Below are 115,343 nucleotides of genomic sequence, written 5' to 3' on the forward strand. Positions count from 1 at the left end.
GTGTACAAATGTGTATATTGGCCATTTTGCGCCATAAGCTGAGCATGTGAACCGCGCTCAACAATGTGTCCGTGGTCAACAAGCAAAATCTCATCCACACCCGTAATGGACGTCAGACGATGTGCAATCATAATGACCGTTTTACCACGCATTAAACGTTTAAATGCTTTTTGTAACTCATGCTCGTTGTCTGCGTCAATAGAAGCAGACGCTTCGTCCATAATTACGATGGGAGAATTTTTTAAAATGGCACGAGCAATCGCAACGCGTTGAGTTTCTCCACCTGAAAGATACACGCCTTTTGTTCCAATTATGGTATTTTCTCGCTTATCTAATTTATCTAATACCGAATCAAGTCCTGCTGCAGAAATCGCAGACATTACTTCCTCGTGGCTTGCGTCATGTTTTACGCAGCTAACATTGTTATATAGTGTGTCACTAAACAACTTAGAATCTTGAAAAACAAAGGAAATTTCTTGCATGAGCGCTTCTTGAGAATATGTGTTAAGAGGTTTATTGCCAATTAAAATTTCTCCAGAACTTATGTTGTAATATGCGCACATCAGTTTAGCAATTGTAGATTTACCTGATCCAGATTTTCCTACTAGAGCATATATCTTATTTTCTGCTAAATTGAAGGACAGATTTTTCAAAACTTCTTTTTTGTCATACGAGAACGAAACGTTACGAAACTCAATGTTGTGATTTGCAAAATGATCTTCATTGCCAAAATGTATTTCTTCTTTCGACATTTGCGCATAAAGCTTCTCAAGCGAATCAACCGCATGATTACCCTGGAACGAGTACATGCCAATGTACATAACGCGCATAAATGCTGCAAACATTAATCCCGATACGAAAAACGTCATAATTAAATCGAGAGCCAAACGTTTGGGACTGCCCAAATCGTCAATAAAAAATACCAGCGGCAGTGTAAGTATTGCAATAATACCAAAGAAAAGGCATTCATACACAACGTATCCTGCTTTGCAATGCTTTGAATATTGGTAAGCATATGTTGAATAATTGTGAATAAGTTTGGATAGCTTTTTCATGGAACTTACTGAAACGCCAAAGATTTTGATAACAGAAATGCCACGAATATATTCGACTGTTTCGGCAGATAGATTATCGAGTGCGTCTTGGTACATTTTCATGAATTGCTTGCCGCCCATCATGCTAGCCATAATAGCGCTACCGACAATAGTAAGTATTAGAATGCATAAACCTACGCGCCAGCTTATGCAAAAGCTGAATGCAATTATGAAAAATGGCATAAGGATTGCGCGCGTAGCGTCAGGAATCATGTGTGCGACAATCGTGTGAGTGAGCGCTGCATTGTCGTCAATAGTTTTGCGAATAGTTCCAGATGAATGTGTGTCAAAGAATGTAAAACTTGCACGATTTAAGCCTTCAACACCGCGTTTGCGCAAAACATTTTCTAAATTGAATCCCACGTAATGAGCCATAAGACCCGACGCGCCAAGACATAAACTGCCGGTAAGTAAAAGCAGTGCAATGACGAATGCAAAATTTTGAGCGACAGGCAAGTTTTCGTCAATAATAAGCGCATGCAAAAAACAATGTATCGCATAATATCCGCAAGTAGTTAGTAGAGCTGACAAAGCTGAAACGAGTACTGCTCCAATAGCTAAACCCTTAAACTGTGGAATATAGGCAAACAGTTTGCGGTATGTGTTCATGAGAGCTCCTTTGCTGGTAAAGAAGTTGAAGATGCTTGAACAGACTCTTGTATGCTGCCTAACTGATTGTTTCCCTCGTCGCTGGAGCGAGTAGCGCCGCGGCTGTTGCCCTCGTGACTGGATTGAGCGGTGTCCTGTTTCAAAATATTCAAGAGCAGCTGCTTAATAAGCGCCTGATTATCTTGTACAAGTTTGTGTTCGTTGAGCACATGCGCAGAAAGAATGATCGCGTTTACAAAAAACGCCATAAGTTCAAAATTCGAAGGCTTAACAGAAAGCGTTTCTGCATCGATGTTATGTGCCCTAAACGTATCAAAAGCAGTGTGTTCAAGCTGTCTATATACCTGTTCAAGCTGGGGGTTTCTCTTCTTAGCCAACAAAAGTTCCACGTAGACGGGCATAAGCGCATTGCTATCAACTGCTTTTCTGGCCATTTCATCAGCAAGAAGATCAATGCTCCATTGCTTGCCATCCTCTATAGATTTCATCATGATGGTGTTGCGGTATGCGATGCCGTCGAGCATGATGTCGTGGAGTATGTCGGTTGTATTCTTGTAGTAGTGATAAAACCCACCCTTTGATAAGCCTGTTTCTTTTACCAGGTCTTCCATGGTTGTGTTCTCAAAGCCTTGTTTGACAAAAATACGTATAGCAGCATGCTTTATTGCTTGCTTGCGTTCATTAAAACTAAGCCGCTTATTACGAGCCATGCAATTCACCTCACACCACAAGCTGGTAAAGGGTTAACGCGCCAAATAGTTGTCATGAGTCAACGCGTAAAAAGTCTTCGCGCCTTGGCTACATCTAAGGGGTCGTCATCCTATCGACGGATGCGTCGATATATACAGTATAAGTTAGATAGTGTTTACTGTCAAGCTCTTGCTTGAAAGTAAACACTATTTGTCGATGCTGGTTAGAAGAGTGCCTGCTTGTGCTAATAAAATTCATAAGAAACTAGGCGATAGTTCAGCAAATCCATAAACGCATACCGTATTTATAGTTTGCATATATGTACCACAGTACAAAAAAGTTCAATCGTTCGTGTATTTTTGGGCTACATGGGGAGTGTCGTATTGATGTCAAGGGCTGATTAGCTGGGTGCAAGTTTGCCCTTGTGTAGCAGGGTTTAGTGAGGGCTATCGTTAAAAGGTTTAATGCGTGGCGGCTTTAAGCTGGGTTCTCGCGGTTTTTGAGCGTGATTTTGCTGTTTGAGGAAACATATCAACGCTCTAGGGTCGAGTGCACAGGATGTTAATGTACTTCGCTTGCGTTGAAAGCACACTGTGCTTTCAACTTTGAGCAAGCTCAGCGAATCGAAGTGCATTCGCGAATTATGTTTTAATCGCTCATGCAAGTCGATTCGCCACTTTGCACCAAGGGTGGTTTATGCAAAAGTAACCATAAAAGTAGTTACAATAGAAGTCTAAAAAAGTCCTAGTTTTTGCTGCAAGAATTCCCGTGAAAGGGACAGCATATGGATGTTACTAATTAATTCTATATACTAGGAGAGAATAAAACACTGAGTATGTGAAAACTATATTTCATCAGTAATCACATACTCATATGCTATTTATAGTTTTATTCGTATTTAAATAGTTTGCGAGATAAAAAGAAACTGATTGCACCAATTATGAAAAGAATTCCCACCGTGGTATATAAGTTATAAAGGTTCATAGTGCCGTACAACAAAGATTGTCTCAAGGCTTTAATAATCCGCTTACCTGATTATGACGGCGTTTCTATCAATCAAGTATTATACTGTTGACTTGTGAGCATAACAACGTGAGTCACTCACCACATGTTTGGCCAACATGCTGTTTACTGGAATACGCTTACTCACTAATTGATAAGGCCAATATTAGAGAGGTCATCTTATGATGAAGAAAGTTAGTTCATTGTTAATAGCTGCAGCATCATTACTTGGAAGTATGGTGTTTGCAACTCCATCTTTTGCAGTTCAATCAACATCACAATATGGGAATTTTAAGTCTGAAATGAGAGGATTGCGTTCTCCAGATGGTCGACGTTCAATTGTTCCAGTATCTGGACAAGGATTGAATGTGCATACGCTAGCTGGTGATACTATCGTAGTAAAGAATAATATAGCTACTTGGAGAGATGCAACAAATCATACTATAGCAACTATCAATTTAACAGTTCATGACGGGCAGCATGTTGATTTTGGTTATAGCAAAGTTCTTCATAGGATTGCTCCTACTGTTTCCTTAGAGACAGCTTTAGAACGTGGTGGAAAGAAACATCATTGTATTCCTAAATGGATTGGTGTGGGATGGAATGTTTTATGGGATGCAACAGTTTGTACTCCATTATCACTTGGTATTTCTGGATTGGCGACACCACTTGCTGGTGTTTCGGCTGATATAGCTTGTAGCGCTGCAGGTGGCACTTTGACAGCAGCATTGGGGTGTTAATATGGATGATGCAACTATTTCGAAGAAGCATGCCACAACAGGGCATCGGTCATGGCTTGCTTCGTTTGCTACCATTTGGCTGACGAGTGTTGTTTTCTCGTGCATCAATCATTTACCTTGGTATGCCAATGCTATTTCAGGGGTAATCTTGCTGATCGCAGCGTTTGTATGCCATGCATTGTTGCAGCATCACCATGTGAAGCCTATGGATTACGTGGTGTTTGCTGCTGCCGTGGCAGTTATACTCGTAGTGGTACTCGTATTGGCGTATATCGTCTAAATTGGGGTAAGCGGCAAAAAGCGTGTCTAAAAACCCGAGTTTTCGTTGAAATACCAAAGAAAGCTCTCTGTTGTTAAGCTAAAAAAGCTCAACATTTAGTATTACTTGACATTGAAAACAAAAGGGGCTTAGGACAATTTTTAGACATTTTGTGCAATCATAGCACGATGTTCCATAATTGTCTTTTAAGCCCCATTTTAATTCTGTGGTTGTTGTAAAAATCAATATAAGTATGAATAGCTTGACGTAATTCTTCTGTACTATCCCAGTTAAGTGGATAATACATTTCTGTTTTCATTCGTCCAAAAAATCCTTCACAGGCAGCATTATCTCCACTATTTCCTTTTCTTGACATGGAGCGTGTAATACCAAGACCTTCTAATCTCTCAATCCACCTACCGCCTCTATAGTGACCTCCTCTATCGGTATGAATAACTAAGCTTTTACATTCTGTAGTGTCAAGGGTAGTTAAAGCCCCTTCTAACATTTCATCTACAAGACACTGATCTGGGTGGTTTGAAAGAGCGTAAGAGACCACTTTACCATCAAAACAGTCAATCATAGGGCTTAAATAGAGTTTTGACTCTTTTACTGAAAACTCAGTAATATCTGTAAGCCAAATCTTATTAGGTGAATCTGCATGAAAATTATTATTAACAATGTTACTACATGCAGGAGTAATTTCTCCTCTATAGCTTGAATAGCGTCTTTTACGCCTAGCATATCTAACCTCAATTAACTCTTCTTTCATGAGCCGTCTTACTACTTTTTCAGATACTCTAATACCTTTAGTTCTCAACACTAACCATATTCTAGGAGAGTCATAAGTAAAGAAGTTTTCTTCTGCAATCTCGTGTATGCAACTCCGTATATGTGCGTATTCGTCAGGTTTTTTTGAAGAGCCTTTTTAGCATAGTAATAACTTGAACGTTTTATCTGAAGTGTTTTAATCAGAAGCTCTAACGGTAACACTAAAAGTAGTTAGGCCTATAACACTTTTTGCGGAGTGAGGATTTCTGATATTAATACGGTTGGGATTATATTAGATTTGTTGGGATTGTATTAAATACAGTTGGGACTTTATTAGCCACGGTTGGGACTCTATTAGAGCGTGGCTAATGCTCGTTTTGTTTTCTAAAACGAGTGTTGTTTAACGAGAAGGGGGGTGAAAACATTGTTAACGCTTAAACCTCAAAGCACGTAGCTTTCAAGGCAAGTGTGGTTTTTACATGTCAAACTGTTATAAAAACGAGATTATTACACTCTTTTTTACACTCATGATACGGGTTTTAAGAAAGAGCGGGTAAATGTTATAAGAATTTTTGGAACAATTAACAAGATTGTGGAATGATTAATCAATAAGACACTACTAATAAACAGTTAAAGCCTGATTAGCTATAGGGCGATGAGATACGTCAATAGGATCCTCATGGTTTTTTCATGACTCCTATGAAGTACCTCTATTCTACTATGGCTGTTTTTCAGGTATTAGAGTCGGTGCTTCATAAAGTATCGGCTCTTTTTTGTATGTGTCTTCACCCTACCGCTGCAGGCGGGAAGGGTGAGCATGAGGACTCGCAAAACTAATAGCAATGATCGAGCAGCGTATAAGTATACAAGTTGTGTTCGTAATGAAGATGGTAGTTATAGTGAAGAAACTATCGAGATTAAACCGGGCGAAAATGGTGTAACTGAAGCGGATATTAAGATGCTTCACTCAATGGATGACAGTGAGGTTTACTACAACAATAAGAATCTGCGTCCTACTAGAACTGCTGAAGAAAAAGCTGAGATTGAAGCGTGGAAAGAAGAATATATCCGGCGGTTTAATCTTAAGCATGGTTATGAGCCTAACAAGGATGATGTGGAGTATGCTGCTAAAGAGCATTTTCCGCGTAACTATAATCTTTCACTTGACTTTGATGCAGATGGCGAGCTTGAAGTAGATAAAAGTTATATTGCTGAAGCTCTCAGTACTACTGATGATTATGGTTTTAGCGGTGATGATTATGGTTTTGAAATGTCAGAGAGAACAGAATCAATGCTTTCAGTGCTGACAGATAAGCAGAGTCAAGTAGTAAAACTGATGTTTTTTGGAGGATACACTCAGTCAGAGATTGCAAGAATTCTTGGTATCTCGTCTGCTGGCGTGAAAAAGCATTTGGATAAGGCTCTCGAAAAGCTTAGAAAAACGCGTTAAAAAAATCCTAGAAATTTTATTTGGAGGAGGTTAAAAACTCCTCCTTTTTCTTTGCCTGTGATGTGTAAGGAAGAAACCCCTTATAGAAAGGAGGCAAAACTCGTGAAACACAAGATCGTTATTAACGTCACCGGTGAAAACGGTGAGAAGAAACAGGTTCTACGTGGAGCTGTGATGCGATTACCTCAACGGTTTATCCGCTGGCTGTTTGGTGATTACTCGCAAGTCTACCTATTAGATCCCGGGAAAAGTGTTCAGTCAGTCGATGTCAAAGAAGTTTAAGGAGGAAAACCGTGAACAATGAAATATTGAAAGAAGTCATCAAAGACTTGGAAAACTTAACAGCTCATCTTAAAACACTATTTGATGATGCTGGTGCTTCTGGTGCTGGTTGTAAAGAAACAGCTCCTAATAATAAGGAGTCTGTTAAAAAGGTGAGTTTAGAGGATGTGCGAGCGGTTTTAGCAAAACTTAGCCAACATGGTAAAACCGCGGAAGTAAAAGCGCTTATCGTCAAGTTCGGAGCTAACAGGCTTTCAGAACTTGATGAAAGTAAGTACGCTGAGCTTCTTGAAGAGGCGAAAGGTATGACAAGTGACTAAGCATGCTTTACTTTCCCCATCTTCTGCTCACAGGTGGATTAAGTGTACTCCGAGTGCTGTTTTAGAAGAAAAGTTTGAAAACACTACTTCTGCGGCGGCTGAGGAAGGAACGGCAGCACACGCGTGGTGTGAGTACAAGCTGAATAAGCTTCTTAACCGTCCGTGTGAAAAACCGTCAACAGAGTATGACTCAAGTGAGATGCAGGAATGCTCGGATGCTTACGTGGATTTCGTAATGGAAAAATACGAGCAGACAAAACTTAACTGTCAAGATCCTATCCTTCTCATAGAGCAGAAGGTTGATTTTTCAGCTTACGTGCCGGACGGGTTTGGTACAGCGGACTGCATTATTGTAGGCGAAAAAACGCTGCAGGTTATCGACTTTAAGTACGGTCAAGGCGTGCTGGTGGACGCTTACGAGAATCCTCAGATGAAATGCTACGCGCTTGGAGCTTTAACGCTTTTCGACAGCTTGTACGAGATTCAAACTGTTGAGATGAGTATTTTTCAGCCACGGCGTGACAACGTATCCACTTTTACGCTACCTGTCACGGAGCTTATCTGTTGGGCTGAAAGCGTGCTTAAACCTAAAGCAGAGCTTGCTATTAAAGGCGAAGGCGAATTTGAAGCCGGTGACTGGTGCAGGTTTTGCAGGGCAAAAGCCACGTGCCGTAAACGGGCGGAGGAAAACCTTAAACTTGCAGAATTTGAGTTCAAAGAGCCATCTGTTTTAACAGATAGTGAGATTGAAGAAGTACTCACGCTTATACCTAAGCTCACGAAGTGGGCTGATGATGTTTTAGCGTACGCCACAGATTCCGCGGTAAACCACGGCAAAGAGTGGCATGGTTTCAAACTCGTAGAAGGCAGATCAGTTCGCAAGTTTAAGGACGAGACAGCTGTTATTGAGAAAGCGAAAGCTCATGGCTTTACCAACATTTTCAAAACTAGTCTTATCGGTTTAACTGAAATGCAAAAGCTGATGGGCAAGAAAAAATTTGAGGATATTCTGGGCGACCTTATTATCAAACCGTCTGGAAAACTTACGCTCGTACCAGACTCTGATAAGCGGGCAAAAGTTAATGTTTCAAATGTAAATCAAGAATTCAAAAAGGAGAATTAGTACTATGTCTAAATTAAATAACACGAAGGTTATCACTGGTAAGAACACGCGTCTTTCTTATTTCAATGGTTGGGAGCCAAAGTCTATTAACGGCGGCCCTGAAAAGTACAGTGTTTCACTGCTTATTCCTAAAAGTGATGTTGAAACAGTAAACGCTATTGAGAAAGCTATTGATGCTGCGATTGAGGAAGGTGTCGGCAAGTTTGGTGGTAAGAAACCAAACAAGGCTGCTCTTAAAACACCACTCAGGGATGGGGATATTGAGCGTGATGATGAAGCGTATAAAGGACATTACTTCATTAACGCGAACTCAACCACGGCTCCGCAGATTGTAGACAAGCAGGTAAAACCAATCATGGACCGCAGTGAAGTGTATTCGGGCTGCTATGCGAGGGTTTCCATCAACTTTTACGCATTTAACTCTAACGGTAATAAGGGAGTTGCTTGCGGTCTTGGCAACATTCAAAAGATCCGAGACGGTGAGCCACTCGGCGGACGTAGCCTCGCAACCGATGATTTTACGACTTTAGAAGATGATGACTTTCTAGCATAAGGAGCGTGAGTTAATTATGGAAATTGTTATAGCGGTTTTTATTTCAGTGTTTATAGGAGTATTACTTCTTGATTTCACGGTAAAGAAACTCGTGAGTCTTTACGTTGATATTAAACACATTCTAAATAGGAATTAGAAGATTCCTGAAAAACAGGATTTAGAAGATTCTATAAGTGGGGTGGCAGGTTTTCTGTCACCTCTTTTATAAGCTTGGGGGTGATGTAATTTGGAAAATTTGAGTGTGGATTTGGAGACGTTTTCGAGTGTAAATCTTGGTAAATGTGGTGTTTACAAGTACGCAGAATCGGATGATTTTGAGATACTGCTCTTTGGCTACAGTGTGGACGGTAGTGAAGTTAAAGTCGTTGACTTAGCACAAGGTGAAACCATACCCGAGGTTGTGCTTTCTGCTTTAACGGATGAAACGGTTATAAAGTGGGCGTTTAACGCTCAGTTTGAAAGAGTCTGCCTATCACGCTACCTGCGAGATAAAGGCATCAATGTTAACCCCGGTCAGACAGGAAAAAGTGAAGGCTTGTTTTTAAACCCAGGCTCGTGGCATTGCACAATGATCTGGTCAGCCACCCTGGGGCTACCCATGTCTTTGGAAAACGTGGGAGCAGTACTGGGGCTTGATAAGCAGAAGCTAACTGAAGGTAAGAATCTTATTAAATATTTCTGCCTGCCGTGTAATCCTACGAAAGTAAACGGTGGAAGAACAAGAAACAAGTATTTTCACGATAAGGAAAAGTGGGAGCTTTTCAAGTCGTATAACAAGCGTGATGTGGAAGTTGAGATGAGTATTCAAGAAAAGCTCTCACGCTTTCCCGTACCAGACTTTTTATGGCAGGAGTTTTATCTCGACCAAACCATTAACGACCGTGGGATAGGAATAGATTCTCTTTTCGTTGAATCAGCCATAAAACTCGACCAGGAGGTGAAAACGCATCTCATGAGTGAGCTTAAGCATATTACAGGTTTAGAAAACCCGAACTCAGTGTTACAAATGCGCTCTTGGCTTAAAGAGCATGGTCTTGAAATGGAGTCGCTTGGTAAAAAAGAAGTCGCTAAAGAGCTTAAAACAGTGGGTAAAGAGTTGGCGGAAGTTTTACGGCTTCGCCAGCAGCTTGCTAAATCATCGGTGAAAAAGTATACGGCGATGAAAAACGCTGCTTGCATGGATTATCGGGAGCGTGGCATGTTTCGCTTCTATGGTGCAAACCGTACAGGAAGGTTCGCTGGAAGGCTCGTACAATTACAAAACCTACCACAAAACCATCTGTCTGATCTAGCTGAGGCTAGAAGTCTTGTTAAACAAGGAAATGTTGAAGCGTTGGAAATGCTTTATGAGGATATTCCGGATACCTTATCCCAGCTTATCCGCACTGCTTTTATTCCACGCACGGGATTTAAGTTTATTGTCGCAGACTTTTCAGCGATCGAAGCGAGAGTCTTGGCTTGGCTTGCGGGTGAAAAATGGCGTATGCGAGTATTCGCGGAAGGTAAAGACATTTACTGCTCGTCAGCATCTCAAATGTTTAGCGTGCCTGTTGAAAAGCACGGAGTAAACGGGCACCTGCGGCAGAAAGGTAAGATAGCGGAACTTGCTTGTATTGCTGAAGGTGAACTTGTACTCACAGATGAAGGGCTTGTTCCAATTGAAGAAGTCACTACAAAACAAAAAGTGTGGGACGGAGAAAACTGGGTCAACCATAACGGAGTTGTTTTTAAGGGTGTAAAGGAGGTAATCGAGTATGAAGGACTTAGAGCAACACCAGACCATCTCGTCTGGGTTAAGGGGAAACCGAAGCCAATACGGTTTATTGAATCCGCCATCTGCAAAACACATCTCATACAAACCGGAGATGGTCGGAGAACAATATGGCTGGGTGAAAATCATAAGTGCAGAGAAACACTGGAATCAAAAGCAAAACCACTGTTATGTACTGACACAATGCGTAGGGTGCGGAAGCGTCCAATGGCAGGACTTAAACAGTCTAAAGTCGGGCAAATCAAAAGGGTGTCAAGCTTGCTCGCAGCCGAAACAAATACCAATATGGCTAGAAAAGCGGCTAAGTGCTGCAAAACAGCGATGCATCAATCCAAGAGATCCAAACTACAAAAACTATGGTGCAAGAGGGATAAAGTGGTGCTTCCATTCTGTTTTAGAAGCAGGCTTGTGGATTTTACAAGAGGTAGACAATGTGCGAAAAGACTGGGAATTAGATCGGATAAATACAAACGGCAACTACGAAAAAGGAAATATCCGCTTTGTTCCAAGAATAGTCAATCAAAACAACAAGCAGAACGCTATCCTAACACGGTGGGAGCAACAATATTGGCCATACGCAAGATCGGTAGTTACAAGAATGTTATCGAAAGGAATAGGCAGAGAAGAAATCATATCAAGAGCAAATACAGCTGTAGTGCAACACAGAAAAAACTGGCGTTTAATCGAAGCAAGGCTCGAGTTTATGACATACGAAATGCCGGACCAAATCATCGTTTTACCGTATCGGGAAAGCTCGTGCATAACTGTGGCTACGGTGGTGCAGTAGGAGCATTAAAGGCAATGGGTGCTCTTGATATGGGTTTACATGAAGATGATTTGCAACAGTTAGTTAATGATTGGAGATCTGCTAATCCACATATTGTTTCATTGTGGTGGGATGTGGACAGAGCGGTAAAACAGTGTGTACACGAACGCATTTCTGTTCGAACACACAATATAGTGTTCACTTACAAGAGTGGGTTTCTTATCATCAAACTGCCTTCGAAAAGATGCCTTTACTATGTGAAGCCACGTGTGGAAGAAAACAAGTATGGTGGCGAATCAGTCACCTATGAGGGTGTGGGGTCTACTAAAAAATGGGAGCGGCTGGAAAGCTATGGGCCTAAATTCGTGGAAAATATTACGCAAGCTATAGCTCGTGACATTCTACTTTACGCAATGCAAACGTTGAAAGAATATCGCATCGTCGCTCACGTGCATGATGAAGCCATTATCGAAACTGATAAAAGCGTGAGTGTTCAAAGCGTGTGTGAGCTAATGGGAAGAACACCACCCTGGGCGGAAGGGCTTCTTTTACGAGCTGACGGCTACGAGTGCGAGTTTTACAAAAAAGATTAAAAAAAATTTAGGAGCAGGGTTAAAAACCTGCTCTTTTTCTTTGCCTGTGATTTAGAAGGTAATACCGCCTTCAGAAAGAACGTAAAAGGATACGCGAATGACTATTAAAAACAATATTAGTAAGCAAAAACGTGGTGTTAAAGGAGACTAAAAGTGGGTAAGTCTTATAAAAAGCATTTAGAAACGACACCGAATTTTAAGCCTATCGTCTACATTTGTGCTCCCTACCGTGGAGATAAAGAAAGAAACGTGAACCACGCTATCCGGTGTGCGGCTTACGCGTATTCACGCGGAGCAATCCCTATCACTCCACACCTGCTTTTCCCGTTCATGGATGATGAGAATCAAAAGCATAGAGGGGATGCGATGTTTATGGACATTATCCTCTTAGGCAAGTGCAACGAGCTGTGGGTGTTCGGGGAGAAAATCACAGGCGGCATGCAAGTAGAAATCAATCTTGCAGAAAAACGCAGGCAGCCGATTAAGTATTTTACGGATAAGGATTTAGGGGGTGAATATTGATGCTTGAATGCAAAATTTATACAGCTTCCTGTGTGGGAAACAGTAGTAACTGCTTGTATCCTGACGAAATAAAAGTCTGTGATCGAGATAGTTTTAATAAGGCTATCTCTTTTGACCATGTCACAGCACAGTTTACTAACAGTTATAGGTCTAAAGATAATTTCATTTCATCTACCTGTATTCCGATGGACTGTGATAACGACCATTCTGATGTTGGTAAAGACTGGGTGACACCTTTTGATGTTGCTTTAGCGTTTCCGAACGTGTGCTTTTACGCGTCTTATAGTAGAAACCACATGAAAGACAAGCATGGGAAGTGTGCAAGACCACGTTTTCACGTGTATTTTCCAATTGAAGAAGTAAGCGATGCTAAAGCTTATGTGGAGCTTAAAACAAAGATTCAATCAGTATTCCCGTATTTTGACAGTAACGCTCTTGATGCGGCACGTTTTCTCTACGGTGTTAAAACTCCACAGGTAGAACTTTACGATGGTGAAAAAACAGTCACTGATTTCCTCTCGGAAGAAGATTTCAGTGAATTTGATGCAGGAACAGAAGAAATACCATCAGGGCAGAGAAACTCTAGGCTTAGTCATATCGCAGGAAAACTCATCAAACGTTATGGTGCTACAGATGAAACACATGAGAAGTTTTTGAGTGAAGCAGAACGGTGCAATCCTCCTTTGCCTGATGCAGAATTATCTAAAATCTGGTATTCGGCTAAAAAGTTCGGGCTTAAAGTAGCAAGTCAAGAAGGTTATATTCCGCCTAGCGAGTATGGCAAAAGCTATGAGGAGTATAAGCCGGATGATTTAACAGATATTGCGATGGCTGAGGTTTTTGCCAAACATAACAAGAATAAGGCTGTTTATACGATGTCTGCCGGCTGGCTTTACTGGACGGGCAAGAAGTGGGAAGCGTCTGAGCTTAAAGTTATGAAACTTTACATGCTTATTGCTAAAAAGGTTTTGAAAAATGCTGGTATCGAGTTTAAGACAGCTTACGAAGAGTTCGTTCAAGCCGAATCATCAGGTGATAAAGAGCAGGCGGATAAAGCAAAGAGTGAAGTGAATCAGGCAAAACAGTATCTTTCGTTTGCTAAGAAGATGAATGATCACAGTAAAGTGTCCGGGATATTAAAGCTTGCTAAATCCATGCTGGAAGTTGCAAACGAAGGACTGGATCGTGATGCTTTCATTCTAAACACGCCTTGCGGAATCGTGGATTTAAAGACTGGAGAGCTAAAAGCACATGATCCGTGTTCGTACTGTACGAAAATGACCGCTGTTTGCCCTTCACGGGAGAACATGGGATTGTGGCAGACAACGCTTGATATGGTTACCGCAGGTGATAAAGAGTTTCAGACATTTCTTCAAAGCCATGCGGGTAGTACGCTTATAGGTCAAGTGTTTGAAGAATCGCTTTTGCTGGTGTACGGGTCAGGTGGCAACGGTAAGTCGACCGTGTTTAACGCGGAAGCACATGTGCTTGGAGATTATGCGGGGAAAATACCTGCGGAGTCTTTAACCACTCGGGCTAAAAACGTGAAAGTGGATTTAGCGGAGCTTTGCGGTAAAAGGTTTATTCTTGCCTCGGAAACTGAGGAAGGGCAAAGGCTTTCTATTTCCATGCTGAAACAGATAGCAAGCGTGGATGATATTTCAGCTGAGAGGAAATATTATGCTCCTTTTACGTTTACGCCAAGCCACTCAACTATTCTCTACACGAACCATCTGCCGAAAGTCGGTTCGAACGATAAGGGAACGTGGCGGAGAATCTTTGTCGCACCGTTTACGAAAGAAATCAAGAATCCGAAAACAGACTATGTTGATGAACTTTTGCAAAAAGCAGGTGGGGCAATACTTCAATGGATGATTGAAGGAGCCAAGCTTTATATCCAAAACAGTTATAAATTCCCTACTTGTAAGGTGGTAGAGCAGGCTAAGGACGCTTATCGGGCTGAAAACGACTGGATAGGCCATTTCATCACTGATTATTGCATTAAGGGCGTGAATGAAACGGAGATGAGTAGGAGTCTTTACTTGTCTTACCGCCAGTGGGCAAACCTTAACGGTGAATATGTTAGAAACGATAGGGATTTTTCTAAGGCTTTACTGTTAGCGGGTTATAGCAAAAAACGGACGGGTAAGGGCTACCAGTGGTGTGGGCTTTCCATTAATCCGAATTTGCAGGCACAGGAGGATTTTCTTTGATGTAAAGCACGGTAAAACTGAAAGATACTTCCTGAAAAATGTATTGGCGTGTAGGCAAATGTTTTACATGGTAAAAACCGGGTTCAGAGAAAAATGTTCTATAGGATTTTTTCATACACGAAAATAGGCGTTGCCTACACGCTACCATGCACGTTTTCAAGAAAGAAAAGCCTGATAAATAGGGGTTTTGTATTGTAGTGTACCCTTTTTCTTTACTTTTTATATAAGAGAAAAAAATAAAAGAAATATAAGTATATATAGAGAAAAGTAAAAGATGGGTCTAAAGCATACATGGCTACACAAATAACATTCGCCTGATGTAAACGGGCAAAACCAACGAATGAAACAACTCTATTCAATAAATGAAAAATAAGATTTGAGAAAGGTGGAATAAACCATGATTAACAAACAAGAGAGAACAGTAGAAACCTACAAGCAAGCAGGAGCAGCAATGCGACTGACTAAGAGTCTGATTAACCAATTAGTGGTCGATATTAGCCCGGTGCTTTTAGCGAAAGATCAAGACAGACTGTTAAAAGCCATGAACATGATTGATGAAGTATCTTCGCATGCTGAGGACAATATGTTCAAAGATCACCCACAGTTAAACAATCACTATATTGACGTGTTTTACGGTGATGTTTCTGATGAGCCGAGAAACGAAGTTGATAAGAAAATCATTGAGATGGCAAAAGAGGTATCTGATGGGCTTTTTACGAGAAAAGGAAACTGAGCGAAAACTCGTTTGTGAAGTCAAAGCTATGGGAGGACTTTGTTTAAAGCTTACGAGTCCTTCTGTTGACGGGCTTCCTGACAGGCTGGTTTTACTTCATGGGGGCAAGATTGGTTTTGTGGAGCTTAAAGCACCAGGTAAAAAGCCTAGAGTTTTACAGGTGAAACGGATGAAGGATTTACAGGCTTTAGGTTTTAAGGTTTTCGTGGTTGATGAGAAGAGTCAGATTGGAGGTGTTGTTGATGCGATACGAGCCACATGAGTATCAAAAGTATGCGACTGATTTTATTATCACACACCCGGTTTCAGCGGTTTTGCTTGAAATGGGACTTGGTAAGAGTGTGATAAGTCTTACAGCGATTAACGACTTGATGCTTGACTCTTTTGATGTTTCCAGGACTCTTGTTATTGCTCCTCTTAGGGTTGCGAACGCTACGTGGCCTTTAGAGTTAGAAAAGTGGGAGCATTTAAAACACTTGACTTATTCTGTCGTGACGGGTAGTGAGAAGGAGCGGATTCAAGCGCTAAAAACGCCTGCTCACGTTTATATTATTAACCGTGAAAACGTGGAGTGGCTGATAATGAAAAGCGGCCTGCCGTTTAATTTTGACATGGTTGTGATAGATGAGCTTTCAAGTTTTAAATCGTATCAGGCGAAACGTTTTAAAGCATTATTGAAGGCTAGGCCGAAAGTTAAAAGGATTGTAGGTCTTACAGGAACTCCTTCTTCTAACGGGCTTATGGATTTGTGGGCTGAGTTTAGGCTGCTTGATATGGGTCAAAGGCTTGGCCGCTATATTACGTATTATCGGCAGAACTTTTTTAATCCTGATAAGCGTAACCAGCACATGATTTTTTCTTATAAGCCTAAAGATGGTGCTGAGAGTTTAATCTATAAGCAGATAGCTGATATTACGATTTCGATGAAGTCAAAAGACTATTTGAAAATGCCTGCGTGTGTGATAAACGAGGTGAAAGTAGAGTTATCCGGTAAGGAGCGAAAACTCTACGATGAGCTTAAAGCAGATATGGTGGTGTCGTTGGAGGGTAAAGAGGTTGATGCGATTAACGCAGCGTCTCTTTCAAATAAGCTTCTTCAAATGGCAGGCGGCGCGGTTTATAACGAGAAAAAAGAAAGCGTTCATATTCATGATCGTAAGCTTGATGCTTTAGAGGATTTAATCGAGGCTGCTAACGGTAAACCGGTGCTTGTAGCTTACTGGTTTAAGCATGATCTTGAGCGGATTAAGAATCGTTTTAACGTGCGTGAGATTAAAACGGGTGCTGATATTGCTGACTGGAATGCCGGCATGATTCCTGTAGCGTTGATTCACCCGGCTTCTGCAGGTCATGGTCTTAACCTACAGGCTGGCGGTTCAACTCTTATCTGGTTTTCTCTGACTTGGAGTTTGGAACTTTACCAGCAGACGAACGCTAGACTTAACCGTCAGGGTCAAACCGGCACGGTTGTAATCCATCACATTATCACTAAGAACACGATTGATGAAGACGTGATGAGGGCTTTAAGTATGAAGGCTAAAGTGCAGGATGCTTTAATCGAGTCGGTTAAGGCAAGACTACAAATTAACGAAGTGAGGGAAAGGGGTTCTAGAGAGAACTTACCTCAAAATGGAGGTAAGAATGAACAAAAAAGAATACTTACGGCAAGCCTATCTTCTTGATAAACGGATTAAGGCTGATATGGATGAGGTGGTAAGACTGCGTGAGCTTGCTACAAGTGTTTCTTCATTAAGATACGACCGAGAGTATGTGCAGACGACTCGAAGTATAGAAGCTCCGTTTGTGAAAGCTCTTATAAGGGTTATGGATTTAGAAGCGAAGATTAACATGGAGATTACGATGCTTATCAGTTTGAAAGAGCAGATTTTGGATGTGATTTCAAAGCTTGAAAGCGTGGATGAGCAGATGATTTTACGCTACCGTTACATGAGTAACATGACGTGGGAGGATATTGGTAAAGAACTCCATGCTAGCAGAATGACGATTATCAGGTGGCATGGTAAAGCGTTAGAGCACATGGTTTTACCAGATAATCTAATCCAAATCTGAAAAATGGTACGGTTTGGTACGCTCTGATACGAGACGTTACAGCCTTCTATATGGTATTATAAACTTAGCAAAAATTATAAATACTAAGCCTTGAAAGAGTAATCTTTCAGGGCTTTTTTCATGCCTAAAAGGAGGGCACAACATGGATCAGATGGTATTACTAACACAGCAATGGTTAAACAAAACCTATGGTGATAAGCCTGGGTTTGGTTCAGTTATTACTGATGGGAATACTGGTTGGGATACAATTAATGGGCTTATTCGTGCTTTGCAGATTGAGCTTGGTATAACAGAAACGGCAAATAATTTTGGGAAAGGTACTCAGTCACGATTTAAGAAGCGCTGGCCAAATGGTATTGATCAGACAGATGAAAGTAATAATATTCATGGAATTATTCAGGGTGCTCTTTGGTGCAAAGGGTATGAGGCTGAATATGGAGGCATAACAGAAGAATTTACATATAATGTAGCAAACTCTATTTCTGATCTTAAAAGTGATATTGGTCTTTCAGATATTTCATCTACTGTGGATCTAGAACTAATGATGGTTCTTTTATCAATGAAACAATTCAAATTGTTATCGTTGTATGGAGGCAAAGAAGACATTCGTGTAACACAGCAGGCTGTTAACAGTAAATATAAGAATTATACTGGAATTATTCCAACAGACGGTCTGTATGGTCGTGAGATGAATACAGCATTGATTCAAGTGTTACAAGCTGTTGAAGGGTTTACTCCAGCTGAGGCTACTGGCAATTTTGGTAATGGCACACGATCACGTTTAAAGACAATTAGTGAGGGAACGAGTGAGTGGGTTTGGTTGGCAAGCGTAGCGCTCACATGTAATGGGTATTCGCTTACGCCAACTTCAACATGGAATAATGCAATAGTGTCGGCATTGTATAAGTTCCAAGCAGAGCATGTTATTCCTGTTACAGGTAAGGTTGATCCAACAACATGGATGAGCCTTTTAACTTCGAAAGGTGATCCTAATCGTTCTTGTGTAGCGTGTGATACACGTTTTGAGATTACTGACGAGTTTGCTGAGTGTTTGAAGGCTGATGGTTATAGGATTGTTGGTCGTTATTTGAGTGAACCTGATCAAAAAAACACTGCTGAAAAGGACTATTTTAAGGCATTGCGTACTGGAGAATTGGAAAGAATTGTGAGCCACGGTCTTCAATATTTCCCTATTTTTCAAGAGTATTCAACTGAATTACGTCATTTTACAGCAGAAAATGGAGCTCGTCATGCAAAAGAAGCGGTTGCTTCAGCTAAACGTCTTGGAGTTCCGCCAACAGTAATCTATTTTGCGGTTGATTATGATGCAACGAATCCGGAAATTAGTAGCAATATTTTGCCGTACTTCAAAGCTGTTAAAGAAAATATGCATGGTGGTTATCGGATTGGAATTTATGCATCTAGAAATATTTGTACTCGTGTTAGTAAAGCAGGATATGCGGTAGCATCATTTGTGTCTGATATGTCTACAGGTTTTAGTGGAAATCTAGGCTTTTCTATTCCAAGTAATTGGGCGTTTGATCAGTTCCATGAAATCCCTGGCTATAAAGGTAAATGGGATCTTGACAGAGTAGCATATTCTGGACGTTTTGGAGCGGTTGGAAGTGTAAATCATTCAACTGGCAATCCACAATCAAAGATTACTTATGTCGCTCCACCTAATCCAGATACGTCTCGTTTAACAAAAATTGAAAAAGTGATAGACCTCATTCAACAATTAGAAAGCGTGTATGATAAATGGCGAAAAGTATATCAAAAGTATGCGGTGGTTCTAGAGTATCATCCTTTAAGCGTGACTCAAGGTGTGATTAATTATCTAGCTAAGGCATATATGACGAATTGGAAATTTGCTATTGCTGGCGCGTTTGCAGACCCATTTTTCATAATATTCATGGAAAAAGAATATCCTGCATTAAAAGATAAGCTGGATACTTATATTGGTAATAAGCGTGACGAAGTTGCTGATATAAGTGGTGGTAAAAACGATATAGCACACTTTGCTTATACGCTTTATTGTTATGCTTATTCTAATTTAGCTCCAGATCATTGGACTGGTTGGGCAGGAGATCTTGCAACAGGCATGGATGACTTACATAAGTACCTGCAAAAGTATCCATCTCTTGATCGTATGAAAACAGCATATGCTCTTATTGGTTCAGACAGTAGTGCACAGTCGGAGTATTTTAAAGCAAATCATGTCAGTAATAAACTTGGTATTCGCTGCAATTTTACAGATTTTTGTGATGATGCAGACGCTATCTATTTAGGAATGAATCTACGTAATGCTAGTGATGAAAATTTGCATACTTTAAGCGATATGATGACAACTTATTATAGTAGTATTACTGCTCAAAAGAGATATACTGCTTATGCTCAAGATGGGTTAGATTTCAGTTCATTTAAAGCACTGGAAAATTCTATTAAGGCAAAAATGTATGGATGTCTGGAAAAAATTCTAGGATTTGGATTGCTGGCACGGCTTGCTGGCGAATCAACTGATGAAGAACGAGATGCATGCTGTATTGCTATGGCTCATTATTTGCTGGCAAAATCAAAATAATCATAGAGTTAAATTATTGAGATAACAGGTCACGGAGGTGATTGAGGGTGTCTTTATTCTCAATCACCTTTGTGCTTTTGGTTTCTTCTTCGTAAAAACTCTTTAACAATGATTGGAATTATAGTTGGGATACATTCAAGAGTAATAAAAAATGTAATGTACGTGCAAGTCCAGCTACTACCCAATTGCCGAGGAGACTCTTGTAATATCAATAAATCAATAGCAGGGGCGATAAGCGCGATAGCGATGGTTTTACAAACTCCTAAGTTTTCGAGTGTTTTTTGATTGACAACAATCGAGTAAAGAAGAATTTTTGTTAAACCAAGTGCATGAGCTATAACAATGAGTAAAAAGGGTGAGTCATAAACAATTTCCCAATCGAGTGATTTAAGAGAATTGATAATAAGTCCTAAAAGAGGGAGTAATAATGAAAAAAGGAATAATCGTATAGCTTGATACATAGATTTCTTCATAACTAACCTCCTTAAATTTATATAGCCAAGCAGATGACTACTGTCGTAGACGGACTATTTTCACTTATTTTACGTTAATTTATCTTACTTGAAAAGGGAGGATGAGTCTTGCCAAGAAAACCTAAAAGACCGTGTTCTTATCAAGGCTGTCCGAACCTAACTGACGGCAGGTTTTGTGAGGAACACTTAAAACAAGAGAACAGACGATACGAAAAATACGAGCGTCCTTATGATGCTCACAAGCGTTACGGCAGAGCATGGCAGAAAGTCAGGGATTCTTATGTGAAAGAGCATCCTTTCTGTGAGCTTTGCTTTAAGAACCATATGCTTGTACCTGTTGAGCAGGTTCATCATATTAAACCGATTGCTGAAGGCGGAACGCATGAGAGGAATAATCTTATTTCTCTTTGTAAAAGCTGTCACTCTAAAATTCACGCTAAGCGTGGAGATCGCTGGCATAACAAATAAAAACCACCCCAGGGGCGGTCAAAATCTCTAAAAACCTATTCCCTGGGGAACGGGCGCAGGGTATTTTGCGTAAAAACAGCGTATTCAAAAGGGTAATAGGGAAAATCAAACACGAAAATTTTTTAATAGTTAAAACTCACGTGGGAAGGAGGCGGAAAGTTTGCCTACAAAATCAAATAATATTGGCGGTCGTGGCGGCAGACGCGTGGGTGCCGGGCGTAAAAAGAAAGCGGTTGTTGAAAAAGCTAGTGAAGGAAACCCTGGTGGCAGGCCTTTAAGCGTGCTTGATATTCCGGAGCTTGAAGGTGCTGAAATGCCTCAGCCTCACGAGTTTTTATCCGCCACGCAAAAAGACGGTACTCAGCTTCAGGCTAGAGAAATTTTCGCTGAAACGTGGAAGTGGCTAAAAGACATTGGTGTTAGCAGTAAAGTCCCGTCTCCTCTTATTGAACGGTATGCGATGAGTTGTGCTCGTTGGATTCAATGCGAGGAAGTAACCAGTAAACTCGGGTTTCTTTCCAAGCATCCGACTACGGGTAAACCGATACCTTCGCCTTTTATCAATATTGGTATTAACTACATGAATCAGGCGGTCAGGCTTTGGAATGAGATTTTCCAGATTGTGAAAGAAAACTGTTCGACTGAGTTTGATGGTGTTTCACCTCAAAACGATTTAATGGAACGCCTGCTTATTACACGTAAAAACATTTAGGAGAAAAATTATGATAGAAAAAGTAAACCCGTCGCATGTTGACAAGATTGCGGATCGTATTGCTGGAGCAATTGTTGATCTGGCTTACAAGCTGGATGAGAATCCGAAGATTGCTGTTGAAGTGATGCTCGGGCATGGTAAGTGTGCCGTGTGTATTGAAAGCACGGTGATGTTTAAGTTTAAGGATATTAAAAATATTATCCACCGTTTAAGCCCTGGGAAAGTAAAGATTGATATTACGGTTGTGCCGCAGGATAAGCATTTAAGCCGAAACCAGGATGGTATGGTTCGCTGCGCTGATAACGGGATTTTTAAAGGCGTACCATTAACAGGCGAGCAGAAGAAACTCTCGGCTATTGCTCGAAAGGTTTATGAAAAGTATCCGTATGACGGCAAGTATGTTCTTGATGGTGAAAAGCTTATCATCTGCCAGTCTCACGCTAAACGAGAAGACTTATTGAAAGAGTATCCGAATGCGTTTGTTAATCCTTTAGGTGATTGGACGGGTGGTATCAGCGTGGATACGGGAGCGGTTAACCGAAAACTCGGGTCAGACATGGCTGATGCTGTTACGGGCGGCGGTCTTCATGGTAAGGATCTTACGAAAGCTGATGTGTCGGTTAATATTTACGCGTTTTTGAAAGCGCAGGAGACCGGTCGGGTGGTTGAGTTTTCTTGTGCTATCGGGGACGAGATGGTTGATGGTAAACCGTATGCGCAGATTGTGGAAATTGCGAAAGATTATATTGACTCGGTGGGTGGTTTTGAAAAGCTGGCTTGCTGGGGTCTTTTCTAACGGGAGGAAAGCTTATGGAAAAAGAAATGCAGTATTATTTGGCTGACGTAAGTGAGCTTATCCCGTATGTGAGAAACGCTCGCACTCACTCTGAGGCGCAGGTAGCTCAGATAGCGGCAAGTATTCGCGAGTTTGGTTTCCTTTCCCCAATTCTAGTGGCTGAGGATAATACGATTCTTGCAGGCCACGGCAGGCTTGCCGCGGCATTAAAACTGGGTCTTAAAAAAGTTCCGTGTGTGAAAGAAAATCATTTAACTGAAACACAAAAGCGTGCTTATATTATTGCGGATAATAAGCTTTCACTTAACGCAGGCTGGGACAATGAGCTTTTAGCTGTCGAGTTGTCAGAGCTTGAAGGAGCTGATTTTAATCTTGATCTTCTCGGGTTTGACGAGGCGGAGCTTTCCAGTATTTTTGATGCTGATAAAGACGTGAGTGATGATGATTTTGATGTTGAAAAAGAGCTGGAAGAACCGTGTTTTTCTAAAACAGGTGACATTTGGATGCTTGGTAAGCATCGTGTTATTTGCGGTGATGCTACTAAGTTAGAAACATTTAAGACGCTTCTTGAGGATACTAAAGTGAATCTGGTGGTTACTGATCCGCCTTATAACGTGAACTATGAGGGTTCTGCTGGGAAAATCAAAAACGATAATATGGAGGATGATAAGTTTTACCAGTTTCTTTTCAACTCGTTCGTGAACATGGAGCAGGCGATGGCAGATGATGCGTCTATCTACGTGTTTCATGCTGACACGGAGGGGTTGAATTTTAGAAAAGCATTCCAGGACGCGGGGTTTTATCTTTCAGGTTGTTGTATTTGGAAGAAACCGTCTCTGGTGTTGGGTAGAAGCCCTTACCAGTGGCAGCATGAACCGTGTTTGTATGGGTGGAAGAAAAAAGGTAAACACAAGTGGTACGCGGGTAGGAAAGAAACTTCAGTTTGGGAGTTTGAAAAGTCTAAGAAAAACGCTGATCATCCAACCATGAAACCAATAGCTCTTTTAGCGTATCCGATTAAAAACTCGAGTATGACGAACTCGCTTGTGTTAGATCCGTTTGCTGGAAGTGGTAGCACGCTTATAGCCTGCGAGCAGACGGGTAGAATCTGCTACGCTATCGAGCTTGACGAGAAATATTGTGACGTGATTGTGAAACGTTATATTGAGCAGGTTGGAAATGATAAGAGTGTGAAAGTTTTAAGAGGCGGTAAAGAATACTCGTTTACTGAAGTATTTACTAACAAGTAAGACTCGTATTTTATATGAAAAATAGTTTGCGACCGCTTGCTATAAACCTTCTTTAGAGTGATTTATATATGTACCCGAAAAAATCTAAAGGAGGAAAAATGGAATTAAAATACGGGTTAAAAGGAAAAGATAGGCAGCCGCTTATTAAAGCTATAGAGGATTCTACGGGAGTAAAGGCTGTTTACTTAAAAACTCCGAGTATGTCTTACAGGATAGGTGTTTTCAACATTAGTAAAGATGGTACGGTCACGTGTAGTAGTGAAGAAAATTTAGATGATTTGAAAAACATGTTAGACGCTGACTATGGTATAAGTCTTCCAGTCTGCGCGTGTGATGGTACGCAATGTTTTAGTGTTGAGTTTCCTAAAGATAAGGCTGATGTGGTAAAGCTTAGGAAAATTCTTGATAATAAGGGTGATCTTATTAAAAAAGCGTTAGGAGTGAACAGTCTTAGTATTAAGGAAGAAGATGATAAGCTTATTTTTCCTTGGTTTGAGCAGGCTAACCAACCAGGCTTGGCATCCTATGCGAAGTTTATAAACAGTCTTTGTAAAATGAGCGTGGAAATTAAACGCGTAAATAATAGTAAGCGTGAGACAGTTAACGATAAGTATGCTTTCAGATGTTTTCTTCTTAGACTCGGGTTTATAGGAGACGAGTTTAAACAAGACAGGAAAATTATGCTTTCCCGTTTAGAAGGCTCCTGCGCTTTTAGAAACGGGGGTGAGCGTAATGCTGTATGCGAGTGAAGACCAGGCGTACGTGTTGAGTGAAGATTGTCCTACAGGTTCTTTGGTTGAAGAAATTTTCGCGAATTTAGAGCAAGAGAACGAGGTTTTTGTAAAAGCATGTTTTACTGTAGTAGATGATTTTTGGGTGATGATTATTTCCGCATGATTTTAGAAACGTTTAACGGTTTTTAAGAGTAAAAAAATTAGCGAAAACTGGTGGGGAAAAACGTGTAAATACCTGATGTTTCTTGGCTTAAAAGCTTGCTATTGCGCGCTTTTAGAGTGATATATAGTACTAGCAAAAAGCACAGAAACAAAGGAGAAACCTGTGAAAAAAGAAATTTTACAAAACCTTACAAACGAAGTTAAAACATGCAGACGCTACGCGCTAAACGCAGTCAAAAAAGCTGAAGAAGGGAAAATTAGTTCGGCTATCAGCATGCTCGACATTGCGCAAACAGCAAAAACCTGTGCTATGCAAGCTCACGAGGAGTTTTGGAAGGTAAGCGGAGGAAAACTAAACGATATGGAGTTTGAACTGTTTGCGGATGCTGAAACCTTGGACAAGGATATTCAAAAAGCTTATCAAGCGATTCAACAAGCAAGAAGCTAAAAGAAAGGGGGATAGTCAGCCATAGGGTTGGAAGGCTGGAGAAAAATCGTGGAATTATCCGCGATTTTTTCTCGTTTATGGCTTGCTATTGCGCGCTTTTAGAGTGATATATAGTACTAACAAAAAACACAGAAAAAGGAGAAAAAATCATGTGGGAACAAGATACGCTTAGGGTTGAAGATCAGGTTGTAAGCTACAGTATGAAGGTTTTTGAAGAGCCAAGCGAATATGGGATTAACCAGGGAAGAATTTCCAAGCTTACTTTGAAAAACAATAACAAGGTTATCGCAAACTACGATAGAGGCTGGGACATGATGCCAACAAGCAAGCTTGCGAACGAGGCTTTAGAAATGATCCTCGACGCTAGAAACTAAAAACTTTAAGTTTAGTTAAAAGTAGCAGGGCTTTTAGGCCCTGTTTCTCGTAGGAAAGATAAGAAATGATGTGGACGCTGAAAGCGTCTTTTTTATGCCTAAAGAAAGGAGGAGCTTAAGTTGCAAGCATACGAGGTTACTAAGTTTAAAAAAGAAGATTCAACGTATAGTAAGGATTTAGCGGATTATGCCGTGAGTTTTATCGAATGTTTAACACACACGAAAGGCACGTGGGCTGGTAAGCCTTTTAAGCTCCTTGACTGGCAGGAGCAGATTATCAGGGACTTGTTTGGCGTGGTGAAACCGAATGGTTACCGTCAGTTTAATACTGCTTATATTGAAATACCTAAGAAAATGGGTAAAAGTGAGCTTGCCGCGGCAGTGGCACTGCTTTTATGCTGTGGGGATAATGAGGAGCGAGCCGAGGTCTATGGTTGTGCGGCGGACCGTCAGCAGGCAACAATCGTGTTTGATGTGGCGGCTGACATGGTTAGAATGTGTCCGGCTCTTAATCGTAGGGTTAAAATTTTAGCTTCGCAAAAACGTATTATTTTCCTACCAACTAACAGTTTCTACCAAGTGTTGTCGGCTGAAGCGTACTCTAAACACGGGTTTAACATTCACGGTGTTGTGTTTGATGAGCTTCACACGCAGCCTAACCGTAAACTTTTTGACGTGATGACTAAAGGCTCCGGGGATGCTCGCATGCAGCCACTGTATTTTCTGATTACCACAGCCGGTACGGATACGCATTCGATCTGCTATGAGACGCATCAGAAAGCAGTGGATATTCTCGAGGGCAGGAAAATTGATCCAACTTTCTACCCAGTGATTTATGGTGCAAAAGATTCGGATGATTGGACTGATCCTAAGGTGTGGAAGAAAGCTAATCCTTCTCTTGGGGTGACGGTTCAAATGGAGAAAGTTAAGGCTGCTTTCGAGTCAGCTCGGCAAAATCCTGGTGAAGAGAATGCTTTCCGTCAGCTTCGTCTTAACCAGTGGGTGAAACAGTCTATTCGTTGGATGCCGATGGAAAAGTGGGATGCTTGCGGTTTTCAGGTGAACGAGGAAGAACTCGAGGGCAGGGTCTGCTACGGGGGTCTTGACCTTTCAAGCACTACCGACCTTACCTCCTTTGTTTTGGTCTTTCCACCAGAAGATGAGTCGGATAAGTTTCGTATCCTACCTTATTTTTGGGTGCCTGAAGAAACCTTGAGTTTGCGCGTGAAACGAGATCATGTGCCTTATGACGTGTGGGAAAAACAAGGGTTTATTAAAACTACGGAAGGAAACGTTGTTCACTATGGGTTTATTGAAAAATTCATCGAAACTTTAGGTGAACGTTTCAATATTCGTGAGATTGCTTTCGACCGTTGGGGCGCTGTGCAAATGGTGCAAAACCTTGAAAACATGGGGTTTACCGTGGTTCCCTTCGGACAAGGATTCAAGGATATGAGTCCGCCTACCAAGGAGCTTATGAAGCTTACACTCGAGCAGAAAATCGCACACTCCGCTCATCCGGTGCTTCGCTGGAACATGGATAACATTTTCATCCGCACTGATCCTGCAGGGAACATTAAAGCCGATAAGGAAAAATCAACCGAGAAAATCGATGGTGCTATCGCAACTATCATGGCGCTTGACCGTGCTATAAGATGCGGTAACGCGAACACTCAAAGCGTGTATGACAATCGCGGGATTTTGTTTATGTAGGAGGTGACAATGAACATTTTTAGCAGACTATTTAAATCAAGAGATAAGCCTGAAAACAGGATGTTAGGCGGTGGTTATCGTTTCTTAATGGGTACATCCTCGTCGGGTAAGAGGGTGAATGAGCGTTCGGCGATGCAGATGACGGCAGTTTACTCGTGTGTGCGTATCCTGTCTGAAGCGGTGGCGAGTCTGCCGCTTCACGTGTATGAGCGGACGAGTACGGGTACGGCTAAAGCGATTAAACATCCTTTATATAAGGTGCTTCATGATGAGCCGAATCTTGAAATGACAAGCTTCGTGTTTAGAGAAACTTTGATGACGCATCTATTGTTATGGGGTAATGCTTACGCGCAGATTATTCGAAACGGTAAAGGTGAGGTTTTAGGCTTATACCCTTTAATGCCTGATCGTATGAGAGTTGACCGTGATGAGAGTGGCCAAATTTTTTACGAGTATACGTTAAATGATAGTGATGTTTTAGCGGGTAAAGAAACGAGTGTGAAACTTAAACCTTTTGACGTGCTTCATATTCCCGGTCTTGGTTTTGACGGGCTTGTTGGCTATTCGCCTATTGCGATGGCAAAAAACGCTATCGGTATGGCGATAGCTACGGAAGAGTATGGTGCATCGTTTTTCGCTAACGGTGCTACACCAAGTGGAATCTTGGAATACCCCGGAACAGTAAAAGATCCGTCTGGTATGAGGGATAGTTGGAATAAGGGGTTCTCGGGTTCTAACTCGCATAAGATAGCGATTTTAGAGGAAGGCATGAAGTATACGCCTATTTCTATTTCGCCTAACGAAGCACAGTTTCTTGAAACTCGTAAGTTTCAGATTAACGAGATTGCTCGTATTTTTAGAGTCCCACCACACATGGTTGGTGATTTAGAAAAGTCGAGTTTTTCTAATATTGAGCAGCAGTCGTTGGAGTTTGTGAAATACACGCTTGATCCTTGGGTGGCGCGTTTTGAACAGTCTATTACGAGACGGCTTTTTACTGATAAGGAGAAAGAAACCTATTATGTGAAGTTTAACGTTGATGGTCTTCTTCGAGGAGACTATCAGAGTCGTATGAATGGTTATGCTACCGCTCGTCAAAACGGTTGGATGAGCGCAAACGATATTAGACAGTTAGAAAACTTGGATAAGATTCCCGCCTGTGAGGGTGGTGACTTGTATTTGATTAACGGCAACATGCTCCCGCTTAACCGTGCTGGAGCGTTCACTGTAATTGGTAGAAATAAGTTAGGTGATTAAGATGAATTTGTGTCTTGATAATATTAATATAACATGTTATATTAATATTATTATAGTATAACTGTTTAGACAGTGGATGAATCATTTAGGCAACGAAGACATAACGAATTATCTTAACGTTAAGCGAAAAATAGAATTTAATCTCTATGGATACTTAACATCCTACACTATGAGAGTATACAGCAAATTAATAATAGCAGAAAGGGTGGAATAATTTATGTGACATTATAAAAATCATAAAATGTACAAGAATAGTGATCATTCGAGATAAAAGCTGATTAATCTCAATCTTAGTTAAAGATGTTGTTTTTAAGGAGGTGCTTACAAATGATTAGAAAAAGAAAGATGTTATCAGCAATAACCACTTATGTAATGGTTGTTGGAATGTTGTTTTTCACATCCAATTCTGTTGCTTATGCGTATACTTTATCTCAACCAAAATCGTTTTATGATAGTATTTCATGGACATGGTTTTATAGCGATAAGGCTACGCCAGCATATAATTGTCTAGGATTTGCAACTGGTAGTATGACGTACGAATGGCCTAGTGACTTTGGTGATGATGCTGCTACTAAAGCGCAATTGGATAATTATCTGGCAAAGAAAGGTTATAGACCTTATAAATATGATCCATTTATTCTAGCGTATGGTCATTCTCCTGATAAAATTGTTCATTTTGCAAAAGTTACTGGTCTTAAGTGGTGCCGTGCTAAATGGGGACAATTGGAGCTGTTTAACCATGGTAGTCATGATCCTTATTACCCTAATTCTGTTTATGGTTCTTTGCAACACAAATACACTGCGAATTAGAATTCTAGGAGGTGTAATACTATGTCTAAGAAAAAAATGTATATTTCGCTAGGAACTTTACTTTTATTGGTTCTATTTGTATTTACTGGAATTTTTATTATTGGAAATAATCCAGCATCAAAGAATAGTGGGAATATAGCTAATAAATTGATGCCAGTAAACGTAGCTTATGCTGAAACGTTAGATGATATAAAGGGATCCATGAATAAGTTGATGGTGGAATTAGAAACTGAGACGAAGACTAATCCACAAGTGGCTATGCAGGCACATCCAGGAAAGTTTATTAGGAATTCTAAAAACTATCAAAGAATATTGAAACTGGGACTGAAGGCAATTAAACCTCTTTACGATGCTATTTATGATAGTAGAGATGCTGGATGCTATGAATATATTCTAGCTATGGCTATTGAAGACATAACTGGCGAAAAGTTTGTTTACAATTCTGACTATGGTTGGAAAAATTCGTTAGAGTTTAGGATGGCTTATGACGAAAAAGTAAACAATACAAGGTTTAATGTTGAAAGAATCAGTAATAATGAAACTTTGAATGATCATGACCGAACTCAGAAATTTAAGGAATTAGGGATTTTTGCAGTTTCTGATTTAATTAAAGAGTATAGGAAAAGTGATTCCAAAGTTTCTAAACCATCGATATTAGAAGCTGTTAAGGGAATTACTAGTAAGTATAAAGAACTTGCAATAACGGAAAGAACTCCAACTGAGAGTATTCTAGATGAAACACAATTATTTGATTCTCTAGTTTCCTTAAATGGAAGAGCATACAAGTAAGGTGGATTATCTAACTGTAAAGCTAGTTCTTTAGGTATTATATGAGTGTTATACGAACATGAAGCGACCAAGAAAATCTTGGTCGCTTCTTTATATAAGAGAGGAGGAAAAAGGTAATGAGGAAGTTTTGGCAGTGGAAAAACCAAAAGGAAAACAATGAGACTAATGAGAATAATGAGATTTTGGAGAGGACACTGTTTCTTAACGGTACGATTGCTGAAGAATCATGGTTTGATGATGATATTACACCACAACTTTTTAAAGACGAGTTAAACGCTGGTAGTGGGAATATTACCGTGTGGATTAACTCGCCTGGCGGCGATTGTGTGGCTGCGGCACAAATCTATAACATGCTCATGGATTACAAGGGTTGTGTGACGGTCAAAATTGACGGTATTGCAGCATCGGCTGCATCAGTGATTGCGATGGCTGGAACAAAGGTTTATATGAGCCCGGTGTCAATGCTTATGATTCATAATCCTATGACGGTTGCTTTTGGCAACAGAAACGAAATGGAAAAAGCAATATCAATGCTTGATGAGGTCAAAGAGTCCATTATTAACGCTTACGAGATTAAAACAGGGCTTAACCGTGTGAAACTCTCGCATTTAATGGATTCGGAAACGTGGATGGATGCTAACAAGGCGGTAGAACTCGGGTTCGCGGACGGTGTTTTAACTAGAGGTGAAACCACTGATATTGGCATACCACAGGTTTCAACATTGTATTCGAAAGCAAGCGTGCAAAACACGCTACTTGAAAAAATATGTAAAGCCTGCCGGATAAGCGGTAAGGAAACAAACAATATTAGTGCAGACGATCTTATGGATCGTCTTTTTTTAATCAAAAATTGGAGGTAAACATGATGAACACTATTTCAAACATGGTTGAGAAACGTAATAAGGCGTGGCAGGGTGCGAAAGCTTTCCTTGAGTCTAAACGTGACAAGGACGGGCTTATTTCAGAAGAAGACGCGAAAACCTATGATGAGATGGAAGCGAAAGTGAAAGCTTACAGTATGGAAATTGATCGCTTGGAGCAGATGGAAAAAATGGATAAGGAGCTTTCAAAACCAACATCTGAGGCGATTGTTGCAAAACCTATGAAAACAGGTGTGAAACTTGAAAAACAAGGTCGTGCGCGTGACGAGTATAAGCAGGCGATGCTTACAGCTCTTAGAAGTAATTTTAAACGAGTCGATAACGTGTTGCAGGAAGGCGTGGACGCTGACGGCGGGTATCTTGTGCCGGAAGAATACGATAATCGTCTGATTGAAACGTTGAAAGAAGAAAACATTATTCGCTCTCTTGCTACCACGATTACTACTAGTGGAGAGCATAAGATTAATATTGCGATGAGCGATCCTGCGGCGGCTTGGATTGAAGAAGGCGCAAGCCTTAACTTTGGGGATTCCAAGTTTGCTCAAATCCTGCTTGACGCTCATAAGCTTCACGTTGCGGTAAAAGTTACTGAAGAACTCTTGCATGATAACGCGTTTAACCTCGAGAATCATCTTCTCACATCCTTCGGCATGGCTTTGGCTAACGCTGAGGAAGACGCTTTTCTTAACGGTGATGGTGTTGGAAAACCGACTGGTATTTTCAATAAGAAAGACGGTGGCACGTTCCTTAAAGAAACTACCAGTATTAAAACTGATGATCTGATTGATCTTATTCACGCTTTGAGGCGACCATACCGTAAAAACGCGAGTTTTATTATGAACGATAAAACAGTCGCGAGCATACGAAAACTTAAAGACAATAATGGCGCGTACGTTTGGCAGCCTTCATACCAGGATGATGAGCCGAACAGGATTCTCGGATACCCGGTTTACACGTCTGCTTACGCGCCTGAAAACATGGTGGCTTTTGGCGACTACTCGTACTACAACATTGGCGACCGTGGCTCGCGCTCGTTTAAAGAACTTACCGAGCTTTTCGCTGGAAACGACATGGTAGGTTTCGTTGCTAAAGAGCGTGTAGACGGCAAACTCGTGCTTAAAGAAGCAGTACAGATTCTACCTGTTAAAACAAGCGTAGCAGCTTAAAAGACGACTGAAAGTTAAGGAGGGGTGTTGATGATAGTTACAGTCGAGGAAGCAAAAAACTATCTTAGGGTGGATAGTAGAGAAGATGATGAGCTTATCAACACCCTTATTCATTCTGCTGAAAAACTCTGCCAGGGAGTAGCTCGTAAAAACGATACTAGTTTGATTAGTGAAAACTTTGACGAGTATCGGCTCGCAGTCTTATACGCTACAGGCTACTTGTATGAGCATCGGGAAGAAGCAGACCACCACGCGCTTATGCTTACTTTACGTTCGATGCTTTTTACTGTTAGAAAAACGGGGTTTTAAATGAGAATAGGCTTATTAAACGAGCGTATTATGCTGCTTAAAAACAGTGTTGAAATTGATGATGTTGGTAACCATAAGATTAAGTGGAGTAAGTATTACGAGTGTTACGCCACGGTAAGTGCTGAAAGTCCAATGGAGCAGACTTCGGCGGGAAACGTGTGGGATGAGTCAAAAGTAGATTTTACTATCCGCTATTCGAAAGAAACAGCCGTAGTCTCATCTATTGGTTACAGGATTGTTTTCCGTGATACGGTTTATGAGATTTTAGGTGTTGACCACATGAATTATAAGAAGAAAAGCCTGAAACTTCACTGTAAGAGGTGTAAAAAGTGAGCAAAGTAAGTATTGGCGGCCTCTCTAAAGAAGTTATTAGAGAGCTTAAAACTTACGCGAAAGTTACAACCGGGAAAGTAAAAGAAGCAGTAAAAAACGCTGGTAAAACAGCAAAAGAAGAAATTAACATGACAGCTCCTAAACGAACTGGAGCGTATGCGAAAAGTTGGGCTGTTAAAACATTAAACGAAACAGGCAGCAGGCTAGTTCTCGTAGTGCATTCTAGAAACAAGTATCAGCTTACACACTTGTTAGAGTACGGGCATGCTAAACGAGGCGGCGGACGCGTGGAAGCTAGAGCACACATTGCTGAGGCTGAAAGTAAAGCAGTACGAAGTTTTGAAAAAGAAATAGAGGAGGCGGTTAAAAATGGGTAATCTTTTAGAAATCATGAGGGAGATAGGTTTTCCTTTCGCCTATCACCATTTTGCTGAGGGAGAATCACCTAATCCGCCTTTTCTCCTGTTTCTAACAGCAGGGAGTAGTAATTTTGCGGCAGACGGGAAAACGTATTTTAAAGCAAACGAAGTTCATATTGAACTATACGCGGACTATAAGAACCCCGTACTGGAAGAACAAGTTGAAGCCGTGCTTGATAGGCACGGCATTTTTTATAACAAAACAGAAGCGTTCATAGAGTCGGAACAGCTTTATGAAACACTCTACATTTTTGAAATGGAGGTAACAATAAATGGGAAACAAGGTTAAATACAATCTTAAAAACGTGTACGCGGCAAAACTTAAAAAAGATTCGAGTGGTTTCTCCTACGATGAGCCTAAGCCGATTCCGGGGGCGGTGAGTATAAGCCTTGAGGCTGAGGGTGAATCCTCACCGTTTTACGCTGACGGGATTGTTTACTTCAGGTCGACTGCTAACAACGGTTACAGTGGCGACTTGGAAATTGCTCTTATACCTGAATGGTTTAGGACGGAAATACTGAGAGAAGAACTAGATAAAAACGGTGTGCTGGTTGAAAACGCGAAGATTAGTGAAACAGAAAAATTCGCGCTCCTGTTTGAGTTTGATGGTGACGTGAACGCGATCAGACACGTTTTATATAACTGTTCAGCAACACGACCGTCTATTGAGTCAGAAACTAAGGAAGACACTATAGAACCGGGTACGGAAACTTTGTCGCTTACGGCTGATCCTAGAGAAGATGGTTTGGTGAAATCCCGTAGCGGTGACACTACTTCAAAAGAAACCTATGAGAACTGGTATAAGAGCGTGTACGTTCCGCAAGTTAACACGGAAATCAAATAAGTTTTAAAGGGGTAAACGTGTTAGAAAAAACAGTAAAAGTAAATGGTAAAGACGTGAAGTTTCGCTCTTCAGCCACTATCCCAAGATTGTATCGTATTAAATTCAAGCGTGATATTTTCAAAGACCTGTCAAAATTAGAGCAGTCGTTTAAAATCAACGAGGGTGTTTTTGAAATAGCAGATCTTGAAATTTTTGAAAACGTAGCCTATATCATGGCTTATCACGCGGATAATAGTATTCCAGCAAGTATTGATGAGTGGCTTGACGAGTTTGAAATGTTTTCTATCTACGAGATTCTTCCTGAAATTCTAGAACTTTGGGGAGCAAACTTGGAAACTGAAGTAAAATCTAAAAAAAATTTAAAACAACAACACGGCAAATGACAACCGCGTTGTTTCTTCTTAGATGCACAGAAATCGGGATTAGTATTTGCGAACTGGATCTTTTAACTATCGGCATGGTTTTAGACATGTGGACAGAGAAAGCAAACGATAGTGTGAAATACGATAAGCTCGCAAGACAAGCAGAGTTTGATAAGTTCTAATTTAAAGACTTGAGTATTTTTGGTATGATAATGATAAATATAGTAATAAGCACAAAAAATGGGAAAATATATTTACATTAATATCAGATTGATGTAAAATGAAAAGATTTACGAAAGGAGTATGAATATGATTTATTCAAATGAAAGAAAACTATATTTAAGTGGTTGGCTAAAGAATAATGACAATACATCATATGAGACCCCTTTAAAGTTGCAAAAATTTTTGCTGTTTTATGAAGCCTTTACGAAAGTATCTGGAGAAACACCTGATTTTAGTCATTTAAGAGGGTATAAAAAAGGTCCGGTATTTAGTAATGTTTGGGGAGATTATACTAAGGAAAGAGCAAGCTTTAATGTGGCGTCTCAGAATGCGTATGATAAAAATGTTGAAGCTATTAATGTTAAAAGGGCTGAAAAATGCGCTTTTATAGTTGGTACTATGACGGAAAAGGAATTATCTGATCTTACACATCAGATGAATCTTTGGAAATCAAAAGAAAATCGCATTGTGTCTGGTGAGTATCAAGTAGATTTAGATGAATCGGACTTCAATTATAATGATAAAAAACTGATCGATGCATTAGATGCAATGTATTCAACAAATATGGTAGAAAACTCAAAAATTATAAATTTAGATAAAAAATACTTTGTATTTTCAAAATCTGATTCGGAATTACTTACGGAGAAACATTTCGATATGATGCTTACTCTTGCGGAAAATGAAGAACTCCATAATCCAGTATTCGTCGATATTGACGAAGAAGGGAGGCTTCTGATTGATTAACGAAAAAGATGTTGTGAGGATGAAAGTGCCTTATCCGTCTATATCGGATGGGATGGCTGTGGCTTCACATATGTATATTTGTAATAAACATTCGGGTACAGTGTATGAGTATATTAAATGTCAAACACTAAAACCTTATATGCTTATTAGAAACCCAATGGTTCATTATCATGATGAGCAGCCAGATATATCTAGGAATCCATTTACGCGACCAACTAGAATAGATTGTGATAAGTTATTTCTGACAACTACAGTACATTATGATGATCGATTAAAAACATTAAATCGTCCAGATGTATGTGAGGATTTATTTAGATCTGTACGAGTAGAATTATTGAAAGACGGCTATACGAACATAAATATAAATGAAATAGAACTAAAGAACTTGAATAGATTGATTTACTGATAAATTAATCATTGAAGATTATTTCTAGCACTTACTAAATAGTAGGTGCTTTTTTCATACCTAAATTAATGGAAAAAGGGAGGTGAAGTTATGGCAAACAGGATTAAAGGTATTACTGTTGAAATTGGTGGGGATACTACAGGCTTAGATAAGTCTTTACAACAGGTGAATTCGACTATTCGCTCAACCGAGCAGTCGCTTCGTGATGTTAATAGGCTTTTGAAACTTGATCCGACAAGCACGCAGCTTTTAAGCCAAAAGCAGGCTTTTTTGCAGAAAGAAATCCAAGAAACGTCTAATAAGCTTAACGTTTTGAAACAGGCGGATAAGCAGGCTAAAGTACAGTTGGAAAACGGGGAGCTTGGTAGAGACAAGTATGATGCGTTACAGCGTGAGATTGTTGAAACAGAAAATAATCTTGATAGTTTAAAAGAAAAATTAAAACAGGTAGGTAGTGTTAGTTTAACCAAGCTTAGTAGCCAGTTTGATAGTACGAGTAAAAAGATAAAGAAACTAGGAGATGGTATGTCATCTCTTGGTCAAAGTTTAAGCACGAAAGTTACGCTGCCGATTGCTGCTATTGGTACTGCTGGTTTTACTGCTGCAGCAGACTTACAGGATGCTATGGGTGCGACAGAGCAGATTTACGGTAAGTCTGCTAACAGAATGCTTAAATGGTCAGGAAGTTTGAAATCCTATTATGGTATTGCTCAAGGTCAAGCTTTAGAGTATGCGAATACTATGGGCGCGATGTTGAAAAATATTGGTGGGAAAAGTGATGCTGAAGCAGCTGAGATGAGTCAGAAGCTGGTTGCTCTTGCAGGCGACTTGTCTGCTATGTTTGGTGGCACAACCGAGTCTGCTGTTCTTGCTTTAACAGGCGCGCTTAAAGGTAATAATGCGATGCTTGACAATTATGGTATGGGTGTTAACGAGGCGACTATTAAAGCTAAAGCTCTTGCCATGGGTTTGCATGATGGTAGAGGCGCGATGAGCTTGCAAGCGAAACAGGCTGCTACTTTGGCTCTTATTATGGAGCAGACTGCTGACGCTCAAGGGCAGGCTGGGCGTGAAGCCGCGGGCGCTTCGGGTTCTATGAAGATTCTAAAAACAGAGTTGCAGAATATTGCTGCGACTATTGGTAATGTTTTACTTCCCGTCATAACACCATTAATGCAGAAAATATCAGCATGGCTTTCTAAATTTAAACAGCTTTCTCCAGAAAGCCAAAAACTTATAGTGACACTTGGGCTGATTGCTGCGGCAGTCGGCCCTTTTTTAGTGGTTCTTGGAACGTGTATTTCTAAAATAGGTGTTGCTATACAAGGGTTTTCTAAACTAGCTTTGTTTATAGGTAAAATGTTCGCAAGTTTTACTTCCGGCTCTAGCATTCTTGAAGGGTTAGGCGCTGTTTTAGGTGGAGTATCCGCGCCAATACTCGCGGTTGTTGCGGTTATTGGTGTTCTGGTAGCAGCTTTTGTAACCTTATGGAACACTAACGAAGAGTTTAGAAACAGTGTTATTGCTGTTTGGGAGAAAATTAAGGAAACTTTCACTAATTTTGTTAATGGTGTTAAAGAAAAACTGTCAAGCCTTGGTATTGATTTCACGAGTATTGTTGAAGGGCTTAAAACAGTGTGGAATGGTTTGTGTGCTATTCTAGCTCCACTGTTTGAAGGCGCTTTAAATTTAAGTTTTACTAGTTTCAAAACCGTTCTTGATTTAATCACAGGCGTTTTAGACGTTTTTATAGGATTATTCACCGGTAACTGGTCTCAGCTTTGGGATGGTGTAAAAGAAATTTTTACCGCTGTTTGGAACGCGGTTAAAAACACGTTCATAACAGTATTGAACACGTTAAAAAACGTTTTTAACGTGTTTTTGTCTTTCTTTGGCACTAGTTGGAACAAACTGTGGTCGAGTGTGAAAAACTTTTTCATGAATGTTTGGAATGGTATCGTATCGTTTTTCACTAACGTTTTAAACGGTATTAAAAACACTGCAACAAGTGTTTGGAATGGTATTAAAACTGCAATCATGAGCGTGGTAAACGGTATTAAAACAAGCATTTCAACAGTGTTTAATTCAGTAGCAAACATGGTTAAGTCTGTGTTTAACGGTATTAAAAACACGGTTGTGTCAATTTGGAATGGTATTAAAAACGCTATCATCACTCCGATTGAAGCGGCGAAAAACAAGGTTAAAGCAGTAATCGACGCTATAACAGGGTTTTTCTCTAACATAAAACTTAGTCTTCCTCATATTAAACTGCCGCATTTTAGTATTAAAGGACAATTCTCTCTTACGCCACCGTCTGTACCGTATCTTGCTATCGACTGGTATAAGAAAGCAATGAACAAGCCGATGCTGTTAAACGGGGCGACTATTTTCGGTGAGAAAAACGGGCGTATGCTTGGCGGCGGAGAGAAAGGCCCGGAAGTGATTATGGGGTTGAATAGTTTAGAAAACATGACTGTTGGAGCAAACATGCAAATGCTTAGTGTTATGAACCAGATTCTAGCGATTATGGACGCGTATTTCCCACAGTTTTCTAACCAGAGTATTGTGCTCGACACTGGTGAACTAGTGGGTGGTATCGCGCACAGGATGGACAGTGAGCTTTTTAAGCTTCAAACAAGAAAAGCAAGGGGGTGGTAGAAGTGTATGGGATGCTAATAAACGGGTTGCATAGTTTTAACGATCTAGGGCTTGTTGCTACAAGCCGTCCGCTCGTTCAACTTCCAGAACCTAAATTAGAGTATTTGCAAATACCAGGCAGGCAGGAAAGTATTGATATTAGTGAAAGTCTTGCTGGTGAAGTGTTATACGAGATGCGTGAAGGCTGTTTCGAATTCATTGTTGCAGACAAAAACAAGTGGAGTGAAACATGCCATAGGGTTAAAACGTTAATCCACGGTAAGAGTGTGAAACTGTCTCTTGATGATGAACCATTGTTCTACTATCAGGGTCGAGTGTGGGTTAGTGGTTTTAAATCGGATAAAAACTATTCAACTCTCACACTCAACTATAAGCTGCAACCATATAAGTATAGTGTAGATGATTCGGATGGGGTTCACACAATATGGGGTGTGCAAGTAGATGATAAGCGTGAAATAACACTCGTTCACGATTTTGATATGACACTGATTCCAGAATTTAACAACCTGTCATCTAACAGTATGCTACTGGATTCTAATGGTAAAAAGTATGAGATTAAAACAGGTGTTAACCGTTTCCCACAGCTTCGTTCAAAAATAAACATGAGTTTAACATTCGTTGGAAACGGGATGGTAAATATTTCCTATAAAAGGGGGTGGTTGTGAGTGTACAGGATCATGCTTGACGGTAATACGATTTACTATCCGAATGATGATAAAGCAGTACTTGATGATATTACGTTAAACTTGGAGCTTAATACTGCGGGAACGTTAACGTTTACTTGCCCTAGTCAAAACCCTTGCTATGAGCTTATTAAAAACCGGAAATCAATAGTAAGCGTGTGGCGTGACGATGAGGAGATTTTCTTCGGCGAGGTTAGAGAGCAAGTAAAAAACTTGTATGGTAGTAAGAAAGTAACTTGCGTAGGGTTGTTAACTTACTTAGCTGATAGTATTCAACCTCAGAAAGAATATCATGATCAGAGTTCCTACCAGCTTTTAGAAAAACTTTTACAAGCTCATAACAGTCAGGTAGATGATTATAAGAAAATAAGAATTGGTTTCGTCACAGTATCTGACTCGAATGATTCGCTCTACAGGTTTACTAATTTTGAAACCACGCTTGAAGCGATTATGGGTAAAATGGTTGAAAAACTTGGCGGATATTTGCGTCTTAGGAAAGAAGACGGGAAACTTTACTTAGACTACCTACGTTTAGAAGAAATAGGTAAAGCTACAAGCCAGCATATTAGTTTCGGTTTGAACCTGCTTGAATACGCGGAAAACCTTTCAGCAGAGGATGTTACTACAGCGGTTATTCCTCTCGGAAAAGAGTTGGAAAACGAGAATGGTGAAAACGAGGTTCTTAAAAAGCATGTTGATATTACTTCAATAAACAATGGGAAAAACTATATAGTATCTCGTGAAGCGCAAAAAACATTCGGCTGGGTTTGTAAAGTTGTTAATTTCAATAATGTGACAGTTCCAACTAATCTTATGCGCAAAGCTACTAAATGGTTACAGGATAACCAGTTTGAGCATGTAGAAATAAGCCTTAGCGCGGTTGACTTATCCGAGTTAGGTTTATATTATGCGACGATTGAGTGTGGGGATAGGGTTCGTTGTCTCGCTCCACAATTTGGCATGGACCGTGTGTTTCCTGTAGTAAAACAGACTATACCGATTCAAAAACCAGGCGAAGTTAGAATCGTGCTTGCGAGCAGGATTTCTAAAGGGTATGTGCAAAACGTGTCGCATGCTGTTCAAACGTTAAAAGAAGAAGCGGTTGAAGCTAGAAAAATTGATAACGAGCGTGTTAAAGCTGCGATCGATAATATTAAAGCGCAAATGGGTAATTCTCAAAGCGGCTATAAGATAAGCGAATACGATAGTAAAGGCATGTGGGTTCGTGACCTTTACATGGATACGCCTGATAAGAACACTGCTACGAAAGTTTTACAGGTTAACATGAATGGTATTGCTGGAAGCCATAACGGTTTTTCAGGCCCTTACAGTACTGCGATGACTCTTGACGGCATGGTGTATGGTGACAGGATTATCGGACATTCGATTGACGCGGAAAAACTTTCAGTTTCTTACACTTCACAGGTAGAAAAGCAGATTAGTAAAGCAAAAAACGAGGCTATAAAAGACACTGGTAGGCGGCTTGAAAACTATTACACGATAAGTGAAATCAACACGAAACTAAATGTTACAGACGGTAAGATTGAGGCTGGTGTTGAAAGCGTTAACCATAGTCTTAAACAGAAAAACGGTAACTATTACGGCTCGTATACTCCAAGCCAGTTTAACGCTCCTATGAGCTTGTGGCTGAATGATAGTGAAAAAATGCAGCATGTTGGTGATTTTTTCTACGACACGTCAACCGGCTACGCTTACAGGCTTATTGTTAAGCAGGAAAGTTTAGCTGTAAAATTTAATGAGAAGTCGCATACGGAATCAGCTTTTGACGATTTTGTAGACATTTTTTACAAGTATGAGGATAAAATTTACGCTATACCGGGTTTAACTGGTGAAAAAATTTCTGGCGCAACAGTGTTTGTTCCATCAAACGAGTTTTGGCTACATTTTAGAACTAACTGGTCTCCGTTTGACAATTATGGTTTTAAGATTGATAGCATTAAAAAAGAGTATTCAGGAGAAATTTCAGGATACGTGTCTAAACTGCCTGAAGATATTAACATTATTGAGGTTGAAGGTGAAAATTATCCTGAGTCTGAACACCCGTATAAAGGTGGAACAAGCAAACTATGGCATTACGTTTCAGCTGACAGTATAAGTAGTTTTAGAACGTTCGCTTGGATCAGAGTTAAAGATAAAGACATTGAGGCTGCTAAATTCACGGCTGATAAGGCTATTTCTAAACTAACCATAGTAGAAGATTCCATATCTTCAATGGTTAAAAAAGGTGATTTTGGTAGTTTCATGCAGCAAAACTATAACAGTTTCCTTCTCGGGTTTAACCATTCGAGTAAATACGTGCAAATAACACCCGGGCAGATAGAGCTTTATGATGGTGAAGTTGATGAGGATCATAAAAGAGCTGTTTTTGATAAAAATGGGAACAACTTCTACCGTAACGGCGTGTATATTGGCTATGTTGGAACCGGCGAGTGGGAAGAAGATAATTCTCACAAGGGTCTAGTTTTTCATCTTACTAGCGACGGAAAGTATATGGCTTTCGCGCAGCGTAAATCAGCTGATGAAGAAACATACGCTACTATGCTGTGTTTTTCACGTTCGCAAAGCATTTATAAAGAGTATGGTATTCACGCTGGATGTAACTTTTACATGCATGGTAACAAGATTATAGATCCTGTTTGGCAAGACGGTGCAGGAGTAGACGCGGATATTAACTATGTGCAGATTATTGAAATGAACCAGGATGGGAAAGCTTCAAAATGGGGTTCTAACGCTCACATGGTGTTTAAAAACGGGATACTCATGAAAGTTAAATACTATTAAAAAGCGCGGGTGGAAGCGTTAAGTGAAAGTAGAGGAGAATTTGTTATGGAAAAACTAATTATTCACACAAACAAAATAGTGGCTAATAAGGGCACGCGCTTAAAAGATGTGACAGAAAGTATTACGACACCTGTAGTTGATAATACGAAAATTTTATGCGAAATCAGCCACAAGCTGGATATTATTCTAAAAAAGATTGGAGGAGAGTAGTGGTAAAACCGACAATTAGCTACGCGGTAGCTGTGCAAAAATATAAGGCTGAGTTAAACGAAAAAATAGTCGAGTTGAATAAGCAAATACCAATACCTACTTACATGATAGAAGGCATTGTTGCAAGCGTATTATCTGATATGCGTTCGGCAGTGATTGCGGAAAACTCGATGGAATATGAAGCGTATGTGAAACAGTTAAAAGACTATTTTAATTCTAGAGAACGCGAACTTAACGACGAAATTTTGAAAATAAAAGCCGAAAAAGACGAAAAAACTGAAAAAGATGAAAAAACTGAAGCGGCTGGGAAAAGTGTAAAAGGTGGAATGGTTGAGGAAGGTGTAAAAGATGGTAAGGAGTAGTCATGTGTTGAAAAATAATATCAGTTGAAATGCTGAAATGCTGAAATGCTGAAATGCTGAAATGTTAGGGCAGGTGTGGGTTAAACCATGCCTGTCCTTTTTTATTACTTTCTACTTTTTGTTTTTTGTTTTTATAAGAGTACTGGCAAATGTTAGGAAAACTTGTAAGGAGAATTATGAGAGGATTTTGGAATATTGCTCAACTGGCTTTCACACTGGTAGGCGGCTGGCTGGGATACTTTTTAGGCGGGTGCGACGGGCTTATCCTCGCACTCGTTTTATTTGTGGTTGCGGATTATATTACAGGCGTGATGTGTGCTGTTACGGATAAGAAACTGTCTAGCAGCATTGGTTTTAAGGGCATTTTTAGAAAGGTGCTCATTTTTATGCTTGTTGGTATAGCAAACATTATAGATTTTCATGTTTTGAAGCAAGGAAGCGTGATTAGAACCGCGGTAATTTTCTTCTACCTATCTAACGAAGGATTATCTTTAACCGAAAACGCGGCTCACCTGGGGCTTCCCGTGCCTGAGAAATTAAAAAACGTTTTAGAACAATTACACGACAAGAACAGGAAGGACAATACTCATGAGTAAAAAAGGAATAGACGTGTCAGAATGGCAGGGTGACATTGATTTCAACGCGGTGAAAGCATCCGGCATTGAGTTTGTGATCATTCGAGCAGGATACGGCATCGGATGCAAAGACAAGTGGTTTGAACAGAACTATCGTAAAGCAAAAACAGTTGGTCTTGATGTTGGAGCCTACTGGTATTCGTACGCAAACTCCAGTTCTGAGGCAGCTGAGGAAGCTCAAAGCTTAATGAACATGCTTTCAGGTAAGAGTTTTGAGTATCCTGTTTACTTTGATTTGGAAGAAAAAAGCCAGCTTAACCGTGGGCGAGCTTTCTGCGATTCGCTGATTACCAGTTTTTGCAATAAGCTGGAAGATTGCGGGTATTATGCAGGTTTTTACACTTCGCTTTCAACTGCTAATAATCTTGTGTCCGCTCATGTTAGAAACCGTTACGCTTTGTGGATCGCACAGTGGAACACGCACTGCAGTTATCAGGGTTCGTATGGTCTTTGGCAATACTCGTCAAGTGGCAGTGTGCCTGGAGTAGCTGGCAGAGTTGATATGGATTATGCTTACGTGGATTATCCGAGCATTATTAAAAACGCTGGATTAAACGGGTGTAAAAACGGCGGCTCTGACCAAGCTGCGCGCACGTCAAGTATTGATGAGGTGGCGCGAGAAGTTATTAACGGCGCTTGGGGTAACGGCAGCACGCGTAAACAGCGTTTAACTTCTGCCGGATACGATTATGCGAGCGTGCAAAATAAGGTTAATGAGCTGCTTGGTGTTAAAGCCTGTAGAAAGTCGGTTGATGAGCTTGCCCGTGAAGTAATCCGAGGCGCTTGGGGTAACGGTAGTACGCGTAAACAGCGTCTAGCTCAAGCTGGATACGATTATGATACGGTACAAAAACGAGTAAACGAACTCTTGTAAAACAGTTTGAAACTTGTAAAGCCCGAGGCTTGTTCCTACATTGGAGCAATCCTCGGGCTTTTTTTATTTTTTAAGGTTAAATTGTCAAGTCAAGAGGTTAAAAAACACTGTTTTTTCTTTGCCTGTGATGTAAGGAGGCACAGGCAAATGAATGTGGAAGAAAAACAGCAAGTCAAATTACTAAGAGATGAAGGTCTTAGCTATACGCAGATTGCAAACCGTATGGATGTTTCCGTTAATACGATTAAAAGCTACTGCAAACGTAATAGTCTAGGCGTAATCCAGTCTATGAAAATACAGACGGAATTATGTGAATCTTGTTCAAAACCAATTAAGCAAAACAAAGGAAGAAAAGTTAAACGTTTCTGCTCTGACGCGTGTAGAAACACGTGGTGGAACAAGCATACACAGTTGGTAAAAAGACAGGCAAACTATGAGTGTGCTTGTCTTAACTGCAAAAATTCTTTTATCTCTTACGGTAATAAAACCAGAAAATACTGCTGCCACGCCTGCTATATAGAACATCGTTTTGGAGGTGAGCATCATGCAAATAAGTAATGATGCTCACGGGCTAAAGGATGTTAAAGCGAGAGCTTGGACAAAAGAGAGTATGCAGGCGGATTTTCGTTTTGAAATAGCCGAAAAACTTACCGTTTCACTCTTTAAAAAAGGGCTTATCAGCGAGCAAGAAAAAGAAAAAATAAGCCGTCTTAACAGGGAAAAATTTCACCCGTTTTACAAGGAATTATTGGGTTAAAAGCTTGATAAACACTGCTTTTAGAGTGATGAATAGTATTAGCTGAAAGTGAGGGAAATAGTGAAAGAAATAATAAAAATAGACTCTACAATGCGAAAAACTGGTTTTGAGAAAAAGACGCGGGTTGCAGCGTATGCGAGAGTTTCTAGTGATAGTGATGAGCAGCTTCTCAGTCTAGAAGTGCAAAAGGAGCATTACGAAAACTATATTAAGTCTAATCCCTGCTGGGAGTATGCGGGGCTTTACTTTGACGAGGGTATTAGTGGCACGAAAATCGATAAGCGTGAAAGTCTTAAACAACTGCTTAAAGACTGTGAGAGCGGTCAGATAGACAGGATTGTTACAAAGTCTATTAGTAGGCTTGCAAGAAACACGGTTGACTGTCTTGAAATAGTTAGAAAACTTACCGGTCTTGGTATTTATTTGTATTTTGAGAAAGAAAACATTGATACCGAGCATATGAGTTCGGAGCTCATGCTTTCTATCCTGAGTTCCATAGCACAAAGCGAGTCAAAATCCATCTCGGAAAACAACACGTGGTCAATCCAAAAAAGGTTCGAAAACGGAAGCTTCGTCATTTCCTGCCCTGCGTATGGGTATAAAAACGAGAATAAGAAAATGATTATAGTTCCCGAGCAAGCCAAGGTAGTAAAAGAAATTTTCAACATGGCTCTTTCCGGCATGGGCGGAAAAGCAATAGCACGAGTATTGACCGATAAAAAGATTCCAACTAAAAAGGGCGGAAACTGGACTTCAACTACTGTGAACGCTGTTCTGACTAATAAAACATACACAGGGGATGTAATTTTTCAAAAGACATTTACGGATGATAGTTTTAACCGCCATAAAAACTGTGGCGAGAAAAAACAGTATGTTATTGAAAACCATCACGAGGCTATCATCAGTCATGAAACTTTTAATCTTGTGCATGATCTTAGACAGAAGAGAAAATTAAAACTAAATATTACCAGCGGTAGTAATAAATACCTTGCTAGATACACATTCTCAGAAAAACTTTACTGCGGTAATTGCCATAGTAGGTTAAAGAAACACGACCGGCATAAAAAAGATGGAACCTATGTTGTTTGGTGTTGTACCAAGCACATACGTGAAATTAAATGCTGCCCTATGAAAGCTGTAAAAGAGGAGTATGTTAAATTAGCTTTTCTTCAAATACTTAACAAGCTCAAAGCAACATCTGCTCAAATATTAACGCCTTTCATAAAAAGCTTAAGAAACGTGAATAATAAAGACGGTTTGAACAAAGTTATCGAACTCGAAGAAAAAATAGCTAAATTGCAAGAACAAGAGCAAGTACTCAGTAAGCTTTTAGCCGGTGGCTACATTGAGATGGATTCCTACTATCTGGAAAGCAATCAGCTTAAAACGGAAATGGATACTTGTCTTAAGGAAAAACTTCAGCTTTCCAACAGCCTAAACGGTAACTTAACGCACTTAAACGAGGTGCAAAAACTTCAACGGTTCGTAAGTGTCACAGAAGTATTTAGCGAGTTTAAGGACGAGGATTTTCTGGATTTTGTAGACGATGTCGTAGTTAAAAGCAGAACAGAATTTATTTTTCATTTGAAATGTGGATTGGAATTAGAAGAAGAGGTGAAAGAAACATGGCACGCATCCCATATGGTTACCGAATAGTAGACGGTAAAGCGGTTATAGATGAAGTAAAAGCTCAAGAAGTAAGAGAGTTTTTTCGTTTCTATCTTGAATTTAAAAATATTTCTCAAGCTGCTAAAAAATCAGGTATAAAAAGGGCTTGGCCAGTCACGGGCAAAATTCTTAGCAAGAAATTGTATTTAGGAACAGAGTTTTATCCTCAGATTATCGATGAGGATATGTTTAGACAAGTGCAACAAATAAGGCATGAGAATGCTATCAGGAATCATCGTTATAAAGAGCCTAAGCCAATAAAGGAAATTCGGTTTATTACAAGCTACCAGTTAGAAAAGGTAGAAAAGAAATATGATGATCCTTATCGTCAAGCAGTATACGCGTACAGTCAAATCAAGGAGGTGTAAAATGAATGCCAACGTTACAATTATTCCACCAAGAAAAATAGCGGGGAATACGGTAGATAAGCATGAAGATAAGCCGAGGTTAAGAGTAGTAGCGTATTGTCGTGTTAGTACTGACAGTGAAGAACAGGCAACAAGTTATGACACGCAAGTTCAGCATTATACGGATTATATTTCAAGAAATCCTCTCTGGGAGTTTGCCGGCATTTACGCTGATGACGGTATTTCAGGAACCAGCACGAAAAAACGTGTCGGTTTCAATGACATGATCCACGATTGCATGAGTGGCAAAGTAGACATGGTTATCACTAAGTCGATTAGCCGTTTTGCGAGAAACACTATCGACTGTTTAAAGTTTGTTAGACAGTTGAAAGACAAAAACATTCCGATCATTTTTGAAAAAGAAAACATCAACACCATGGAAGCAAGCGGAGAACTATTGCTTACTATCATGGCTTCTTTAGCTCAACAGGAATCAGCGTCGCTTTCTCAGAATGTGAAGCTTGGACTTAAGTTTCGCTACCAGGAAGGCAAAGTGCAAATCAACCATAACTGGTTTTTAGGATACACAAAAGACGATGAAGGGAATCTTGTAATTCTTGAACAGGAAGCAAAAGTCGTAAGAAGGATTTATAGAGAATATTTAGAAGGAGCAAGTCTTAGAGACATAGCGGAGGGCCTTGAAAAAGACGGCATTAAAAACGGTGCCGGGCATTTAAAATGGAATTTATCTAATATTAAAGGCATCTTGCAAAATGAAAAATATATTGGTGATGCTCTTTTACAAAAAACCATCACGACAGATTTTATTAACCATGTTCGTATAAAAAATGATGGAACAGAACCACAGTATTATGTAAAAGATAGCCACACGCCTATTATTCCAAGAGATATTTTCTTTAAAGTTCAAGAAGAAATGTTAAGACGAGCCAACATGTTTAGCGGTGAGGAGAACAAAAAAAGGAGAGTTTATTCCAGTAAGTACGCTTTATCCAGCCTATGTGTTTGTGCTAAATGCGGGGATGTTTACAGAAGAATTGCTTGGAACAACCGAGGAGTGCATTCTGTTGTCTGGCGTTGTTGCACCAGAGTGGAAAACGGTCCTAGTGCTTGCGATGCTCCGACAGTACAAGAGAACGAACTGCAATCTGCCATAGTGAAAGCCATAAACAAGGTGTTTAGTATATCGGATGAAGTATTGGATACGTTGAAGAATAATATTAGAGAAATTATCGCGGGCAACAACTTAAGTGAGATTGAAACGGTTGATAAAAGAATTGCAGACAAACAAGCGATACTACTAACCTTGCTTAAAGCTAAAAAAGACTACACGAAAACTGCCAACGAGATTGATGAGCTTAAAGTTAAGAAACAGCAGCTTCTTATAGAAAAAGCAGGTCAAGAAGATGCTAAAAGACGAATCAGAGAAATGGAAGATTTTCTGAAAAGTGAGTGTCATGATATTAGTGAGTATGACGAGAAGCTGGTAAGAAAGTACATCAAGAAAATAAAAGTTTACGAAGACAGGTTCAGCGTAACTTTTAAATCAGAGATTAGTGTGGATGTTCAAAGAGCATCATAAAAGCCAAAGTACTTTTAGCATTTGAAATGTTACAAAAGTCAGCCTAGGGGAAATCCTCTCTAGGCTGTTTTTTATGCTCAAGAATCAAGCTATTAAGCCAATCTTAAACCTTTTAACGATAGCTTTTTCTATCGTTAAAAAGTGCACCCAATATCCATAGTGTGCACTCAAAAAGTGTAAATATACTTGGAGTTCTCTCAATCCACGTCGAGACTGTCGTATTGATGTCAAAGGCTTAATAGGTGGGTGCATTTTTGCCCTTGTGTAGCAGGGCTTAGCGAGAGTTATCGTTAAAAGGTTTAATGCAAAGCGGCTTTAAGCTGGGTTCTCGCGGTTTTTGAGCGTGTTTTGGCTGTTTGAGGAAACATGTCGACGCTCTAGGGTCGAGTGTACAAGATGGATAACGTTAAAAAGTGCACCCACTTTGCACCCACCCTGTGAAGTGGGAAAATATAGCTCAAAAGGTAAAATGAAACCTGATTATTAGTATGTGCACGAGGAGGTGCTTAAGGAATGGATAATAAGAAGTTTATCGCAGAGACGAAAGATGTTCGTTTAACGGTGAAACGTGCTGATACCTTTGGTGTGAGCTTTGTTAACTGTGAACAAGATATATTGAGGGTTGAGGAAGCGCAAAATGTTATAAGGCTTATTCAAACTAAAAAAGTCTCAGCTTCGAATTGGGTGAGGTGGCTTACTCAGGGTATGCCTGAAATTGTTGTGAGTTTGCCACATGATGTGGAAGTTTGTGAGGTTGAATCTGATTCTAATCAAGTGCTCATCACGGATATTGAGATTGGTAAGCTTTATGTAGAAGTGAACAATGGCAAGGTAGAAGTTGTTAATTTGAAGGCGGATGATGTCTTTCTTAAATGTTATAATGGGTTGGCTTCAGCAACAAACGTAGAAGTAACTCATGTTTGTACGCTTGATACGTTAAATGGCATGAGTATTTTAGAAGGAACAATCACCAAGGATGCAAGCCTTGAAGTAGATTGTGAGAATGGTGTCACCGAGGTTTCAGATAAGAAGAAGGTAAATTGTAAAAACGATGGTTTTGCGCATTACGTGGTGCACTGTCTTAATGGGAAAGCTATTGCGAAGTAGCAGACATATAGATCAAAAAAGAAGCAATAAAACTTGATATAAGTTGGAATTAGAGCGTATATAGACATACCGATAAAGGAGGAAGCCGTATATGCTCTATGTAAAATTTGATGATTTCGAAGATGTTAGCGTCATGGGAAATGAGAAAGATCATGGAATGTTTATTCCGATTAAGGATGGGAATGTGTATGCTGAGTGCGAACGGTGCGGTGTAGTTGAAAGGATCACCTCACCATGCGAATTCATTGCTAGCACATTTAGGTCAAGAGTGAACTTTAACGAAGGTTATGAACTTTGCGAGAAGTGCTTGCAAGAGGTTGAGTTTGTTACTGTCGCTTTGAGAACTGGAAAATTACCTAATCGAGAATTGAAATGACTGAAAAGCAAAGCAGTGATAACCGTAGTAATACATGAAAAACTAAACGTTAAAAGGTGCACACACTTTGCACCCGGGCGGTAAATGATAATTTAGGGAGGCGTTTTATGTCAGTAATTAAAATTGAAAACCTCACTTTCTCATATTATGGATATGTAAAACCCATATTTAAAAATGTATCGTTTTCCTTTGATACAAACTGGAAAACGGGATTGATAGGAAGAAATGGAATCGGTAAATCAACTCTATTTAAGTTACTTTTAAATCAAGAAACTTATCAAGGTAAAATAAGCAAGGATGTTGAATTTATTAAATTTCCACCAAATATAAGCGATACTTCAAAATTAGGAATTGAGTTATATAAAGAACTAATATCAGATGATGAAGAATGGAAGTTATTTAGAGAACTCAGTTTGCTAAATGTAGATGAGAACCTTGTTTACAGAGAGTTTGAAACGCTTTCTAAAGGGGAACAAACAAAAATCCTTTTAGCTATTTTGTTTACAAGAGAAGATGGCTTTTTACTTATTGATGAACCAACAAACCATTTAGATATGGACGGAAGAAAAATTGTAAGTGAATATCTGAAAAGTAAAAAAGGATTTTTGCTTATATCTCATGATAGAGATTTTTTAGATGGTTGTATCAATCATGTTATTTCTATTAACAGGAATTCTATTGATGTCCAATCGGGAAATTTTACATCATGGTATGAAAACAAAGTGATGAAAGACCAATTTGAAATTAGTCAAAATGAGAGATTAAGAAAAGATATTAAACGATTAAAAGAGTCTGCAAGACAAAGTCAAATTTGGTCTGATAAAATTGAAAATACTAAAAATGGTGTAAAAGTATCAGGTGTAAAACCAGACAAAGGACATATAGGTCATCAATCAGCCAAGATGATGAAAAAATCTAAGAATTTGGAGAATAGACAAAACAAGGCAATAGAAGAAAAACAGAGTTTACTAAAAGATATCGAAACAAAGGAAAGTCTATTATTGCATCCATTACATCATCATAAAAATCCTCTAATATCGGTTAGCAATTTATCATCATGCTATGGAGAGAGACAGATCCTAAATAATGTAAGTTTCGAGATAAAGCAAGGCGACATAGTGGCTATATATGGGGGTAATGGTAGCGGAAAATCAACCTTGATTAAAATTTTATTAGGTATAAATCACGAGTATACAGGTGAGATAAAATTAGCAGGTAATTTAAAAATCTCGTATATTCCTCAAGACACATCTAATTTAACAGGTAGCCTAAATGAATATATTCACAAGCAAGATGTTGATGAAACATTGTGTAAAACAATTCTAAGAAAATTAGATTTTTCAAGAGAATTATTTGAAATGGATATGAAGAATTATAGTGATGGACAAAAAAAGAAAGTTTTAATTGCTGTAAGTTTCTCAAAGCCAGCTCATATATTTGTTTGGGACGAACCACTGAATTATATAGATGTAATATCAAGAATACAGATTGAGGAAATTATAAAAGAAGCAAAGCCTACACTCATATTTGTGGAACACGATAAGCGATTTGTAGAAGATATCGCTAATAAAATAATACAATTTTAAGTAAAATCCAAATCCCAGTTTGTAGTGCCTTAGACTTTTATCATCATACGACATTCCCCTTGCCAGTTTCTCTCCTGCAATGAACGTTAAGGCTCTTTTATTGATGCATGGTTATCATAAGGGTAGTCTTGATACACGTGAGACTGTCGTATTGATGTCAAGGGCTTAATAGGTGGGTGCATTTTTGCCCTTGTGCAGCAAGGCTTAGTGAGGGCTATCGTTAAAAGGTTTAATGCGAAGCAGCTTTAAGCTGTGTTCTCGTGATTTTTGAGTGCGATTTTTCTGTATGAGGGAAGATATCGACGCTATGGGGTCGAGTGCACAGGATGTTAACGTTAAAAAGTGCACACACTTTGCACCCCCTTGTCTAAAAAATTTAACATTTTGAAAGGAGGAATAATGGAAACAATAGTATCCGCTTTATTAGTTTTTGTTTCTACATCCATTGACTACTTAGTTGTTTTGACTATTTTATTCGCTAGTCAAGGAAAGAAAGGTTTGAAATCAATTTATGTAGGGCAGTATTTAGGTACAGGACTGCTTGTACTGGCTAGTCTTATTGCCGCTTACTTTTTAAATTTTATTCCACAAGATTGGATTATCGGACTCCTTGGTCTAATTCCGCTAGGTCTTGGTATAAGAGCAATTTTTGTGGATGAAGATATTGATGAAGAAGATATCGAGGGGAAAATTACCGGAGATGGATCAAAAATCTTAGCATTTACAAGTTTAACAGTGGCAATGGGTGGAGATAATTTAGGAATTTATATCCCTTATTTTACAGGAAAGAGTTTGATTGAGATTAGTATAAGTTTAGTAATATTTGCCTTAGGGATTTTGGTTCTATGCAAATTATCTCAAAATCTCGCCTCAATTTCTGCTATCGGAGAGACTGTGGAAAAGTACGAAAAAGTAATTGTACCTGTCGTGTTTATTGGACTCGGTCTCTATATATTGATTGAAAATGGAACTATTAATTATTTCATAGGTCAAGTCCTAAAAGTGGTGTAAATTCATTTCTTTCCCTTTATCTGTTATTTTTATGTTCAAACTCAAACAAGAAAAATAAGTGGTGCTTCCCACCGTCACGGCGCTTCACCGTGCTATAAGATGCAGGAGGCTGATTAGGTGGGGTGCATTTTAGTCCTTGTGTAGCAAGGCTTAGTGAGGGCTATGGTTAAAAGGTTTGGCGTGTGGCGGCTTTAGGCTGAGTTCTTGTGGTTTTTGAGCGTGTTTTGGCTGTATGGGGGAAGATATCTACGCTCTAGGGTCGAGTGCACAGGATGTTAACGTACTTCGCTTGCGTTGAAAGCACACTGTGCTTTCAACTTTGAGCAAGCTCAGCGAATCGAAGTGCATTCGCGAATTATGTTATTCCTCACGGCTATTAGTAGCCGTTCGGCTGATTTGGCATGTAAAGTCCACTGGACTTTACATGCCAAATCACGCTTTGAAGGAGCTTGAAATGCGTTATACAATTTCAAGCTCTGTCAAAGCGCCCATGCAAGTCGATTCGCCACTTTGCACCCACCCTGTGAAGTGAGGATATACAGTATAGTTTGCATAATTATTTATTACGCAAAAAACATGATAATAAAATTTATACAAGCAAAAAGAGATGTTACTCAAATGGCATAATTGTAAAAAGTTACTTTATAACATTCTCCTATATCGTGGGGCTTAAATCTAAGCCCCACTTTTTATATTCAAAACTATTTTTTCAAATAAATAAAAGTCAAAGACTTTACATATTTAACGCTTATTCTTAGCTAAAATACCTGTTTTTAATATCATTTGTAAGCATACGCTGAACAAAAAAATACAAAACAATATATTGCATATAAAAGGTGAAATACTGCGCGCAATTATTGCGCCTAAGTTTACAGTAAATGTCGCAAAAATACCGATAATAATTCCTTCAGTAAAATGAGTATAATGGTAACGAGCATTAGCAATACTACCACTTATAACTGTAGGAAGCGTGACAAGCAAAGCAGTTCCTCTTGCCATAAGGTCTCCCATGCCGAGCAAAAGTTGCACGCATGGCACTATAATTCCTCCGCCACCAACGCCTAAAATACCTGAAAAAATACCAGAAACAACGCCTATAAATATAAGACATATAGCTTTTAAAAAACTAACATTAAAATCTACATTTCTTAACGGAATCCAAACTTGACTAGAACATATAACTAGTAATACAAAAAGTGTAAAACACCAAGGAAATATTTTTTTAGGCAAAATATGTGAAAAATATACCCCAATTTGTGATCCGAAAACTGAACCTATTATTAGAAAAAATGCTGATAAAAATGACACTTTGCCGTTTAAACCGTAAACAATGCTTCCACAAAGCGACGTTATAATTATGGCAACAAGAGAAGTAGCAGTAGCATGACGCTGATCAAATTTCATAAAAACAGTTAATGCAGGAACTATCACCATTCCTCCACCTACACCGAACAATCCTGATAAGAAACCTGCTAATAGTCCAATGAAAACGATTAAAACAATATTCTGGAAATTATATTTGATTTTAAAAATATTTCTCAACATATATCTTTTCTTCACAAATTACCTCCTCGTACTTTATTCACTACTTTTACTATATTATGTGAAAAATAGAATATTTCTATACTAGTTCAATTGTAATTTATGTATTTATTTATCTAATTAACGTAAGTAATGGATAATAAGAAGTTTATCGCAGAGACGAAAGATGTTCGTTTAACGGTGAAACGTGCTGATACCTTTGGTGTGAGATTTGTTAACTGTGAACAAGATATATTGAGGGTTGAGGAAGCGCAAAATGTTATAAGGCTTATTCAAACTAAAAAAGTTTCAGCTTCGAATTGGCTGAGGTGGTTTACTCAGGGTATGCCTGAAATTGTTGTGAGTTTGCCACATGATGTGGAAGTTTGCGAGGTTGAATCTGATTCTAATCAAGTGCTCATCACGGATATTGAGATTGGTAAGCTTTATGTAGAAGTGAACAATGGCTTTGTATCCACTGGAGAAAGATAAAATTCATATTTAATGAAATTGACAATCAGGCCTTATGGAGGGTTTTATGGCTGAGATTTGGGATGCGTATGATAAAGAATTTAATAAATTAAAGAATATTACATTAGTGAGAGGAGAACCAATTCCTGACGGCATGTATCATTTGGTGGGCGAAGTAATTGTTAAACATATAGATGGTACTTACCTTATTATGCAAAGAGATTTTGAAAAGAAATTCGGTGGAATGTGGGAGTTGACAGCAGGTGGTTCTGCATTGCAATATGAAACACCATTAGAATGTGCAGTAAGAGAATTAAAAGAAGAAACAGGTATTGAAGCTTCAAATATTATGGAGATCGGAAGATTTGTGCAGGATGTTTACCACTCTCTTTATGTTGAATATCTATGCGTAACCGATTGTAAGAAAAATGCAATTGCTCTTCAAAAAGGAGAAACGGTTAATTATAAGTGGGTAGATAAAAAGAGCCTTTTGGAAATGAGCCAAGACGAGTTAGTATCATCAAGGGCAATCAAACTTATTAAAACAGTAGATATATAAATTCAAGTTTGGCTGTTTGAGGGAAGATATCAACGCTCTAGGGTCGAGTGCAATAAGTTCAATGACTGTTGCTTGTGCACAATGTGATATACAAATGTATCAATCACTTGGGTTTTCAATTCAGATTGGGAACTTGTTTGCATTTGAACCATAAGTCACAGTCATTAGATAAAAAATGAAGGAGTAAACCATGGAACATAATTGCGGATTTATTAACGATAAAAAAGCATTTAGATATAGAGCAGCAGCCATCATAGTCGAAGAAGGTTGTGTGCTATTTGCAAGAAATGATGAGGACGACTATTTCTACTCAGTTGGCGGAGCGGTTCACATGGGCGAGACATCAGAAGAAGCCGTCAAGAGAGAAGTATTTGAAGAGACAGGTCTTAATTACGAGGTCGATCATCTTGCTGTCATACACGAGAACTTCTTCATCGGCAGCTCTGGCTTAAAAGGAGTAGACTTCCATGAGCTGACATTCTACTACATGATGAAGCCCATGGGCAAAAGAGATTTTACGAGCCAAAGCACTACAGAGTCAGGTGCTAAAGAGACAATGCATTGGTTACCTATAGATGAGCTTGATAAGTGCAAGGCTTACCCGACATTTATGAAAGAATATCTTAAATCGGAGCACAGTGGAATAGAGCATATAATTTCAGATGAAAGATATTAATGAATCCCGCTATTATGGTAAGAGATCGTTACATGGAAAATTTGATTTAAAAGACAAGCCAGTCTCTGATGTTCTTAAAGTACAAGGTATTGATAAAGCAGGTAATGTTGCTGTAGGCTATAAGGAAAAGTAGTAATATTTTCACTCAAGAATCAAGCTATTAAGCAAATCTTAAACCTTTAACGATAGCTTTTTTAATAATCGTTAACATAATAATGATAGTTATTAGGAATAGTTATTCCAGTAGTGCGTCAATATTTCGTTTTGAATATAGAAGTCTGCGCACTTCCATAGTGTCGTCGATGACAACGTAAAAAACAGAAAAGTTGCGTACGCTAATCCTGTAGTAGGGGTGTTCTCGTGTTGTTGATGATTGGTAAGGAGCAAATAAGAGGGGCGATTCAAGCCGTTTATCGATTGCTGATTCTATATCGTCAACAAGTCTGTGAGCAGCTTTTGGGTTTTGCAGTGTATTGGTTATATAGTCAACTGTTTCTAATAAATCTTCTTTGAATAGTGGTAGAAAGGTTAATTTATACGTGTTCTTGCTCATTAATCCTTCTCCTTACGTTATCAAAGACGTCAGCTTTAGAAAGACGCGTAGAAGTGTTTGCGGCAAAAGTATCTGCTTCATCGAGTTTTCTTTCAATGTCGTCAGTGAGGGCAGAGTATTGTTTGATGCTCATGAGAACCATAGTCCCATAACCATTTTTTGTAAGGAATACTGGTGTATTTGAATTTATAACTGTTTCTTCTACTTCTGGGAATTTATTTCTTAAATCGGAAACTGGACGAATATTAATCATAGTATCAACCTCCTTTTATCAAAAAAGTATCATAATATTATCAAGATTACAATAGTTAGCGCGCTATCGAATTTTTATTCCGACGTTTGGCGAGATATTAGTACGATGATTGGCTTTGTTTAGAAATGTGGTTGTAAAGACTAAATGTTAAAAGGTTTAGCGCACGGTAGATTTAAGATTGCTTCTCGAGATTCTAAATGTGATTTTGCTATTTTGCTGTCGAGTAGTTGTGCGATTTAGTTGCTTATGTTTTGGGGAACAAAATGGTATAAAAATTGTAAAAAAGTTCCCTACATTATTTGATTTCTCACAGTAAAGGCTTGCTAGTTATTCCAAAAAATAAGGTTTCTGAGTTTAAGAAGTTGTTTGTTGAGTATTATGAAGATGAAGATTTGCAGGTGATTGCTTCGTTTATGAGGGAATATTGTTGGAAGCATTAAACGTGCATGATGATATTGATTCTTCTGGTTCTTCTGTTTCGTGAACCTTGCTGTTTATGAAGAGTATAGTTTGCTAGTAAATGAAGAGATTAGCGTTGATAATCTAGACAAATTAGTACGAAAAAGTAATATATTTATTAAGATTATTACAGTAATCAGAGTGAATGGTAGATCTTGTTTACTTAATAGTTTGTTTTATGATCATTTGATACAGAGTCGTGTTAACGAAAAGGAGGCTAGTAGTGTTATGAGAAGTAAAACTATTTTTTGTAAAAACATTTTTCAAAGTTGTCTTGTTATGCTTCTGCTGCTAGGTTCTCTCTTTTCTCTTGCTGGATGTGCTGATGATGAGGAGAAGGCGGAGCTTGCGTCGTATCATTGGGAAACGGTAGCGGTATCTCAAGAAGAGTTTCGTATACCAGAAAACTATGTGAACAAAGATGAGTTGTATCTCTTTGTGTCGCGGGATATTCTTGATTCTCATTATGATTTGTCTAAAGTCACTCTTGGAGATAAGCCCATCAAATTATTTGACTCATCGTTCAATTTACCTGGTCCAGGACTTAAAGCTTTATTTTTGGTTGGAAAATTTGATTTAAAAGACAAGTCAAGTTCTGATGTTCTTAAAGTACCAGGGATTAATAAAACAGGTAATGTTGCTGTAGGTTATAAGAAGAAATAGTAATATTTTGCACTTAATTTGAAGCGTTTCCCTGATGATGAATTAGTTAATGAAACTTGTAGATTAGAGGGTTTGGAATGAATATGTATGTTGGAGGTATATGTTAAATAGGGTTGTATCTCGTTATGATTCGTTCGTTGCGAATCATCAACGTGCAAAAGGTGCTTTAGTATATTTTATAGTTCTTATGCCGCAGGTGTTATCAGTTTTTATTACTGGTTTGATACAGCTTGCTGGAATGTTGTTGCTTATTTATACGATGGGATCGTTACATTCTGCTTCGACGCTTCTTGAAGGGTTTGTTGCGTTTAAGTTGGCGTTATCTTTCTTCTTACAATCATTGGGTTTTATTGCTAAAGATCGTTGTGAGATGCTTCTTATCGCTTTGTTTCGTCAGCTTACTTCCATCGTTTTGTGCGTTTATCTGTTCAGAATAATGATGATGAAACATTGCAGTCTTCTGCATTAACATATCCAAATCAGATAAGTCAGATAGCTTATGGTGTTGATTTCGTGTTATCAATATTGCAGTTTATTATTCTTTTTGCTATCTGTGTTGTTCAATATCACGAGAATAGTATTGTAGCGGTTTTACTATTAGTCCTCTTATGTGTTGGTAATTTGTTCCTTATACGTTGGATTGGCGTATTGTGGAAGAACTATGTGGATTTAGAAGGTAAACGTCGTAATCTTCTCAGTAAAATTATTGATAAACTTCCTCACGCTTCAAGAGTGTATCGTTATAATGTTGGTATTACGGCGATTGAAGATGCGCGTAAAGCAGAAGAAAGAGTGTTGTATAAGCGCATATTTCCTCAACTATTGAGTAATATTGTTGAGCAAGGTGGGTTGACATTACTGCTTGCTGGTGTTGTTCTTGTTCATGTAACTATTTTTCCAAATGCGTTGTTTAATGTTGGAATTCTTTTTGCGATTAAATATTTGTATGGTGCCATGCAGAATAATATTGTGAATTATCGCGTGATTCGGCTTGCTCTTCCAATGGACAGGGATTTAGTGCAATTAGAGCAAAATGCTATGAAGAATACTCGTGCGGATGCTACTAATATTTCTGATTCTGTTGTGTTTGATAATAAGTTCGCTCTTTTGTCTAAAGAAGCTGGCTCGGCGTTGAATGCGTATGATTCTATTGTTAGCAGTAGTAAAATATTAGTGCCTTGTAATCCTATTATGTCGCAGGGGCTTATTGAAGCTTGGTTTGATATTGTGAGCGATGATACTCGTCAGAAGTACGAAAACTTCTTGCGTTTATTTAATGTGTCGCGTGAGGTTGCGGATAGGTTTTTGCATAATCCTGAAACGTTATCTGTTGGTGAGCGTCAACGCGTGGTGTTGGCTATGGCGTTTGCTCAAGACGTGGAATATTTGGTGCTTGATGACGTGTTTTCTGTGTTAAATCCAGAGCTTCGAGAAACAGTTTCACAAGCTATGCTAAGTTCTCAAGTTCATCATATTGTTTTATTTGCACGTAATCCAGAGTATATTCCTTGTGTGTTTTATGGTAACAACTCTAAGCAAGTCACGCATAGTGTGGTTGAAGAAAATCATTTGCAGAATACTGGTAGTGATAAAACTATGCAAGCGGATTGTGTGGAATCGAAAATTCCTACAGGTGCAGAATCACGTGGTAAGTTCATTAGAACTGTGCGCGAATTGTTCTCCGCTAGTATTATTTGTTTGCCGATAGCAACAGTACTTATAGTTCTTGCTGAGTTAATGTTTGTAGAGAATATCGCTACGAACACCAACTTAAATATGCTTCAGTCTTCTGCATTGTTTGCAAGCTTGCTTATTGTCGTTGGTATTATTGCTCTTAATTTTCCTGTATATGCTGTGCCAATTGTGCGGCTTACAAAACTGCATAATCGTTTGATTATGCGTTTGCATAAGTATTCAAATATTGATAATAAAGGTGATGTTTTAGGTAGGCTTGGGGATGATTTTTCTGACTTACAGATGAGTATTCCGAGTGCTATTGCACACGTTATTTTTATTATTGTTCAAACAGTAATAGTTCTTGCTATGACAATTGCTGCAGTACCGCAGTACGTATACATAATGATTATTATGGTGCCGTTATCTTGTCTAATATGGTATGCCGGTTCTCGATTACTTAATACGGCTGCGGATAAACAAGCACAATATCGCGATAAGTTCTTAGGAGCATTATCGTCGTTATTATCAACGCGAAGTTTACCGCAAGGTGCTATTTTTGATAGTTCGCGCAAGTATCATTATGCTTCGTCAGAAAATAAGTATTGGCAGCGTATGCGTCGTTTTATCAATATTTACACAGTGAGAAATTGCATGATGCAAAGTCTCTCTTTAATATTGGAATTTTCAATACTTTATATGCTTACAGTATCATCAATGAATTTTGCTTCTGCTAGTGCTGTGTTGTATTTTGTGGTAATGCTGTCGTCAAGCTTGGAAAATGTGATTGAAACTTTGCAAGATTCAGGAGTTTTGACCCAGACTGCTCAACGAGTTTTCAGCTTGGAAAATTATGAGCGTAAGCAGCAAGCGTATAAGAGGAATGAATTAGCATACCAGAATCTTAGTAATACCATTGCTGATAGTGATATTTCTTCAGTTGCTATTATTGGCGCTAGTGGTGCTGGTAAATCAGTATTGTTGCGAGATTGGTTTGATTATAACAATACTCAGAATTGTATGCTGATTGAAGATTACTTATTTGATGATAATGGTGCTATTGTTGCTCCAGATTTCACGTCGCTCACAAAGTGTATTGGTGCTCAACAGCGAACTGTTATTATGTTGGATGAGACGTTCAAAAGTGTAACTGATGCTGATGGCTGTAGTGAACGTGAAATAATTGTGCGAGCTATTAGATGTGCTAAAACGAGGAATAACAAGCTTGTAGTTGTGTTGCACGCGCAAACTAATTGTGATGTATTCGATAAGGTAATTAATTTTGATGAATATTATAAGAATCCAAAAGTACTGTGAGTTGCGTTCGTTGAGACGTTACTGATGGTGGATTGTTGGGCTTGAATTCATATTGTAATTGCATACTGTATACGTTTGTGAAGCAACAAGTGGAATGTGTTGCGATATGCGATACAGTATTTTATGATGTGTGTATGGAGGTTGGTTTATATGGCAGTTACTAAGACAGCGAATGTGAATGTGAGAATACAAGAAAATATTAAGCAGCAGGCTGAGCAGATTTTGGAAACGATTGGAATTTCTAGGGCTACGGCTATTGACATGTTTTATCGTCAAATCATTCTTAATAAGGGTATTCCGTTTTCGCTTACTATTCCAAAGTCTCTTCCGGCACAAGATGATATGGATGAGAAAACGTTTAATGCTTTGATAGCTAAAGGCTATGATCAGGCGGTTCAAAGTGATAGCTATCCGATAGATGATGTTTTTGAGGAGCTTGAACGATGATAGGAAACCGTGAGGTAAGCTTGGTTTTAGAAAATTAAACTTTTTAACGATAGCTTTTTCTATCGTTAAAAAGTTTAGTATGCGACGGCTTTAGGCTGGCTTGGAGCGGTTTTTTGAGCGTGTTTTGGCTGTTTCTTACTCGAGTGCCTATTGATTTAGTTGCTTGTGTTTTGGGGAACAAACCGTCGCAATGGTCGTAAAAAAGTTCCCTACATTATTTGATTTCTTATGCTGTTACAATTGGTAACTATAGTGTTTCACCTTGTTTCTTTTTCCGTTGTAAATTATTTGTTAGTTTGTAATTAGGCGGTATCTAAATCAAATGTTTCAATACTAATTTGGTTTCCGTCAAGTAATTTCATGATGTGTAATAAGTGATTTGAAAGGAGTTGTGTTATGAGTAGCGTTATATCTTTGGGAGAAAAAATTAGAAAGGCTCGTCTGGAAGCTGGGTTGACGCAGGAGGAGCTTTCGGAATTATTGATGGTATCTCGTGCTGCTGTAGCAAAATGGGAAACGAATCGGGGTTTGCCGGATATCGAGAATCTGAAATTTATTGCATCTGCTCTAAGCGTGAGCGTTGATTATCTTTTGGATGAGAACAATAGCGTTGATTTTTCTATTACTAAGAAGCCTATTAATCTCAATAAATATTGTTTCGACGGTAGGGTGAGCAGTTTTAAGAAGTCGAAAATTAAAGAGCAGATTGTCTTAGATGAATATCCTGACTCAGAAATCAATATGCTAACTGTTGTTAAAACTTATAACAGTTCATCTGAGAAGATAGTGGATAATTTTGTTGGATGGTTTTCTACTCTCCTTGGAGGATTGCCATTGTTTGGCATATATGATTTCAGTAAAGCTGTCTCCACTCTTGGGGCTGATCAGTATTATTTGGTGGATAAAAAAGATAAGCAGTATTTCGTGCTTATAACTGATGAGTATATTATTAGCAGAATTATGGGAGTGGCGTTTAATAGTAAAAAGTTCCGTATTGGAGATAAGGAATTTATGAAAGTTGGTTTTCTTCGTAATAAGTAGTAAATAGGTGGAAAGAAAAATTTTATGGATTCGAAAAGCCTGCACTTATTGGAAAAATAAAAAAATTTTTCTTTAATAAGGTTTGTATGTGTGGTTTTTTTTTAAATAGTAATACTATTAAGGCTAAACAGCCTGGTATGGATTCTAATTTTAATAGAATCGTATTCTTATTAGAATTGCATATTAAGAATAAGGAGAACTTATGAAATTAATTAGACCAGATAGTAAATATATTCAAGGTTATATAGAAGCAAATGAAGAAGATGAAATTTTTAGGCCGAATGCAGAAAGACGTTTTAGAAATTATGACACAATTATAGAGAGTTCTTATAACTATGAACATGGTATAAATCTGCCTGAAAATTATGTTAGAGCTACTACATTTTGGCTGATAGATAATGAAAAATTTATTGGTGAAATTAATATTAGGCATGAATTAAATTCTTTTTTAATTAACTATGGTGGTCACATAGGGTACGAAATTAGGCAATCTGAATGTATGAAGGGTTATGGAACAAAAATGCTTTCTATGGCACTTACATATTGTAAAGAGACTCTGAATCTACATAAAGTTTTGATTACATGTGATGATGACAATATTGGATCGATAAAAGTTATAGAAAATAATGGTGGAATTTTGGAGAACAAAGTGAAAAATAGCTTATCAAGAGGAAATGTTACGACAAGAAGGTATTGGATTAATATATAGGAAAAAGATTAAATTTTATCTATACTGACCACTCAATCGTGGCTTAGGACAATTTTTAGACATTTTGTATAATCAAAGCACTATATTCCGTGATTGCATTTTCTGGAGAAAGATGATGAGTGAGACGAATGTAAGGCCAGTGCTTTAGGGGCATTCACTTAGGGATTTAATTCCTAAAAAATTATCGGCGTAATCGGTATTACTACCGGCTACGCCGATTTTACTTATGGAGTGGAATATCAACTGCACCTATGTAATTCCACTGTATCCATATGGTTTGTTTCTTGGTTCTTGTACCTGCTACCTTTTCAGATTTTTCAACATAAATCTTATCTACAAAGGTTCGAATGATCTCTGCATTAAGTTCTTGTATATCTGTGTATTGTCGTACTAATTTCAAGAAAGAATCCACGTTGAGACATTCCTCTTGCGCTTTAGAAATAAAGGCTTCAAGGGATTCAATCTTGCTTTTCAGTTCAGCTTGTTCCTTGTCGTAGGACTCAGACATGCTCTTAAATCGTTCATCAGAAATTTTACCGTCTAAGTTGTCTTCATAGAGATGCTGAACAATTGTGTCAAGTTTGCTAATTCTTGCTTTTGCTTGCTCGAGTTCCCTATTAGAGGACTTTAACTTTTGGGTTAGTTCTTTCTCGCTTTTCTTCATCACAAGTCCCACGAACTCTTCTTCGTGCTGTTTGGCAAATGAAGTAATCATTCGTAGCTCGTGAAGCAGTATTGCTTCGATCTGAATATTTCTAATTTGATGTGATGAGCATTTGCCTTTTTGCTTACGATATGTAGCACAGACAAAGTATTCTTTATCATGGCTCCAACCTTTTCCTCGAACCTGATAAAGCTTGTTACCACAATCCGCACAAAATAGCATTCCCGATAACACCGGCATCTCTCCAAGATTGGTACGCACTCGTCTACCATCTCTTATACGTTGAACAATATCAAAAGTTTCCTGGTCAATAATTGCTTCGTGTGTGTTTTTGAAAATTAGCCAGTCTTCTTTGGGATTCAATAATGTTTTCTTGCACTTGTACGATTTCTTTCTTGTTTTGAAATTGACCGTATGCCCAAGATATTCTTGCTTTTCAAGCATATTAGAGATAGTTTTTTGATTCCAGACTCCCTTAATCTCCGATTTCGCGGAAGGAATTTTAATACCAAGAGAGAAAAAATGCTCAGAAGGTGTTGGAATATTCCTTTTGATTAGCTCATTGGCAATCTGGCTAGGCCCATACCCATTAACGCAGAGTCTAAAGATTTCACGCACTACACTGGCAGCTTCTTCATCTACAATCCAATGATTTTTATCTTCAGGATCCTTAAGATATCCGTAAGGAGGATTGATGCAGAGCGGCTTCCCACTTTGTCCTTTTGCTTTAAACACAGCTTTTATTTTTCTGCTTGTGTCTTTAGCATAAAACTCATTGAAGATGTTGATGAAAGGTGTCATGTCGTTGTCTGACTGATTATTGCTATCTACGCCGTTATTTATTGCAATAAAGCGAATATCAGCGTTAGGGAATACCATCTCTGTATACATACCAACTTGCAGATAATCTCTACCCAAGCGTGACATGTCCTTGACGATAATGGTTCCAATCTTTCCTTCGTCAATGAGAGCAGTTAATTTAAGCCAATCAGGTCGCTGGAAATTAGTACCCGAGTAGCCATCGTCTACAAAGAACATAAGATTGTTGAAATGATTATCCTCGGCATACTTTTTCAGCATGCTCTTTTGATTGATAATGGAATTGCTGTCACCTTGTAATTCATCGTCTTTGGATAAACGGCAGTAAAGTGCCGTTATCTTGCCTACATTATCTAGAGTATAAGAAGGCTGTCTATTTAGTTTATTCATCTGTTTTTCCTCCTTTCCGACAGCCTTCAAGCGGTCAGTATATATTCCCGTATAACTCAGAATTTATCAAGTTATTTAGCTTCTATTACATGGTTTAAATTGCTTAAAATAAGGTGTTTGATTAGGTCTTTGACACCTTTCTGAGCACTCTTGCTTTCAAGAGAGTTAACCGTAAATTCAGTATTTCCGATTCTTAACACTTCGGTTTTTACCGGTGTATCCTTAATTTGTTCATCCATGCATTTTGACCTCCTTGTTTAAGAAAGTTGCAATACTTTAATTGCTTCAGGATGTACCAGTTTCCCATCCAAATACTCAAAAGAGAGGTAACCTATCTGGTCTATAAGAGAAAATATTTCGTTTAGAACCTTGATGGTTGGGTTATGGCGTTCGATAATCCAATAGTTGGAAAAATCACCAAAGGCGATAACTTTTGCTCCCTTTTGCGAAGAAGGCATGGCATTGTCAATGACCACAGGTCTGCCCATTAAGTTGCCATCAAAATCAGGTAGGATGTATGCTCCGGTAGTGTCCTTTAAGGTTTGAAGATAAAGAGCAGTTTCATCATTCATAAGCCACGTGGCATTTTCTCGATACTTACTATCTAGCGAGAAGAATAAATGTTTGATGGTATCTGCGGAAATCTCTTTTGCTTGCACAGCAACCTCAGCACCTGATGTATCTGATAAAATTCCTGTCGGCTTAGTTATCCCATCGCCATTTATAAAAGCTTCCGACTCACTCAATGTAAATTGCTTTGTCAGTTCGCTTGTGATGAACTCTTCGATATCAAAGTCAAGATCAGCTGTAAAATCCGTACCCAAACGAATAAGGTTAACTAGGGTATAATCCGTTACATCAATACGCTTAAAGCCATCTTTAATAGGCATATGCGTAATGATATTCGCATCATAATCTTTCATCCATTTAGTGAACGGTGTACCTTCATAGATGAACAATTTGCTTGATTGCGAGTGTGCTTTTACCACTGTACACAGTTTTCTAAGATTACTTTTGTTTGCAAGTTTTGCTTCGAGTTTTGCTAGAGAAGAAGTCGGCAAATCATAGGCACCTGTATGAATGTGGCGCAGTTTTCCTGCAATATTGTTCGCATTACCATTTGCGTCGCGCAGTACGTTCCAAAACGTGTTGTGGTAGTCCTGACTTGCTAGTTTCATTTCTTTTTCAATATCTCTGTTAATCATAATTGTTAGTTCCTTTCATTACTGTTTTCTGCAATTACTGCAGTAATTTGCTTGATTTTGCCCATTTACCCTTTTGAATTCGCTGTTTTTGCACGCAAGACCCTGCGCCCGTTCCCGAAGGGGTACTCTTTAGAGATTTGACCCCCCCTAGGGGGTTAGGTTCAGAAAGTAGTATGCGAATAAATTTCTAACAGCACAGTACCTAGGCAGGTTTTCTTTCTTCAATGTTGTCAAAAAGCTGAAATCATTTCAGTATTTTGATTTGTGCATGATAGTATTTCTTCTTCATGCTCAACACAGGTTTGCGATACGAATTACGCAATCATAGGCACCACCTCCTTAAACGTGGCATGATGTGGCAGTTAAATTTCGTTATTGCCTTATAGGGTTATATGGGGATATAGGTTATTAACTGCCACTAGTTGCCACTTAAAAAATCGCTAAACTCACTTTTAAGCCTGTAGCCTTTAAGAAGCGTGGTTTTTTCTCCGCCTGTCTTGGGACGCTTTCTTACAACCTCGGCAAATTTTCTTAATTCCTGATTGAAGTTTCTGCTGTTCTCAGAAAAACAGCCGTTATCAATGCACCACTTCTTGTAGTGGTCGTATACAACTGCCGTTCGAATCTCAGAGCTCTGGTCTTTAACGAGTACATCTTCAGCAAACTGTGCCATCTTGTCACTGTCGTGGGCATAACTAAAAATGGCATCAAGAACGCTATTAGGCGGCTTAAAGCCTTCATCTCGGAGGTGGGTAAAGCCTTCAAGAAGCCAGTTTAAAATGGCACTTTGCACCTCTTTTTTAGAAAACTCCGCCTTTAAGGTTTTATCCTGTTCCCACGCTTCAAAATGCCTGTTAAAGGGAATAATCTGCATGCGGTCGCTACTAAACACTGTCATATCGCTGATGACGGGCAGATAATTGGTGTTCACGTACAGTTTGAACTGTGGTTTAAAGTCAAAACTGTTCTCATGCAGGAATCGAGCGTTTAAGGTATCACTTCCCGTCATGTATTTAACTTGGGCTGAATTAAGGAATAGTCCTCGGCTCGGCTCAGATATATTGGCAAAGCGAACACCGGCAAGGCGTGCTACATCCTCGGTCGGCTGTGAGCTATTAGGGTTCTTCTTTAGAGCAATGGTTTCCGCGCGTACCGCTTTTCCGTAATCGCCCATCACAGACAGAACGCTTTCCATGAGTGTGCCTTTACCGTTTCTTGTGCTTTCTCCAAAAAGAAAGAACATGCACTCATAGCGTGTATCACCGCTTAACGCATAGCCTAATGACTTTTGAAGATACAAGGCTTTCTCACAATCTCCGCTCATAATTTCATCGACAAACTGGCGAAAACGTTCACTTCTTGCCTTCGGGTCATAAAACACAGGTGATACTTTGGTAATAAGATCTGTTGCTAAGTGCTTGCGAAATACACCGTGCTGAAGGTCTAAAGTTCCGTTTTGGCAGTTAAATAGATAAATGTTCTTATCGAACGCTTCCATCGAAATGGGGTAAACGCTTTGAGCTTCCTTGATATAAATCTCACGGTTACGACGGCTGCTCCATTTGTTCCAATACTCAACAAGCATGGAACGGGTTCTCTCGTCTTTAATGACACCAGCATAACGTATAAGAGAAAGAGCTAAATCCTTGCATAGTTCCATCGTTTTAAGCGTTCCAATATCGCAAGTCCAACGTACACCATCGAAGATGAACCACATTTTGCGCTCCGGTACATAGTGCAGAATGTTTTGGAAAATATCAGCAAACAATCTGCCATTACCTAAATCACCGTTGCGATATCGTATATTTTCATCAGGCTTTAGTTCCTGTAATTTAGATAAGAGATCATCAAAGTCTTCCTCAGCACTTGCATTATGGAAAGGCTCATAGAAGGTATGACATTTAGAAACAGCTTTCTGAATGGTTGTGTTGCCATAAGTATCCGCGCCACGGTGTTCATCCCACTTAGGACGGAATAAAGCAGACTTACGAAAAAGTCGGTCTATTTGCTCCTTGTTACCGCCACAGTAAAAGGCAAGAATAGACACAAGCGCGGCATCTGCTTCGCTATGAGAAGGGTAAGCCGAAATGTCACCATGCCAAAGTGCTGTAAATTTAGCTCCATTTATGGCGTTGCCAGCTTTTTCAATAACAGATGTATCGCTTAAATATGACCTTGTACACGCGTTATTTTCTTTTTCATGAGTGTTTATGTTTCGCTTCATGTACGTGTCTAAAAGCCACATGATGGCTTCATCGTCTTCTAAAAGCTCGCCTTCCTGATACACGTCGCCCGTAACTGTTAGATAGCGATTCGTAGCTAGAGCGCTGTAAACCTCAATATCCCCATGCTTGATGTAATAAGACTTTTTATCGTATGCGCCGTTAAACAGAAGCAAGATATGAAAGCCATGCTTACTTGGGCTGTATTCGATATAAGCGTGCTTGAAATGGGCAATAATCTCTTTTGCCCAGTCTTTAATGATGCCATTATCGATGCAGTGGTCTAAATCGATGCCTAAGAGGTTATCAACAAGCTTTATACCAATTCCGTCGTATTGGTCTTTTACTTTCATGGCATCATCAAGCGAGGTGAAATCGCTTAAGTTGTCTGTAGCTGCTTTCTTTCCCGTTATGGGGTTATAAGGCGGCTTAGTGAGCCTACCGTTTTCTTGCTGCTCGTACTTCCATGAACAAAAGATATTCTTGTTCTTTAGTGCTTTTGGCAGTTTCTCTAGATCCATATTTGATCCTCCTTTTCTAGAAGGCTTATCCCTTCTACATCACAGGCAAAAGAAAAAGCCGACTTTTTAACCTGTCTTAAAAAGTTTTTTTGGTCTTCTACTTGGTAGCCATGAAAGAGGGTGTAATCTGACGGTTTTAGAAAAAATTTTTGACAATAAAAATCTCCTAAGCATTCATTAGGCATTTGCCTTGAATGAATAGCAAAGGAGACTTTTTTAATCTGCTATATTCCGGAGTGGCTAGCTCTTTATATCGTTGATATACTCACAGAATCGTGATAATATTTAACTATTAAAATAAGGAGGGAATTATGGCTGTTAGTTATAAAAAACTATTACATCGCATGATTGAAGAAGATATTTCCAATCAGGACTTAATGAGAATGAGCAATATTTCCGCCAACATTATTACGAAACTACGCACTGGGCAATATATATCACTGGAAAAAGTGGAAGGTATCTGCACAGCTTTACACTGCACGCCCAACGATATTTTGGAATTTATAGCGGAGGATGAAAAGTAATGGCTAATAATCAAAAACTGGAACTTACGTGGCTTGGTAAGGATAAAGAAATCAAAATAGAGCCTAGGATTCTAGTTGAGGATAAAGAAAAATCAAACTGCAAAAATGATCCTAATACAGAAAACATGCTCATACATGGAGATAACCTACTCGCACTAAAAGCGTTAGAAAACAAATATGCAGGTAACCGCGATCACTTCTTCATATTTGAAGTAAGTACCGTAGATGAGAATCCGCTAATCTATCATTATACATATAAGAAAACTACAATATATTTAGCAGAAAAATAGGAGCAGTTCAATTGACTGTTCCTATTTTTAATATTCATAAAATCTAAAGTCTTTATACTCTTTAACAATGGAGTCGCCAACCAGAACAGACTATACTGACCAGCGACTACCTTAAATTTAATGTTTCAGATTTATTTTCTTATCTCTAATTTCATAAACTACATCTGCTACATTTTCGAGTAATCGTTTATCGTGGGTGATAAACACGATAGTTCCGGTGTACTCCTTCATTAGTATTTCCAAAGCCTCTAAACTTGGTATGTCAAGGAAGTTACTGGGTTCATCCATTATTAGGATGTTATATCTACCCATGAGCATTTTAGCAAGCAACAATTTTATAATTTCTCCACCGCTTAAAACAGATAAACTTTTTCCAATATCGTTCTGTTTGAACCCCATAGATGCTAGCACTGAACGAATTTCTGATATATTGTAGTCACAATCCTTCTGCATAAACTCCATAACATTCTGATTACTGTTGTACTTGTAACCATTCTGTGCAAAGTAACCTATTTTTGCCTTAGGCGAAATAGAAATTCCTTCTTCATGGTTTAAGATCATTTGGATTAAAGTTGTTTTTCCGATTCCATTACCACCAGTTAACGCCACTTTTGCTCCTAACGGAATTTGAAAAGATGCATTTTCAAACAGAGCCTTATCCCCAAATACTTTATTAATTTCTGCACCGACTATAGGGTATGGATTATGGAGCTCCAATGCTTTACTTTGCCTGAAACGAATTCTGCGAATGCCTTCCGGAGCTTCTACTTTTCCTAAGGCCGCAATCCTGTGCTCTAGGGTTTTAGCAGCATTATACATCTTTTTTTCCTTACTTCCTATTGATTTTTGATGAGCTAAACGCCCTCCGTCTTCAGTACTTTTTTTCTTTGAAGAACCTTTTGCCTTCTGTTCTATTTTACGAGCCTGTTTTCGCTTTTCCTCCGCAGCCCTTTCCAATCGGGCACGTTCCGCAATAAATTGTTCGTATTCTGCAGCTTGGCTCTTACGTTCTTCCTCTTTCTGACGAAGATAATCAGAATAGTTTCCCCAATACTCAGTGATTTTGCCATCTTTCAGTTCCCATATTTTATCTACTATTTCATCAAGAAAATAGCGGTCATGGCTAATAACTAACAGTGCACCTGTAAAATATTTTAGCTGTCCTATTAGAAAATCAATTCCTTCACGGTCTAAATGGCTCGTAGGTTCATCCGCTAAAATACCATGAACCTGTGCCGATAAGGCCTGTGCTATTTTAAGCCTTGTTTCTTCACCACCGCTCATAGTCTGTATATTTAATTGCTCAACACCTAGCTTGCCTACAAGTGCAAAATCTTTTTCCTCCTGCAGAGTTACTTCGTCCAACTGGGGAATATAGGCAAGTTCACCCAGACGATTCATTTTACATCCTGGGGGAGTTAATTCTCCTAAAAGTACCCTGAGTAAAGTGCTTTTTCCAGCACCATTTGCTCCTACTAAACCAATACGGTCATAATCATATACTTCTAATTCATTTATATCTAAAACATCGCGTCCTTTGAATTCCACACGAATGTCTTTTGCTTTTAATATTAATTCCATAACATTTCCTCCTGTCTATAATCGCATGCTTTCATTTGCTTGTATGCAGGGAAAACCCTGCGATTTTAGCAGGAAGAGTTACATGAAAATAAGATACATAAATATTCCTCCAATATTGTTTATTTTAAATCTAATTTTCTAACCTCAGTTATCATTTGGCAAACTATAGCAATGCCAATAATTAAAATACCTGATAGTAAAAACCAATGATTTACACCGATTTTATCAGCAAAGAATCCAGAAAGAATTAACCCAATTGGCATAGCAAGTGACATGATACTTCCGATCAAAGAAAATACACGTCCTAAATATTCAGGCTTAATTTTCTCCTGAAAAAGAGCTGTTTGCACACCGCTATAAAATGGCACCGAAAGCCCCATTATTGCACAGCAAACTACGAATATTACAAATCCATTTGGAGGAAGTATTCCCGAAACGGCTAAACTGGTCCCCATTATAAAAAATGAACTTGTTATTAGTAATACATGCTTTTCGAAGCCCCCTAATCTTCCTAATAATAAGCCTCCTGCTAGCATCCCAAATGCAAAGGAAATTTCCGTAATAGAAATATGCACAGGCGTTCCATTAAAGTGTTCCATGCTTATTAAAAGGAAATAGTGCATTGATTGGCATATAAACAAAAGTATATAGTGTTCCTAAGAGTAATAAGGCAAACAATCCTTTGTTTTGTCTCAGAACCACAACTCCTTCTTTCATCTCCCTTATGAAATTTGGTTCTAAACTTTGCACTTGATTACCCAGCTTAGGTATACGTACAATTGCTACCGTAATAGATGCAATCACAGCACCCAATACGTCGATGGCAATAATAGCATTTAAATCCCAAACGGAGTATAAGAGTGCTGCAACTGCCGGACTAACAATATAGCTTATAGACTGCAAAGACTGACTATAGCCTGCGCATTTCGTTAGCTGTTCTTCTGGTACTAAAAGTGGTGTAACCGCATTGAGTGCTGGGGTATGAAAAGCTGTTCCAATGCTACGGATAAACAATACTATCATAATCATCCAGACAGGTAGCTCCATACAGAATGCAACAATAGCAAGCACTGCACCAGCTGCTGCGATAATTAAATCGGCACCAATCATTATCTTCTTCCTATCATGACGATCCACTAGCACACCAATGGCAGGTCCCAAAATCGCATAGGGTAAAAAACCTACTAATGAAGCCATAGACAAGACCATCGCAGATCCTGTTTTTTCTGTAAGGTAAAAAATAATCGCCATTTGCAGGATGGCACTAGTGATTAATGATACTGCTTGCCCTGCCCATATTGCATAAAATTTTCGTTTCCAATTGTTGTATTTTTCCATTTATATTATCTCCTGCATATTATTTTGCTTGAATTTCTATTTTGAATAGCATTCTAGGCAATAAAAAATGCAGGCCAAACCCCACAATGTGGCTTTTGGTCTGCATACATACAATTTGGAAACATTCATATTAAAGACATAGTTAAATAAAGGTATAGTTAAATAACCAATATCCTCACCGTAACTAATGAATGCTCAATATCGTATAAATAAGCACAACAAAAAAGCCTATCATCGGGTATAGATTCTGCTTTTTTTATTGCCAGCTTATCTTAAACGCATTGAGGCTGTCATAGTTTCGGTTCCTCCTACATCTTTGTTTATATCAATTTATAGTATAACACAACAAGATGATATGTTCAATATAAAAGTTATGGAATGAGACTCATACTTCCAATTCGATGCCAGATTTAAAGGATATGACGAAGTTTTCTTCATAGACTGTAACGCTCTGGATTATCTTCCTTAGTAGCAAGCGATTAGCTTTCACAAAATCTTCTGTTTGTAGTTTTAAAAATTCATCAGGATTTTCTAACTCAACCTCAAAATATTTCATTTTACATTCCCTCATTTCATTTATTGATAAATTGAGTTTGCAAAAAAGAGTGGACAATTTTTGTCTACTCTTAACCTTTAAAATAGTTTTTTTAATCGATTTGAAGTTGCCTAAATTATTACTTATTCGGTAAAATGAAGTATTGCTTTCAACAGATTTCCTTCAACTACACTTCACTTGATTCAAACAAGGTGGGTACATTTCTATTCCCACAAACTCCTTGTCAATGGAAACAAACACGTACCCACAGGGTAAATGGAAATAGAAACTGATAATTTCTAGCTATCACTTCTACTCATTCCAAAAATTTTCTCACTCTGATACTTACCCACCATAAAGCAAAAAGCCTTGCAATCAAGGCTTTCATTATCCCTTTCGTTCAAAGGTTTCTAAGCTTTTACGAGCAGAGCGACACACTCAGCGGTTCGCTATCTCCGTTCTGTCTGCGTGCTAGCACTTGTCAATCACGGACAGCTATCGCATGGGCGGAAGTAAATGCTAATCTTCGTCGTTTTACTCCTTGACTAGCAAACTTACCGCCTCAACATGCTACGTTTGTAGGTTTCACAGGAACTCCTATTGCCGAAACATATCAGACCTTTGGTCAGGAAATTGATAGATACACTATGGATCAGGCGGTCGCAGATGGACTAACTGTTTCTATTAAGTATCATCCTCGTATTGCCAAGGTGTTACTTGATAAGACCAAAGCTAAAGAAATTGAAAATTACTATAAAAAGTGTGCCGATGATGGTGCAACGTATGATGATATTGAAGCCAGTAAACGTGCAATGAGTTCTATGGAAGTTATCCTTGGCGAGCCTTCTCGCTTGGAGAGGCTTGCTATAGATATTCATGACCATTATATTTCATCTTGTGATAGTGACCCAGATAGAATTCAGAAAGCAATGATTGTCTGCTCTAGCAGAAAAATTGCATATTCACTTCTTTTGAAATTCAAGGATAAATATCCGGAATGGTTTGAAGAAAAGAAAACTCCTGACGGAGTTACTGCAACAGATGAAGAACTTAAAGAATTAAAGCCTATGCCATTTATGGCTATGGTATCGAGTGTTGGAAGTAATGATGAAGCTGAGATGTATAACTATCTTGGTGGCGTTAAAAATGATAAACGTTGCGAAGAACTGGATGCAGCCTTTAAACAGGAAAAGTCTAATTTCCATATTGTTATCGTAGTTGATATGTGGATTACAGGATTTGATGTTCCTTCACTTACATATTTATATAACGATAAGCCTTTGAAGAAGCACTTGCTGATTCAAACTATCAGTCGTGTAAACAGAAAATATCCCGGCAAAGAATATGGTATGGTTATCGACTATATTGGCATTCGCGATAATATGCGTGAGGCCATGAAGGTTTACGGTGGTGATACATCAGTTGCTCCCACATCGGATGACGTTGAGCAGGCTACCTCTGCATTCAGGGAAGAGCTTGAAATACTTAAAGCACTGTTTACAGATTATGACTTAGCTCCATTCCTTAATACGAAATGTGACCCTGTTGAAAGATATAAATTACTTTCCAAAGCCGCTGAGTATGTCTTTACATCAGCACAGGTCTTGCAGACAGAAGGAAACGGAAAAACTAATCAGGTCTCATTTAAGACATATTTCTTAAAGTCTGTTAAGAGAATGAGAAGTGCTTTTGATATTTGCCAACCTTCTGGAAATCTGGGCGAAGAAGAATCTGCGCTTGCACAGTGCTTTATGGCTATAGCAGGCTTCGTTCGTAAAATGAGCGGAACCAGCGATGTTGATGCTGAAACTATGAATCTTGTGGTATCAAAGATGGTTGAAGAGGCATTAAAATACAATAAGGTAGAAAGTGTTCTTGAAAGTGGCGAGGAAGAAGATATCTTCTCTCCTGAATACTTTGAAAAATTATCAGATGTAGAAATGCCTGCTACAAAGTTAGAATTACTTATCAAAATGCTCCGTAAGCAAATAAAGGAATATGGCAGGGTCAACCAATTAGCAGCGAAATCTTTCCAAGAAATGATTGAAAAGACTATTGATGAGTACCATGAAAGACGTAAGCACCTTACTGCTGAAGAAGCCGGGGCAACACAGGAAGCTGCCTCAGAAGATATTATTAAGGCTGCAACTGAACAAGCTTTAGTGATACTTCGTCAGATGAACGAAAATCGTGAGAGTTTCCGTAAAATAGGATTAACCTTTGAAGAAAAGGCATTCTATGATATTTTGATTGCTCTTCGTGACCAGTATAAGTTTGAATATGGCATTGACAAAGAAGTTAACGGTGTTGTGATAAACGATAAATGCAAGACACTTGCTAAAAAAGTTAAGGAAATAATAGATACCGAGTCTTCATTTGTGGACTGGCTCAACAATCAGAATGTGCGTAATCAGTTAAAATTGAAGATAAAGATTTGTTTGGTTAAGAACGGCTATCCGCCACAGTATAGTCCTGAAGTGTTCACAAAGGTGATGGAGCAGGTAGAAAATTTTGAGGAGCATTCTGAAACAACTTCAGAAAGTTAGATTATTCCTTTTCCTTATTGCTTCTATGTGAAGAACTATGATGTTTGCTGAGAATAGTGCCCCATATGGCAGAAAGAAAGATGGTGAATAACATGGGAAGTATTGTTTTAGAATTACAGAATGAAATTGTGTCATCAAATTGCGATGTTGTTAATATATTACGCAAAGCACATTTGATTGCATCAAAATTAAAGCTTAATGATTTTGATCAATGGATTCAACACGAATTAAATGGTTATCCTGACCAAGAATCTTGCCCTGAGTATAGAAAGGTTCGTGGAAGTTTAAAAACTTTCAATCCTTATCGCGGTTGGATTCCAACCTCAATACAGGATAATGAATACGAAAAAAAGATTTGTGAAAGAAAGTTAGTAAATTCAATTTCTGAAATCATTTCTTTATGTCAGTCCTCAGGAAATGTATTAACTTTAGATTTTTCAGGCGAACAACTTGCATTGTTTGATAAAATGGCTGATTCGCTACTTCCAATGGATTATGCATTACATATACCTACAACTGCAGTTAAAGACATTGAAGAAAAAGTCAAAAATACTATTTTAGAATGGACATTGAAATTAGAATCGGAAGGTATTGTAGGGGAAAATATGGTTTTCTCTAAGACTGAAAAAGAATCCGCAGTGAACATGCCACAAACCGTGAATAATTATTACGGAAATACAAGTGTGATCAATTCACCATCCGATAATGTACAGATAGTGTCTGGAAGTGAGAATACAGTTACATTTTCCTATGATAAAGTTAAGGATGTAGTTGATGCCGTTGAAAAAAGTATTAGTGAATCTGATTTATCAAAAGAGGATATAGAAACCGCAACAGAATTATTAGCTGACATCAAATTAAAAATTGAAGAAGAGAAGAAACCGCATATTTTAAAATCAGCATTGGTTGGACTAAAAGACTTTTTAATTAATACAGGTGCCAGCGTTACTGCAGTGTTAATACAAGCTCAAATACAAGGTTTGTTCTAAAAATCTCAAATACTATTTCGGTATCTGAGTATAAGAAAACGGCCACACAGAGTATCTCTACTCTTGTATGGTCGTTTTATTTCTTATGTTCCCGCTTAAAGGCTTTCAGTTGGTTTTCTTTTAATCCCTTACTGAACACTCCTTTTCAAGCATGCTTTTTGGGGTCATGTGATTACAGAAACTGTTGCTAGCGTTTGCACGCTTATTATTGCGCTGCTTGTACAGCAGTTCGTAGGGCACCGCGTACTAGGTTGGGAAACTGTGGTCATACTCGCGTTGAGTGTTGTGGTGTTTTCGCTGCTAAGTGCAGCGTATCTGCAGTGGGATAGGCATCGCAGACCAGATGACGGATCTGGTGATTTACTCATAGGAATCATCGATTTTGTGCTCAGGCTGCTGGTGACTTCTGGTATTGCTTTATTGCTTGTTTCCAATATCACGTTGCTAAGCATTATTATTGGTGCAGCGATTACTAGTGTGTTGCTGTTTGTTTTTGAAAAGCCTTGGCAGCCAGGTATGACGGATGCGCAATTACAGGAAGCTTCAAAGAAATCGGTTGAGCTTGGCGTTCAAATGCTTGAAGAAGAACGCGTAAAGCGCGCCGAGGTGAGAAACAAGATTGCATTACAGCATGCGAGCGCAGGTAAAACAGACACTCCTAGAGGTACGTCTCTAACATTCTCATCGTTAATCGTTGCGAATATGCTGATGGAAGCAGTATATGCTGTTGTTACATTTTTGCTTGCATTGATGCTGCAATGGTGGATGCTTTGTACTATCGCTGGCTGGAGCACGCTACTCGTCATATTCTTTGGCAATATGCTATTTTCTTGCGCGGCGGCTGCGATTATGGTTCTGATGGGCGCATTGAAGGCTGATCAACAGAAATGCCTAACAAAAAGTTGGCCTTTCTTAGTTATTGTTGTACTGCTTCGACTGCTGATCTTTGGTGTTCTCGCTTGGCTTCTTACACCGAGTTTGGCATGGGTGAGCGTAGTTGTTGGCATTGTGCTTACCAATATTGTTCTCGTTATCAAGTGGCACCCACGGAGAAGAACCGCAGTAGCTGCGTAAGATTCTGTAAGACTGTTTTCTTCTTCTTTAAGCAAAAGGCTCTACGTAACCCGTTATATCTTTCCTTTTTCCTTGCTATTAGTATTTATAGTTTTTGTTTAAAAAACTTAACAGCCATTTCATAAACAAATGTAACAGTTTTTTACGTGTTATATCTTGGCAATGTTGTATTAAAAAAGAGCCGCATGTTTCGCATATCTCCATCGTGTTTTATTTGCACTGGTTTTACCATTCTTAACCATCTTGTTGCTACATACACTACCAATGGGATTATTGCAAGAGTTCATCATTTAATTACAACAGTAGATTAGGTTAGTTTCATTAGAGTATTCTAATTGTAGTCTATTTGCATAATTTAGTATTTGGGGGAATAACCCTATTTCTATTTGTTACAAGTAAAACTTAGAACACCTTATACATTTTATGTGTTATCAAAAATAACAACAACAATTGTATGGCAAAAAATTATTGGATAGAATGAGTATTAAACCTATTTGGTGTGCGACTCCGTGGAGTAAGTGAGGAGAATATTCTTATGTACAAGGTTCTTATGTTCGTGCTGAAGTTGGTTCTGTTTACAGCTGTGAATTTTATGTTCCTTTACTTGTCGATGGTGGTATTCGGCCATGATTTTGGTGTGATGTTCAAAACGTATGGGAATGCGCTCGGTCCGCTTATGTTCATGCTTGCTTTGATGACAACGATGTCGTTGCCTAATGAAGGAACCATTTTTGAGGATAAGCGGCAAAAAAGTGTGTCTAAAAACCCGAGTTATCGTTGAAATACCACGGAAAACTCGCTGTTATTAAGCTAAAAAAGCTTAACATTCAGCATTACTTGACATTGAAAACAAAAGGGGCTTAGGACAATTTTTAGACATTTTGTGCAACCATAGCACGATGTTCCATAATTGTCTTTTAAGCCCCATTTTAATTCTGTGATTGTTGTAAAAATCAATATAAGTATGAATAGCTTGACGTAATTCTTCTGTACTATCCCAGCTACTGCGACTTAGATAACAAATTGCGAAAAAGTTATGCAATGAGAACGTTATTTGCAATTTTTATATTGCGAGCATGCTGTTAGCGATTAAGCCTTCACTTTGGTGTAAATTCATTTCCTTCCCTTTATCTGCTATTTTTATGTTCAAACTCAAACGAGAAAATAAGCGGGGCTTCCTACCATCACGGTGCTTGATCGTATTATCTGATGTAGTAATGCGAACATAAAAATCGTGTATGACAGTCGAAAAATCCCATTCGTGCAATTGTGTTGCAATATGCGATACAGTATTTTATGGTGTGTGTATGGAGGTTGGTTGATATGGCAGTTACTAAAAGTGCGAATGTGAGTGTGAGAATATCATCCTCTAGTAAATAAACAAGTAACCAGTCTGGCTTGATGTGGCATTCGTGAACTTAACGTTGTACATCAGTCTTGCAACAACGCTTTCTTAAGGTCTTCCATAGAGGAATACGATGGTACGTTAGGGTCTCTGGAAATTCTTCTAGCTTCTTCCATAGCAGCCAGTGATTCAGTGTTATATTGTGACTGCTTAATTATGAATGGGAAACCGCCTTCCATTATGGAAGTTCGTAAGAAAATATTGATAGCATCAGTGACGGAAATTCCGAAGCTGTCAAATAAGTCTTCAGCACTTTGTTTTACACTTGGTTCAATACGTATGTTGATGTTTGCAGTTTTAGACATATTATTACTTCCAACTACTTATAATGTATTGCAAATGTTAAACAAATGTTTTGTGGTTGCTTATATTTGAGTTTTTGACGTAATGCTCATATAATTTTCCACGTAAAGCACATTTAAGTTTATGAGGTGTTGCGCTATGACTGCCCAAATGATCGCTAGTCTTAAGAACGGTTTGAAAGGCATATAAAAGCACATAAAACAGCTTAAGATACATATTCTTTAGCAGTATTAAACACGCATTGCACATGATGTTTGTCATTATGTTTGCACGTGCGCGTTGGTTTTTACACGTTTTTTGCATGTTTTTGCGCGTTCTTATCGTTTCTTGTAAGCAAGCGTTATCTTTTTATCTAACTGATTTTCATTGTTGAAATTTATTCAATAATAGTAAGAATTAAGCTTTAATAACAAGTAAGAACGAAGCAATAATAATGAATAATAATATAGAAAACGCAACTGATAGTCGCGATAACAATAATAAGCAGTCAACTAGCAACTTAATATTGTGTATTGATAATGTAACAAGATCTTATTCTCGTGGATTCGGTCGTAAGAAAACAACTCGCCAAGTTTTACATAACGTATCTTTTGATATTCATTCTGGTGAAATATTTTGCTTGCTTGGTCCGAATGGTGCAGGTAAAACAACTACTGTGAAAATTGTTGGTACGTTGTTAGCTCCTGATAGTGGTAGTGTTCGCATTGCTAGTATTGATGTTGTGAGTAATCCTCGAGAAGCGCGTAAGCACGTGTCGTTGCTTCTTGGAGGTGAGAGAGGATTTTATCAAAGGCTAAGTGCATTAGATAATCTTCGTTATTTTGCTGATCTTTCCGCTGTCCCATATAGGGAGCAAGGAAAGCGTATTCACGATGCTCTTGAGCAAGTTGATTTACTTGATAAAGCTCATGATGCTGTTCAAACTTTTTCAAGGGGAATGTGGCAGCGATTGCATATTGCTCGATCGCTGGTTGCTAGAACGGATCTTATGCTTTTAGATGAGCCTACCACTGGTTTGGATCCTGAAAATGCTAGGAAAGTACGTGAAATTATTCATGCTTTACGAGATCAAGGAATAGCGATTTTGCTAACTACGCATGAGATGAGTGAGGCTGAAAAATTAGCTGATACTGTTGCTGTAATAAATCACGGTAATATTATCGCTCAGGGAAGTGTTCAGCAGTTGGCTTCTTTACAGCATATTGATCATGTAACAATGTACGCGTATGACGGTGAAGCATCAAGCGGAACTCCTAGTGTTAAGGAAGAATTGCAAAAACTTGATGGAGTGTTGTGGTGTGATGTTTTTGAATCGCATGGAGTGTTAAATATTACTATCGCGTGGAGCAAAACAGTATCTCAAGAACGAAATATTAAAATTCCTGTTGATGGGATTACGCGTTTAGGTGATCGCGTTGCAAGTTTGGAAGAAACGTATTTTGCTATTGTGCAAAATGATAATATTTCTGCATCAAATACTTCTACTTCTACTTCTGCTGCTACGCTGTCTTCCTCGCCGTCCTTGCTCCCATTAAGTAAGTAGGAGGCTTAATATGAATACTTCTACTCGTTCATACGCTTCTGTGATTCGTGGCATGTGGTTTCAGCTTAAAAGCTTAGCAAAAACAACGTTTTTCTTGCAAAATGCGATACTTGCTCCAGTATGTTTTGCGTTGATGAAAATTGTTGCCTACTATGGTTTTTCTCATGATTGTACTAACTGCCTTAATAATATTTGGGTTGATTCTTCTATAGCTGGATTATGGTCTGCTACAACTACTGCTGTTGGAATTATTGGATACCAGCGTTATTTAGGAACATTACAATATTTAACTTTAAGTGTCATCTCACCTGCTGCAGTGTTTCTTCCTATTGTAGGATCCGCAGCTTTACTTGGGTGCATTGGTATGCCGCTTGCGATTATTACCGTTGCTGTTTTCTGCCATGGGTTCTTTATGATAACATTCACGCAGTTAGTTGGATACTTACTTTCTATGCTCGCTTGCGTAGCTTCTGCTGCATTATTATCTGGAATTTTTGTATTATGCCGTAAAGCTACAGTTTATGAAGGTTTGATTTTAATTCCTGTATGGATGCTTTGTGGAATAGTGATTCCTGTAGAATCAATGCCATTGCCAGCTCGCGTTATTGCGTTTATTCATCCGCTTACGTCTGCAGTGTGGGTGGCTCATGCGCAATCGTTTAATGCTACTACTGTGTTAGCGATTGTGTTATGTGTTGTATTATCCAGCGTTTTGCTTGTTATTGCAGGTTTTATGTTACGTCATGCTATTCGACTTGCAACGCTTAATGGAAGTTTGAACATAATATGATACGAAATAATAATCAGGTTGAAACTATGCGAAATAAAATTATTCAAAATAGTAAGTACGCTAGACTGCATCAATATAATCAGTATTCTCAGTATGGTCACGTGAGCGTGTTATCTAGTATACGAACTGGTGCAAGAGTGAGTATACAGAGTATACCTAGCTTAAATAGTTGGAATACTGCTGTTATTCGTATGATTATTGAGCCTCTTTTATCCACGTTCTTATACGTTTTTCTAGCTGGAGCTGTAAGCGGAGGATTCAATGGAGCAGCTAGTGCTGCAACTAGCACTGGTTTTAATCATAGTTTGATTGCTTCAACTCTTGCTGCTGTAATGGGAGCGTGTTCTATTTCCACAAGTATGACTGTGTCAGAAGCACTAGCATGGGATCGTTTTGAAGGAACAACACCATTCGTGCTTACAAGCGCGAAAGTTGCATTACCATTATGGTTCGGTCGTATTATTGCGCTCGTGACTATTTCTTTAGTGAGTGATGCTGTGACTTTGTTTATAACAATGCTTGTAATAAGCCCAAGTGCTTTCTTTGTGATTAATATGAGTGTGTTGATGCTGTTGTTCCTTATTGTTCCTGTTGCTTCTACGGGATTTGGTATCGCTATAGCTGCTATAAGCATGATGATGAATGATGTTTATACTATTTCTAACGCGCTTAGTGCAATACTTCCTATTGTTTGTGGTGTGATTGCTCCAATTAGCGTATTTCCTAAGATGATGCAATACGTGTTATATGTGATTCCAGTAACTCATGTTACGCAAGTATCGCTTAGTATAGTTGATGGTTCTGTAAATGTTGGCGTATCGCTACTTGTGATTCTTATTGTTGGTGCGTTGTGGGCAATTGTCGGTGTGATCATATGGAATGTTGGTGTGGCGATTCAACAGCATAAAGGTACTTTAACGAATATAGGGTTTTAGCTGATAAATATGGGATTTAGTTAATTAAATAAGGATTTTATTAGCGGGTATAGGGGGTGGGTGATACTAAAAGCATATTGATTATTGAGTGAGGTTATCAAGCCAATCTTAAACCTTTTAACGATAGCCTTTCCTATCGTTAAAAAGTGCACACACTTTGCACCCATCTGTTTATGTGCGGAAATGTTGTTTAAGAACAATTTTTATATTGCAATTCTGTCAAAAATTGTTTTTTATTGATTTTATTATCGCTTATTTGAATATATTCAAAGATGGTTCTTCTTAAATAAGATATGTTTTGAATCACAATACAAGAGTTTATATGTGTAAGTGAGCAGCGATATAGAAAAAGGAGCTGGGTTTGTGGCTCAGCTCCTTTTTCTTAATTATTTTCAATTATTAGTTTACTTTTGTTTAATTTTGTAGGTGAACTTTTTTACTCGCGATTCTTCTTGCGAGAGAAGAATGCTGCTGCAGCTCCCAGTACACCAATCATTGCGCTGATCAATCCTACTCGTTCCACTTCAGTACCAGTCTTTACTAATTGGGACGAATGCTTTGCAGGAACCTTGTTGCCGGACTTAGTAGATGCGTTGGAACCTGAAGCGCCAGTGGATGTATTACCAGCTTTGCCGTTGCCAGCATTACCGGTTTCAGCGTTACCAGCGTTGTTAGACGTGGAATCGTTACCCGAATCAGATTCAGAACCATTGCTGTTTCCAGTCTCAGAACCAGAACCGGAACCAGAATCAGAACCGGAATCAGAACCGGAATCAGAACCGGAATCAGAACCGGAATCAGAACCGGAATCAGAACCGGAATCAGAACCGGAATCAGAACCGGAATCAGAACCAGAATTTCCGCCGTTGTTTCCGGCTTTACCAGTGGTTTCGTCGGAAGCGGTGTTACCCTTCTTATCTTTAGCTTTTACCTCACTGCCGTCTTTGACTTTGTTTGCTGGAATAGTGACTTTACCAGTGTTTTCGTCAACGGTTACGCCTTCTGGAGTGTTTTCACCCTTCTTCCACTTACCGTTTTCTTTCTTGACAGTGAAGTTGGTTGGGGTGGTGTTTTCACCTTCTGGCGTATAAGTGATTTCCAGACTATCAGTACCGGCTGCTGGTGTTACGTCAACAGAACCATCGTTTTGAGGCTTGACGGTTGGAGCAGCTGGNNNTTCTTGACAGTGAAGTTGGTTGGGGTGGTGTTTTCACCTTCTGGCGTATAAGTGATTTCCAGACTATCAGTACCGGCTGCTGGTGTTACGTCAACAGAACCATCGTTTTGAGGCTTGACGGTTGGAGCAGTTGGCTTAGTTTCTGGAGTGGTTGGGTTGTTTCCGGCTTTACCAGTGGTTTCGTCGGAAGCGGTGTTACCCTTCTTATCTTTAGCTTTTACCTCACTGCCGTCTTTGACTTTGTTTGCTGGAATAGTGACTTTACCAGTGTTTTCGTCAACGGTTACGCCTTCTGGAGTGTTTTCACCCTTCTTCCACTTACCGTTTTCTTTCTTGACAGTGAAGTTGGTTGGGGTGATGTTTTCACCTTCTGGCGTATAAGTGATTTCCAGACTATCAGTACCGGCTGCTGGTGTTACGTCAACAGAACCATCGTTTTGAGGCTTGACGGTTGGAGCAGTTGGCTTCACGGTTATGGTTAGCTCTGCGGTGCCGGTTTTTCCTGCCGAGTCTTTTACCGTGAAGGTTATAGTATGTGTGCCAACTTCCTTCGGCTGCATATTCTTAACTGTAAGATCAAAATCCTTTTCTTTATCAGTATTAGTTGTTTGACTTGATTTTATTCGAGATGAGAGTTCGTTAAGTTCAAGACCTAAACCTTGCATCAAAGCTTGTGCATTAGGTACTTCTTCAACCTTCACATCATCTTTAGCAACAATGTGAATCTTCAGATCTTGCCCAACTGCTACAGACAATGAATCGGCAGTAGCAGTAATTGTTGGGTTTTGAGTATCCTTAGGCGCAGTAGCTTGTTTTTTGTCACTGTTTTCTGAAGTTAGGTTAAACCCTTGAATTGTTACTTTAGGAGTCTTTTCATCAGGCTTCTTTACAGTCGTTGTTGCATACACGGCGCCTTCAGGAATTCCATCCTTAACAGTAATCTCCGCTTTACCATTCTTAATCGTTGTAGTAGAGCCGATTTCCTTGTTATCTTTATCAAACAGTTTAACTGTTGTAGTAGTGCCCTCAGGAATGCCGCTTCCAACAGATACTGTTACTTTCTGCCCTTTCTTTCCAGCAAGATTAGTCAGATCAGTGTCGATAACTGGCTTCTGTGGTTTAACATTGATGGTTACTTTTGTTATACTCGTGGAATTATCGGAGTATGTTCCCTTAATACTAGAGGTAAATACGCCGACTGTCTTAGTGTTTGGAGCAGTGCCGTTCCACTTTAATGTTGGTTGTTTGTCAAGCTTGCTGCCATCTTTAACAGTTACAAAATTGTCAATTTCTGTCAATTGCGGTAATTTTCCACCAACGGTAGTATCAATGGTTTTACCGGTAAGAGGATGTTCTTTAGAAAGTTTTGGCTTTTTAGTAACTTTGACTTTAACTTTGCGTGTGGTAACGTTTCCAGAACCATCCTCGGAAGTAATAGTTACTGTCTTGTTGTTCATGTCTTTAGTAACAGTGATGTCGCCTGATGAAAGCGGATTACTTTCGCTTCCAGCGCCTTGCTTGGTTATAGGAGTGTCCGTTAAACCAGAAATGCTAAACTTCTCAATATAACCCTTGTCATCGGTGGTAGTGAAGCTTAGTTTATCGTCTTCCTTGAGTTGAATGGTCTGGTTGTCGTCGGTTATTTCAGTTTTGCCATGATAAATTTTTGGCGCTTTGTTGTCGGCTTTATTGCGCTTTAACTTATCATCTTTGTCTTCATCATTGCTTGGATCTCTACCAGAAATAACCGTGTATGCAGAACTTGTAGTTGCTCCCCAAGAACCGCTATTTGCCCATGTCCATGCGTTTTGAATGTTTGCATACTTGTCGTTATAGTTATCTGCTTTTTTATTAATAGCTCCTGGACGAAGCTTTAATTCTGCATGCATATGATACGCAACATCGTCATACGGTTTAGCAACTGTTATACCTAAACCGTAATTTTTGTTATACTGCGGATTGTAAAAAGCATACGTTGTTTGATCTCCAGCCATTCGACTAATGAGTGCTTCATTTGCGTTTCCATGGAAGATTTGATCTAAATCGTCATAAAGTTTATTACCAGGATTAAGTCCTATACCTACCTGATAAAGAGCATAACCATCTTTGCCAAAATGCTGATCAGTTTTTCTCATGTCAGGTACAGAGAATGATAGGGAATCATCTTTCACAAAAGCTTCTGGATCTTGCGAAAGAATGTGACCTTTGGTTTTCGGTCTGTACGCATCGTACCTAAGATTAGTAACCGTATCAGATTTATATAACCCATTTGAATCCAAGTCTGCAATTGCATATGGTACCTGCCATAAGTACCATTGCTTGTTAGATTTAGATACCATTGACTCAGCATTGTTGTTGAAGAAAACATCGAAAATAAGATAATCAGAGTTGTCACGTGTTTCCACATGTGCATACATAGCTGTTCTATCATTAACGAATTTCCAATTATTATCAGACCCTTCTTCGTCTGATTTTATTTCTGTTGCATTGCTGTTTCTACCGCGTACTCTTCTGAATTCAAGAATATTTGGATACTGCAACCAAGGTTTCTTTTCGCCTAGTGGAACATATTCGTGATTTTGAGACTCAGCAACCGTGCTATTCGTAAGACTTCTAACTACTCTAGACTGTGTTGGTGTAGGAAGTGGTGTGCGCGTCGTAACAGCCATTGCAGGCTGGCTGCCTAAGCAGGTTGCTGCTGTCAACAAAGCAGCCATTGTTGCTAACGGAAGCGTATGTATTTTGTGAGCAGAATGCTTTCTAGAAGATTTTGATGATGTATGTTTTGAAGGTTTAGCGGTTGTCATAACAATCTCCTTAATTTTCCCTAATCTTTAATGAATTTTTAAACAAATAAATAGAACGAATTCTATGACAAATCTCTCCAATGCTAGTAATAAAACTCTCTATTTAAATGGGTCTACTTAAAATTCTATCATTTTTTGTTATTTTTCATGATATTTTTCAGTTTTAAATTAGTTTAAACTGTAAAATTTCCTACGGGGGGGGGGGTGCTCTAAAAGAAAATTTTTTGCGAAATGTTATAACAACATATATTTTTCGAAAATTTTTTATTATTTTCGTAATCTGTAATACGTCTTATGGTGTGTTGCAGATTTGTGATTGGGTAATCGCTGAACAAATGTTGTAGTTCATTACCTCACTATAATTTTGATACTAAATTGTTTAGTACTTTGTCGAATTCAGACATTCTGTTTTCTTGATTAAAGAATGGAAGACCTATAATCTTGTATCCTCTTCCTAGAATATCGTTAATCTTGTAGTTGTTTTTAATCTGCCCTAAGAATTTTTCTTTCCACTCATCTTCAAATAAAAGTTGACTACCTTTAGGCTCAACATATGCTTGATATGTTTTAACATCCTCATACTCTTTCTCACGAATAAAGAGCAAGAAATCAGGCTCAAAACGTTCGCCTGAATCAAACGAATAAATGGCAAGCTCAGGGATTCTCTCATTCCTAATAAGATAGTATTCAAGTCCTTTTGCTTTAAGCTTCGGCTCCGTAAAAGACGAAAGAATGTGAGCATTTGGAATGTTGAAAATCCAGCCTAGGGGTGCTTCTAGGATGTTTTTATGCTCAAAAATCAAGTTATCAAGCCAATCTTAAACCTTTTAACGATAGTCTTTCCTATCGTTAAAAAGTGCACTTATTTTGCCTATGCATCTGTTTATGTATGGAATAAAATCCTGTGGATTATCGGATGATTTTTAGCTACAATTATTTTGTAGACTGCATATATGCATTCTTTGTCCATAATTTACATCCCGTCAGTTTTATTAGACTCAAAGATGATTTGTACTACGAGATGAATGAATATTGGGCAGATGATAGTGAATAACAGAGTGAAGATTGAACATGATAATCGTAGCTGCAATTAGGTAAAGATTAAGTTGTAGAGGAGGCATAAATGAAGCATATCAAGCATTATGCTTTTTTGACTGTGGTAGTTTGCATTATGTCACTTATTTCAGGTTGTAAGAATCAAAATAGTTTTAGCGATAATAATAGAGAAGTAAAAACAGAAAATAAAAAGTCTGCAAGGAATGAAAAACACTCAGAAAATAATGAAGATGTTGACTGGAAAGAGGTAAGTAAAAATGGTGTTGATGAAACTTTGCTCATAAAAAACATAGATGAAAAGGTTCTCACATATGTGGCTAAACAATTACAAAATCTATGCGATGAGATTGGTGAAAAGGGGATCAAAGATAAATACCATTGGCTGACAGGACAATGGTATAACGATGTAATATATTCTAAACAATACAAGAGTGTTGTGTCGTTGGGTAAAAAAGCAATGAAACCATTGTTCCTAATAATATATAAAAGCAAAGAGGCTGGAATGTATGAATGGGTTTGTAGTAAAGCGTTAGATGAAATATCTGGTTTTGATTTCTCGGGATTAAACAATGGCGTAGGCTGGAGTAATTCTAAAGAATTTTTAAAGGCATTTACCGATAAAATTATTGAACAAAAAATTAGCAAACAAAAAAATTAACAACTCTCTGTTTACAATTGTCTTGGACGCCTACTAGGCAAGGTGAGATTGAGCATTATCAAGTCTCTTATTTGTGATTGCTAGTGGAGAAACTCGTAGTAGTTTTAGGATGGTTTCTCACGGCTTTAGATGCAAATTTTGCTTTTTTTTTAAACGAGAGTATAGTGTTATCAAATTTGTCAAATAAGCTATTGGATTTGTGTAGTTTGTAGTGAATTATTTAAGTTGGATAGCAATTTGCAAGTAATCATGCGAGTAGTTATGTAAGTTTGCATTATTTTGAAAAAGTTTTTAGGGGAGAGTTAGTTGCTGTGAAGACGATTTTTAGCAAAGATAATATTTTTATTCGTATGAGATCTATTAGTCCGGCATTGCGATGGGCGCTTGTTGGCTTTTGTTTTTCTATGCTCGGCAATCAGGCGTATGAAGGCTCGGTTTTGCCTTCGATTATTATTGTTGGCTTGCCGGCTTGGGTGATTGGTTTTCGTAAGACTTTTATGACGGTTGCCGATTTTCTTTCGCCATGCTCTGGTTGGATTGTTGATAAGCTTGGCGGTTTTCGCGCTCTTGCTATGACTGAAGGCGTAGAAGGCGTGCTCAGTTTGCTGCCGCTTCTTATGCTTGGCTCTCTAGCTTGGAAGTGGTCGCTTGTAGCTCTTTCTTGCGCATTGTTGATTACCGGGCAAGTGATTGATATCGCTAGCGAAGTTTTCGAGGTTGATGCTGCCGGCGGCGATGACGGCATGATTGTAAACTACAGCGGCATTGTGAGCGTTTTGGCGAGTGTTACAGGAACCTTGCTCGGCTCTCCGCTTGGATCTTGGATTGCAAGCTGGTCAATTCCTGCGGTTTTGATTTTCTCGTCCGTGACTTCTTTTGCGGCTTGTGCTACGCGATTTATTATGAAACAAGATATTTCGCAAGCGTCTTGCGTAGAAGAGGAAGCATCGCAAGATGTAGAGAATGAATCGCAAGAAAATCAAGAAAAGCAAACGGAACTGGAAAATAAAGCAGATTCCAAATCTGCAGATAATCAATCTACTATTAAGAAATCTGCGAATCCATCGCTCAAGAGTAAAATCATGCTTCTTGCCGGATCTCTTTTGGTTGCTTTTATTCCTGCATGCTCTGTTTCTTATATTCTTCTTGGTCTTGGTAAGCAATATGGCTCTAAATCCTTAACAATACTGTATATTTTCAGTGGCGTAGGAAGCGTGCTTGCGTCCGTTTTATATGCGCATTCGTCTCAAAAACTCGGTTTAAGAAAAATAGCGGTTTTAGGAATTGTTGTGAGCTTGCTTGCTTATTGCTTTATGTTTAGTAGTCTTTTGCCAATAATGTGGGTTGCATTCTTCCTTGAATCGATTGGTGGAATGTTGTTGGTGGAGCCGATTATTGTTGCGCGTCAGATTCTGTTCAAAGGAAGTGCGCTCGCTAAGTTTTCTGGTTGGGCGCGCCTTGCGTTTGCGATTGGTGCTACTACTGGATCTTGGATTGGATTTGCATTCTCGTCTACGTTCCAATGGCATCTGTTGCCTATACTTGCGCTGATTTTTACTGCCGGTTTGCTGGCTGTTTTACCACAGTTGCCGAATACCAGCTATGCGGCGCTCGCATGATTATTTGTAATATTTAATATTGAATATAGTTATGACCTTAATCACATGGTAGTTTTTGCCTATATTACTTGAATTATTACGCGGGGGGGGGTATCCTTTGCTCTGTTAACAAGCTCTTTTACAAGACGTGAGTTTATGTCTGCAGAGCGAGTTGAAGAGAAAATATACAAGTGAGGACTGCTAATGGTTAAGAAAACACAAGCTGCTAAAAACGCTTTACATGTGTCTAAGAATTACGCGTATTTGAAGCCGAGTACACTTCGTTCAATGGCGAAAGAGATAAGTGGAACTCGTTTAGAAGCATGTAAGTCGTATGCGGTTTCACGTTTACCGAAAATTGCTGTGACTGCAACATTGGCAAGCTTGCTTGCTTGTGGTGCTGGTTTGCCAACTCATCAAGCTTGGGCTAATGGTTTTAATCTTCCTGATGGTAGCTATAGGTATGCGAATCGCGATTCTTCTACGCAAGTACAGAAATACGTGGATATTAGCGCAGTTCCTTGTGATAAGAATAAGGAAACTGATAAAGACAAGGCTGATAGAGCAACATTCGGTCAGTACTATAAGGTTGATTATCAGTTTAATTCTCATGCTGAATGGTGGGGTGGTCGACCATTCTGGTGGGCGAGTGTGCCTAAGGGTGTTGAGATTGTAAACGGTAAAGTTACTTTGTACAAAGATGAACAGTTGACTGGTGGTTCTGTTTCTCAACAGGCAGGTGCAACATATACAAAGGATGCTTGGAATCAGTCTGTAAGCCGTTTCTGGTTTGATAATAATAAAGAGCAAGGTGCTGAATTTAAGAGTAACTGGGAAAGAATGACCGGTGAAGCCGGTGGCTATGACAAATCTGGTAATACTCTCGGTACTTCTAGGGAATATAAGGACGCTACTAGTGCCTTGATTATTAACTGGGAGAGTAGAGGCAATAGAAAGTCTAAGATTAGCTTTGTTATTCAGTTGAAAGATAAAACGAAGCCTTTGAAATTTGCTGCAGGTGTGTACCAAGTGATGGGCAACTGGCATTACACTGCTGGTAAGGTTGAGCTTGCGCCGACGTTGCCAAAATACTCACAAGAGTTGGAACTCAATTATCCTACTGATAAAGTAGAGGTTGATTCTGCGAAATATGGCAAGAATCTTTCAGAAGATGCGAAGAAGGCTGTTCTTACAAAGCTGTGGGAAGCTAATAAGAATAATAATGCTGATGTACTGAAAAAGCTTAACGGTATGCCGGAAGTTCCTACTGAAGAGGCTTTCAAGAAGGCTGTAAAAGTCAATGACGATGGTAGCGCAACGGTAACGTATAAAGATAACTCTACGGATACTATTTCTAAGGAGAATCTAACTAAGCGCTACGTGCCATTGTCAGAGCGCACAAAAATTATGTATCCAGCTTTGACTCCTGTGAAGGATCTAACTGCTCTTGATCAGTCAGAGAAGAAGCAAGTTGAAAATGCTATTAAGAATGCTAATAAAGATAAGAATATCAAGAGTGTAACTGTTGATGGTAACGGTAAAGCGACTATCACGTTTGATGATAAAATTGGCACTCCTTCCACTAAGACAATTGAAGGCAAGTATCTTGTAAAGAAGCAGTGTTCACTTGCGGATAAGTTTACGCCGTACTATCCAGTTCCAATGGCTGTTGGAAATCCAAGTAATTTGTCCGCATCTGAACAAAAAACATTGTTAGAAAAAATCTATGAAATTAATAAATCTAACAAAGAATTCATGGATGCTATAGGAAATCCTACAAGTGCTGATGATGCTAAAAATAAGAATATCATCACTATTGATACTAAAGGCAATGCAACTGTTAAATATAAAGACAATACCAACGATTTTACTTCTGTCGATAGGTTGGAAGGCAGTAAGATGGTGTATAAAAGTAAGCCACTTGCTGATTTGACGAATATTACACTTCCAGCTCGTACAGCAGTTGATAATGCTAAGAGTTTAAAAGAGGAAGACCAGAAGAAAGTTAGACAAGCTATATTAGAAGCCAATAGTGGTCTTAAAAGCAAGCTAAAAGATAAGAATGATAGCGCTATCGCATTTGATGATAGTAAGCATACTATGACTGTTAAGTTTAATGATGATTCAACGTCTACCTTCGACTATTCTGAGTTGGTATATACCAAAGGTAATCCAGAAAAGCCAACGATGAAAAAAGGTAACGCGAATGGTTATACATATAACATCACTAAGATTGCTGTTGCTGATAAAAACAAATTAACTCAAGATGATTGGCATAAGTTTGTTAGGAAGTTTATTCAAGATAACTGGAAGGCAAAAGCTGGAAAATCTGAGATAAACGACCAATATATAAATAGTACGCATGGTCTTCTCGATCAACTTCATGCGCCTGACCCTAATACGGGTGGTGGTATGACGTTGTATAAATTCTTTAGCGATTGGGATGTAATGTCTGGATCTACACTAAGACTTGGTGATAATAGAAGTAATAAAGGTATTGTTTCTTTATATCAGCATGATGATGAGGTTGAGATAAAAGCAGTACGGAGTTGGGATCCAGCCACAGTTATTACTCTTACTAAGAACGACTGCTTCGTATCTAATGCTGCTGCTCCTAATCCTGAAGCACTTAAGAAGGAAGCTAATGATCTTATTGACAAGATTCTTAAGAAAAATGGCTTGAATGATCAAGAGATTAAGAAGTTCAAGGAAGATCATCAAGGTGAAATCAACAATATTACTAAGCCAGAAGAGGTAGACAAGATTATTAAGTCTGCTGATGAGCATGGTAAAGGTGAGAAGAAAAAGAAAGATGCTCAGAAGCAGATTGAGAATGCTACTAGTGGCTTAGATGAGAAAACTAAAAAAGAGCTTGAAAAGAAGATTGGTAATGAGACTGATCCTGAAAAGATTCGTGAGAAGATAAACGAGTTCCAAAAGGATCAGGATCAAAAGAAGCAAAAGGAAGCTGATCAAAAGCAGCAACAAGCTGATCAGCAGGCTGAGCAGGAAAAGCAACAGCAGCAGCAGAAAGATGATGCGAAGGTTGATGGCGAGGTAACGAAGCAGAATCAACAGGAGCAGCAAGACACAGGCAAGGCTGAAGAAGCTAAGAAGAAAGCTGAACTTGAGAAGCAAAAGCAGGCTGCTATTGATGAAATTCGCAATGGTGAAGATTATAAAAATCTTACGCCTGATGATAAGAAGCAGTTTATTAAGAGCATTCAGAATGCAACTGATGAGCAAGCTATAAATACTATAAAGCGACAGGCTAAAGAAAAAGCTAATCAGAATCAGACTGCTGCTGATAGCAATAATAACAATGGTCTTGCTGCTGCTAAGATTGCTGCTAAAGATAAGATTAGCAAGCTGAATAATCTCAACGCACAAGATAAGCAGAAGTATCAGGGTAAAATTGATGGCGCTGGAAATCTTGATAAAGTTGCAGAGATTCTCAACAATGCTGAGTTTGAGGATGCTAAAGCTGCAGCTAAGAAGAAGATTGCTGATCTGAAGCAGAATGGTAGTCTTACTGAAGCTGAAGCTAATGATTTAAGCGATCGCATTGATAAAGCTAATGATTTGCGAGAAGTTGAGGGTATTCTTGAGGAAGCTGAGCTAAAGAAAGCTAAGAAGGATGCTAAATCTGAAGTAGATAAGCTCACCAATCTTAACAAAGCTCAGAAGGATGCGCTTAAAGCAGCGATTGATGATATTGAAACTGACCCGACCAATGAGAATATGAAGACTATTGAGAAGGTCAAGGGAGCTATCACTGCTGTTGTTACTAAGGCTAAAGAGCTTGACGGCAAGATGAAGTCGCTCAAGGATCTTGTGACTCTTGTTAATGGTCAGAAGTCTACTCTTACAGCAAAGCCTGATTATAAAGATAATAAGAAGACTGCTTTTGATAGTGCGTTAAAGGCTGCGGAAGATCTTGTTAAGACTGATTCTGCTGAGAACAAGACTGCTGATGAAGTTGACAATATTAAGAAGGCATTAGAAAATGCTGTTAAGGATCTCGGAGGCAAAACTGTTGATAAGTCTGCGCTGCAAACACTTATTAACAATGATGCTGATTTCAAGAAGAAGATTGATTATATTAATGCAGAGAAGAGTAAGCAAGATGCTTATGATAATGCCATTTCTTCTGGTAAGTCAGTGCTTGCTGATGCTAATGCAACTGCTGATCAAGTAGCTCAAGCTGTTAATGCTATCAATTCTGCTAAAGCTGCTCTTGATGGCAAAGTTAATACAACTGAACTTGAGCAGAAAGTTGCTGAGGCTAAGAAGCTGAAGAAGTCAACTAACCCTCAATCTGCTGGTGATGCTAAGTATGAGAATGCTTCTGAAGCAAAGAAGCAAGCTGTTGATTCGGCTTTGCAACAGGCTGAGTCTGCTCTTGCTGATGCTAAATCTACAGCAACTCAAAAACCTGGTGAGGCTGCTAAGACTCCTGAGCAGAAGCAGAAAGCTGTTAATGATGCATTAACTGCGCTTACTAAGGCTGTTAACGAACTTGACGGTAATGACAAGACTCAATTGGTAGCAAAACTCTCAGAAGCAAAAGGTAAGAAGAGTGATATTTCTTATAAGAATGCTTCTGCTGAGAAGCAATCTGCTCTTGACAATGCTATAGCTTCTGCAGAAGGCATTGTAAAGAAAGCGGGTGCAACAGCAGATGAGATTACTCGCGCTATCACTGCTCTTAAGAATGCTGTTACTGGTTTGGACGGTCATGATGCTTCTGGTTTGCAGGCGGCTGTGACTGCTGCTGAGTCGAAGAAGAAGACTGTTGCTTACACGAATGCTTCTGATACTAAGAAGACTGCGTTTGATCAGGCTTTGCAAACTGCTCAGACTATTCTTGCTAAGAAGGGTGCAACAGAGAAAGAAATTTCTGATGCTACTACTGCTCTTAAGAATGCTGTTACTGGTTTAGATGGTCATGATGCTTCTGGTTTGCAGGCGGCTGTGACTGATGCTGAGTCGAAGAAGAAGACTGTTGCTTACACGAATGCTTCTGATACTAAGAAGACTGCGTTTGATCAGGCTTTGCAAACTGCTCAGACTATTCTTGCTAAGAAGGGTGCAACAGAGAAAGAAATTTCTGATGCTACTACTGCTCTTAAGAATGCTTCTAATGCTCTTAATGGAACTGTAGATACGTCTAAGTTGCAGGCTGAAATTAACAAAGCTGATTCTTTGAAGAAGTCCGTACAGTATACGAATGCTGTTCAGGATAAGAAATCTGAGTATGATACTGCTCTTACGAATGCTGAGTCTGCTCTTGCTGATGCGGAGAATGCTCAATCAGCGAATACTCCTGATCAGAAGCAGACTGCTGTTAATGTTGCGCTGCTTCGACTTCAAACCGCAGCTGCTGCACTAAATGGTGTTGATATTGCTGATTTGCAAGCTGAGATTGCTCTTGAGAATAGTGTGAAAGAATCTGTAAAATACGCGTATGATACTGCTGAAAAGCAGCAAACATATAATAAGGCTTTGCAAGATGCGAAGGAGCTTATATCTAAGCTAGCTGATCCTGCTGGTAAGGGTGTGGATCTTGCTGCTAAGTCTCAATCAGATCGTCAAGCTCTTGTTAATACTGCGTTAAAGAATCTTAAGAATGCTAAAGATGCTTTGAATGGTGTTAATAAGACGGTATTGCAAGCTGAAGTTGATGATGATTCTCACTTTAGCAAGTCATTTGCCTACTTGCTTGGTGAAGCTCCTGATTTGGATGTATATAAGAAGGCGTTGGCTGAAGCTAAACGTGTGCTTGCTGATCCTAATGCTACCCAGGCTCAAGTTGATGCTGCGTTGAAGGATCTTCAGGCTGCAAAGAACAGTATTGCGAATAAGTATAACGGTGCTGGAACCGGCAATATTGGTTCTGGTTCTGGAACAGGCAATGCCGGAACAGGTAATGCCGGAACAGGTAATGCCGGAACAGGTAATGCTGGAACAGGTAATGCTGGAACTGGTAATGCTGGAACTGGTAATGCTGGAACTGGAACTGGTGCTGGTGCTGGTAATGCTGGTTCTGGTTCTGAAGCTGGTCATGGTGTGAATGATAATGCGCCTACTACTGTGGATAAGGGTGAGTTGAATGTTCAGATTCAGGGTGCTGAGTCTGATTCGCAGCCTGGAAATGCTGGTAACGGTAACGCTGGTGCTGGTGCTAATACTGGTAATGCTGCCAACGCAGCTGGTAAAGCTGGTGCTGGCGTAAACTCTGGTAATGCAGGTAACGCTGCTAACACCAACGCTGCCAACGCTAACGCTAATAATGCTAATGGCGTAAATTCTGCTGTTGTGAATGCTGCTGTTGAGAATAATCCGGCTGTGAAGCAGGCGGATGCTCAAGTTGCTAAGGCTCAGGCTGCTCTTGATGCTGCTTTGGCTGAGGCTAAGAAGGTTGCTGCTGATCCTAACGCTACTCAGGCTCAGGTTGATGCTGCGGTTCAGAAGCTTTCTGCTGCTCGTAAGGCTTTGGCTGCTGCTAAGGCTCATGCGGCTGATGTTCGTGCTTCTGTGCGTGCTCAGGTGTTGAAGAGTGGTAGTGTTGCTCAGCTTAGTAAGACTGGTAGTGACGTGTCTGTGTTTGGCTTGTTTGCTGCAACTCTTAGTGCTGCTGGTGCTGCGCTTTTCTCGGCTAAGCGTCGTGGTACTTCTCGCCACAGTAATAAGTAGGATATTTGCTAGCTGGTCTGGTTATTGCAGATCAGCTAGTTTTAGAGCTGCTTAATGTTTGCTTAATTGTATTCAGTAAGTTTGCTGAGTATTGGGTTAATTAGCATAATGAAGTTAATGTAAAATGTGCCTCACTTTGCGTCTTTCTTTACTACGCAAAGTGAGGCATTTTGCTATTTTAGTTTGCGATTACACGGGAAGTTATTGTTGCTTACTATATTTTAAGAGTTATCTTGCTTACAAAGCACTTATTGAAGTGTTTAGTCACTGAGTTGCTAAGTTATTGAAACATTGAAACATTAAACCTTAACGATTTGCATATATATGCATCCTTATGTATAATCTTTAAAAAATAAAATCTTGCAAGTGCTAATACACGTAAAAGAGTATAAAACATTCTGCACAAATTACTATACAGGAGACTCTCATGCACAAGATTGTTCAAAAATGGAATAACATTGACCTTATTTTACGCATTGTAATTGGTCTTTTTCTCGGTGCTGCGCTTGGTATTTTTGTGCCAGCTCACGTCTATGTGCTAGATCTTATGGGAAAACTTTTCGTCAGTGCGCTTAAATCTGTTGCGCCAATTTTAGTATTTTGCCTAGTTATTGGTGCGCTTGCGCAAGCAAAAAGTGTTGGCAATATGAAATTGGTAATAGGGCTGTACGCGCTATCTACGTTTACTGCAAGCCTTGTAGCCGTATGTGCTGCTATGATTTTCCCTGTTGATTTTACTTTTGCTCATGTTGCAGCAGCGTCTTCGCCTTCTCCTCAAGGAATTGGTGAGGTGCTTAATTCACTTGTGCTAAATATTGTTGTTAATCCTGTAGACGCTCTCGTTAAAGGTAACTTTATTGGTATCCTCTTCTGGGCAATTGCTTTCGGTGTTGCCCTGCGATTAGCCGAGCCTTCTACAAAAGCATTTTTCGATAACGTTTCATCTGCTATTGGAAAAATTGTCCACTGGATTATTAACGCAGCACCTTTTGGCATTATGGGTCTTGTTTATACAACAGTTGCAAGTAACGGTCTTCGTATTTTTAGCGAGTATGGTTTCGTTATTGCTTTGTTAGTAGGCACAATGGCTGTTGTTGCTTTGATTCTTAATCCTATTTTGGTTTTCGTGCTTACGCGTAAGAATCCGTATCCTCTTGTTTTTAGAACTTTGCGCGATTCGGGTGTTACAGCGTTCTTCATGCGTTCTTCTGCTGCGAACATTCCTGTAAATATGAATTTGTGCGAAAAGCTTGGATTTAACAAAGATAATTACTCTGTTTCAATACCGCTTGGTTCAACTATTAATATGAGCGGAGCTGCTATAACTATTTCTATCATGTCTTTGTGCGCTGCTCACACGCTTGGTATTCGCGTTGATATTCCAACGGCTGTGATTCTTTCTGTGCTTTCTGCAGTTTCTGCTGCAGGCGCATCTGGTGTGGCTGGTGGTTCGCTTTTGCTTATACCTCTTGCATGCTCGTCGTTTGGCATTTCAAACGATATCGCTATGCAAGTAGTTGCTATTGGTCTTATTATTGGCGTTATTCAGGATTCTTGCGAAACTGCACTTAACTCTTCCACGGATGTTCTCTTTACTGCGGTTGGCGAATATCGCATGTGGCAGCGTGCAGGTATTCAGTTTAAGATGGGCAAGGATCACGAGACTGTGCAACTTAAAAAGTAGCTGTTCTAGCTGTTGCTAGTTTTTGCTAAGTATTCTTGCTAGTGCGCGTTCTTACGTTTTTATGAGCGCGCACTTTTATTATATTTGGATGTTTATTGTAAATAAATCTAACAGATGTTCAAATAAAATAGTAGAAGTGGAATCAGTATTTTAGCGCGCATTAGACTTTAGGGAAGTGGTAGGTTGTGTTTGCAGGAATGCTGCGGTTGATCCACGCGTTTGCTGCAATTACGCTTCCGCTTCCGATTGTGGTTTCTCCGCCTAAGATTGTTGCGTTTGCGTAAATTACAACATTATTCCCAATATTTGGATGTCTCTTTCCACCTTTTATAGGATTTCCGTTCTCGTCTAGCGCAAAACTTTTCGCACCAAGCGTTACTCCTTGATAAAGCTTAACATGTTCGCCGATTACAGTTGTTTCGCCGATTACAATGCCAGTTCCGTGATCAATGCAAAAATATGCACCAATTTTTGCTCCTGGATGAATGTCAATTCCGGTTTTTCTATGAGCATATTCGCTCATAAGTCTAGGAATTAGCGGTACGTTAAGTTCGTAGAGTGCGTGAGCTGTGCGGTGAATAAGCATTGCATAAAAACCAGGGTATGCGAGCGTTACTTCCACTTTGCTTGTACAAGCAGGATCGCCTTCGTATATTGCTTGAATATCTGTTAAAAGTAACTTTTTAATTGTAGGAAGTTTATGTATGAATTGATTGCAAGTTTCTTGAATTTTAATTGAGTTGCTTGTATAGGATTGAAGTTCGTGGAATATAATGCGTTCTATAGTGTCTAACGCGTTTGAAGTAACGGTATTCAAAGTAGCAGTGAGTTGCGCAGTATCGTTACTTACATTGCGTGCATGCAACTCAGGCAAAAGTAACACCTGAGTTGCATGTATGAGCGCAATAATATTGTGATAGTTAGGTATGAATGTAGCTTGCCTTATGTCAGAATCATGAATTGAATTGAGTTTGTTTATAAGGTCAAGATGCTCATTCATACATTAATCTCCAGTATTTTTTTGTTTTCTTTATTTTCTCGTTTTAATTACTAATTAATATTTGCACATATTATTTAATCAAAACTTGCGTGTTTATAGTAGTGCTACTAAATACAGTTAGTTTTCAAATAATGCAGTAGACAAGTATCTATCTCCTGAATCTGGAAGTATTGCAACTATGGTTTTTCCCGCATTTTCTTCTCTTTTTGCTTCTTGGATTGCTGTCCAAACCGCAGCTCCGGAAGAAATGCCTACGAGAACGCCTTCTTTTTTGCTTATAAGCTTGCTGCTTTCAATTGCGTTTTCATTTGTTACATGAACAATACGATCGTAAATGTTTTGGTTGAGCACATCTGGCACGAATCCTGCACCGATTCCTTGAATCTTGTGCGCTCCTGGCTTGCCGCCTGCGAGCACAGGGGAGTCGGCTGGTTCTACTGCAATTACTTCAAGCTGCGGATTTTGCTCTTTTAAATATGTTCCTGTACCAGTAATTGTGCCGCCTGTTCCAACGCCAGCGATAAGCATATCCACGTTTTCGTCAGTGTCTTGCCAAATTTCTGGGCCGGTTGTGTTGTAGTGCGCGTGCACATTTGCTTGATTGGTAAACTGTCCTGGAGTCCACGCGTTTGGCGTGTTTTCAACGATTTCTTTCGCTTTTGCAATAGCGCCTTTCATTCCTTCTGCAGCAGGTGTGAGCACGAGTTCTGCCCCGTATGCTTTCATAAGTTTTCGGCGTTCAATAGACATGCTTTCTGGCATCACAATAATGCTTTTGTATCCTTTTGTTTGTGCAATCATTGCAAGACCAATGCCAGTGTTTCCAGAAGTTGGCTCAACAATTACTGAGCCTGGCTTAATTGTGCCTGTGGTTTCTGCTTCTTCAATCATCTGCTTTGCGATGCGGTCTTTTACGGAACCTGCTGGGTTGAAGTATTCGAGTTTTACGAGGATTTTTGCTGCTAGATTGTACTCTTTTTCAATGTGAGTAAGCTCCAGAAGTGGAGTGTGACCTACGAGTTCTTGCACGGACTTGTAGATGTTAGACATAATATTTCCCCTTACTTGTTTGTCTTGTTTAATTTAATTTGTTTAATTTTGTTTATTTTTAATTTTTAAAAAATAATTTTTTATTAATAAAGAGACTGTTGTTTATTAGTTGTTTCTAAAAATGCCATTTATCTGTTTAATATCTAATCCGTATTAAATTGTTATCTTTTCAACGTTTTATATTCGAATTTTGGCATAAAAAAAGAAACAGCGCGCTGTTTCTTAAATCGTAATTTGCTGTGTTTTAACGTAAATGCTTTTAACACAGGCTAGATGTTATGCACAGTTAGTGCTTGAAAACATCATTTCGATTAAGAAATGCGCAACAGCATACGTTACAACAACAATTTGTCATCATATTTGTATGATACATGTGCACTCCTTTACTCGTCGAAATGGTGATAAGTGGAAACTATAGCGAATGGATTTGCGTTTGTCAAACTTAATTTAAGTTCGCTAATCTTAATTTGTGCTTTATGATCCTATTTTATGTTTGCCAAACTTAATTTTAAGAAATTATATGTTACTTTCATGTATCTTCGTTATTGTTGCTTTTGAGAGTTGGTTGTTTAGCAGATTTGATAGTTTATTTGTGAGTTATCTTATACTGGAATTTGCTAAGTTTGTTTGTTATAATTGGCATGTTAATTCGGTACGGAAGTTGACAAACTGAGATCATGAAAAATATAATCCTCGACAGACAGACAGACAGACAGACAGACAGACAGACAGACAGACAGACAGACAGACAGACAGACAGACAGACAGACAGACAGACAGCGTGATGCTGTCTTTTTCGTAACATAATTTTTATCATCTCACCACTCTATACATTGTTTATTTTGTATTGAAATAGGTTAGTGGTTCTGCATATTTACACGCATTTTTGGTTTTGCGTTTGCACTATATAAATTTTCGAAATTTAATAAAAATTATTGTTACGATAATAGTTAGTTTGGCTGGAAATAAAAAATGAATAATAAAATAATAAAAAAAGTTATTAGTCTAGCAGTTGCTTTTGTAGCTACGATTGGACTTTTTGCTGGAACAGTGACAGCTCAGGCTGCTGATAAGGGAACTGCAGAAGTCAAGAAATATCCGCTTTCACTCGATATGGATATCGCTTTGGACCCTGGGTATGGCCACACGCATCCAGGTGGTAAAGGACAGATTGACAAAAACATTGAAAGCATGTGGGAAAATCTTCCAATAACCGTTGAGGATGAAAACGGAAAGAAAATTGATGTTAAGAAGAATCTGCAATCTAACTTTCAGCGGTTTGTTGGCGATTTTGCGATAGGAGAAAAATTAACAATAACGATTGATACTGATAAAATTCCCGTGGGTTATCATCTTTCTCATGATACGGATCGCACATATATTCCAGCAAAGGGCTACTCTAAATTCACTGTTACGTATAAACTCGACGATGGTAAGCCCATACCTCTGCGAATTTCGTTTGGAAAATTGAACGTGAAATTCGATCTTAAGGGCGGAAATATTGAAGGTAAGACGGATCCAATCGTCAATACTGTAAAAACGGATAATACGGTTGATTTCCCAGCTGACCCTGCAAAAAAGAATTTGGTGTTTGGCGGATGGTATACCGAGCTTCCTGATATTGAATATTATCGGAATCATAACATGGCAGGCAAACGCTACTACTGGAATAAGAAGTCACTATTTTCGGATACCAGTTGTGACGTGCCGCAGTGGAATGATGAGAAATTAGATCCTCGGGGCGACTATCAATTTTTACTTCGCGCACAGTGGAATGCGAAAGTTTCGTTTAATGCTAATGGTGGCACTTTTATTGACGGTAAAGCTGAGAAAAGTGGTGCAATACGGCAAGGTAAGAGTATTAAAATGTTAGCTGCTCCTACGCGCGAAGATTATCAGTTCTTAAACTGGGTGGATGCTGCTGGTAAAGCCTACAAGCCTGGTGATATGTATACGTTGAATGCTAATACTGTGTTTACTGCCAAGTGGAAGCAGATTCGAAGCACGGTTACATTTAAGGATGGCGATAAGACTCAAACGGTAAAGGTGGAAACTGGTAAGGCTATTGATACGGATGCGTTAAAAGATCAGTCAATGCCTAAGAATCCAACTAAAGATGGCTACACGTTTAAAGAGTGGAATACTAAGGCGGATGGTAAAGGTAAAGCATTTACTGGAACAACGCTTGTAAATAGTGATTTGACTGTGTATGCCATTTTTACGAAGAATCTGAAACCAGCACCTACTCCAGATCCAATTTTGCCTGCACCTTTTGAGCCTGAATCAGGGATGGAGAATCCATTGTCAGTTCCTGAATCTCAAACTCCGGAAACTAAACAAGAGCTATCTTCTGCGCCTAAGTCGGAGCATGAACATAATACAGCGCATGAATATGTGAAATCTCCTGTTGTTGAACATAATACGGAAAAGCATGTTCCAGATATGCCTAAGACTGGTGAGTCAGCTTCAGTTGTTGCGTTGATTTCTGCTTTAGGTTTTGCTATTGCTGGTTTCGCTGTTGTGCGATTGAGGAGAGTGTTTGAAGCAAAATCCGTAAGATAACTAGTGTTTACTTGCGTAAGTTGAAGTTTTACGCGCTTTTATAAGGCTTCGTAAAGTCTTATAAAGTAAATGAGGCGGCCTTGACTAGTTGATAGTTAAGGCCGTTTTGTTTACTGACGCTTGTTTTTGTTTACTTATATAGCTGATAAGTAAACAAATTCGGGGAAGTGCTCTTGTTTTTATTTACTTGTGTACCCTCTAAATAAACAAATTCGGTGAGAAGCTCGCTAGTTAGATCTCTTACGAAACTCACGTTGGAGGTTCACAGTACTTCCAATCCAAGTGAGTTTTTGTATTGAAGGGAATTGAAATCCCAATGATTTCAATCTCGGTCAAAGCGCTATAGTAGTACACGAATGCACGGGTTGTCTTTGGTGCATTAAAGTCCTATGTTAAAAGAAGAGATAGGTGACTTGATATACTGAGCGATTACGCTAGAAAATTTAGGGTTTCAACGTTGATTGCACAGTATTCGGGGGTGTTATTGTCAATGAATTTAGCAGATGTTCAAATAAAAGAGTATGAAAAGTATAATAGCAAAGATATTTTAAGGTTGTATGATTCTGTTGGTTGGTCTGCGTACACAGATGATTTAGTTGCTTTGGAAAATGGTTTTAACAATTCGCTCAAGGTTTTAGCTGCATATAAAAGTGATGAGCTAGTTGGCATTGTTAGAGCTGTTGGCGACGGATATACGGTTGTTCTTATCCAGGATATCCTTGTTTTGCCTAAGCATCAAAGGCAGGGGATAGGGTCTGCTTTGTTAAAGGCGATTGTGGATTGTTATCCTAATGTTCGTCAAATTCAATTGACTACGGATTGTACTGAAAAAACTATTGCTTTTTATAAGTCAGCTGGTTTTATTGAGTTAGCAGAAATCGATTGCTGCGGTTTTATAAAAGACAGGACATGATGCAGAAAATATGATTCTCTAGTGGCCATTAAGTGCGAATTTGCAGCAATTGACCATTTTGTGATCTTTGCGTATTAATGTGTGTATTTGTATATAGGATTGAATGGTTTGTAGGATGGAGTTGATTATATGACAGAATATAATTTACCAATTTTAGAGTATGATTCCGATAAAAGTGCAGTTTTAATGCCAAAACACGATAATATTTCTGTTCAGCTTCCATCTAAAGCGGTTTTTGCTTTCTTAGGCGATGAAATTGATCAGTATGCTTTAAGTAGGAAAGCTATAATTGTAGCAAATTTTGAATCTGCAACTAAAAAATATCCGATATATGTTTTGGAAGAAAAAGTAGGAGATACAGTAAGAGAAAATACAAACAGCGCAGTAGAAGAAGAAACGCAAAAAATCTGCTTAGTACAGGCCCCGGTTGGCGCTCCGGCCGCTGTTCAGATCTTAGATTGGTTGATTTCTTACGGTGTTAGTGAAGTTGTTAGTGCTGGTTCTTGCGGATCGCTAGTTGATTATGCGGAAAACGTTTTTCTGGTTCCGTATAAAGCTTTAAGGGATGAGGGGACTTCTTATCATTATTTGCCTCCAAGTCGTTATGTTGATGTTTCAGAGCGTTCGAGGCATGCTATTTTGCAAACTTTGCAGGCGCATAATTTGCCTTATCATGAAGTTAAGACGTGGACTACGGATGGATTTTTCCGTGAAACTAAGACGAAAGTTGCTAACCGTAAGCAGGAGGGATGCGCGGTTGTTGAAATGGAGTGTTCTGCTTTAGCAGCTTGTGCGCAAATGCGCGAGATTGTTTGGGGTGAGATTCTTTATACTGCAGATACTTTGCATGATGTTGAAAATTATGATGAGCGCAATTGGGGTGGGGATTCTAAAGCGTATGCTCTTGAGCTTTGTATTGAAGCAGTGTTGCGCATTTGACACGTTTACGCTGATATCACGTATAAAACCATTGTTCTAATTTGATTTTTTTTTTAACTCTATGCTTATTATTTCTAACAAGCATTACATGTAAGTGTGTTTAACCATTTATAGGTGTTGTCAAGTAGATAAGCATGAACAATCAGGATAAGTATGATAGTGTAGCTTTCAACGTTTTGTAGCGGGCGAATCGGCAAAACAGAAGCGAAAATGCTAGCTACGAAAATGCTATTAGATAGAAAACAGTAGAAATATCAAAAATAGCTATAAAGGAAGTGAGAGGTAGCGAGAATGAACAAAACTGACAATACAGCAAATCAGCAATCGTCCGCGAATCAGCAATCATCCAAACTGCATCCCGACGTAAAAAATTACGTAAAACTATTTTTCAAAGAAAACAAGCTTGTAGCTTTTCTTTCGATGATAGTTTTTATTTCCTTGTCTATGATTTACACTGCTATTTCTTGGATTTTGCAAATTATTTTCGACTATATGGCAGGTAAAGGATCCTACTCTTTAACTACTATTTTGCTGCTTGTCGTTTCCTTTATGCTGGCAATCTCCCTGATTTTCGCGTTGAAGCGCAGTTCGTACCCTCGCTTTCTTGAAAAAGCAATGAATCAGTATAAAGAGTCTGTTATCAAGAAGCTTTTACAGAAGAGTTATAGTGATTTTTCGCTCGCGAATTCCGGCACGTATCTTTCTGTACTTACTAATGATTGCGAGCGTATTCAAGAAAAGTATTTGAAGAAGATTTTTGACTTTGTTCAAGACGTTCTTATGCTGGTAAGTTCGCTAGCTCTTATGATTTACTATAGTCCACTGCTCACTGTTATTGCTCTTATTATTTCCGTGCTTCCTATGGCGTGCTCGATCCTTACAGCTAGCGGAATTGCCACTCGAGAGGAGCAGGTTTCTAAGTCGAATGAGTCTTACACAGCTTTGACGAAGGATGTTTTGAACGGCGTTTCGGTTATTAAGAGTTTTAAGGCGGAGCAGGAGGTGATTAACCGTTATCAGAATCAGTCGATGGAGCTTGAGCATACGAAGAATCTTCGCGAAAAAACGATGACTACTGTTTCTGCTCTTGGAACGATTTCGAGCCTTGCAACTCAGCTTGGCGTGATGCTTGTTGGCGCTTGGATGGTTAATGCTCATGTTGGTGTTATTACTGCTGGAATGGTGTTAGCTTTCACCAATTTGATGAATGGTGTACTTCAGCCTATTGCAAGTCTTCCGCAAATGCTCGGCGAGATGAAGGGCGCTAAGAAGCTGATTAGCAAGATGGCCGATTATATGAGTAACGTTAAGGAAGATTCTGGCGAGATCATTGACGATTCTGTTAAAAACGTTGTTTTGCGCAATGTTTCGTACGCTTATGATGCGGATCATAAAGTCTTGAAAAATGTAAGTCTTAGTTTGCAAGCTGGAAAATCTTACGCGATAGTGGGACCTTCTGGTGCTGGTAAGAGTAGTTTGATTAATCTGCTTATGGGCTACTACAAGGATTATGAAGGTAGTGTGAAGCTGGATAATCACGAGCTTAGCAATGTGAGCAAGAGTTCGCTTTACGATAAGACGACTCTTATGCAGCAGTCTGTGTTTATGTTTGATGCTTCGATTTTAGATAATATTACGCTTTTTAAGCCATTCCCAGATGTGGAAGTGGATCGTGTGATTCACTTGGCTGGTTTGGATGATTTGATTGCTGCTAAAGGCAAGGATTATCAGTGCGGCGAGAACGGTAGTCATCTTTCTGGCGGCGAAAAGCAGCGTATTGCTATTGCGCGAAGCCTGCTTAAAAGGTCCGAGATTCTGCTGGTTGATGAGGCTACGAGCGCGTTAGATAACGAGACAAGTGCGAACGTAACGCAGTCTATTTTGAATTTGCAAGGAATTCTTCGACTCGTGGTAACTCACCGCTTGGATGCCAATTCGCTTAAGCAATATGATGAGATTCTTGTGATGAAAAGCGGCGAGCTTATTGAGCGCGGAAGCTTTGAGGAGCTTATGAATCAAAAGGCTTACTTCTACTCGCTTTACACTGTGTCTATGTGAGGATGTTGATCTGGCTTGGGCTTGGCTTTCGCTTGGTTTGCGCTGAGCAATTTTAAGCTCAGTAGAGACACTGGTGCAGATTGCGTACTGCGCGATGTCTCTGTTTTGCGCTAGTGGCCATTAGGTGCAAAATTGCGTTGTTTGGCTACTTTGTGATTTGGTTAAATGTGGTTTGGCTATTTGCACTTTACGATTTGCTTGCGCATTTGATACGTTTATGCTGATATAATATATGAAATCAGCGTAAACGTATCATTAAGTAGGTGGGCAAATGTTAAAGGATCAATTGTGCAATTACATAGAGAAAAAGCAAGTTTTAAGCATTGATAGTGTCATCAAAGAACTTGGAATTAGCCCGTCTAGTGTTTATCGATTTATTAAAGATGAGAGCTTAGAACGCGTATCAAAAGGTGTTTACGTTAAGAGCAATTTGTGGAATGATGAAATGAATTTATTGTCAAAGCGCACATCTGTTGCTGTTTTTTCACATGAATCTGCCCTTCTTCTACATAATTTGACTGATAGAGAACCTTCTTCTTTAACAGTGACTGTTCCGTCAACTTATAATGCAAGTAGTCTAATTAAGACTGGTGTTAGGGTGTTTTATATAAAACCAGATTTTTTAGGAATTGGTAAGACGAATCTTATGTCGCTTGAAGGTAATCTTGTGCCTTCTTATGATTTAGAGCGCACAATTTGCGATATTTTGCGTTCTCGTTCTCAAATAGATGTACAGGTGGTATTTGGTGCGTTAAAAGCTTATGTTAAAAGAAAGGATAAGCGACTTGATATACTAAGCGATTACGCTAAAAAATTTAGGATTTCAAAGTTGATTTCACAATATTTGGGGGTGTTGTTATGAGAATGAAGGATGCTAATCAGCTTAAAGCAAAAATAAAGAATGTTGCACTCCAAAAGGGTGTAGATCCTCGCGTGCTAATGCGCGTATATATGATGGAGCGTTTTTTAGATCGTGTTTCTCGCTCGCGGTATAAAGACAATTTTGTTCTAAAAGGTGGAATGCTGATTTCTTATCTTGTTGGCGTAAATCTTCGTACAACAATGGATATTGATACAACTATGCAAAATATTTCTCTTAGTGAAGATGATGTGCGTATTTTTATATCAGATGTAATATCTATCAATATCGATGATGGTGTTAAATTTACGCTACAAACGCTTGATTCTATTATGCAAGAATCTGACTATCCAGGGGTTCGAGCTAGCCTAATTGCAGATTTTGATGGTACAAAAACTCCTGTTAAAATCGATATTTCAACTGGACATGCTATTACTCCATCTGTTATGGAAGCAGAATTGCCTTTAATGTTCTCAGAATCTATCTCTTTATTGACTTATCCAATTGCAACGATTTTAGCAGAAAAGTTGCAAACAATTCTTGTGAGGGAAGAATTTAACACGAGAATGCGAGATTTTTATGATTTGCATGCTCTTAGAGTGTCTCAAGGAGATAATGTCTTTAAGAAAGAAGAGATTGCTAAAGCTTTTTACGCTACTTCTCAAACGAGAAACACCCTTTATTTACTGAGTAACGTGAATGAAATTTTCGATAGGATTAAAGATAGTGAAGTGATGAGAATAAAGTGGAAGGATTACCAAAGGAAAGCACCTTGGGCTAAAAGTCTTTCTTGGGAAGAAATAATGCAAGATATGAATTTCTTTTTGATGTTCTTTCATAATGAGGTTGTAGCTTAAGTTATTTTATTATTTGAATGGCTTTTATTAAATCATCGGGAGACGTGCGATAGTGGCCAATCGTTGCGAATTTGCAGCGATTAGCTACTTTGCGATTGGTTGATTGGTATTTAAAAATAAACGCCAGGGAGTTTATTCAACTCGACTGGCGTTTATTAGTCATTTGTGTTATTCGCTAGTTGCGTTTTTACTTGCTGTGTTTGCCAAAATAATCTGCTAAATAAACTGTGATATTACAATGCCGGCAGCCATAAGCGGAATATTGAAAATAAGGAATGTTGGAACGCAAGTATCCCAAATATGACTGTGCTGACCGTCTGCGTTTAAGCCGGAAGTAGGTCCAAGTGTGGTATCGGAAGCAGGGGAGCCTGCGTCTCCAAGAGCTGCAGCAGAAGACATAAGAAGAATCGTTGCAGGAGTGCTGAAACCAATGCTCTGGCACAGTGGCACGAACAAAACCGCAAGAATAGGAACCGTGCCAAACGAAGTACCAATGCCCATAGTCACAAGCAAACCAATAAGCGTAATAACAAATGCAGCAACAAGTTTGTTTTGTCCCATAGAAGCTACACCAAAGTTTACAAGCTCCTCAACTCCGCCTGTCGCTTGGATCACGTTAGCATATCCGCCCGCAATGAGCATCACAAACGCAATAAGACCCATGAGTTTTACGCCGCCAGTAAGCTGATTGTCAATGTCATTCCACTTTATTGCTCCAAAAATAATCATAGTTGCAAGACCTGCAATAGACGAAAGCGAAAGATCCTTACTAATAACTTGCACTACTACAACAACAATAATTGCGAGAATAGTCACATAATGGCGTAAATTAAGAGGTCCGACAACGGCGTCGGCGGCACGAGTGTCAGTTTCTGTAGTTTTGTATTCGCGAGGTTTTCTGTAAAGCACAAACACTGCAAAAAGTAGTGATGCAAACATTGCAAGACCTAAATACCAGTTCACAGCACTAACGTCTGCAACACTAACCTTCATGCCATTTTTAGAAAGATTCGTAGCAATAACAGTTTGGAAAATAAGACCAAAGCCAAACGGAATAGCAATATACGGAACTTCAAGACCAAAAGCAGTGCAGCATGCTGCAGCTCGACGGTCAAGCTTCATCTTATTCATAACTCTCAAAATAGGCGGAATAAGAATAGGAATATAAGCAATATGAACCGGCACAATATTTTGAGACATGCATGCAATAATAGTTAGTACCGCAAGTAGAGCGTACTTTTTCATGCCAATAATTGAGCTAATTTTTTTAGAAATAATTTGAGCTAAGCCTGTTGCAGTAATTGCTTCCGCAAAAGTTCCAAGCAAAATGTAAGCGAGAGCGGTTTGTGCGTTGGTGGAGAAACCGTCGCAAAGCAAAGCCATAATTGTGTGATTTCCGTCACCGAAAAGAGGAAGATGACCAGCAATGCCACCTGCAATGCAAGCTACTATCATTGATAGCAAAACATTAAGTTTTGCAAGACTAAGCGCGCATAGCACTACAACCGACACAATAACCGGATTAAATATAATATTTAAAATTTGCAAACCTAGCATGCCGTTCACCCCTTTAAATGCTTGAATTTTAATATATTGTTTGAAGCAATACGTTTTATTTCGTATTGCTTACGCTTGTATTTTTGCATATGTATTCTCACATATGTATTTCTTACATTTAGTAATTAAGGACAATATAGCATGGAAGTGTTTACAACATGTTTCTTAATTAAAGATGAAATATAAACAATTCAACAGAAAGATTGAAGTAGCTTAACAATTGTTTACCCAAAAGAGTACCCTAAGGTATCAGTGGTGAAGAATTAAGAATAATCACCAAATGTCCGGTTTTGCACCGTTTTATGCAGCATTGCAACGTGAGTTTATCGCTAAAAATAGCGATAAAGCAATGTGAAAAGTAAAAATTGTTTTGCTAATTGCGAAAATCTAAAAATAAACAACAAACACAAACAACAAAATTAAAAATTGAAAATTGAAAATTGGTTATTTAGAGTAAGGAGGAATGCCTGGCGCTCTAAGCGAAATTTAGATACTGCGTTGTGTCTAAGCAATAAGCGTCAAACATACAAATTATGCAAGAGGAACAAACGTTTTTAGAAGCTAAAGAATTAGGGTTAAAAAGATTTAGAAGATCGCCATTTTGGGATGTGTCGCTAAAAGTTGCACCTCATCAAATCGTTGCAATTTCAGGCGAACATGGTTCTGGAAAATCAGCTTTGCTGCTTGCATTATCTGGTTATATGAAATTCACTAATGGAATTCTTACTATTGCGGACGTAACTCTTCCTAATGATTTCCAAGAATCTCGACAATACGTTGGTTTGGGATTATTTAGCGGAATTAACGAATTTTATAAAACGCAAACAATAGAAGAAGTTCTTATGAGCGAGTTGAAACTAGCAGCGCGCTCGCCTCTATTTTTGAAGCAATACAAAAATGATGTTAAAAACCGTGAAGCTTTACAGCAGTACGCTTACAACGTGTTAGCTCAATGGAAAGTATTTTCTCCTCACGAAACAGCAATAGGAGAGTTGACTCCGTGCGAGCGCATGCGTTTGGCAATTGCGCTTGCTTTGTTAAAAAAGCCGTGGCTGCTATTTGTTGATGGAATTGAAACGGAGCTTACTAGCGAGCAAAGCGAATGCCTATTTTCCGATATTCGCGCGTATGTTAGTAAAAATTACTGCTCTTGCCTTGTTGGAGTTTTGCAAAGTGAGTTAGAAAAGCAAGCTGATCAAGTCTTAAGACTAAGCCCAAATCATGGGGAATCAGAAAATTCTCATATTGATTCACAGCTTGGTACAAGTGAAGCAAATGGTGGTGAAAACAATGCGCGTTAATACTCTTGCTCTTGCATTTCGAGAGCTTAACAATACGTTGAAAGGAAAAGCTCGAAAGCTTGTTATTGGAACCGTAGCTTTGATTCCACTTTTATACGGATCGCTTTATTTGTGGGCATTTACTAATCCTTATAAGACTTTGAATACTGTGCCTGTAGCTGTTGTTGTTGAAGACAATGGTGCTGTGATTAACGGCAAAATGCGTAACATTGGAAACGAAATCAAAACTCGCTTAAAGAATCAAAAAGATGGTAGTGAGGGATTCCAATGGAATTTTGTAAATAGTTCTGAAGCGAATAAGGGTCTTAAAAATGGCAACTATTTTATGGTAGCAACCATTCCAGCTTCCTTCAGTAAGTGCATTGCTTCTGCGCAATATGAAACTCCTACTAAAGCAAAACTTCACGTAAAGTACGATCAGGCAAGTAATATGCTGGCATCTCAGATTGGCAAAACTGCTTTCCATACTATGCGTAGCGAAATCAGCGAGGCGATTGCTCAAGAGTATTGGGAGAACATGTTTGCGAAAGTTAATTCTGCTTCTGATTCTCTTGGTGATGCAGTAAATGGTGCTGGTGCTTTGCATGAAGGCTCAAAATCTTTGCAAAATGGAGTAAATAAGCTTGCGGATGGATCTAATCAACTTTCACAATCTTTGCGAAAACTTCAAGGCGGATTAAGTGAGCTTCAAAAAGGAGCGAATACTCTTTCTAAAGCAAATACTCGAAGTAAAGCAGGGGCGCAATATCTTGCTCAAAAAACGCAAGATTTAGCAAACGGAGCTCAACAATTAAGCAAAGGAACTCAAAAACTATCGGCAGCAACAAGCGAATTTTACGATGGTGCGCAAAAGCTTGCAGCTTCAAGCAGCGAATTAGAAGAACGTGTTAAGGCTGGAAATGTTGAAACAAAAGCACAAATTATGGGTCTTCTTATGAAAGCGCAAGATCCTAGGGTCACTAAGGAAGACGTGCTCGCTAGCTTGCAAGGTTTAGCTGGAGGATTAAGTGAGAATTCTGATCTTCTAGAAACAAATCTTTCTGCTTTAAGCGCTGGAGCAGACAAGCTTTCTGCTGGAAGTTTGCAAATAAAGGGCGGAGCTGACGCAATATCTCAAGGTGTTGAAGCTGTTAATACTGGCTCAAATAAGCTTGCTGCTGGAGCGAATAGTCTTGCTGAAGGTTTGGCTCAAGTAAGTAACGGTAGCGAGAAACTAAATAATGGTGTGAATGCAGCTGCACAAGGTTCAGCGAAAATAGTGAACGGTTCTGATCAGCTTAATTCCGGAGCTAAGAAGCTATCGGATAATACTCCAAAGCTGGTTGAAGGCGCAAAAAAGTTGCATGACGGGCTTAAGAATTCTCAAAAGTCTGGAAAAATCAACAATATCGTGCAAAAAAGTAAGATGATGAGCGCGCCGGTTTCCTTGGAAGAACACGAGTATTCTCACGTTGAAAATTACGGAACAGGTTTCGCTCCTTACTTTATTTCCATCGGACTTTGGGTCGGTGCTCTTATGGCAACCTTTGTTTTGAGAGTTATGGATAGGCGAGCGATACTAAATGGCATGAATCCGCTTAAGAGTGCGCTTATTAGCTTAACGCCGTTTGTGATTATGGGCGTTGTACAAGCTGTAATTCTTATGGGCGTAGTGCACGTTGTGTTAAAGTTGCAAATTGACAACGTTCTTGCGTTCTATGGTCTTGGAATTATTGCATCCATAATGTTTATGGCAATAATGCAAATGATTATGGTGATTTTCCACATACCAGGGCGAATAGTTGCAATTGTGCTGCTTATGTTGCAAATCACAAGCTCTGCAGGAACATTCCCAGTTCAAATGACGCCGGCATTCTTTAGAGCTGTTCACCCATACTTGCCAATGACGTACTCGATTATGGGGTTGCGTCAAGCAATGGCTGGAAAGAACAGTGGCGAAATAGTTTTCGGCATTGAAATGCTTGTGCTTTTCGGCGTGATTGCGATTGCTATAACAAGCATCGTTGCGCGCATGAAGCGTACTGTAACGATGTTTGATTTGCATCCTGTGATAACGCTTGAGGCGTAAGCGTCGCTTATCTAATACTAACCTGCGTAAGAGTGAATAGCTTTTGCGCAGGCTTTTTATATTTAAGTAACCTAAATTTATGCAGTTTCCAAACATTACAACGTAGTATTAGAATATTTAACTTGCTTGCTTACAATTAGTTAAAGTTTGAGAAGGGGTAGTTATGCCTAATGGAATTGCGGTGAAGCTAAAAAAATTTATTGCATTAGCACTTTCGCTGTTTCTTTTTATGCCATTATGTTCAGGATGCTCAAATCAAAATGGCGCAAATACAGAAGCTGTTAATAGTGCAAAAAAAGTTAATGTTATTAATGCAAAAGTAGCAGCTTTATATAAAAAAGTTTTAGCAAACGCTGATAAATATAACCTTAATGAAGCTGATTCAGAAATTGATACTAGCAAAAGTAAGTATTCTTACGCGTTAGTCAATATGAGCGATAGGGATATTCCGGAGCTTATTCTTCGGAAAAATTATAAATATGTGTCACGTTCGAAGGTTTTTGCTGCAAATAAAGATTACAGTGACGTTGTTTCTTCAAATGATTTAATTTGCGATGGCGTTGGAGACATTGGCGGTTTTAGGGCTTCGTTATCGCAATACGCAGACAGCAATTCATTAAGCTATGTTGAGTGGTCTTCTGGAACAGGGGATACTGAGGCTTACAAGGTTACTATGAATATTGCTGATAGTAATCCTCTTAAAAAAGAAAAATACTGGTCTGGAATAATCACTGATCTTCCTAAACAGAATACAAAAAATATTAATTTTGTCAGTACAGATGACACTACGCTTCTCGATAATTTGGCAAAAACTGAAGATAATACTTATAAGAAAACCGTAAGCAATAAAGGCGGCGACTCTAATTCAGAAGATAAGGATTCTAAGAAGTCTGGCGAGAATGCAAGTAAGAAAGCTGATTCTAAGAAATCCGCTAGTGGCGAATCTTTAGACAGCAAGATTAAAGCTGAAAAAGCAAGCGGAAGGCAAGTAGTTTCTGGAACTGTGCGAGTTTTGTCATACAACCAGGTTCTTGAAGCGCAAAATATTCAAGATCCTAATCCTGGATCAGATACTAATCAAACTTTCATGATTCTTATTTTGGATAATAAAACCAGCGTTACTTTGCATCACGGCGGCGATATGGGTAATCCGCCTCATCCTAGCGATGCAACCATGATGGCGATTGATGATGGCAGTCAGGCTAAACAAATCATGGAGAAGTACGTTAATAAGAAAGTGTATATAAGCTTTACAGTAAACGATGGAGTTTTCCCTTCGGATACTGGATTGCCTTTAGGCGAGCCTCGTTTGTTTAGTCTTAAAGTTATTGAATAGCTATTGGATAGTTATTGTTCAATTATGAATAGTTGCAATAGTTGCTACAAATAAAATAAAGACCCCACATTTATTTGTGGGGTCTTTTGTTATTTTGCTTTTGTTTTATTCTGAAAAACTAGTAAAACATAATTAAAGTCAACAAATTCCAGAAAGTAAGTTTGCTAAAAATCTGATTTTAGAAAGTAGACGCGTAGACTTCGGCAATTGCAGCTTCGTCCATATGCATATAGGAGTTCTTCAAAAGTCGCTGCTGTTCTTTAACAACGCTTGAAGCCCAGCTTTGAATCATATCCTCGCTCATGCCATACTCGTGAAGCCTATGCTTAGGAAGAATCGTGTTAAGCACTTCGTCAAGCTTGTCTAGTACGTCTGCCTTCTTGCATTCTAGAATATTTGCCATGAAGTCGAAAAGCTTAGAAAGCTCAGTGTTTTCTGCGTTATTCTCGTTAGCGTCGTGCTTAGCATAGTATCGCAAAACGCTTGTAAGAAGCGCAGCATTCGTCTCGCCGTGAGCCACGTGGAAAGTGCCGCCAAGCGGATAAGCCATAGCGTGCACGCAACCGCAGCCAGCGTTACCAAACGCAATGCCAGCGTAAAGACTTGCTGAAACCAAATCGCTTACAACTTGGCTTTTTGCGCTGCTGCCTTCCTTTACA

General features: G+C 39.0%; 105 protein-coding genes and 3 pseudogenes (3 of these 108 cut by a window edge). 87 read left to right on the forward strand and 21 right to left on the reverse strand.

The features are described from left to right. Window positions 1-25: the beginning of an ABC transporter ATP-binding protein gene (locus DOD25_RS01300; protein ID WP_308313809.1), read on the reverse strand. 1,793 nt of this gene lie to the left of the window's left edge; the window shows 25 of its 1,818 coding nt (coding positions 1-25); it begins with the start codon at window positions 23-25; its stop codon lies off the left edge, out of view. Continuing rightward, on the reverse strand, window positions 1-1,703 hold the 5' portion of the coding sequence (locus tag DOD25_RS01305; protein WP_101887805.1) for an ABC transporter ATP-binding protein. The gene continues 43 nt to the left of window position 1, outside the view; only the first 1,703 of its 1,746 coding nucleotides appear in the window; the start codon lies at window positions 1,701-1,703; the stop codon falls past the left edge of the window. The genes DOD25_RS01300 and DOD25_RS01305 overlap by 68 nt, the downstream gene beginning before the upstream one ends. Beyond that, window positions 1,700-2,413, reverse strand: coding sequence for a TetR/AcrR family transcriptional regulator (locus tag DOD25_RS01310; protein WP_016827934.1), 714 nt, complete (start codon window positions 2,411-2,413; stop codon window positions 1,700-1,702). The genes DOD25_RS01305 and DOD25_RS01310 overlap by 4 nt, the downstream gene beginning before the upstream one ends. Before the next feature lie 1,164 nt (window positions 2,414-3,577). Between DOD25_RS01310 and DOD25_RS01315 the strand changes: the two genes are divergently transcribed. Together DOD25_RS01315 and DOD25_RS01320 are read left to right on the forward strand one after the other, a co-directional pair. Continuing rightward, window positions 3,578-4,135, forward strand: a complete 558-nt coding sequence (locus tag DOD25_RS01315; protein WP_112928551.1) for a hypothetical protein — start codon at window positions 3,578-3,580, stop codon at window positions 4,133-4,135. A 1-nt stretch (window position 4,136) separates the two neighbouring features. Then, window positions 4,137-4,415, forward strand: coding sequence for a hypothetical protein (locus DOD25_RS01320; RefSeq protein WP_033888441.1), 279 nt, complete (start codon window positions 4,137-4,139; stop codon window positions 4,413-4,415). A 157-nt stretch (window positions 4,416-4,572) separates the two neighbouring features. On the opposite strand, the pseudogene DOD25_RS01325 reads toward DOD25_RS01320, so the two are convergent. Continuing rightward, window positions 4,573-5,301 (reverse strand): annotated as a pseudogene (locus tag DOD25_RS01325) (IS3 family transposase); the annotation flags it as partial. A gap of 681 nt (window positions 5,302-5,982) precedes the next feature. Between DOD25_RS01325 and DOD25_RS01330 the strand changes: the two are divergent. The 13 genes from DOD25_RS01330 (at window position 5,983) to DOD25_RS01390 (ending at window position 20,142) form a co-directional block, all read left to right on the forward strand. After that, window positions 5,983-6,615 carry a sigma-70 family RNA polymerase sigma factor gene (locus tag DOD25_RS01330; RefSeq protein WP_112928553.1) on the forward strand — a complete coding sequence of 211 codons (633 nt, stop codon included), beginning with the start codon at window positions 5,983-5,985 and terminating at the stop codon, window positions 6,613-6,615. 102 nt (window positions 6,616-6,717) lie between these two features. Then, window positions 6,718-6,897, forward strand: a complete 180-nt coding sequence (locus DOD25_RS01335) for a hypothetical protein (protein WP_004114712.1) — start codon at window positions 6,718-6,720, stop codon at window positions 6,895-6,897. Between the two features lie 11 nt (window positions 6,898-6,908). Then, window positions 6,909-7,217, forward strand: coding sequence for a hypothetical protein (locus DOD25_RS01340; RefSeq protein WP_112928554.1), 309 nt, complete (start codon window positions 6,909-6,911; stop codon window positions 7,215-7,217). Then, entirely contained in the window at window positions 7,210-8,340 is a 1,131-nt protein-coding gene (locus tag DOD25_RS01345) for a DUF2800 domain-containing protein (RefSeq protein ID WP_112928555.1), read from the forward strand. Before DOD25_RS01340 ends, DOD25_RS01345 begins: the two co-directional genes overlap by 8 nt. A 4-nt stretch (window positions 8,341-8,344) precedes the next feature. Next, window positions 8,345-8,893, forward strand: coding sequence for a DUF2815 family protein (locus DOD25_RS01350; RefSeq protein ID WP_004105030.1), 549 nt, complete (start codon window positions 8,345-8,347; stop codon window positions 8,891-8,893). Between the two features lie 226 nt (window positions 8,894-9,119). Continuing rightward, complete coding sequence (locus tag DOD25_RS01355) at window positions 9,120-12,023, forward strand: DNA polymerase (protein WP_112928556.1); 2,904 nt, start codon at window positions 9,120-9,122, stop codon at window positions 12,021-12,023. A gap of 153 nt (window positions 12,024-12,176) precedes the next feature. Next, the gene (locus tag DOD25_RS01360) at window positions 12,177-12,545 is read left to right on the forward strand and encodes a DUF7768 domain-containing protein (protein WP_018645381.1); all 369 of its coding nucleotides are present in this window, start codon (window positions 12,177-12,179) and stop codon (window positions 12,543-12,545) included. Next, a complete protein-coding gene (locus tag DOD25_RS01365; RefSeq protein WP_112928557.1) occupies window positions 12,545-14,758 on the forward strand; it encodes a phage/plasmid primase, P4 family in 2,214 nt (737 codons plus the stop codon). Before DOD25_RS01360 ends, DOD25_RS01365 begins: the two co-directional genes overlap by 1 nt. Before the next feature lie 397 nt (window positions 14,759-15,155). Next, on the forward strand, window positions 15,156-15,491 hold the full coding sequence (locus tag DOD25_RS01370; protein ID WP_112928558.1) for a hypothetical protein: 336 nt from the start codon (window positions 15,156-15,158) through the stop codon (window positions 15,489-15,491). Between the two features lie 28 nt (window positions 15,492-15,519). Further along, a complete protein-coding gene (locus tag DOD25_RS01375; protein WP_234025941.1) occupies window positions 15,520-15,753 on the forward strand; it encodes a VRR-NUC domain-containing protein in 234 nt (77 codons plus the stop codon). After that, on the forward strand, window positions 15,734-17,173 hold the full coding sequence (locus DOD25_RS01380; RefSeq protein ID WP_112928560.1) for an SNF2-related protein: 1,440 nt from the start codon (window positions 15,734-15,736) through the stop codon (window positions 17,171-17,173). The genes DOD25_RS01375 and DOD25_RS01380 overlap by 20 nt, the downstream gene beginning before the upstream one ends. After that, window positions 17,133-17,561 (forward strand): sigma factor-like helix-turn-helix DNA-binding protein, encoded by a 429-nt coding sequence (locus DOD25_RS01385; protein ID WP_019260867.1) that lies wholly within the window; start codon window positions 17,133-17,135, stop codon window positions 17,559-17,561. The genes DOD25_RS01380 and DOD25_RS01385 overlap by 41 nt, the downstream gene beginning before the upstream one ends. 142 nt (window positions 17,562-17,703) lie before the next feature. Continuing rightward, on the forward strand, window positions 17,704-20,142 hold the full coding sequence (locus DOD25_RS01390) for a glycoside hydrolase domain-containing protein (protein ID WP_103014034.1): 2,439 nt from the start codon (window positions 17,704-17,706) through the stop codon (window positions 20,140-20,142). 59 nt (window positions 20,143-20,201) lie between these two features. Here DOD25_RS01390 and DOD25_RS01395 read toward each other — a convergent pair whose 3' ends face one another. Further along, complete coding sequence (locus tag DOD25_RS01395; protein WP_103014035.1) at window positions 20,202-20,615, reverse strand: hypothetical protein; 414 nt, start codon at window positions 20,613-20,615, stop codon at window positions 20,202-20,204. Between the two features lie 108 nt (window positions 20,616-20,723). On the opposite strand from DOD25_RS01395, the gene DOD25_RS01400 reads away from it, so the two are divergent. The 38 genes from DOD25_RS01400 (at window position 20,724) to DOD25_RS01575 (ending at window position 52,491) form a co-directional block, all read left to right on the forward strand. Further along, window positions 20,724-21,083: an HNH endonuclease gene (locus DOD25_RS01400; RefSeq protein WP_014554460.1), complete on the forward strand. Its 360-nt coding sequence runs from the start codon at window positions 20,724-20,726 to the stop codon at window positions 21,081-21,083. A 160-nt stretch (window positions 21,084-21,243) separates the two neighbouring features. Then, a complete protein-coding gene (locus DOD25_RS01405) occupies window positions 21,244-21,795 on the forward strand; it encodes a P27 family phage terminase small subunit (RefSeq protein WP_032842293.1) in 552 nt (183 codons plus the stop codon). Between the two features lie 10 nt (window positions 21,796-21,805). Then, a complete protein-coding gene (locus tag DOD25_RS01410; protein WP_112928561.1) occupies window positions 21,806-22,591 on the forward strand; it encodes an S-adenosylmethionine synthetase N-terminal domain-containing protein in 786 nt (261 codons plus the stop codon). Between the two features lie 14 nt (window positions 22,592-22,605). Then, the gene (locus DOD25_RS01415) at window positions 22,606-23,841 is read left to right on the forward strand and encodes a site-specific DNA-methyltransferase (RefSeq protein ID WP_112928562.1); all 1,236 of its coding nucleotides are present in this window, start codon (window positions 22,606-22,608) and stop codon (window positions 23,839-23,841) included. 98 nt (window positions 23,842-23,939) lie between these two features. After that, window positions 23,940-24,590 (forward strand): virulence protein, encoded by a 651-nt coding sequence (locus tag DOD25_RS01420; protein WP_234025943.1) that lies wholly within the window; start codon window positions 23,940-23,942, stop codon window positions 24,588-24,590. Further along, entirely contained in the window at window positions 24,574-24,738 is a 165-nt protein-coding gene (locus tag DOD25_RS06405; protein WP_196776769.1) for a hypothetical protein, read from the forward strand. Before DOD25_RS01420 ends, DOD25_RS06405 begins: the two co-directional genes overlap by 17 nt. Window positions 24,739-24,900: 162 nt before the next feature. Next, complete coding sequence (locus DOD25_RS01425) at window positions 24,901-25,185, forward strand: transcriptional regulator (protein ID WP_112928564.1); 285 nt, start codon at window positions 24,901-24,903, stop codon at window positions 25,183-25,185. Window positions 25,186-25,334: 149 nt separating this feature from the next. Then, entirely contained in the window at window positions 25,335-25,559 is a 225-nt protein-coding gene (locus tag DOD25_RS01430; protein ID WP_112928565.1) for a DUF7678 domain-containing protein, read from the forward strand. 120 nt (window positions 25,560-25,679) lie between these two features. Next, the gene (locus tag DOD25_RS01435) at window positions 25,680-27,272 is read left to right on the forward strand and encodes a terminase large subunit (protein WP_112928566.1); all 1,593 of its coding nucleotides are present in this window, start codon (window positions 25,680-25,682) and stop codon (window positions 27,270-27,272) included. 9 nt (window positions 27,273-27,281) lie between these two features. Continuing rightward, window positions 27,282-28,529 carry a phage portal protein gene (locus DOD25_RS01440; RefSeq protein ID WP_103013949.1) on the forward strand — a complete coding sequence of 416 codons (1,248 nt, stop codon included), beginning with the start codon at window positions 27,282-27,284 and terminating at the stop codon, window positions 28,527-28,529. A gap of 327 nt (window positions 28,530-28,856) precedes the next feature. Then, entirely contained in the window at window positions 28,857-29,339 is a 483-nt protein-coding gene (locus DOD25_RS01445; RefSeq protein WP_112928567.1) for a DUF7689 domain-containing protein, read from the forward strand. 21 nt (window positions 29,340-29,360) lie between these two features. Beyond that, window positions 29,361-30,128, forward strand: a complete 768-nt coding sequence (locus tag DOD25_RS01450) for a hypothetical protein (protein ID WP_103084278.1) — start codon at window positions 29,361-29,363, stop codon at window positions 30,126-30,128. 116 nt (window positions 30,129-30,244) lie between these two features. Further along, entirely contained in the window at window positions 30,245-30,988 is a 744-nt protein-coding gene (locus tag DOD25_RS01455) for a head maturation protease, ClpP-related (protein WP_112928568.1), read from the forward strand. A 2-nt stretch (window positions 30,989-30,990) separates the two neighbouring features. Continuing rightward, complete coding sequence (locus DOD25_RS01460) at window positions 30,991-32,175, forward strand: phage major capsid protein (RefSeq protein ID WP_112928569.1); 1,185 nt, start codon at window positions 30,991-30,993, stop codon at window positions 32,173-32,175. Window positions 32,176-32,205: 30 nt separating this feature from the next. Next, window positions 32,206-32,484: a head-tail connector protein gene (locus DOD25_RS01465; protein ID WP_112928570.1), complete on the forward strand. Its 279-nt coding sequence runs from the start codon at window positions 32,206-32,208 to the stop codon at window positions 32,482-32,484. Continuing rightward, a complete protein-coding gene (locus tag DOD25_RS01470) occupies window positions 32,485-32,817 on the forward strand; it encodes a phage head closure protein (RefSeq protein WP_112928571.1) in 333 nt (110 codons plus the stop codon). Further along, complete coding sequence (locus DOD25_RS01475) at window positions 32,814-33,194, forward strand: HK97 gp10 family phage protein (RefSeq protein WP_020760692.1); 381 nt, start codon at window positions 32,814-32,816, stop codon at window positions 33,192-33,194. Before DOD25_RS01470 ends, DOD25_RS01475 begins: the two co-directional genes overlap by 4 nt. After that, window positions 33,187-33,525, forward strand: coding sequence for a hypothetical protein (locus tag DOD25_RS01480; RefSeq protein ID WP_112928572.1), 339 nt, complete (start codon window positions 33,187-33,189; stop codon window positions 33,523-33,525). The genes DOD25_RS01475 and DOD25_RS01480 overlap by 8 nt, the downstream gene beginning before the upstream one ends. Beyond that, the gene (locus tag DOD25_RS01485; RefSeq protein WP_016815974.1) at window positions 33,509-34,081 is read left to right on the forward strand and encodes a major tail protein; all 573 of its coding nucleotides are present in this window, start codon (window positions 33,509-33,511) and stop codon (window positions 34,079-34,081) included. The genes DOD25_RS01480 and DOD25_RS01485 overlap by 17 nt, the downstream gene beginning before the upstream one ends. 17 nt (window positions 34,082-34,098) lie before the next feature. Further along, entirely contained in the window at window positions 34,099-34,464 is a 366-nt protein-coding gene (locus DOD25_RS01490; protein WP_014554474.1) for a hypothetical protein, read from the forward strand. Window positions 34,465-34,752: 288 nt separating this feature from the next. After that, window positions 34,753-35,409: a hypothetical protein gene (locus tag DOD25_RS01495; protein WP_112928573.1), complete on the forward strand. Its 657-nt coding sequence runs from the start codon at window positions 34,753-34,755 to the stop codon at window positions 35,407-35,409. Beyond that, window positions 35,402-35,815, forward strand: coding sequence for a hypothetical protein (locus DOD25_RS01500; protein WP_016815980.1), 414 nt, complete (start codon window positions 35,402-35,404; stop codon window positions 35,813-35,815). Before DOD25_RS01495 ends, DOD25_RS01500 begins: the two co-directional genes overlap by 8 nt. Before the next feature lie 90 nt (window positions 35,816-35,905). Continuing rightward, window positions 35,906-38,473, forward strand: a complete 2,568-nt coding sequence (locus DOD25_RS01505) for a hypothetical protein (RefSeq protein WP_112928574.1) — start codon at window positions 35,906-35,908, stop codon at window positions 38,471-38,473. 2 nt (window positions 38,474-38,475) lie between these two features. Next, on the forward strand, window positions 38,476-39,138 hold the full coding sequence (locus DOD25_RS01510; RefSeq protein ID WP_112928575.1) for a hypothetical protein: 663 nt from the start codon (window positions 38,476-38,478) through the stop codon (window positions 39,136-39,138). A gap of 12 nt (window positions 39,139-39,150) precedes the next feature. Beyond that, entirely contained in the window at window positions 39,151-41,958 is a 2,808-nt protein-coding gene (locus DOD25_RS01515; protein WP_112928576.1) for a phage tail spike protein, read from the forward strand. Window positions 41,959-42,003: 45 nt separating this feature from the next. Then, a complete protein-coding gene (locus DOD25_RS06410; RefSeq protein WP_019260890.1) occupies window positions 42,004-42,168 on the forward strand; it encodes a hypothetical protein in 165 nt (54 codons plus the stop codon). Next, window positions 42,168-42,530: a toxin gene (locus DOD25_RS01520; RefSeq protein ID WP_112928577.1), complete on the forward strand. Its 363-nt coding sequence runs from the start codon at window positions 42,168-42,170 to the stop codon at window positions 42,528-42,530. The genes DOD25_RS06410 and DOD25_RS01520 overlap by 1 nt, the downstream gene beginning before the upstream one ends. Before the next feature lie 176 nt (window positions 42,531-42,706). After that, window positions 42,707-43,126: a phage holin family protein gene (locus DOD25_RS01525; RefSeq protein WP_004118368.1), complete on the forward strand. Its 420-nt coding sequence runs from the start codon at window positions 42,707-42,709 to the stop codon at window positions 43,124-43,126. Continuing rightward, window positions 43,119-44,039, forward strand: coding sequence for a GH25 family lysozyme (locus DOD25_RS01530; RefSeq protein ID WP_112928578.1), 921 nt, complete (start codon window positions 43,119-43,121; stop codon window positions 44,037-44,039). The genes DOD25_RS01525 and DOD25_RS01530 overlap by 8 nt, the downstream gene beginning before the upstream one ends. Window positions 44,040-44,186: 147 nt before the next feature. Further along, window positions 44,187-44,597, forward strand: a complete 411-nt coding sequence (locus tag DOD25_RS01535) for a helix-turn-helix domain-containing protein (RefSeq protein ID WP_112928579.1) — start codon at window positions 44,187-44,189, stop codon at window positions 44,595-44,597. After that, on the forward strand, window positions 44,584-44,796 hold the full coding sequence (locus DOD25_RS01540) for an SHOCT domain-containing protein (RefSeq protein ID WP_004117908.1): 213 nt from the start codon (window positions 44,584-44,586) through the stop codon (window positions 44,794-44,796). The genes DOD25_RS01535 and DOD25_RS01540 overlap by 14 nt, the downstream gene beginning before the upstream one ends. Before the next feature lie 60 nt (window positions 44,797-44,856). Next, on the forward strand, window positions 44,857-46,452 hold the full coding sequence (locus DOD25_RS01545) for a recombinase family protein (RefSeq protein ID WP_112928580.1): 1,596 nt from the start codon (window positions 44,857-44,859) through the stop codon (window positions 46,450-46,452). Next, complete coding sequence (locus DOD25_RS01550; protein WP_112928581.1) at window positions 46,422-46,832, forward strand: serine integrase family protein; 411 nt, start codon at window positions 46,422-46,424, stop codon at window positions 46,830-46,832. Before DOD25_RS01545 ends, DOD25_RS01550 begins: the two co-directional genes overlap by 31 nt. 1 nt (window position 46,833) lies before the next feature. Next, window positions 46,834-48,411 carry a recombinase family protein gene (locus DOD25_RS01555; RefSeq protein WP_112928582.1) on the forward strand — a complete coding sequence of 526 codons (1,578 nt, stop codon included), beginning with the start codon at window positions 46,834-46,836 and terminating at the stop codon, window positions 48,409-48,411. Between the two features lie 513 nt (window positions 48,412-48,924). Beyond that, entirely contained in the window at window positions 48,925-49,518 is a 594-nt protein-coding gene (locus DOD25_RS01560; protein WP_064340477.1) for a DUF4097 family beta strand repeat-containing protein, read from the forward strand. 91 nt (window positions 49,519-49,609) lie between these two features. Further along, window positions 49,610-49,894, forward strand: a complete 285-nt coding sequence (locus DOD25_RS01565; protein WP_004114737.1) for a hypothetical protein — start codon at window positions 49,610-49,612, stop codon at window positions 49,892-49,894. A gap of 107 nt (window positions 49,895-50,001) precedes the next feature. Then, window positions 50,002-51,480, forward strand: a complete 1,479-nt coding sequence (locus tag DOD25_RS01570; protein WP_004113321.1) for an Lsa family ABC-F type ribosomal protection protein — start codon at window positions 50,002-50,004, stop codon at window positions 51,478-51,480. 399 nt (window positions 51,481-51,879) lie between these two features. Then, entirely contained in the window at window positions 51,880-52,491 is a 612-nt protein-coding gene (locus DOD25_RS01575; protein ID WP_112928583.1) for a CadD family cadmium resistance transporter, read from the forward strand. 741 nt (window positions 52,492-53,232) lie between these two features. Here the strand turns inward: DOD25_RS01575 and DOD25_RS01580 are convergent. Continuing rightward, window positions 53,233-54,036, reverse strand: coding sequence for a sulfite exporter TauE/SafE family protein (locus DOD25_RS01580; RefSeq protein WP_004104941.1), 804 nt, complete (start codon window positions 54,034-54,036; stop codon window positions 53,233-53,235). A gap of 129 nt (window positions 54,037-54,165) precedes the next feature. On the opposite strand from DOD25_RS01580, the gene DOD25_RS01585 reads away from it, so the two are divergent. The 4 genes from DOD25_RS01585 to DOD25_RS06385 all read left to right on the forward strand — a co-directional run bounded on the left by DOD25_RS01585 (window position 54,166) and on the right by DOD25_RS06385 (window position 55,851). Continuing rightward, the gene (locus tag DOD25_RS01585; RefSeq protein WP_004104939.1) at window positions 54,166-54,504 is read left to right on the forward strand and encodes a hypothetical protein; all 339 of its coding nucleotides are present in this window, start codon (window positions 54,166-54,168) and stop codon (window positions 54,502-54,504) included. A gap of 46 nt (window positions 54,505-54,550) precedes the next feature. Beyond that, on the forward strand, window positions 54,551-55,042 hold the full coding sequence (locus DOD25_RS01590) for an NUDIX hydrolase (protein ID WP_004573943.1): 492 nt from the start codon (window positions 54,551-54,553) through the stop codon (window positions 55,040-55,042). Window positions 55,043-55,232: 190 nt separating this feature from the next. After that, window positions 55,233-55,718, forward strand: a complete 486-nt coding sequence (locus tag DOD25_RS01600; protein ID WP_004136341.1) for an NUDIX hydrolase — start codon at window positions 55,233-55,235, stop codon at window positions 55,716-55,718. After that, window positions 55,705-55,851: a hypothetical protein gene (locus tag DOD25_RS06385; RefSeq protein WP_162720527.1), complete on the forward strand. Its 147-nt coding sequence runs from the start codon at window positions 55,705-55,707 to the stop codon at window positions 55,849-55,851. Before DOD25_RS01600 ends, DOD25_RS06385 begins: the two co-directional genes overlap by 14 nt. Window positions 55,852-55,953: 102 nt before the next feature. Here DOD25_RS06385 and DOD25_RS01605 read toward each other — a convergent pair whose 3' ends face one another. Together DOD25_RS01605 and DOD25_RS01610 are read right to left on the reverse strand one after the other, a co-directional pair. Continuing rightward, complete coding sequence (locus DOD25_RS01605) at window positions 55,954-56,271, reverse strand: type II toxin-antitoxin system RelE/ParE family toxin (RefSeq protein WP_016635624.1); 318 nt, start codon at window positions 56,269-56,271, stop codon at window positions 55,954-55,956. Continuing rightward, entirely contained in the window at window positions 56,252-56,524 is a 273-nt protein-coding gene (locus DOD25_RS01610) for a type II toxin-antitoxin system Phd/YefM family antitoxin (RefSeq protein WP_101885967.1), read from the reverse strand. Before DOD25_RS01610 ends, DOD25_RS01605 begins: the two co-directional genes overlap by 20 nt. Window positions 56,525-57,211: 687 nt before the next feature. On the opposite strand from DOD25_RS01610, the gene DOD25_RS01615 reads away from it, so the two are divergent. From DOD25_RS01615 to DOD25_RS01635, 6 genes are all read left to right on the forward strand, one after another. Beyond that, window positions 57,212-57,646, forward strand: coding sequence for a hypothetical protein (locus tag DOD25_RS01615; RefSeq protein WP_112928875.1), 435 nt, complete (start codon window positions 57,212-57,214; stop codon window positions 57,644-57,646). A 100-nt stretch (window positions 57,647-57,746) separates the two neighbouring features. Then, window positions 57,747-58,115, forward strand: coding sequence for a hypothetical protein (locus tag DOD25_RS06450; protein WP_234025946.1), 369 nt, complete (start codon window positions 57,747-57,749; stop codon window positions 58,113-58,115). Next, the gene (locus DOD25_RS01620; protein ID WP_234025947.1) at window positions 58,061-60,637 is read left to right on the forward strand and encodes an ATP-binding cassette domain-containing protein; all 2,577 of its coding nucleotides are present in this window, start codon (window positions 58,061-58,063) and stop codon (window positions 60,635-60,637) included. Before DOD25_RS06450 ends, DOD25_RS01620 begins: the two co-directional genes overlap by 55 nt. A 150-nt stretch (window positions 60,638-60,787) precedes the next feature. Beyond that, entirely contained in the window at window positions 60,788-61,084 is a 297-nt protein-coding gene (locus tag DOD25_RS01625) for a type II toxin-antitoxin system RelB/DinJ family antitoxin (protein ID WP_064340435.1), read from the forward strand. A gap of 396 nt (window positions 61,085-61,480) precedes the next feature. Next, on the forward strand, window positions 61,481-62,125 hold the full coding sequence (locus DOD25_RS01630) for a helix-turn-helix transcriptional regulator (RefSeq protein ID WP_004573989.1): 645 nt from the start codon (window positions 61,481-61,483) through the stop codon (window positions 62,123-62,125). Between the two features lie 202 nt (window positions 62,126-62,327). Further along, complete coding sequence (locus DOD25_RS01635; RefSeq protein WP_004573993.1) at window positions 62,328-62,834, forward strand: GNAT family N-acetyltransferase; 507 nt, start codon at window positions 62,328-62,330, stop codon at window positions 62,832-62,834. A 220-nt stretch (window positions 62,835-63,054) separates the two neighbouring features. Here DOD25_RS01635 and DOD25_RS01640 read toward each other — a convergent pair whose 3' ends face one another. From DOD25_RS01640 to DOD25_RS01650, 4 genes are all read right to left on the reverse strand, one after another. After that, entirely contained in the window at window positions 63,055-64,707 is a 1,653-nt protein-coding gene (locus DOD25_RS01640) for a recombinase family protein (RefSeq protein WP_050567752.1), read from the reverse strand. A gap of 71 nt (window positions 64,708-64,778) precedes the next feature. Further along, window positions 64,779-64,946 (reverse strand): hypothetical protein, encoded by a 168-nt coding sequence (locus tag DOD25_RS06415; protein ID WP_004121940.1) that lies wholly within the window; start codon window positions 64,944-64,946, stop codon window positions 64,779-64,781. A gap of 18 nt (window positions 64,947-64,964) precedes the next feature. After that, entirely contained in the window at window positions 64,965-65,912 is a 948-nt protein-coding gene (locus tag DOD25_RS01645; RefSeq protein ID WP_004121942.1) for a phage major capsid protein, read from the reverse strand. A 418-nt stretch (window positions 65,913-66,330) separates the two neighbouring features. Further along, complete coding sequence (locus tag DOD25_RS01650) at window positions 66,331-68,655, reverse strand: phage/plasmid primase, P4 family (RefSeq protein ID WP_004121944.1); 2,325 nt, start codon at window positions 68,653-68,655, stop codon at window positions 66,331-66,333. A gap of 311 nt (window positions 68,656-68,966) precedes the next feature. Between DOD25_RS01650 and DOD25_RS01660 the strand changes: the two genes are divergently transcribed. Together DOD25_RS01660 and DOD25_RS01665 are read left to right on the forward strand one after the other, a co-directional pair. Further along, the gene (locus DOD25_RS01660) at window positions 68,967-69,179 is read left to right on the forward strand and encodes a helix-turn-helix domain-containing protein (protein WP_004121956.1); all 213 of its coding nucleotides are present in this window, start codon (window positions 68,967-68,969) and stop codon (window positions 69,177-69,179) included. Beyond that, window positions 69,179-69,469, forward strand: coding sequence for a DUF5960 family protein (locus tag DOD25_RS01665; RefSeq protein WP_004121959.1), 291 nt, complete (start codon window positions 69,179-69,181; stop codon window positions 69,467-69,469). Before DOD25_RS01660 ends, DOD25_RS01665 begins: the two co-directional genes overlap by 1 nt. Window positions 69,470-69,586: 117 nt before the next feature. Here the strand turns inward: DOD25_RS01665 and msr(D) are convergent, their stop codons facing one another. Both msr(D) and mef(A) read right to left on the reverse strand, forming a co-directional pair. Then, window positions 69,587-71,050 (reverse strand): ABC-F type ribosomal protection protein Msr(D), encoded by a 1,464-nt coding sequence (gene msr(D), locus DOD25_RS01670; protein WP_000420313.1) that lies wholly within the window; start codon window positions 71,048-71,050, stop codon window positions 69,587-69,589. Window positions 71,051-71,169: 119 nt separating this feature from the next. Beyond that, window positions 71,170-72,388 (reverse strand): annotated as a pseudogene (mef(A), locus tag DOD25_RS01675) (macrolide efflux MFS transporter Mef(A)). Between the two features lie 1,110 nt (window positions 72,389-73,498). On the opposite strand from mef(A), the pseudogene DOD25_RS06500 reads away from it, so the two are divergent. The 5 genes and pseudogenes from DOD25_RS06500 to DOD25_RS01700 all read left to right on the forward strand — a co-directional run. Further along, a pseudogene (locus DOD25_RS06500) lies at window positions 73,499-73,669 on the forward strand (hypothetical protein); the annotation flags it as partial. Window positions 73,670-74,041: 372 nt separating this feature from the next. Continuing rightward, a complete protein-coding gene (locus DOD25_RS06505; RefSeq protein ID WP_407645750.1) occupies window positions 74,042-75,469 on the forward strand; it encodes a type I restriction enzyme endonuclease domain-containing protein in 1,428 nt (475 codons plus the stop codon). A 65-nt stretch (window positions 75,470-75,534) separates the two neighbouring features. After that, the gene (locus DOD25_RS01690) at window positions 75,535-76,458 is read left to right on the forward strand and encodes an AbiTii domain-containing protein (protein WP_196776770.1); all 924 of its coding nucleotides are present in this window, start codon (window positions 75,535-75,537) and stop codon (window positions 76,456-76,458) included. A gap of 168 nt (window positions 76,459-76,626) precedes the next feature. Further along, the gene (locus DOD25_RS01695; RefSeq protein ID WP_064340595.1) at window positions 76,627-77,532 is read left to right on the forward strand and encodes a hypothetical protein; all 906 of its coding nucleotides are present in this window, start codon (window positions 76,627-76,629) and stop codon (window positions 77,530-77,532) included. A 535-nt stretch (window positions 77,533-78,067) separates the two neighbouring features. Further along, window positions 78,068-78,313, forward strand: a complete 246-nt coding sequence (locus DOD25_RS01700) for a hypothetical protein (protein WP_004573997.1) — start codon at window positions 78,068-78,070, stop codon at window positions 78,311-78,313. A 39-nt stretch (window positions 78,314-78,352) separates the two neighbouring features. On the opposite strand, the gene DOD25_RS06540 is transcribed toward DOD25_RS01700, so the two are convergent. Both DOD25_RS06540 and DOD25_RS01720 read right to left on the reverse strand, forming a co-directional pair. Further along, window positions 78,353-78,592 (reverse strand): IS3 family transposase, encoded by a 240-nt coding sequence (locus DOD25_RS06540; protein ID WP_407645748.1) that lies wholly within the window; start codon window positions 78,590-78,592, stop codon window positions 78,353-78,355. A 371-nt stretch (window positions 78,593-78,963) separates the two neighbouring features. After that, window positions 78,964-79,242, reverse strand: a complete 279-nt coding sequence (locus DOD25_RS01720; RefSeq protein WP_004573998.1) for a type II toxin-antitoxin system RelB/DinJ family antitoxin — start codon at window positions 79,240-79,242, stop codon at window positions 78,964-78,966. A 431-nt stretch (window positions 79,243-79,673) separates the two neighbouring features. On the opposite strand from DOD25_RS01720, the gene DOD25_RS01730 reads away from it, so the two are divergent. The 4 genes from DOD25_RS01730 to DOD25_RS01745 all read left to right on the forward strand — a co-directional run bounded on the left by DOD25_RS01730 (window position 79,674) and on the right by DOD25_RS01745 (window position 83,599). Beyond that, the gene (locus DOD25_RS01730) at window positions 79,674-80,783 is read left to right on the forward strand and encodes an ABC transporter ATP-binding protein (RefSeq protein ID WP_112928586.1); all 1,110 of its coding nucleotides are present in this window, start codon (window positions 79,674-79,676) and stop codon (window positions 80,781-80,783) included. 10 nt (window positions 80,784-80,793) lie between these two features. Continuing rightward, entirely contained in the window at window positions 80,794-81,573 is a 780-nt protein-coding gene (locus DOD25_RS01735) for an ABC transporter (protein WP_162720534.1), read from the forward strand. Next, on the forward strand, window positions 81,570-82,508 hold the full coding sequence (locus tag DOD25_RS01740) for an ABC transporter permease (protein ID WP_112928587.1): 939 nt from the start codon (window positions 81,570-81,572) through the stop codon (window positions 82,506-82,508). The genes DOD25_RS01735 and DOD25_RS01740 overlap by 4 nt, the downstream gene beginning before the upstream one ends. A 410-nt stretch (window positions 82,509-82,918) precedes the next feature. Beyond that, a complete protein-coding gene (locus DOD25_RS01745; protein ID WP_162720528.1) occupies window positions 82,919-83,599 on the forward strand; it encodes a hypothetical protein in 681 nt (226 codons plus the stop codon). Between the two features lie 3,249 nt (window positions 83,600-86,848). Here DOD25_RS01745 and DOD25_RS06455 read toward each other — a convergent pair. After that, window positions 86,849-87,295, reverse strand: a complete 447-nt coding sequence (locus DOD25_RS06455; protein ID WP_064340707.1) for a hypothetical protein — start codon at window positions 87,293-87,295, stop codon at window positions 86,849-86,851. Between the two features lie 320 nt (window positions 87,296-87,615). Here DOD25_RS06455 and DOD25_RS01760 point away from each other — a divergent pair, with 320 nt between their 5' ends. The 4 genes from DOD25_RS01760 to sstT all read left to right on the forward strand — a co-directional run bounded on the left by DOD25_RS01760 (window position 87,616) and on the right by sstT (window position 98,184). Continuing rightward, window positions 87,616-88,206 (forward strand): hypothetical protein, encoded by a 591-nt coding sequence (locus DOD25_RS01760; RefSeq protein WP_004107190.1) that lies wholly within the window; start codon window positions 87,616-87,618, stop codon window positions 88,204-88,206. A gap of 311 nt (window positions 88,207-88,517) precedes the next feature. After that, complete coding sequence (locus DOD25_RS01765; protein WP_101892155.1) at window positions 88,518-89,825, forward strand: MFS transporter; 1,308 nt, start codon at window positions 88,518-88,520, stop codon at window positions 89,823-89,825. A gap of 183 nt (window positions 89,826-90,008) precedes the next feature. Beyond that, entirely contained in the window at window positions 90,009-96,500 is a 6,492-nt protein-coding gene (locus DOD25_RS01770) for a GA module-containing protein (protein WP_112928590.1), read from the forward strand. A gap of 427 nt (window positions 96,501-96,927) precedes the next feature. After that, window positions 96,928-98,184, forward strand: coding sequence for a serine/threonine transporter SstT (gene sstT, locus DOD25_RS01775; RefSeq protein WP_064340424.1), 1,257 nt, complete (start codon window positions 96,928-96,930; stop codon window positions 98,182-98,184). Window positions 98,185-98,344: 160 nt separating this feature from the next. Here sstT and epsC read toward each other — a convergent pair whose 3' ends face one another. Continuing rightward, on the reverse strand, window positions 98,345-99,184 hold the full coding sequence (epsC, locus tag DOD25_RS01780) for a serine O-acetyltransferase EpsC (protein WP_064340425.1): 840 nt from the start codon (window positions 99,182-99,184) through the stop codon (window positions 98,345-98,347). Between the two features lie 117 nt (window positions 99,185-99,301). Further along, a complete protein-coding gene (gene cysK / locus DOD25_RS01785) occupies window positions 99,302-100,234 on the reverse strand; it encodes a cysteine synthase A (RefSeq protein WP_064340740.1) in 933 nt (310 codons plus the stop codon). A gap of 972 nt (window positions 100,235-101,206) precedes the next feature. Between cysK and DOD25_RS01795 the strand changes: the two genes are divergently transcribed. The 6 genes from DOD25_RS01795 to DOD25_RS01820 all read left to right on the forward strand — a co-directional run bounded on the left by DOD25_RS01795 (window position 101,207) and on the right by DOD25_RS01820 (window position 108,422). Next, window positions 101,207-102,796 (forward strand): InlB B-repeat-containing protein, encoded by a 1,590-nt coding sequence (locus DOD25_RS01795; protein ID WP_112928591.1) that lies wholly within the window; start codon window positions 101,207-101,209, stop codon window positions 102,794-102,796. 490 nt (window positions 102,797-103,286) lie between these two features. Continuing rightward, window positions 103,287-103,709, forward strand: coding sequence for a GNAT family N-acetyltransferase (locus tag DOD25_RS01800; RefSeq protein WP_004119964.1), 423 nt, complete (start codon window positions 103,287-103,289; stop codon window positions 103,707-103,709). A gap of 129 nt (window positions 103,710-103,838) precedes the next feature. Continuing rightward, a complete protein-coding gene (locus DOD25_RS01805; RefSeq protein WP_112928592.1) occupies window positions 103,839-104,648 on the forward strand; it encodes a nucleoside phosphorylase in 810 nt (269 codons plus the stop codon). Between the two features lie 291 nt (window positions 104,649-104,939). Next, complete coding sequence (locus tag DOD25_RS01810) at window positions 104,940-106,706, forward strand: ABC transporter ATP-binding protein (RefSeq protein ID WP_112928593.1); 1,767 nt, start codon at window positions 104,940-104,942, stop codon at window positions 106,704-106,706. Between the two features lie 271 nt (window positions 106,707-106,977). After that, window positions 106,978-107,568 carry a type IV toxin-antitoxin system AbiEi family antitoxin domain-containing protein gene (locus DOD25_RS01815; protein ID WP_004107168.1) on the forward strand — a complete coding sequence of 197 codons (591 nt, stop codon included), beginning with the start codon at window positions 106,978-106,980 and terminating at the stop codon, window positions 107,566-107,568. After that, on the forward strand, window positions 107,565-108,422 hold the full coding sequence (locus tag DOD25_RS01820; protein ID WP_112928594.1) for a nucleotidyl transferase AbiEii/AbiGii toxin family protein: 858 nt from the start codon (window positions 107,565-107,567) through the stop codon (window positions 108,420-108,422). Before DOD25_RS01815 ends, DOD25_RS01820 begins: the two co-directional genes overlap by 4 nt. A 216-nt stretch (window positions 108,423-108,638) precedes the next feature. Here the strand turns inward: DOD25_RS01820 and DOD25_RS01825 are convergent, their stop codons facing one another. Further along, window positions 108,639-109,979: a Na+/H+ antiporter family protein gene (locus DOD25_RS01825; protein ID WP_032842528.1), complete on the reverse strand. Its 1,341-nt coding sequence runs from the start codon at window positions 109,977-109,979 to the stop codon at window positions 108,639-108,641. A 533-nt stretch (window positions 109,980-110,512) separates the two neighbouring features. Between DOD25_RS01825 and DOD25_RS01830 the strand changes: the two genes are divergently transcribed. From DOD25_RS01830 to DOD25_RS01840, 3 genes are all read left to right on the forward strand, one after another. Next, window positions 110,513-111,280, forward strand: a complete 768-nt coding sequence (locus DOD25_RS01830; RefSeq protein WP_032842527.1) for an ATP-binding cassette domain-containing protein — start codon at window positions 110,513-110,515, stop codon at window positions 111,278-111,280. Beyond that, window positions 111,270-113,348, forward strand: a complete 2,079-nt coding sequence (locus DOD25_RS01835) for a YhgE/Pip domain-containing protein (RefSeq protein WP_004107160.1) — start codon at window positions 111,270-111,272, stop codon at window positions 113,346-113,348. The genes DOD25_RS01830 and DOD25_RS01835 overlap by 11 nt, the downstream gene beginning before the upstream one ends. 163 nt (window positions 113,349-113,511) lie before the next feature. Continuing rightward, window positions 113,512-114,684: a hypothetical protein gene (locus tag DOD25_RS01840; protein WP_004107158.1), complete on the forward strand. Its 1,173-nt coding sequence runs from the start codon at window positions 113,512-113,514 to the stop codon at window positions 114,682-114,684. Window positions 114,685-114,862: 178 nt separating this feature from the next. Here DOD25_RS01840 and DOD25_RS01845 read toward each other — a convergent pair whose 3' ends face one another. Then, window positions 114,863-115,343, reverse strand: partial view of a 4-hydroxybutyrate dehydrogenase gene (locus DOD25_RS01845; RefSeq protein WP_004107157.1) — the end only. The gene runs 650 nt beyond the window's last position; the window shows 481 of its 1,131 coding nt (coding positions 651-1,131); its start codon lies off the right edge, out of view; its stop codon occupies window positions 114,863-114,865.

Source organism: Gardnerella leopoldii (assembly GCF_003293675.1).
Lineage (GTDB): Bacteria > Actinomycetota > Actinomycetes > Actinomycetales > Bifidobacteriaceae > Bifidobacterium > Bifidobacterium leopoldii.

Bases quoted from the DNA above. Each gene is read 5' to 3' on its own strand.
- DOD25_RS01310 (WP_016827934.1), bottom strand. From the start codon at position 2,413: ATGGCTCGTAATAAGCGGCTTAGTTTTAATGAACGCAAGCAAGCAATA.
- DOD25_RS01315 (WP_112928551.1), top strand. From the start codon at position 3,578: ATGATGAAGAAAGTTAGTTCATTGTTAATAGCTGCAGCATCATTACTT.
- DOD25_RS01320 (WP_033888441.1), top strand. From the start codon at position 4,137: ATGGATGATGCAACTATTTCGAAGAAGCATGCCACAACAGGGCATCGG.
- DOD25_RS01330 (WP_112928553.1), top strand. From the start codon at position 5,983: ATGAGGACTCGCAAAACTAATAGCAATGATCGAGCAGCGTATAAGTAT.
- DOD25_RS01350 (WP_004105030.1), top strand. From the start codon at position 8,345: ATGTCTAAATTAAATAACACGAAGGTTATCACTGGTAAGAACACGCGT.
- DOD25_RS01365 (WP_112928557.1), top strand. From the start codon at position 12,545: ATGCTTGAATGCAAAATTTATACAGCTTCCTGTGTGGGAAACAGTAGT.
- DOD25_RS01370 (WP_112928558.1), top strand. From the start codon at position 15,156: ATGATTAACAAACAAGAGAGAACAGTAGAAACCTACAAGCAAGCAGGA.
- DOD25_RS01375 (WP_234025941.1), top strand. From the start codon at position 15,520: ATGGGAGGACTTTGTTTAAAGCTTACGAGTCCTTCTGTTGACGGGCTT.
- DOD25_RS01380 (WP_112928560.1), top strand. From the start codon at position 15,734: ATGCGATACGAGCCACATGAGTATCAAAAGTATGCGACTGATTTTATT.
- DOD25_RS01385 (WP_019260867.1), top strand. From the start codon at position 17,133: ATGAACAAAAAAGAATACTTACGGCAAGCCTATCTTCTTGATAAACGG.
- DOD25_RS01390 (WP_103014034.1), top strand. From the start codon at position 17,704: ATGGATCAGATGGTATTACTAACACAGCAATGGTTAAACAAAACCTAT.
- DOD25_RS01395 (WP_103014035.1), bottom strand. From the start codon at position 20,615: ATGAAGAAATCTATGTATCAAGCTATACGATTATTCCTTTTTTCATTA.
- DOD25_RS01410 (WP_112928561.1), top strand. From the start codon at position 21,806: ATGATAGAAAAAGTAAACCCGTCGCATGTTGACAAGATTGCGGATCGT.
- DOD25_RS01415 (WP_112928562.1), top strand. From the start codon at position 22,606: ATGGAAAAAGAAATGCAGTATTATTTGGCTGACGTAAGTGAGCTTATC.
- DOD25_RS01420 (WP_234025943.1), top strand. From the start codon at position 23,940: ATGGAATTAAAATACGGGTTAAAAGGAAAAGATAGGCAGCCGCTTATT.
- DOD25_RS06405 (WP_196776769.1), top strand. From the start codon at position 24,574: ATGCTGTATGCGAGTGAAGACCAGGCGTACGTGTTGAGTGAAGATTGT.
- DOD25_RS01430 (WP_112928565.1), top strand. From the start codon at position 25,335: ATGTGGGAACAAGATACGCTTAGGGTTGAAGATCAGGTTGTAAGCTAC.
- DOD25_RS01440 (WP_103013949.1), top strand. From the start codon at position 27,282: ATGAACATTTTTAGCAGACTATTTAAATCAAGAGATAAGCCTGAAAAC.
- DOD25_RS01445 (WP_112928567.1), top strand. From the start codon at position 28,857: ATGATTAGAAAAAGAAAGATGTTATCAGCAATAACCACTTATGTAATG.
- DOD25_RS01450 (WP_103084278.1), top strand. From the start codon at position 29,361: ATGTCTAAGAAAAAAATGTATATTTCGCTAGGAACTTTACTTTTATTG.
- DOD25_RS01455 (WP_112928568.1), top strand. From the start codon at position 30,245: ATGAGGAAGTTTTGGCAGTGGAAAAACCAAAAGGAAAACAATGAGACT.
- DOD25_RS01460 (WP_112928569.1), top strand. From the start codon at position 30,991: ATGATGAACACTATTTCAAACATGGTTGAGAAACGTAATAAGGCGTGG.
- DOD25_RS01465 (WP_112928570.1), top strand. From the start codon at position 32,206: ATGATAGTTACAGTCGAGGAAGCAAAAAACTATCTTAGGGTGGATAGT.
- DOD25_RS01470 (WP_112928571.1), top strand. From the start codon at position 32,485: ATGAGAATAGGCTTATTAAACGAGCGTATTATGCTGCTTAAAAACAGT.
- DOD25_RS01480 (WP_112928572.1), top strand. From the start codon at position 33,187: ATGGGTAATCTTTTAGAAATCATGAGGGAGATAGGTTTTCCTTTCGCC.
- DOD25_RS01485 (WP_016815974.1), top strand. From the start codon at position 33,509: ATGGGAAACAAGGTTAAATACAATCTTAAAAACGTGTACGCGGCAAAA.
- DOD25_RS01495 (WP_112928573.1), top strand. From the start codon at position 34,753: ATGATTTATTCAAATGAAAGAAAACTATATTTAAGTGGTTGGCTAAAG.
- DOD25_RS01505 (WP_112928574.1), top strand. From the start codon at position 35,906: ATGGCAAACAGGATTAAAGGTATTACTGTTGAAATTGGTGGGGATACT.
- DOD25_RS01515 (WP_112928576.1), top strand. From the start codon at position 39,151: ATGCTTGACGGTAATACGATTTACTATCCGAATGATGATAAAGCAGTA.
- DOD25_RS06410 (WP_019260890.1), top strand. From the start codon at position 42,004: ATGGAAAAACTAATTATTCACACAAACAAAATAGTGGCTAATAAGGGC.
- DOD25_RS01525 (WP_004118368.1), top strand. From the start codon at position 42,707: ATGAGAGGATTTTGGAATATTGCTCAACTGGCTTTCACACTGGTAGGC.
- DOD25_RS01530 (WP_112928578.1), top strand. From the start codon at position 43,119: ATGAGTAAAAAAGGAATAGACGTGTCAGAATGGCAGGGTGACATTGAT.
- DOD25_RS01535 (WP_112928579.1), top strand. From the start codon at position 44,187: ATGAATGTGGAAGAAAAACAGCAAGTCAAATTACTAAGAGATGAAGGT.
- DOD25_RS01540 (WP_004117908.1), top strand. From the start codon at position 44,584: ATGCAAATAAGTAATGATGCTCACGGGCTAAAGGATGTTAAAGCGAGA.
- DOD25_RS01550 (WP_112928581.1), top strand. From the start codon at position 46,422: ATGGCACGCATCCCATATGGTTACCGAATAGTAGACGGTAAAGCGGTT.
- DOD25_RS01555 (WP_112928582.1), top strand. From the start codon at position 46,834: ATGAATGCCAACGTTACAATTATTCCACCAAGAAAAATAGCGGGGAAT.
- DOD25_RS01560 (WP_064340477.1), top strand. From the start codon at position 48,925: ATGGATAATAAGAAGTTTATCGCAGAGACGAAAGATGTTCGTTTAACG.
- DOD25_RS01565 (WP_004114737.1), top strand. From the start codon at position 49,610: ATGCTCTATGTAAAATTTGATGATTTCGAAGATGTTAGCGTCATGGGA.
- DOD25_RS01570 (WP_004113321.1), top strand. From the start codon at position 50,002: ATGTCAGTAATTAAAATTGAAAACCTCACTTTCTCATATTATGGATAT.
- DOD25_RS01575 (WP_112928583.1), top strand. From the start codon at position 51,880: ATGGAAACAATAGTATCCGCTTTATTAGTTTTTGTTTCTACATCCATT.
- DOD25_RS01580 (WP_004104941.1), bottom strand. From the start codon at position 54,036: ATGTTGAGAAATATTTTTAAAATCAAATATAATTTCCAGAATATTGTT.
- DOD25_RS01585 (WP_004104939.1), top strand. From the start codon at position 54,166: ATGGATAATAAGAAGTTTATCGCAGAGACGAAAGATGTTCGTTTAACG.
- DOD25_RS01590 (WP_004573943.1), top strand. From the start codon at position 54,551: ATGGCTGAGATTTGGGATGCGTATGATAAAGAATTTAATAAATTAAAG.
- DOD25_RS01600 (WP_004136341.1), top strand. From the start codon at position 55,233: ATGGAACATAATTGCGGATTTATTAACGATAAAAAAGCATTTAGATAT.
- DOD25_RS06385 (WP_162720527.1), top strand. From the start codon at position 55,705: ATGAAAGATATTAATGAATCCCGCTATTATGGTAAGAGATCGTTACAT.
- DOD25_RS01605 (WP_016635624.1), bottom strand. From the start codon at position 56,271: ATGAGCAAGAACACGTATAAATTAACCTTTCTACCACTATTCAAAGAA.
- DOD25_RS01610 (WP_101885967.1), bottom strand. From the start codon at position 56,524: ATGATTAATATTCGTCCAGTTTCCGATTTAAGAAATAAATTCCCAGAA.
- DOD25_RS01615 (WP_112928875.1), top strand. From the start codon at position 57,212: ATGAGAAGTAAAACTATTTTTTGTAAAAACATTTTTCAAAGTTGTCTT.
- DOD25_RS06450 (WP_234025946.1), top strand. From the start codon at position 57,747: ATGTTAAATAGGGTTGTATCTCGTTATGATTCGTTCGTTGCGAATCAT.
- DOD25_RS01625 (WP_064340435.1), top strand. From the start codon at position 60,788: ATGGCAGTTACTAAGACAGCGAATGTGAATGTGAGAATACAAGAAAAT.
- DOD25_RS01630 (WP_004573989.1), top strand. From the start codon at position 61,481: ATGAGTAGCGTTATATCTTTGGGAGAAAAAATTAGAAAGGCTCGTCTG.
- DOD25_RS01635 (WP_004573993.1), top strand. From the start codon at position 62,328: ATGAAATTAATTAGACCAGATAGTAAATATATTCAAGGTTATATAGAA.
- DOD25_RS01640 (WP_050567752.1), bottom strand. From the start codon at position 64,707: ATGAATAAACTAAATAGACAGCCTTCTTATACTCTAGATAATGTAGGC.
- DOD25_RS06415 (WP_004121940.1), bottom strand. From the start codon at position 64,946: ATGGATGAACAAATTAAGGATACACCGGTAAAAACCGAAGTGTTAAGA.
- DOD25_RS01645 (WP_004121942.1), bottom strand. From the start codon at position 65,912: ATGATTAACAGAGATATTGAAAAAGAAATGAAACTAGCAAGTCAGGAC.
- DOD25_RS01650 (WP_004121944.1), bottom strand. From the start codon at position 68,655: ATGGATCTAGAGAAACTGCCAAAAGCACTAAAGAACAAGAATATCTTT.
- DOD25_RS01660 (WP_004121956.1), top strand. From the start codon at position 68,967: ATGGCTGTTAGTTATAAAAAACTATTACATCGCATGATTGAAGAAGAT.
- DOD25_RS01665 (WP_004121959.1), top strand. From the start codon at position 69,179: ATGGCTAATAATCAAAAACTGGAACTTACGTGGCTTGGTAAGGATAAA.
- DOD25_RS06505 (WP_407645750.1), top strand. From the start codon at position 74,042: ATGTATAACTATCTTGGTGGCGTTAAAAATGATAAACGTTGCGAAGAA.
- DOD25_RS01690 (WP_196776770.1), top strand. From the start codon at position 75,535: ATGGCAGAAAGAAAGATGGTGAATAACATGGGAAGTATTGTTTTAGAA.
- DOD25_RS01700 (WP_004573997.1), top strand. From the start codon at position 78,068: ATGTACAAGGTTCTTATGTTCGTGCTGAAGTTGGTTCTGTTTACAGCT.
- DOD25_RS01720 (WP_004573998.1), bottom strand. From the start codon at position 79,242: ATGTCTAAAACTGCAAACATCAACATACGTATTGAACCAAGTGTAAAA.
- DOD25_RS01730 (WP_112928586.1), top strand. From the start codon at position 79,674: ATGAATAATAATATAGAAAACGCAACTGATAGTCGCGATAACAATAAT.
- DOD25_RS01735 (WP_162720534.1), top strand. From the start codon at position 80,794: ATGAATACTTCTACTCGTTCATACGCTTCTGTGATTCGTGGCATGTGG.
- DOD25_RS01740 (WP_112928587.1), top strand. From the start codon at position 81,570: ATGATACGAAATAATAATCAGGTTGAAACTATGCGAAATAAAATTATT.
- DOD25_RS01760 (WP_004107190.1), top strand. From the start codon at position 87,616: ATGAAGCATATCAAGCATTATGCTTTTTTGACTGTGGTAGTTTGCATT.
- DOD25_RS01770 (WP_112928590.1), top strand. From the start codon at position 90,009: ATGGTTAAGAAAACACAAGCTGCTAAAAACGCTTTACATGTGTCTAAG.
- sstT (WP_064340424.1), top strand. From the start codon at position 96,928: ATGCACAAGATTGTTCAAAAATGGAATAACATTGACCTTATTTTACGC.
- epsC (WP_064340425.1), bottom strand. From the start codon at position 99,184: ATGAATGAGCATCTTGACCTTATAAACAAACTCAATTCAATTCATGAT.
- cysK (WP_064340740.1), bottom strand. From the start codon at position 100,234: ATGTCTAACATCTACAAGTCCGTGCAAGAACTCGTAGGTCACACTCCA.
- DOD25_RS01795 (WP_112928591.1), top strand. From the start codon at position 101,207: ATGAATAATAAAATAATAAAAAAAGTTATTAGTCTAGCAGTTGCTTTT.
- DOD25_RS01800 (WP_004119964.1), top strand. From the start codon at position 103,287: ATGAATTTAGCAGATGTTCAAATAAAAGAGTATGAAAAGTATAATAGC.
- DOD25_RS01805 (WP_112928592.1), top strand. From the start codon at position 103,839: ATGACAGAATATAATTTACCAATTTTAGAGTATGATTCCGATAAAAGT.
- DOD25_RS01810 (WP_112928593.1), top strand. From the start codon at position 104,940: ATGAACAAAACTGACAATACAGCAAATCAGCAATCGTCCGCGAATCAG.
- DOD25_RS01815 (WP_004107168.1), top strand. From the start codon at position 106,978: ATGTTAAAGGATCAATTGTGCAATTACATAGAGAAAAAGCAAGTTTTA.
- DOD25_RS01820 (WP_112928594.1), top strand. From the start codon at position 107,565: ATGAGAATGAAGGATGCTAATCAGCTTAAAGCAAAAATAAAGAATGTT.
- DOD25_RS01825 (WP_032842528.1), bottom strand. From the start codon at position 109,979: ATGCTAGGTTTGCAAATTTTAAATATTATATTTAATCCGGTTATTGTG.
- DOD25_RS01830 (WP_032842527.1), top strand. From the start codon at position 110,513: ATGCAAGAGGAACAAACGTTTTTAGAAGCTAAAGAATTAGGGTTAAAA.
- DOD25_RS01835 (WP_004107160.1), top strand. From the start codon at position 111,270: ATGCGCGTTAATACTCTTGCTCTTGCATTTCGAGAGCTTAACAATACG.
- DOD25_RS01840 (WP_004107158.1), top strand. From the start codon at position 113,512: ATGCCTAATGGAATTGCGGTGAAGCTAAAAAAATTTATTGCATTAGCA.